Source organism: Enterococcus sp. AZ167 (genome assembly GCF_051714025.1).
GTDB lineage: Bacteria > Bacillota > Bacilli > Lactobacillales > Enterococcaceae > Enterococcus_D > Enterococcus_D casseliflavus.
Genome location: NZ_JBIORB010000001.1, coordinates 1,055,339 through 1,170,681, shown reverse-complemented (window position 1 = coordinate 1,170,681; position 115,343 = coordinate 1,055,339). Strand labels below are relative to the sequence as shown.

The following is a 115,343-nucleotide window of genomic DNA, read 5'->3' as shown; positions in this document are numbered from 1 at the left end:
CATTTTTAGTTAAAATAGCATGAATCACATAACAAAGCTTACGAGAAACAGCACCTAAGGCCGTCAGATGATGCTTTCCCTCAGAAATTTTTTTCTGATAAAACGCGCGAAAAACAGGATCACATTGAGAAGCAACTAGAGCAGCTGAAAACAAGGCTTTTCGTAAGTATGGAGATCCACGCTTGCTCATAACATTATGTGTTGCTTCGTATTGCCCAGATTGGGACACAGACGCGTCTATGCCAGCATAAGCAACCAGTTTTTTCGGATTAGAAAATTTGCGAATGTCTCCAATTTCACCAAGAATTGTCGCGCCATTTATAGGGCCGATTCCAGGGATTGTGAGAATAACAGAGTCTAAATTACTCATTATGCGCTTAATTTCTTTTTCAGTTTCTTTTACTTGGCTTTCGATGAATTTCAATTGTTCAATCATGGAGCGTAATTGAAATGTAAAAGCTTCTTGAGCAAATTTCACTCCAAAGGAGTTAGAAGCTGCTTGCTTCAATTGATCTGCTTTCTCTGGCTTTATTCGGTTCCTGCTTAACTCAGCTAAGTATTGAGCCAACGTTTCTGCCGAAATTTCTTCTAGCTCTATAGGAGAACTAAACTCAAGCAATAACTCTTTAGACGCTTTTCCGAAAATACCTTGTTTAGAAAAAATTGATGCATATTCAGGAAACACTTGATCTAGTACAGCTATGATTTTTCGTTTGAAGTCGCTTGCGGTACCTACTAAATAGGTTCGGTAACGTGAAAGTTGTTTTAACGAAAAAACATTTTCATCAGACAATACTGTTTCTACAAAGGAACCATAACGCATCAAGTCAGCAATCAAAACAGAATCAATAATATCATTTTTTCGTTTTCTGATTTCTGTTCCTTTGCGCCAGCCATCGGTTTGAAGAGGATTCACAACGTGAATCAAAAAGTCTGATTCGTGGAGGTATGAAAAGATGGAGAGCCAATAATGACCCGTAGCTTCCATTCCGACAATAAAGTCAGCGGGAGTCTCTGAATATTTTGAAAGCCGCTCAATCAGGGAATCAGCTCCTTCAGTAGTGTTAGGGAAAGAAAAACCTTTTAGGATCACTTTACCTTCTTCACTCATTAAAGAAGCCACGTGAGTTCGCTTGCCGATATCAATTCCTAAGAAGTACATACATTTGACCTTTCTAAAAAAATATTTTGGATTGAAACCCGCTCAACTGAAAAGCGTCACTACCTTGTACGAGATACGGAGTAAAGCAAAAACTTTCAACATCTAACTCATACGTAATCCACTTATCAGAGAGAGGTGCCAGTCTTTCGATTACGAGCTTCAAAACTCAAGGAGGCAACGGCATAGCCTCTCAATCCAATAAATATATTATCTCAAAATGAATGAGTTAATACCAAATTAAAATAACGATGGTTCATAGGGTTATCCAATCAAAACCGGAAGGTTAAAACCCTAACTCTAATATACAAGGAAGCATAAAAAAAATGGTGAAGTTGAAAATTGCATGGAGTGCATCTAAAAATTGATCGTATTCTTTTTCTTTATTGATGCAAAATATATGCTTTATGTTTTTATCTTAAAAACTACTTTATATGGGGAATTTCAAGCGCAAACAGAACAAGATTACCCCGAGAAATCAACGAACATCGCAGAACGACAGTCATCTCTATTGGGGAAATTTGGTTCAATAATATACTTAGGGGGAATGAAATTGCTATATCCATCAGTTAATGAATACTTAAAAAAAATGCGTGAAGGTCTATCGCCAGCTGATATTCGAGAGGATATGCCAGTTGTTTATTCTTATTGGTTAGAACAAGAAGCAGAACTGAAAAAAATTTTAAAGAATCGAGAAACAACTTTTTGGACAGACATCCAAAGAGTACTTTTGATTGATGCAAAATTGGTCTTGTTGCGTAGTTATATCAATGATTACGATTTCCATGGATTTTCAGAGGAGGAAATCATTGCCAACGTAGAACAAGATCACTTTACTTTCAACAAAGAATTATGTGGGTATAGTTTAAAGGATCAAGTCCATCCATCCATTATTTTCGGGAATCAATAAAAGCATAGGAAACAATAAAATGAGCTGTTCACTGAGAGAACGTCACTTTGAACTGAAAATGAGATAGCTTACTTTGTGGTATGATGAATAGGAAAAGTACCGCAATAATCCGTCATCATTTTTTGAAAGGAGTAAATACGTATGTTCGAATTTGAACGAATTATTTTATTGTTTTTTTGCTATTCATTTATTGGCTGGTTGTGGGAAACGATTTATTGCTCGATAAAAGCAGGTCATTTTGTTTATCGAGGTTTTCTGGTCGGTCCCATCACACCGATTTATGGCTTTGGTATTTTAGGCGTTGTCTACCTATTACGACCAATTCATCAACATATTGTCTTGCTTTATTTTGCAGCCGCAATCCTAGTAACTATTTTGGAGTATGCCACGAGTTTTCTATTGGAAAAATTGTTTCACGCTTCATGGTGGGACTATAATAATGTCCCTTTGAATATCAATGGGAGAGTAGCACTGCCAATCTCCGTATTTTGGGGAGCGTGCTGTGTGATCATCGTTCGATTTATTCATCCCCAGATGCTAGTTTTTGTTCAAACATTAGTAGAACATACAGGATTTTTATTGCCAGTTTTCTTGTTGATGATCCTTTCATTTGATATGGGGTATACTTTGGCAAATTTGGTTGCCTTTCAGAAAGCTGTTCAACAAGTCAATCAAGCCTTTGAACAACACAAAAAAGAGCTGGCTGAAAACATTGAGCAATATAAAAATGATTGGCAAGGGCGATTTGCAGCATTTCCAGAAGAATGGCGCATCTTAAAACAGAATTTACCGAAGTTAAATTTCCATCAAAGAAGACTCTTAAAAAACTTTCAAAAGTTAGAAATCAATCAGATAAAAAGCAGCCAAGAATTGTCGCGCTTCATCGAGGCTATTCGTAGAAAAAAATAGCATTGTTACGATAGTGTTACAGAAAATAAACCCTTATCAAAGCTGATTCTTCCCACTTCTGTCTGAAATCCAATGGAAAAGACTGTTAAAACTCCCACTTTTACGATAATTTGTAACAAATTGTAAAGGTCTTGCAATAAAATTCTTCTTAAGAATTTGTATAATAGGATATGTTGGAAACCATAGTGAGAAGTGAGGGAATTTTTTGAAGGCAAAGAAACTACGAACAATCGTTGTCGCTATCTTTGCGGCAGGAATCGTTTCTCCCATCTTTGCGCAGGCTGAGTCACTTGAATCATTGCAAGAGCAAGAAAGTGCCGTCATGCAGCAAAGCCAGGAAATCAGTACGGAAGTGCAGATTGCATTGACTGATGTGAATGCGAAATACAGCGAAGTAGAAGAGTTAAAAGCTCAAATCGCTGAAAATGAAGAATCATTAGCAACAACCAAAGCAGAAATCAAAACTGCACAAGAAACCATTGAAAAGCGTGAAGCAGTCGTTGCGGAACGTATGAAAGACATCCAAGTCAATGGTGGGGCAACCAGAGATTGGACCGTCCTATTAGAATCATCGAACATCCAAGATTTCATCAATCGTGCCTATGCCATGACGATGCTGCAAAACTTGGAAAAAGAAAAGATCGATTCATTGACGGCTGAGAAAGAAAAGCTTGAAAAATTAGAAGAAAAAGCGCAATCTACCCAGCAATCGTTGAAAGAAAATCAAACAGCACTAGAATCAGAAGCCAAAGCGCTAGATTCAAAAATCGCCAATCTTCAAGCGCAGTTGAAAGAAAATGAATCAACCTTGGCTCAAATCGCTTCAAGCAAAGAAGCTGAAACTGCTCGTTTAGCCGCTGAAAAAGCAGCAGAAGAACGTGCAGCCAAAGAAGCAGCAGAACAAGCAGCGAAAGAAAAAGAGGAAAAAGAAGCAGCACAAGCGGCTGAACGTTCAAGTTCTTCTGAATCACAATCGTCTGCATCATCTAGCAGCAACACGACTGAAAGCAGCACGTCATCATCGAATAGCTCTTCAAGCAGTAACAGTAACAGTAATAGTAGCTCGAATAGCAGCTCAAGCAATACAAGCAACAACAATACTAGCAATAGCGATACAAGTAGTGGTCGGACATTAATGATGGAATCAACTGCCTACTCTTATAAAGAAGCTGGTGCGAGCTTCTTTACCGCAAGTGGCACAGATTTACGTAAAAACCCAATGGCAGTTGCCGTTGATCCAAGCGTGATTCCGCTAGGCACTTTAGTCAATGTTGAAGGCTATGGCGTAGCACTAGCACTTGATACTGGTGGCGCGATCAAAGGGCACATTATCGATGTTCACTTTGATAATGTAGCACAATGTATCCAATGGGGACGTCGTCAAGTAAAAGTCACAATCTTAGATTAATCAAAAAAAGAAGCAGAGGCCTGCTTCTTTTTTTTGGCTTTTTTTCAATAAAACAGAGTGCCGTAAATACCTGATTTGTGGGGTATTTCTAGCACTCTGTTTAATTATCTTTAGTCAGTCAAAATATCCATGTTAAATAAATCACAATCCCTTTAATTGCCATAGATGATCATTTCCGACAAGAACGACCATTATAGAGTCGCCTCAGGCTGCCAAATAATAACAAAGAGAAAAGAAGAAAGACACCATTAGCAAAATTAACTATTGAAATTCGTGTTTAGTTTCGCCTCTAAAGCTTCCCAGTCATAGTCATCCGGAAAGGTTTTAAGGAGTAGATAATCAATGTTCTGAGCGTACTCCGTGATGTATTCCGTATAGTTCGTTACGATCAAATCGATCTGATTCTTTTCTAATTATGCTTGCGACAATTCGTTGGAATCCGGGAAATAAAAGGTACGAAAACTGCGCAAATAACGGACAGACTTGCACTTAAGTAATTGGCATAGATAATAAGGACCTTCAAATAAAAAGGCAATATTCTTTTTTTCTTGCCAATACAACGATCTGATGGAGGAGATGTACATGGTTAAACTTGTACTCAAGTGATTCAATGTCTCACTATCCCAAGTATCAAGTGCTATAGGTTGCGTGAACAAGTAAGTTTTAAACAATTGAAAATCATCCGGGTAACTATCTTCTACAAATTGGATGGCATCAGAAATCATGTGGTTTAGCAAAGGTGATAATAATTGTTTGATTTTTGCTACGGTAAAGAATGATTCGATCAAAAGTTGATCGCGAGCAGGATCTGGTGAATCGGGTAAGCAGTCGTTTACAAATAATGCCGCAAGTTTTTTGAGTTCAGGCCAATGGTTGTATTCTTTACAAAACGTATGTTCAATGGTCAGGTTGCTGATCGATCGCCGTGTTTTCACTAATAAAAATAAATAGAGCATTTCCTCATAAGGAAGTTCTCTTTGGTATTGCTCCTCAATGGCCTCGTTGATTTCGGAAAATAACTTGAAATCATTGTAGTTTTCGAATATAGCTTTGACTGGCTTTGGTAAGGAGATAGGCTGACCAATGCAATGCCGTTCAAAGGTGATATACAAATAGTAATTAAACTCACCGAAAGAGCAAGTATGTTGATTCAGCTGATAGCACTTTGAAAATGCACTGGCAGTGATGTTTTGAATCGCGATGGGCGGAAAAATCGTATGGCCAATAATTTCGGATTCATAGTAGAAATCATGAAAAAATTTGCGAATGCTGATTTCTTCCCCAACAAAGCTGACTGGGTTGGTTTGAATTTCCAAACGATAAGAGGAAAAAATGGGTTGGACCTTTCGCAAATACCGCAAAACAGTACTCTCAGATATATGATATTTTTCTGCCCATTCAGAAGAAGTAAGCAAATCGTGATGAAAAATACTTTCAATAATATGGAATAAAATCTCATCGGCAATCAAAGCACGTTTTTTTGTAAGGTAATCAGAAGAATTTTTTATAGAAAAAAAATACCCTTTGTGTGAAGAGTCGATCATAAGGCAGTCACCAAAGTGTTCTTTTAAATTCGTAATATCTGTCATGATCGTACGAGTCGTACTTCCTGATGTCTTTGCTAAGCCGACAGTTGAGCAATGGTGATTTTTTTCGAATGCCATTAAAATTTTCAGCCATCGAATCGTAGCCGTATTAGTAATGAAGTTATTTTGAAAATTTCTCAAGATGCAGCTCCTTTCATGAAGAAAAAGCAAAACTCTTTCTTATACATCTTAAAGAAACTTAGGATGGAAAAACAAATCACATATTTTATCGATTGGTGAAATATATACCTGAGCCTGTGTAAGATTTTTTGCGTTTTCTATAAATCATCTGACGATCAGCATATATATATAGGTAGAAACACGTTTTTTTCAGCCTCTCAAAGAAGATAAATGGAAATTAATTAGCAAAAGAGACGTCAAGGTAATAACTTTTTAGCTTAGGAATAAAAATTTAACGATTAATTATGTTTCGAGGAAACTGATAGAAGATGAAAGAAAACGGAAATGAAGAGAAAAGTCACTTTTCGAAAGACAACTTATAATTTTAACAGGAATGATTGACGTAAATAAAGAGCAGTCGCAAAGGAAACCCTAAGTGCGCCAAGAAAAGAATTCAGCTTTGACAAGTTAATTTATAATAACAAGAAAAGTGTATGAAAATACTTTCTGAATTTCTTTTCTTTTCTATTTATAATGAAAAAGATGTTGAGACAGTGAAGGGATTTAATCTCTCAAGGTTATTTTTCTGTAATGTGACAACCTTCAAAGGTGATGAGAACAACGATTATAACTGAATTATTCATTATTTAAAATGAGGGTTTAAAAAAACTGTCAAGTAGAGTAGACGTTATTTATGATTTTTTAAAATAACTGATGTTTGGCATTATACAAGTCTTTTATTGACGAAAAATATACCGTAATAAATAAAAAACGGGAATTTTCTTTATTTAATGCTACATTTCTCTTATAATAAACTAGAATTGCCTTTATTATGCGAGAGGAAGGCAGAATGCTTAAACAAGCACAATTGAAGTAGGGAGTGTGTTCATGGGAAAGCCGTTAATAAAGACTTTGACTGTTTTAGCCGTTGGTATTGGCGCAGTTGCGATTTGTTTTATTGGTTACCGACAAAATAACCAAAGGCAATATCAGCAGCGAGTCGAATATGCACAGACAGCGATTGCCAGCGAAAAAGATCGCATCAATGAGTTGTCAAATGAAATTGCTGAATTTTACAGCAACGAAGATCAAACGTTTTTGAGAAAAGATCTTAAAGAAGAAGACGTTCTTAAAACAGTCGCAAAACTTTCTGCAGTTAAAGTATCTGCAGACGATTATGGGATCGATGATGATGCATTACCAAGTGAGTCAGTCGAGATCCAACAAGAAAAAACCGCCCTTGATGATCAGTTAAAAGACATCGAGGCAAAATTAAAAGTACAAGCGGATACGGAAGACTTATTTACTGAAGGCGTTTCAAATTGGCAAAGTGCTGAAAATGATGTCATCATTAGAGCCGATCTAAAAGAAACGGATGTTGGGAATGTCCGTGAAAATCTTAGCTTTTTTGAGGATAGTAAATGGAAAGACTTAGTTATTTCCTATTTAGAGTATGCGGATACCCAATTGGACCGCATTGCAAAGTTACAAGAAACTTTTGATGAAATGCTTGATGGGGATGAGGTGACAAGTGAAGTCACCTTAGAAAAATACCTGAGTGCAGTCGACAGTATCAGCAAAGTTCGCAATGAAGAATTGAAAGAGAAATACACCGAATTAGCAGATAAAGTCGCTACTCAAATGGGGTACACAGGATACAGCACGTATACACCCCCCGCTTCAACAGAAAGTTATTCAGAGGATACATCAGCAGGTGATAGCACCTGGACAGATCAAAGTTCAGACACTGTTTACTAATTTAAAGATGTATCGAAGAAAATAGAGATAACTGGAGGAAAGCAAATGTCAAAAGGAAAAAAAATCTTTTTAATTATCTTTTCAATCGTTGCAGTTTTAGTCATCGGCATGATAGGTGTCGCTGCCAAACTATATTTTGATGTGTCAAATTCAATGCAACAAACCTATGAATCCGTCGAGCGAGATCGCGAAGATCGCTTACGTGAAAATGATGTTGATCTATCCCAACAAGAGTCCTTCTCGGTTTTATTGATGGGCATCGATACCGGTGATTTAGGAAGAGTGGAGCAAGGCCGTTCCGATACCATGATGGTGGCAACGATTAGCCCACAAGACAATCAGACGACGGTGGTGAGTATTGGACGAGATTCCTATGTTGATATTGTCGGACATGGGACGACAGATAAAATTAACCATGCCTATGCTTTTGGTGGACCAGCGATGGCAATGAATACCGTAGAAAAATTCTTGGATATTCCGATCGATCATTATGTATCAATCAATATGGCTGGTTTAAAAGAATTAGTCGATGCAGTCGGCGGCATTGAAGTTGACAATGAAATCACCTTTTCGCAAGATGGCTTTGATTTTGCTATCGGACGTACGTCACTAAATGGCGAACAAGCCCTTGCCTATTCAAGAATGCGTTATGAAGATCCAAACGGCGATTATGGACGTCAAGAACGTCAACGTAAAATCGTTGAAGGGATCGTTAAGAAAGTCTTGAGTCTTGATGGCATCACCCAATATCAAACGATCTTAAATGCTGTTGAGCAAAACATGAAAACAGATATGAGTTTCGATGACATGCGAACTTTAGCATTTAATTATCGCAGTGCCTTTCAAACAATCAAACAAGATCAGTTGCAAGGGGAAGGATTCATGCAAGACGGCATCTCATATCAGCGAGTGAGTGACGAAGAACTAGCAAGAGTTCAAAAAGAGTTGAAAGCTCAACTAAATCTAGAGAATGAATAGGAAAGTGGAGAAAAGATGGAAGAAACAATTAGCTTAAAAGAAATATTCGCAATTCTACGGAAACACTTAGCTGCTATTTTTATTTCAATGTTTGCTGGTTTAGCTTTAGCAGGGATATTCACCTTCTTTGTCATTACACCAAAATATAGTTCACAAGCTCAGTTGATTGTGACATTGCCTCAATCAGAAACAGCAAATGTGAACGATGTAAATACAAACTTGCAAATGATCAATACGTATAAGGATATGATCGTCAGTGATTTAGTTATGAATCAAGTAAAGGATCGTTTGGAATCCGAAAACAATTTGGAGATGACTGTCGGAGAATTGAAAGAATCCATTTCAATCAACCAGTCCCAGAACTCACAAATGTTTTCTATTCAGGCAACTAGTACAAATGCAGTGTCAGCGCAAAATATTGCCAATACGACAGCATTAGTCTTTCAAGAAAATGCCCAAGATGTTATGAATGTTGATAAAATCTCAATCATTTCAAGTGCAGTAGCTAGTACCTCACCTGTTTCACCAAACAATAAACTGAACTTAGCCATTGGCTTAGTATTAGGAATCATGGTCGGTGTTGGTTTAGCCTTCTTATTGGAACTACTAGATCGAACTGTCAAAGACGATAAATTTGTGACCGAAACATTAGGTTTTACGGTATTAGGTACTGTTCCGCAAATGTCATCAAAAGAACTGGCTGCGACGATTCAGAAAAAGCCGAGCGCTTCATTATTGAAGAAACCAAATGGCGATAAATCAACAGAGTCTTGTCGCAGTCGAAGTCGAGTCTAGGAGGAAATAACTATGGCAAAAAAACAAGAACGTACTGGGACACAAACACATGCAGTAAGTTTGATCACGCTAATTGATCCTTCTTCACCAATCTCAGAGCAATATCGTACGATCCGTACAAACATTCAATTTGCATCTTCAGCAGATAAACAAATTAAGACCCTTGTCGTTACATCTTCTGGACCAGCTGAAGGAAAAACAACTACTTCAGTAAACTTAGCAGTTGTTTTTGCAAAATCGGGACAAAGAGTATTACTAGTGGATGCCGATATGCGAAAGCCGACTGTTTATAAGACATTTAATTTAAACAATGCGAGTGGATTGAGTACCGTATTAAGTACTTCTACGAGCGTCCTTGAAGTGGCACAAAAAACAGTGATCGATAATTTATCTGTTTTGACAAGCGGACCTAAACCACCGAATCCATCCGAGTTACTTGGATCGGCACGAATGAATCAAGTGATAGAAGAAGCGAAAAAACTTTATGATGTGGTGATCTTTGATATGCCACCAGTTGTAGCAGTGACCGATGCGCAGATCATGGCATCTAAAGCAGACGGAACGATTTTAGTAGTTCGAGAAAACGTTGCTCGGAAAGAATCTTTAACAAAAGCGAGGGATCTTTTGAATATGGTTCAAGCAAGAATCATTGGTGTGGTCTATAACGGTGCCGAACACTCGAAAGATTCAGGTTACTACTATTATTATGGAAATTAATTAATTTGAAGGAGACGAGAGAAATGATTGATTTACATTGCCACATTTTACCAGGAATTGATGATGGTGCAGAAGACATCAATGCGAGCATTGCTATGGCTGAAAAAGCGATTAGCCAAGGAATTACGCATATCCTTTGTACCCCACATCATAACAATGGAAAATACCGCAATCCGAAGTCAGAGGTCATTTCTCTCGTTACTTCTTTACAAGAAGAATTAGACGCACGGAACCTGCCCTTGACAGTTCTTGAGGGGCAAGAGGTGAGGATAACAGGAGATTTAATTGAGGATATACAGAAAAATGACATCCTTTTTACAGATCTTGATGATACGTATATCTTGGTAGAATTTCCTACGATTGAAGTGCCTACGTATACAGAACAAATATTCTTCGATTTACTACAGCTGGGAAAGATTCCAGTAATTGTCCACCCCGAGCGGAATGCTCATTTTAGAAAAGACCCTAACAATCTCATCCCTTTTTTGGATATGGGCTGTTTGGCACAGTTAACTGCGCCAAGTTATGTCGGCGTATTTGGAAAAGAAATCCAAAAAACAGCAAAAACAATGGTTGAACATAATCTTGTTCAAATGGTCGCTTCAGATGCCCATGGCGTTACAAAACGCACCTTTAATTTAAAAGAAGCTTATGAGGAAATTGAGCAAGATTTTGGCATGCTCAAAGTAACATTGATGAAACAAGTAGCAAAAGATTTGATAAACGGGGATCAAATCAATTTTCCAGCTTTTATAGAAGTGAAAAAAAAGAAATTCGGGTTATTTTAGGGGGCAACTGGGTTGTTTGAGTTAACGAGAAAAAGAAAAATTGTAACTTTGATAGTTGTAGATAGTTTATTGATTATAGCAGCAAATATAGCAGCAGTTTATTTTATGAAACCCTTTGTGGCGATTCCAAAAGAATTTACATTGATGTCGGTGAGCCTATCTGTCGGTTTCTACCTTTTTTATGGTTCCGTGTTCCGTGTTTTTTCTCGAATCAATCGTTACACGAACTTGAAAGAAATGATCGCTATCTTCTTAGCGGTGTCATGGAGCGCTTTTACTTGCAATGTGATCTTATTTTTCGGCGATGAAACCTACAGCGTGCGCTTAGTGATCTTTACGTACTTTCTTTCGCTCTTTCTAATTATAGCTAGTCGATTGATTTGGCGGATCTATATTGAAAGAAAAAACATGAGAGGGACGTCCAATGAGGTTGTCAAGAATACCCTGATCGTTGGCGCGGGAGAAGGTGGCCGAATTCTTTACAATAGCTTTGTAGGTTCAAAAACGGCAAGTGACATTCATATCATCGGTTTTGTCGATGATGATCCGAATAAACGAAACACTTATCTTTCTGGGAAAAAAGTGTTGGGTTGTATTAGTGATTTACCTGATTTGATTCGAAAATATGAAATCAATATGGTCACGATCGCCATTCCATCCTTGTCACGGAAAAAACTGCGAAGTATTTTTAGCTTAATTGAACCTCTGCATGTCAAAGTCAATACGATGCCCTCAATGGAAGAAATCGCCTCTGGGAAAATCAGTACCTCACGTTTGAAGAAAATCGATGTCGTTGATTTGCTAGGCAGAGATGAAGTCAAATTGGATATCGACTCCATCAAAGATCAAATTACTGGAAAGACGATATTAGTGACTGGTGCTGGTGGATCGATTGGTTCCGAAATCTGTCGCCAAGTGATTCAATTCAATCCTAAAAAACTAGTTTTGTTAGGACACGGAGAAAACTCGATTTACTTAATTGACCGCGAGTTGAACATCAATTTTAAAGACAATATTACCAAAATCGTTCCCGTTATAGCCGATATACAAGATCGTGAAAAGATGTTTGAAATCATGAACGAAATCAAACCGGATATCGTCTATCATGCGGCAGCCCATAAACACGTGCCGTTGATGGAATACAATCCTAGAGAGGCAGTCAAAAACAATATTTACGGAACTAAAAATACTGCTGAAGCTGCTAAAGCTGCGAAGGTGAAAAACTTTGTAATGGTCTCTACGGATAAGGCCAATAATCCGCCAAACGTCATGGGGGCAACAAAGCGCATCTCTGAGATGATTGTTACTGGCTTAAATGAAAAAGGTTGCACGAAATTTTCTGCTGTACGTTTTGGTAATGTCTTAGGTTCAAGAGGCAGTGTGATTCCAGTGTTCCGTGAGCAAATAGCAAAAGGCGGACCAATTACGGTGACTGATTTTCGCATGACCCGTTATTTCATGACGATTCCAGAAGCTAGCCGCTTAGTTATTCAGTCAGGAGCGCTTGCTAAAGGTGGCGAAATCTTTATTTTAGATATGGGCGAACCGGTGAAAATCGTTGATCTTGCGAAGAATATGATTCGTCTAAGTGGTTATAGCGAAGAAGAGATTGAGATTATTGAGACTGGGATTCGACCTGGTGAAAAATTATACGAAGAACTATTATTGGATAAAGAACGGAATGATGAAGCAGTCTTCGAGAAAATCTTTGTTGGCAATATCAAAGGTTATTCCTTGGAAGAGGTACTTTATTTTGTAGAAGCACTTCCTAAAGAAAGTGCTACTTTGGCTAATGAAATTGTGAAATTTGCAAATGCTTCAAACAAATAGGAGTGGGTTTTGTTGTATAAGGATGGAATGAAAAGAATTATTGATTTTCTATTATCGCTAATAGGGATAATTGTTTTATCACCAGTACTATTGTTATTATGTCTAGTGATAAAAATCGATTCAAAGGGTCCAATTATATTTAAACAAAAACGGGTTGGAAAGAATAAAACCTATTTTAATATTTATAAATTCAGAACAATGAAGATTGATACACCAAAAGAAATGCCAACACATCTTTTGGAAGACCCTGATTTTTATATCACCAAGGTCGGGAAATTTTTAAGAAAAACCAGTTTGGATGAGCTGCCTCAATTATTCAATATTATCAAAGGCGATATGGCTGTCATTGGGCCTCGTCCAGCGCTATGGAATCAATATGATTTGATTGAAGAGCGTGATAAGTATGGAGCAAATGATATTCGTCCAGGATTGACTGGGTTGGCTCAAATTAGTGGTAGAGATGAGTTGGAAGTTAAACAAAAAGCTCTTTTAGATGGGAATTATACTGAAAGTATTTCACCCTCTATGGATCTGAAATGTTTTCTTGGAACGATTGTTTCTGTTTTTAAAAGTGAGGGTGTTATAGAAGGCGGAACAAGTAGTATTAATAAGGAGGATGGGCAATGAAGCGTATCCTCATCACAGGAGAAAATAGCTATATTGGTACGTCATTTAAAACATGGATAGAGCAATATAAAGAATATTATCAAATTGAAACGATTAGTGTTAGGGAGAGTACTTGGAAAGATGTTGATTTTTCTGTATATGATGTTTTGATTCATCTTGCAGCTATTGTTCACGTCAAAGAAACAAATGAAGAATTGTATTACAAAGTAAATCGTGATTTAGCTATTAAATTAGCAGAAAAAGCAAAGAAAGAACATGTACAGCATTTTATTTTTTTTAGTACGATGTCTGTTTTTGGAGTAGAGAGCGGAGCTATTTCTGCAAAGACTAAAACAAATCCTAAAACACCATATGGTAAATCTAAGAGAGAAGCTGAAATACAGATTGAAAAATTAGCAACTGATTCTTTCAAAGTAGCGATAATCAGACCTCCTATGATTTACGGTCCGCAATGTGTTGGAAATTACCAAAGATTATCAAATGTGGCAAAAAAAATTAATGTATTTCCTAAAGTAAACAATAAGAGGAGCATGCTTTATATTGATAATCTGCATTGCTTTGTTAAAGTAATAATAGATAATCACTTAAGTGGAACGTTCCATCCACAGAATAAAGTACTCGTCAACACGTCTTTATTAGTTAATGAAATCGCAAAAATTCATAGAAGAAAAATATATTTAATAAGAGGGCTTGATACTCTCATCTCTAAGATTTCGAAGCATAACAATTTGCTTCAAAAAGTTTTTGGCACGCTCTTCTATGATTCAACGCTGGAGGGTTATCCAGAATCGATTTTTAATAATGTGAAATTTGATTATCAAATCAGAGATTTTAAGACTAGTATTGAGGAGAGTGAAAAGTGAAAAGAGATATACTATTTATGTGCCAATTCTTTTATCCAGAGTATGTTTCTTCGGCACTCTTACCTTATCAGACTGCTCAAGGATTAAGTAACGCAGGTCTAACAGTCGATGTCCTATGTGGTTATCCTCGAGAATATACACAAAAAAATGAAAAAATACCAGTTAACGAAAAAATCGATGATATGACGGTTTATCGAAAAAAATATATCCAACTTGGCAGAAAGAATTTTTTAAGTAGACTAATAAATTACTTTTCATTTACATTCACAATACTATTGAATGTACGAATGTGTAGAAATTACAAAACAATCATTGTCTATTCAAACCCACCTATTTTGCCTTTAATATCCATTATTGCAAAAAGACTATATGGTTGTAAAATTGTTTTTGTTGCTTATGATCTTTATCCTGAAATTGCTGAAAGAACAGGTACGATTAGGAAAAATAGTTTTATTTCTAGATTTATGCGAAAAATAAATGAACGATTATATCCGGAAGCATCAATTATTGTGGCTTTGTCAAATGACATGAAATCGTATATTAGAAAAAATAGGAACATTGATCCAGAAAGAATAATAGTAATACCAAATTGGGCAACGGAAGAAAAATCATTGAATAAACTTGTGACACAGGAGTTTATAGAAATAAGTAATAAGTATCCACTCATAGTTTCTTATTTTGGTAATATGGGAACGGCACAGGATATGGATACCATTTTGAAGACAATTTCTGATGAACGTATTGCTAAAGAAAAAATCGCCTTTTTATTTGCTGGTCACGGCAATAAGAAAAAAGAAATATCAGAAGTCATCACAGAAAAAAGTCTAGAGAATTGCTTTATGTTTGATTATTTAAGTGGGAATGAATTTAATGATGCTCTAAGCATCACTTCTATATTTATTGTTTCACTTGAAGAGGGTCTCTCTGGATTAGCAGTTCCTAGTAAAACATACAGTTATTATCAAGCCGAAAAACCAGTAATTGCGATCATGGATACGAACACTGACATTGCTCGTGAATTATTATTAAATAATGCAGGGATCGCAGTGCATAATGGAGACTCGGAAGAATTAATAAGTAGTTTGTTGACTTTAAATAATGATAAAACAACACTTCGCTCTATGAGTAAGAATATGTCAAACAAAGTTTCCAAAAACTATTGTAGAAATATTCAAATTCAAAAATACATTAAATTATTCAAAAGAATATTGGAGGAATAAAAGTGTTTAATAATAAAGTGTTATTAATAACAGGTGGTACAGGTTCATTTGGTAATGCAGTAATGAAAAGATTTTTAGACTCCGATATAAAAGAAATCCGTATCTTCTCTCGAGATGAAAAGAAACAAGATGACATGAGAAAGAAGTACAACAATGACAAATTGAAATTTTATATTGGGGATGTACGCGATATAAATAGTGTTAAAAATGCAATGTACGGAGTAGATTACATATTTCATGCGGCTGCTTTAAAACAAGTTCCTTCTTGCGAATTCTTTCCGATGGAAGCTGTTAAAACAAATGTCATAGGTACGGATAATGTTGTGACAGCTGCTGTTGAGATGGGGGTAAAAAAAGTTATTTGTCTTTCAACAGATAAAGCAGCTTATCCAATCAACGCAATGGGAATTTCAAAGGCAATGATGGAGAAGGTTTTTGTAGCAAAAGCGAAAACTGTGGCAGATGAAAATACAATGATTTGCGGAACGCGGTATGGTAATGTCATGGCATCCAGAGGTTCTGTGATTCCATTATTTATTGAGCAAATAAAAGCAGGAAAACCGTTAACTGTAACGGACCCGGGCATGACTAGATTCTTGATGAGTTTAGAAGAAGCAGTTGAATTAGTTGTTTTTGCATTTCAAAATGCAAAAGCAGGAGACATCATGGTTCAAAAATCGCCTGCGTCAACGGTTGGTGATCTAGCACAAGCAGTGAAAGAACTTTTTAAAGTCGAAAATGAGATTCAAATTATAGGTACACGTCATGGTGAGAAAAGATATGAAACGCTTCTTACAAAAGAAGAATATCTCGTTGCGAAAGATATGGGCGGCTTCTATCGTGTTCCAGCTGATACTAGAGATCTTAACTACGAGAAATATTTTAGTGAAGGCAGTACTGAGTTGACACACGAAGGTGAATACAATTCTGATAACACAGAACGACTATCTGTAGAACAAATCAAGGAAAAATTATTAGCATTAGATTATGTTCAAGAAGAGTTGAAAGAGTGGAAAAGTCGATGAATATTTTAGTTACGGGAGCCAATGGATTTGTAGGTAAAAATTTAATTGCAGAGCTTCGAAACGAAGGTTATGGAAATATTTTTGAATATGATATAGATACTCCTCCACATTTATTAGGTGAATATTGCTTAAAAGCAGATTTTGTTTTCCATTTAGCGGGCGTGAATCGTCCTAAGGAAGAAGAAGAGTTTATGGAAGGAAATTTCGGTTTCACCTCAGTTCTTTTAGATAAACTAAAGGAATACAACAATACCTGTCCAGTAATGATATCATCATCTATTCAAGCTGCTTTTAACAATGCTTATGGTCGTAGTAAGAAAGCTGGAGAAGATCTTTTACGAAAATATCAAAGTGAAACTGGAGCGAAAGTCTACATTTACCGATTCTCTAATTTGTATGGAAAATGGTCGAAACCAAATTATAATACGGTAGTAGCGACTTTTTGTTATAAAGTGGCTCGAGGTGAAGAAATAACCGTTAATGATAAAAATGCGGAAATTGAACTTTGCTATATTGATGATGTTGTTAAGGAATTGCTGCATTGCCTTCAAGCAAAACCATTTATTGTCGACGACTTTTGTTCAGTAAGAGAAACGGATACAGTAACTGTGGGCACTTTGAGAGATATAATTCTTTCTTTTAAAGAAAGTAGAATAAATCTATCTGTACCTCAATTGAATCGTAGAATAGAAAAAAATCTGTATAGTACATTTCTTAGCTTTTTACCAGAGGATGAGTTTTCATATCCTTTAAAGATGAATATCGATGATCGCGGATCATTCACCGAATTTTTGAGGACTGAAGATCGCGGACAAGTCTCAATTAATATTTCAAAGCCGGGGATTGTTAAAGGAAATCACTGGCATCATACCAAAAACGAGAAATTTTTGGTAGTAAGTGGAAAAGGCGTCATCCGCTTTAGAAAGATTGATTCTAAAGAAATCATTGAGTATTTCGTTTCTGGTGAGAATTTAGAAGTAGTCGATATACCTGTTGGCTATACCCATAATATTGAAAATTTAGGGGATACTGACATGGTCACTGTTATGTGGGTAAACGAAACGTTTGACCCTGAAAATCCTGATACTTATTACGTGGAGGTCTAGCATTGAAAAAATTAAAAGTTATGACAGTCGTCGGGACTCGTCCTGAAATCATTCGCTTATCTGCAGTTATTAATCGTTTAGAGAGTTCTAAAGCGATTGACCATGTACTTGTACATACTGGTCAAAACTATGATTATGAACTAAATGAAGTTTTCTTTGAAGACTTTAAATTAAAGAAGCCAGATTATTTTTTGAATGCAGCAACAGGTACAGCCATTGAAACCGTTGGGAATATATTGATCAAAATTGATCCGATTCTTGATGAAGTAAAACCAGACGCATTTTTAGTCTTGGGAGATACTAATAGTTGTTTATGTGCAATTGCAGCGAAGAGGAGACATATTCCAATTTTTCATATGGAAGCTGGAAATCGCTGTTTTGATCAAAGAGTACCAGAAGAAACAAATCGTAAAATTGTAGATCATACTGCGGACATTAATTTGACGTATAGTGATATCGCCAGAGAATACTTATTAAGAGAAGGATTGCCAGCTGATCGAATAATTAAGACAGGTAGTCCGATGTTTGAAGTACTAAATTCTAGAAAAGAAGATATTGAGAATTCATCTATTTTGAAAAAACTAAATCTTAAGCAAAATGAGTACTTTTTAGTCTCAGCGCATAGGGAAGAAAATATTAGTTCAAAAGAAAATTTTCATGATCTAGTGGATTCGCTAAACTCGATTGCCGAAGCATATCAATATCCAATTATTATCAGTACTCATCCTCGAACAATGAAAATGATAGAATTAGAAAGTATTCAATTCCACGAATTGATTCAAACCATGAAACCTATGGGATTTAATGATTACAATAAGCTTCAAATGAATGCTAAAGCTGTTTTAAGTGATAGTGGTACGATTAGTGAAGAAGCATCGATTCTTGGATTCAAAGCTCTAAATATCCGTCAGGCACATGAAAGACCAGAAGCTATGGAAGAAGCTAGTGTGATGATGGTTGGTTTGGAGAAAAACAGAATAATTGAAGGATTAGAAGTTTTAGAAACACAAGAAAATGATACTCTCCGACAAGTAATAGATTATACAATGCCGAATGTGTCTGAGAAGGTGTTAAGGATTATTGTTTCTTATACAGATTATGTGAATCGTGTGGTGTGGCAAAAGTGAAAATTGTAGTTAATGATATTGCTGCCTCAGAAGGAGGTGCATTATCTGTTTTAAATGAATTCTATGCAGAAATTTTAGCTTCAGAAGACAATAATGAGTGGTTTTTTTTTCTTGGAAAAGATTATATTCTGGAAACCAATAATATAAAGGTAAAAACGTTTCCTAAAATAAAAAAAAGCTGGACTAGAAGGTTACTCTTTGATCTTTTTTATGGCAGAATAATTATAAATAAGATTAAACCTGATATTTATATTTCTTTGCAGAATACAGCAACTATTGGTGTAAAGGCAAAACAATATGTTTATTTACACCAGTCATTACCTTATCAAACTGAGCATACTTTTTCTATTTTCAAGAAACAAGAAAGAAAATATGCTATATATCAGAAAATCATAGGCAGAATATATAATTTTTTGTTTTGCGTTTCAAAATCTACTATCATTGTACAAACAAAATGGTTTAAGAATGCTGTAAAAAGAAAAATAAGCAACGATGTTGTAATTGTACCTCCTAAAGTAAATTTCGTGAGTAGTAGTTATAAATCTGCAATAAATTCAAATGGGGAGATAACATTTTTTTACCCTGCTGCAAAAGAAATCTATAAAAATCATGAAGTTATTTTTAAGGCGGTAGATAAAGTAGTAAATCAAGGATATAAAAATTTTAGGATAGTTTTAACAATCCCTATTCAAGAAGTAAATAATAAAGACATGTATACTTTTCTAGGGACAATTTCTCGCGAAGATGTATTTGAATGGTACACAAAGAGTGTCCTTCTTTTTCCATCTTTTATTGAAACGTATGGCTTGCCTTTGAAAGAAGCACAATTATCGAACACCCCAATAATTGCATCGAATACAGATTTTGCTAGGGAAGTGTTAAAAGATTATGATGAAAAATATTTTTTTGATAAATACGATGACGAACAATTATGTAGTATAATGATTAGTTTAATTCAAAGTGAAGGAAAGACAAATAAAAAGAGCAGTATAAATTATACAAAAGAGAAACTAACTTTATTCAATTATCTCACGAAGTATAGGAAAAGTTAAGTTATTAAGGATACTTTTTACTCCCAAAAATAAGTTCTCATCATGCATAAACTTCAGGAGGACAATAAATGCAAAATTCTAATGTTACATCAAATATCGCAGAAGAAAAAAATTCGAGTTCTTTTATAATATATGTTATTATGACGCTGTTAATATTTATTCAACAGCTTCCTATTTTTCAGGGGAATTTATATAGTCAAATCAGGTTGTTGATATATCTATTGATGATCTCATTGATTTTAACTTCTTTCTTTAAATCGAAAAAAAGAATTAAAAATAATATTTTGTTTTATGGAATATTACTATTATTTTTTTCAGTCTTACTCTCGGTTATATCAATTGTAAGTGGAAACCCAGAATTTTCAACAGTTATGGAATTGGGGGCTGCATTAGGAGTGCTATATTGTTCTGCTAGTACTCATGTATCGGAAAGAAATTTATCTAGGTTAGTATTGATATATATTTTTTTATCATCCTTACTGAGCATAATCCTAATATTTACTTACAATTTATCTTTTCAAATTAGTGAACAATATTTAGTAGTTGGTAAAAACCAGATTGGCCCATTACTTTCCTATGGGTTATTGATAAGTCTATATATTATCTTATATACAAAAAAAAACATGTCTTTAAAAGTATTGTTATTTTTTTTGACAATGGTTTCATTTTTCACATTGATAATGATGAGAAATAGGTCAAGTCTCATTGCTATATTTATAGTAGGGATTATTTTAATATTAAAAAAAATTACACAAAAAATTACACTAAAAAAACTATTAACTCTTATTTTATCTTCCTTTATTCTGTTACTTTTTATAAAGACTGAATTTTTCTATATGATATTGAAGATGATTAGTGATTCGCTTTTTTTAAATTATAATGTAAATGATTTAAATTCTTTATCAGCAAATAGAACGGATGTTTATTTATATGCATTTAACTATATTAAAGAAAATTTTCTATTTGGAGAATTAATTAGTAGTAATGCTTTTACTAGTTTGTATGGTTTTCCACACAATTATGTTTTAAACAAACTTGTTTTATATGGTTTTTTTGGAGGAATGCCTTTCATATTATTTTATGGATCACTTGTTTTTTATACTGCAAAAAAATTTGTTTTTAAACAGGAAACAACTATTTCAGGTATGTTATTATTGTTCAGTTTAATTGTGAGCCTCTTTGAATATACATATCCATTTGGTCCTGGTACTTCCCAGTTCATGCTTTGGTTTTTACTAGGACAAGATATTTATCGTGAAAAGCGCTATTACAATTAATTGCTGAAACATTCTTCGTATCCATATTAAATTGTTTCTATTATACTTAATACGATCAGGAAAATACTAATTAAATAAAATTGTCTAGAGGTGAATTAAGTGAAAGTCTCTTTTATCACATATTCTCGTGCACCATATAGAACAGATCAACTTGAAGAAATATGTAAAGTAAATAATTTAGATTTAACAGTTTACTATGTTGGTAGAACCATAAAAAGTAGGAATTGGAATATCAAAGAAAGCAGTATTTTTCAGGAAGTTCATTTAGAAGGCTTTTCTAAATTGGGAAATCATTTTATTTTTTATCCAAATGTGAAAAAAATTGTCCAAAATTCTGACTTAATATTAATAGGAGGTTATAATTCTACGGCTTCATACTTATTTACTTTTTATGCCAAACGTTTAAAAAAGAAATTAGTATTTGTAATGGATGGTATTTCACCTCAAAAGATTAAAGAAAGTAGAAGTATAAAATTAATTCCAAAAAGATGGATTATTAAAAAAATGGATGCTTTTTTCGCAAATGGAGAAGTTTCTAGAGACTATTTGAGATTAAACTATCAAATAAATGATCAATATATCTTTAATCAATTTTTGACAGTAGATGTCAAAAAAATAAATGAAATAAGAAAAGGATCATTAAGTAAAATAACTAAAATAAAAAATGATAAATATAATAATAGATTTACCATATTATACGCTGGAAGGTTGCTTAAGAGGAAACAAGTTATAAATATTCTGAAAGCTGTTTCAAAAGTTAAGAATAATCAAGATATTCAGATTGTGATTATTGGATCTGGTGAAGAAAGTAAATCACTTAAAGAATATGCAAGAAATTCATATTTAAACGTGGATTTCATAGATTTTATATCAGATCAAAAAGTTTTATTTGAATATTATAATATTGCAGATTGCTTCATTTTACCTTCTGTCGATGAGCCATGGGGATTGGTTGTCAATGAAGCTGAATCGGCTCATCTTCCTGTTATAGCCACTGAAGCTTGTGGTTGCGTGAATGATTTAGTAAAAGATGGATATAACGGATATGTTTTAAGAGAGAACAACATAGATGATTTAGCTGATAAAATTTATTTAATTTCAAAAAATAGAGAACACGCAAAAGTTATGGGAAATAATTCGTTTGAATTAATATCTAATTGGACTCATAGTAATTCTGCACTATCATTTAAGAAGTTATTGGAGGAAATTTTTTGAAATGAGTAAAATAGACTTTGTGGTTACATGGGTTGACTCAAACGATCCTAAATGGTTGAAGGAAAAAAAACAATATTATAAAGAGAAGTTTATGGAAGATATATTAAATGATGAGTCCAAATTTAGAGATTGGGATTTTTTTAAATATTGGTTTAGATCTCTCGAAGCCAATACTCCATGGGTAAATAAAGTTCATTTAGTAACCTATGGTCATATTCCAGAATGGTTAAATATTAGCCATCCTAAATTAAATATAGTTAATCATAAGGATATATTACCAAAATCTTCCTTACCGACATTTAATTCCCAAGCTATTGAATTATGTCTTCACAAGATAGAAGATTTAAGTGAGAATTTTGTTTATTTTAATGATGATATGTTTATTAATGCCTTTTGTGAAGAAAAAGACTTTTTTGAAAATAGCCTACCAAAAGATTATGGAATTTTTAATGTAATATCTCCTTCATATGGAGGAATTGAGCATGCTATAGTTAATAATTTGGAAATAATAAACAAGTATTTTGAAAAAAAAAATGTTTTAAAAAGGAATGTGAACAAATTTTTCAATTTTAGTTACGGAAAAAATAATTTAAGAAATTTATTTTTATTGCCTTGGAATAAATTTACTGGCTTTTATGAACCTCATTCAGCGATTTCATTAAAGAAAAGTAGTTTTCAAAAGGTATGGGATAAAGAAAATGCCTATTTGACTAAAACTGTTCATTCAAAATTTAGGAGTAAAGAGGATTTGAATTTTTGGGTAGTTAGATATTGGCAGATTTGTACTGGAGAATTCTCTCCCCAAAAAATAGGTATATCTAAAATGTATTATTTATCAGATTATAGTTCTTCATTACTTAAAGATATTAAAGATTCAAAACATAAGTTAATTTGCTTAAATGACTCATCAGATGTAAAAAATTTTAATAAAGTAAAAGATGAAATTAATTCTGCATTTGAAAAAAAATATCCAACTAAATCTAGTTTTGAGATATAGTTTTCTTTAAACTTTGTACGATGCAAGATTTTTACGAACAATAGTCTAATAATCATTACAATTATGAAGAAGAAATAAATGTAATTATGTGGAGGTAATAATGAATGTTTCAATAATAATTCCTTTTTTTAATGCTGAAAATCATTTGGAAAATTGTTTAGTTAGCTTTTTAAAACAAACAGTACAAAATTATGAAATAGTTCTAGTGGATGACGGTTCCATTGACAAATCAAAAGAAATAATAGCGAAATTCAATCAAAAGCTCAATATTAAATATATATATCAAAATAATAGTGGAGTTTCGGCCGCAAGAAATCTTGGAATCTTAAAATCTACGAATAGATACCTTCTTTTCGTAGATGTTGATGATACTATTTATCCTACTTTTGTAGAAAAGTTTATGAACTCTATAAAATTTGAAAATCAACTTACATGCTGTTCATATTTAATTGATTTTCCTTTAGAAAATAAGATTTACACATTATCATTGGATACTGTTAAAACAAATAATGGTGCGATTTATACTATATTTCATTTAGACACTTTAGGAGCACTAAATGTAGTATGGAACAAATGCTTCGATAAAGAAATCATTGAAAAAAATGATATTCGCTTTGATATTGGCTTAAAATCAGGTGAAGATTTAGATTTTGTTTACAAATACTGCAAATATGTAAAAGAAGTCATAATAATAGAGGATGCCTTATATCGTTATATAAGGGTAGATGGTCAATCCACTTTAAGTAAATATATACCATTGCTGAATGAAAATTTGAATCAAGTACAAAAAAGTAGAGAAGAATTTTATAGTAATTCATCATTACCAGAATCGACCTACAAAGATTTCCTAGAGAAATCATATATTTACAATAAGATGATTGTTCTAAATAATTGTTATAAGAAAGATGCTCCTAGAAATGAAAAATCAGAAATAGTAAGACAATTGTTAAATGATCCTTATTTAAAAAAAATAGTAAATTCACATGTGGCAGTTTCTCTTGCTGAAAAATTATTTTTCTATTTTATAAAAATGAATAAACCAATATTGTTAATTCAATTTTATAATTTTCTCTTTTGGTTAAGACGTAACTTTAATAAGATATACAAGAAAATGTATCCATATATTTTTAATAGAAAAAATGTTAAATAGGGAGATAAATAAACTTTGGAGAAAAAAAAAGATACTAAACTATTAATGATTAATATGGTTTCCAGTGGAGTTTTTCAGCTTTTGATGCTTATTGTACCTATTATAACTACACCATATGTTTCAAGAATTTTTTCTCCAGAACAGTTGGGATTATATGCATCAAGTTATAGTATGGCGAGCATTTTTGTTACGATAGCTATGTTTGGTATTCCTATTTATGGAGCAAGGAAAATAGCACAATCTAATGACAAGGAAACCAGAACTAAAAATTTTTTTAGTATTTGGTTTTTACAGATTTTTTTTTCAGTCATTTGCTTTGCATTATTCAATTTTATAGTTATTGCTTTCAGATTGGACAATATGTATTATTTTCAATCTTTTCTAATTTTAGTAACTATTTTTGATATATCTTGGTTTTTTATCGGCCTTGAGGAAATAAGAAAAAATATACTTAGAAATTTTATTACTAAATTGATTGCAACCTTATCAATCTTTTTATTCATAAAAAAAAGTTATCAACTAGATATATATTTATTTATTAATGTTTTAGCAATGTTGTTGGGAAATTTAACAATGTTTACATCATTAAGGCCACATCTAATTCTCAAGAAAAAATATTATCATTTTTCTAAGGACTTTCTTACCGTGAAAGAATCCTTCCGGTTATTGATACCAATGTTAATTGATACTACAAAAAATGCCTCATCCAAACTTATTTTGGTAAGTTTAGCTGGTAATTATCAAGTAGGTATTTTTGATCAAGGATCAAAAATCATTGTATTATTGTTAGGTATATTAACTTCTATGTCTAGTGCTTTAGTACCCAGAATGTCTCATTTTGTTAGTTTAAATAGAAAAAACGAATTGAATAAGTATTTTAAGGTTTTCAATTCAATTATATGCGTATTTTCTGTAATTGTTATTTCTGGAATAATTTCCGTTGGAGAATTTTTTGTACCGTTATTCTTTGGTGAGGGCTATTCAGGGGTAGTTCCAGTATTGATCATTGGTTCGTTTGTAATTCTATTTGGAACTTTGAATGGTTTTATGATGAATGGATTAATAATACCGTTGTCTCTTGATTCTGAATTAATTAAAGCTTCATCCATATCAATGTCTAGTGTTGTTTTATTAAATTTAGCTTTTAACAAATATTTAGGGGCTATAGGAGCTATGTTGTCTTATTTGAGCAGCACAATAATCCTAACAATAATTTATTGTATCTTCCTTAGAAAAAATATTGACTTGAAATCTTTTTTTATTAAAATAACTACAACTATAATCTTAATAATAATAAATTATTTAATTGTGTTTGTAATTAAAAATAGTATAATAATGACTGGGAATATTAGTAATTTTATTCTGTTTGGAGGAATATCAGTTTTCATTTCCCTAATATTAATTTATATAATTACGTTAAAAAGTAGTATTTTCTTTGATGGTTCTGTAAAATCAGTATTCAACTTTTTTAAAAGCAAGTATTAATTTGTATCAATGAGTAAACTTTTTTCCTAAATCTAGTTTTCTATGAAAATAGATATAATATTAAAAAAATACAAAGATAAGCTTATAATCAAACTTTTTTTAAATTTAAAAATTTAAATTATGTAGAATAATTTTTTATTGATATGAACGCGTTAAGCTTGCCTTTTCTATAGGATGGAGAAAGAATAATTGCTCGAAGATATTACTTCCAATATTTTTGTAATACTTTCAATTATTAAAAATATATTATTAAAATAAATGATTAAAATTTTATTGTAATACAAGTAATATATGAATAAAGAAACTTAAGAATTAATGATGATATTTATGCTCGCAAACTGCAAAGATAATGTGATTGTATATATGATAGGAACTATTCTAATAAGTTATAAAAAGTAATTATTTTAATCTTAATTAGAATAGTTTAACAGTTACTAAAATAGTAATAAAATATATTTGAAAAACTATATAATGAGCATATGTTGGTTATGATTCAGGTATTTGTTAGATAAATATCTTTAATTATTAACGTTCAAACTTCCGCCAATCAAACAAATTAATCACCCCGATTGCTTTAAACGTCAAATAGATAAAATGACCATAATTATGGCCAATCAGATGTAACGCATCAGCGGAAGCTCTTTTATTCGACCAAAGAGTAAAAGCTAATATTATGGCTAAGATCAACAGACCTTTTCCTAATGCAAAGACAATTGTTTTTGCAGGGAGGGGTCTTTTTTTTGTGAGGAAAAAGCCGAATAAAAGGACAAAGTTAACTAGTAACAAAAAATGTGCAGCAGCTGTCCATAGGGTTATTGTTCCTGTAGGTGTGAAGAAGTCGGTGAAAACGCAAGCGACGACTGCAGTCAAATTTAGCAAGTATAGAGGAAGGCGGAAGGTTGGTTTCTTTTCTTCACTCTTTATTTCTGGTTCTTCTGCTAATTGTTCTGGTTTTAGTAGTGACTCTAAATCGATTTGATAGAGATCACTTAATTTGATCAATGTATCGATGTCTGGGGTACTTCGGTTGTTTTCCCAATTTGAGATCGTTTGTCTGGTAACAAATAATTTTTCGGAAACTTCTTGTTGGGTGAGTCCTAACTTCAAGCGACTCTCTTTTATTTTTTCAGCTATAGTCATTTCAATGCTCCTTCTGACATATCCTATCATAAAGCGGTTCAAAGAAACAATTGTAAAGCTTGATTTAACGAAAAAATGCACAAGTTCTTTTCTTTGTTCCTATAAGATTAAATTAAAATGAGCTTATGTCAGATATTCCTAAAAAATTTCCTGAAAGTGCTTGATTTTTTTCAGTGAATCCTTCACCTGTAATAAGTAACAATTGTCATATATGAAGTAATAAATGTTCAAAGATAGCACATATTCAGAGTAGAAGATAGTCTTACTCGAATCATTCGAAAAAAGAAAGTCACGATTAAGTAAAAAATAGTTTCCTTTTTATGAAAATGAAATCATTGATAAAACAAGGGTGCAAAGGAACTTTGCGCTGATTTGCACTGGATTTGCTTGAAGAAGAGGGTGCTTGAATTATAAAATTCTGAAGAGGTGATGCAATGCGATGACAAGTGAATCAGGTAAACATACGCTCAATGGTATTTCATGTGCCCGCATAAAAAACTTTTGTTAGGAGTGGATGATACGCTAAATAAAAAAATGTTTGTAAATTAAAAATTAATAAATTATAATGATTTTTAGGCGTAAAAAAAGTTTGGATAAAAAGGTTTTTATTTTGAAAAAGAAGGTTAAGGTGAAAGTTTGTGAAAAAGAAGTTTAAATCTATTCTATCTTTAGTAATCTTATTAAGTGCTGCAGTGGTAACGCCAGCATTTCAGGTAGTGGCGGAAAGCCAAGTGTTTTCAGAATCTCCGCAGGTGGATCAGGAAGAAGTGAAAACTGTACAATCTGATGATACGAATGCTTCTGCGGATGCTGGACAAGCTACCACTCAAGCAGCAGAAAATGCTACACTAACAACAATGACCTCAGCGCGTGTGGATGCTGAGAACGAACAAACACAAGCAAGTAGTGACAGTAAAGAAGCCATCAGCGGATCAGAAAATAAAGAAGAACCTGCTGCAAGCCCTGTAAATAATGTCCCTTCTTCTGTTGATCCGTCGTCTGCAAGAGCTGCCAATGCACAACTGACGGTTCAAGTTTTAGATAGTAATTCAAACCAGCCAATCCAAGGCGCTTATTTCACATTGACCTCCTCGACATCTGGTGAAGTGACGTTGTTAGTCACGGACAGTTCAGGAAAGGTAACGATTCAGGTTCCTTCAGGGGGCTACTTTATTAAGCAAGTGGGTACAACGAATCAAAGATTGAACTACGCATTTACATCGATTGGAAATTCTATCAATTTGCAAGCAGGAGAAACCAAAACATTGGCACTTTATGAGCGTCAAATTGTAGGCGAGTATGCTTTTGGAGATAGCCCCGATACGATTCATATTCCTGTAAACAGTAACTTCGATTTCTCAACACAGGCATTAGGGATCGAGGCGTTTAAGTTAAATTTTAGCGGCAACATAGAAAAAAGTATTTCTGACTCACAGATCTTTCCGTACTACACAAATGTTGATCCGAGCAAACCGGGGACTTACGTAGCAATTTTTATGGCTAGACAAGCCTCATATAGTGTATATACAACACATGTAGTCAATGTCATTGTTGACCCGGAGCAGGTGGGAGAGGTAACTGTCAGATATCTTGATACTCAAGGGCAAGAAATCCATGAAACGAAGACTTTATCTGGTACCATTGGTGCTTCATATGATGCTAGTACGGATGAGTATAAGTTATCAATTGACGGTTACACCCTAGACGAAAGCCAATTGCCAGAAAATCTAAAAGGTGTATTTAGCGAAACGGCACAAACAGTCACCTACATTTACACAAAAAATCCCGTCCCCGCAGCAGATTTAACGGTCAAATATGTGGATACAGAAGGCGAAGAAATTCACTCTTCACAAACGATTAGCGGTAATGTGGGCGACTCTTACGATGCTAGTACAGAAAAATATCAACTAGCAATCGATGGCTACACTTTAGATCAAAGCCAATTGCCAGAAAATCTTAAAGGTGTGTTTAGCGAAACCGCGCAAACAGTCACCTATGTGTATACAAAGAATCCGATACCAGCAGCGGATATAACGGTTGAGTACGTAGATACAGAAGGCAAAGAAGTTCATCCTTCTCAAATTATCAGTGGAAATGTGGGCGATTCTTATAATGCTAGTACAGAAAAATATCAGCTAACAATCGAAGGCTACACTTTAGATCAAAGCCAATTGCCAGAAAATAATAAAGGTGTCTTTAGTGAAACCGCGCAAACAGTCACCTATGTGTATACAAAGAATCCGATACCAGCAGCGGATGTCACAGTCGAGTACGTAAATACAGAAGGCAACGAAATTCACGCTTCTCTAACGATCAGTGGAACCGTAGGCGACTCTTATGATGCAAGTACAGAAAAATTTCAACTAACAATCGAAGGTTACACTTTAGACGAAAGCCAATTACCAGAAAATCTTAAAGGCGTATTTAGCGAAAAAGCGCAAACCGTCACCTACATCTACACAAAAAATCCGATACCAGCAGCGGATATAACGGTCAAATACGTAGATACAGAAGGCAAAGAAATTCATCCTTCACAAACGATCAGTGGAAACGTGGGCGAGTCTTACGATGCCAGCACAAAAAAATATCAACTAACAATCGACGGCTACATAGTAGACGAAAGTCGGCTGCCGCAAAATGCCAAAGGCACATTTGGTAAGGAAGAGGCAACTGTGACGTATGTTTATACAAAAGAAAACGTAGCAACCGCCGTTATTTCTGATAAAAAAGAAAAAGAACCAACGGCGACTGTTGTTTCGAAAAAAAGCGCTTCTGCACAAAGATTGCCGCAGACCAATGAGCAGGGGACGTTGTTCCCGTTTGTAGTTGGTTTGTTCTTTATCGCCACGGCAAGCTGGCTTTATTTCAAAAAGCGTAAATAGTGATTAAGTAAGCCTTTGGGGAAAGGCGGTACTAACTATCAAAAAGGACAGCTAGGCTTCAGCTGTCCTTTTTGTTGCTTATTTACCTAAAAATGAAATGAATCCCAGGGAATCATAAAGAAAATGGCAGATCCAGCTGGCCCATACGCTATTGGATTTTTTCCAAACATAGTTGAGTGCCAATCTGGCAGGCATCAAGGTGATCAATAATTGAGCTGGATGAAAGCCGTACGCTGGGATGTGCCATAAAGCGAATAGCACACTGCAAATGATGGATGACCAGGCAAAAGAAAGGCCTCTTTTCTGCAACGCCAACAAGAGGTTGGTGCTCAGCAATTCTTCTCCCATCAGCATAAAGGGGACTTGCAAAAAGACCATTTGGACAGTGATGGTTTCGCTGATCGAGTTGGTTGTTGGTTGTCCAAAAATAGCGGCATAAATAAAGAAAAAGAACACGCCAGTCAAAATGACGAAAGGGACACCCCACAATAAAACGGTGAACCGAAAATGTTTGAACTGCTCCAAAAAGGTCGTTCGGAAGAAAAAATACCCTGCACTAAATGCGAAGACCAGATTCCAGATGGTACCGACGATCGATAACACGGAATCGTTTAGTGGGGTATAAGGAAGTAATTGATAGGTTAATCCTGTGATTAAGGTAAGAACGAATAAATAAACTGCTGATTTGTGTTTCATTTTGAACACATCCTTCATAGTAATTGCCACATGCTGAATTATAAACAGAAAAACATCAAAGTACAAAAAGATATCTCTCATTATTTTTAAACAAAAAGAAAAAGCAGTGAACACGATATCATACTTGGCAGAATTGGTTTTCTTAAAAGCAGAATAAAGGATTTCTAAGAACAATTCTCAAAATTTGTGAACAAAAAGAGAAGTTTATAAGAATCTCTGTAACACTGTTGAAATATTATTACGCTTATGTTACATTTTGTTTACGTTATTATGTTTGAGGGAGAATGTTTATGAAGAAATCAAGCAATGATTCAAATAATTCACAACATAGAGAAGCGACTTCTGAAAAACAAGCACCTACTTCAAGGGTCGAATCACATCAAAAGCAAACAACGGGAACGACAAGACGCACGCCAACCGCCAATCGTCAAGTTTCTAAAAAGAAGCCAACCCATCGCAAATATCTCTTTTCATTGATGACGCTGCTGACAATCGTCATTATCGCCACTGGGGGCTATATCGCTTTTACTTTGAAGCAGCAAGAAGCATTGGCACGCGAAAAATATGAAGCTGCCGCGCAAAAGCTATTAGCATCCATCCAAGAAGAGCAGGCCAAAGAGGGAATTCCCGCAAAACTTGAAACATTGTCTGATGGGGACAAAAAAGAATTGATTTTCCGACCAAAAGAAGAAAGTGCCATCCCGGTAAAGGATGCAAGTAAGAAATTATCGACCATGGCGAACAAGCTATGCAAAAAACACGCCGACAAAGAGACTGTTACGATTGCTCGGATTCAGGCACAAGCTGTTGCATCAAAAGTGTCAACCTATTCCTTAAAAGCGGACAGCTATGTTTGGAATCGGGAGACTGGGCGGTTTGAAGATGCGGATAGCGTGGTTGCCGATCCAATTTTTATTTCCGAGAAAACCGGCAATGAATTATCCTTGAAAGACTTGGTTCCAGATGAAGGCAGCTTGCTAGGAATCCAGCAAGTGATTCAACAAAAGCTTTTGGATCAAGCCAAAGAACCGACTAAAATCATTGATGCGGTCTTGGGGATGGACCGAATCACCTATGATTCAAAGTTTACTTATGATCCTGAAAAAATAACGCTCCAGTTGCCGCAAAATCAAACTGGCGTATCCGAGATCACTTTGGCTTACAAAGAGATTGCGCCGTTTATTGATCCAGAGCTGGTCAATGCGGATCAATTGAAAGAGCAACAAGCGATGTTAGACGAAAACAAAAAATATGTTGCGTTGACTTTTGATGATGGACCAAATGATACTTCGACATTGGATCTCTTAAAAATCTTGAAAGACAATGATGTGAAGGCAACGTTTTTTGAATTAGGCCAAATGGTGGATCGATACCCTGAAGTCGCAAAAAAAGTCCATGAGGAAGGGCATGAAATTGCCAGCCACTCCTATTCTCATCCCCAATTAAATACGTTGTCGCCAGAGGAGGTCAAAGCGGAAATAACCAAAACGGACAAAGCCATCTATCAGGCGACAGGGGTCTTGCCTAAGAATTTGCGCCCGCCATATGGAGCGATCGATCAACAAAGCGCCCAAGCGGCAGGAAAATCAATCATTCAATGGAGTGTTGATACCGAGGATTGGAAGCTAAAAGATCCAAACAAGATTTTGAAGGTCGTCCAAAACAATGTTTACGATGGATCGATTATTTTGCTACATGATATTCATCCGAAATCTGTTCAAGCCGTGCCGGGCATCATCAAAGCACTCAAAGCGCAAGGCTATGAATTTGTGACGGTCGATCAATTGCTCAATGGTAGCCAAATACCAATGTATCAATACTTTGGTGCAACAGATGAACGCAGTGTTAGCTAATAGCTGAAAAAGGAAGTGATGGCAATCATCACTTCCTTTTTTTATTAAACGAACGCTGCAGTTGCCGCTTTATCACTCAGAGGAGGCAAATGCTCGGAGGTAGTCATCATCCAGCAGTAAAGCAAAATCATCGGCAAGGGCACCTTGATCCAATTCTCGCATGATAGCTAGCATCTTTGTGGTAATCCTTTTGCCTGCTTTTTTGTCACCGGCTCTTAAGAGCAACACGCCTTGGAAAAACTTGCAGACGGCTTGGTGGAAAAATTCTTTGTAGTCTGTCGCCAAAAGTTTTAATTGGACGACGAGAACTTCCGCCGCATCGTATTGCTGGTGTTTTAGCGTATATTCGATCAAATTGATCAGTAGTGCGCAATAGATTTCCCGACCTTTTTCCATATCGATGTAGTATTCGAGCATCTTGGATACTTTTTTGAAGAAGAGGAAATTATGGTCGTTGTCCAAAAGATCGATGGTGTTGCCAAATAGTTGGATTTCTTGTAACGTCCAGCTCTCAACATCAACGAGATAGGAGATAATCGTTTGACGATCACATTCCAAAACCGCACGTTTCCGATAGACGTCATGCTCTGCCAAGCATTGCAGCATGCGAATCCGTGAGCGAACCTCCGCGATGCGGACCTTGTTAAGTCGGCTAGAGGTTTGCTGCAGCTCCTGTAATAGAATTTGTAACTGGTTGATATCGTGCTTGTTTGAGTATTGCGTGTACCGATGGTTGTAGCTGTTTTGCTCATCCAGCCGATAGCCATTCGCGATATAGAGAAATTCATCGATATCCATTGATAGATTTTCTAAGATTTGCAACAGCAGGTTGGCAGCAATCTGATGCTTGCCTTTTTCAAATTCGATGGCATAGGATTTTGAAATAATCGTGCCATAGACTTCTTTTTGGGTGAAGCCTTTTTTCAATCGGATATGTCTGATCGTTTCACCATACATAAGAAAGCCTCCGCTCTCATTGAATTAATGAAATCATGTATCCCCATTATAGTAAAACAAGTCCAGTGTAGGAATTAAAAAGGTCTTATATTTCAGACCGCTTCTGATTTGATGGAAGGATGTTTCGCGGTAATGTGCACCCAGAGAGGGCGTGAAATAATAAGAAAGCGTGAGAACGATTCGTTCTCACGCTTTTTTCTCAGACAAAACTAAGACATATCAATACAAGAATCATTACTAACCAATCCATCTTCTCATGCTCCTTATGTGGTATTAGAAGAAGACGATTGGGCAGCAGCGTTTCCTTCTTACCAGCAAGTATAAACAAAAAGAAGCGAATGAACGCTTACGTCCAAAATATAAGACCAAATAGCTACGGAAGAATTTCCCTGAAAGAAAAATGTAAATGGCGATTGAAGAAATTTCATTTCATGATTGCTCACGCTCGATTTTAATAGGAGATTTTCATTCCTTTTTTCACAGAACGTTCTGGGAGCTTTTCGAGCCCATTTTTTTCGTCGGTAAGAGTTATTTTAGACAATATCGTGAAAAACGCCTGAAATATTTTTGTTTTTTTTATTTTCGTAGGTAAAAAACGGGGTTGAAGACAAGAAAAAACAACATCATCGTTTTTCTCTCTTCTTGAGTATAAAGAAACAAATATAATCGTATTCATTGTATTGATTAATTATAAGGATTAAGGTGCTTTTTTTGATAAAAAATGATAACTTTTTATCGTTATGCACCTGTTTATAAGATAAATATAAATAATCTGTGCTTGTTTATAAAATAAATGTTTTATGTTTTGTAACGTTAATTCCAGTGTTTTTTTAATTATTTATCGTGTTTATAATTTGTTGGAAAGAAATAAATTTGCTAAAATTTTGTTACACAGTGTGTTCGATTAGTTATTTTATCCCTCGGTTTTCACAAGCGCATTCTAATGTGCTGTGAAACTATTTGAACAAAAATCACTGGGTTTTTCAGAAAGCATGCGAAAAAATCTTCGCTTTGCGATCGGTAACTTTTGTTTTCTCTCTATGCCTTTGGGTGTTGGGTTGAAATAGATTTTCATCTGGTTTAAAAGGGGGCAGGAATCATTCCAGAGATCATCAGTTTTATCTTTTGTCGGTTAAATTTTTTTCGAACAGGAGGAGAATGAATGAAAGGCATTAATTACAAAAAGCTCATGGATTCAAAGAAAAACACACGCGTTCGAACAAAGAAAAATATTATTGCGAATTTAACTGTCAGTGGGATGTTGTTGACGAGTACGGTGGTCGTGCCAGCAAGTTTGTTATGGGCACCAACGACGGTTGAAGCTGCTTTGGTTTCAGCTGAACTTTTCTCAGATATCACAGCGTCTAATAACTCAGGCACGAGTGCGTCTGCACCTTATGCAACGCCTGGTGCAACGAACCAAGTCAATTTCTCGATTTCTGGATCAAATGCAGTAACGGTTGATGTCTTGAATGGGGACAAAGTCGCAGTTATTGGGGTTCCTCAAGGGCTTACTGGTTTGGTTCAACCGGCAGGAAATGCGTCGATTTCCACCAATGTGACACTACAACTGGGGAATTTCCCAGCCTTGCAAACCTTGATCGGGACAGTCACACCAGCAGTCAATACCTTGATCAGCACGGTGGATGGAATCGTCAATCAAAATTTAGCTGACGCACTGGATATTCCGCCAACAATCGTTGGTGGCTTGCCGAATCCGTTGTATACGGCGGCTTCAATCGTGGATGTCAGCGAAGTGATCTCCGTCAACTTAAATGAAATTACGACCCAGTTAGACTTACTAAACCAACTTGGGCAATTTGGCCAAGCGAATTTTGAAGTTCCAGCTGGACTAACCGAAAATGAACGTGCCCTGATCGCCAATGTGGATGATGGTTTATTTATCGTTGTCAATCAGCGCATCAATCAAATTCTTGATAATTTACGAGCAGCACAGATCCAAGTCAGTATTCTAGATGGTGCCAGCGGCATCCCAGGAATTGGTACCTTGATCAGCGGGATCAATACACTGGTTCAAACGACGGTCAATACTGCCAAAGCGACTTTAAATGGCACGGTTGAAACTGCTCAAAATGTCTTAAATGCTACGACCGATCTAGCAGATCAGGTCGCTTCTGCTTCTGTTTTAGGTCAAACCAATGTGGTGATTCCAACGAATGTTACCAGTCCGACCTATGCGCAATTGGTTGAAAATGGTGTGGCGAATCCTTCCACTCCTTACGAAGCTCGCTTTGAAGCAACGATGTCTCAGCTTGACCTCATCACCATTGATTTATTTACGGATGCTGACGGCAATAACTCGATTTGGTTTGCACCAGATACACCAGAAGATCAAACCGATACACCAACGATCAATCCATTGACAGCAGGGGAAACGACGATCAGCGGAACAGCAGAGCCAGGCGCAGCCATCACATTGGTGATCAACGGCGGTGCACCTATTACCACAACCGCAGATGCTGACGGCAATTGGACGACCGATGTCCCTGAATTGGTAGAAGGTGATACAGTCACAGCAGTAGCGGAAGCGGATGGGGAATCAGCTAGTGAACCTGCGACGGCAACGGTAGCAGCACCAGTGGTCAATGCCCCAACGGCTTCGATTACAGGAAACAGCACCGATGGGTATCCTGTGACGGGGACAGCCGCAGCAAATGCAGCCATTGAAATCACCAATGCCGAGGGTGAAGTCGTTGGCACTGGGACGGCAAATGAGAACGGCAACTACAGTATCACGTTGAACCCAGCAGATGTAGCAGAAAATGAAAACTTGAATGTTGCTGCAATCGTTACTGCTGGTGGTCAAACGTACCGCAGTGGCAATACGCCAATCGTCGTTCCAGCAGACGATGCCGAGCAACAAACGGGAACACCAACGATCCAACCAGTGACTGCCGGGGATACAAGCGTCAGCGGAACGGCTGAGCCTGGTGCCTCGATTACTGTGACCGTCAACGGTGCAGATCCGATCGTGACGGAAGCCGATGAAGAGGGCAATTGGCGTGTTGATGTGGACGAAGTGTCAGAGGGCGATACGGTTTCAGCTGTCGCCGAACTAGAAGGACAAACACCAAGTCAGCCAGCAAGTACCACCGTGTCCGCCTTGACGGTCAATGCCCCAACGGCTTCGATCACAGGAAATAGTCAAGAGGGCTATCCAGTGACTGGAACAGCTACACCAAATGCGGCCATTGAGATCACCAATGCGGATGGCGAAATTGTCGGAACAGGTACTGCCAATGAGAATGGCGTTTATACGGTGACGTTAGATCCAGCAGATGTTGCCGCGGAAGAAACCCTGAATGTGACGGCGGTTGTGACCGCTGGCGGCGAAACCTATCGAAGCAACCCGACACCTGTTGTGGTGCCTGCAGATATCTTGCAGACGGAAACACCAACGATCGATCCAGTCAATGCTGGAGATACGACTGTTAGTGGGACAGCCGAACCGGGGGCAACGGTAACGATTACGCTTCCTGAAGGCGACCCAATCACGGCTGAAGCCGATGATGAAGGCAACTGGGAAGCAACGGTTCCTGAATTGTCAGAAGGCGATTCCGTGACGGTCGTAGCTGAGTCTGAAGGCAAAGATCCGAGTGCCCCAATCACCGTGAGTGTAAGCGGTTTGACTGTGGCGGCGCCAACAGCTACGATCACTGGAAATAGCACAGATGGGTATCCAGTAACGTGAACAGCGACTGCCAATGCAGCGATTGAAATTTTGAATGAAGCAGGCGATGTCGTTGGTAGTGGAACAGCCGATGACGAGGGCAACTTCACGATCACCCTTGATCCTCAAGAGGTGGCAGCTGGCGACAACTTGCGGGTGGAAGCGATCGTGACGGCTGGTGGTGAAGACTATCGCAGTACAGGCACACCGCTTGTAGTTCCTGCAGATGATGTAGAAAACTTGACGGAAACACCAACGATCGACCCAGTAACAGCTGGGGATACGACCGTCAGCGGAACGGCTGAACCAGGGGCAACTGTGACGATCACGCTGCCTGAAGGCGATCCGATCACGGCAGAAGCCGATGACGAAGGCAACTGGGAAGCGACGGTTCCTGAATTATCAGAAGGCGATACAGTAACAGTCGTTGCCGAAGCTGAAGGCAAAGATCCAAGTGCACCGATTTCCGTGTCCGTTGATAGTGTTACGGTCAGTGCACCGAGCGCTTCCATCACAGGCAATAGCACGGAGGGCTATCCAGTCAGCGGAACAACGACACCGAATGCGGCAATTGAGATTTTGAATGAAGCAGGCGATGTTGTTGGTAGCACGACGGCGGATGACACGGGTGCTTATACCGTGACCTTAGATCCATCCGATGTGGCGCCAGAAGAAGCCTTGCAGGTGGTGGCAGTTGTGACAGCGGGCGGTCAAGACTACCGTAGTAATGCCACGCCAATCACGGTACCAGCAGACATTGAACAAACAGGGACACCAACGATCGATCCGGTTACAGCGGGTGATACCACGATTAGCGGAACGGCAGAACCAGGGTCGACGGTTACTGTGACGATCACCGATCAAGAACCAGTAACGGCTGAAACGGATGACGAAGGAAACTGGCTTGCAGAAGTGCCAGCAGTTTCTGGTGGCGATACAGTCACAGTCGTTGCGGAAGCCGAAGGCAAAGAGCCAAGCGCGCCAATCAGCGTCGGGGTCGCAGGAGTGACGGTGGCAGCACCGACAGCGATCATCAGCGGCAATAGTACCGATGGTTATCCAATCACGGGGACTGCACCAGCGAATGCAGCGATCGAAGTGCTGAATGAAGCAGGCGATGTGATCGGTACTGGCACAGCCGATGGGGATGGAAACTATACGGTAACCATCGCACCAGCCGATGCAGCACCAGAAGAAACCTTGTCTGTCGTTGCGATCGTAACAGCTGGCGGGGATGAGTACCGCAGTCCTGCTACACCAGTGACGGTCCCAGCAGATGAGCTTGAACAAACAGCATTACCAACCATCGACCCAATCAATGCAGGGGATACGACGATCAGTGGGACTGCCGAACCAGGTGCTACGGTGACGGTAACAATCCCAGATGAAGAACCGGTGACTGGTGAAGCCGATGACGAGGGCAACTGGACGGTTGAAGTTCCTGAAGTTTCTGAAGGAGAAACCGTCACAGTGGTCGCACAAGCACCAGACAAAGACCCAAGTGCACCAATCAGTGCTGGGGTCAATGGGTTGACGATTGCTACACCAACCGCGACGATCAGTGGCAATAGTACCGATGGGTACCCAGTAACGGGAACGGCACCAGCAAATGCAGCCATCGAAATCTTGAATGCCGATGACGAGGTGGTAGGTACTGGCACTGCCAATGACGAAGGCCAATACACGATCACGTTGACGAATGATGATGCGTCTCCAGCTGAAACCTTACGGGTGGTGGCGGTAGTCACAGCTGGTGGTCAAGCCTACCGCAGCGCGGCTGCCCCAATCACAGTACCATTGGATCAAACCGCAGTCCCAACCATTGAAGCGGTGACAGCCGGCGACACCACGATCAGCGGAACGGCTGAACCTGGTGCGACAGTTTCGGTAACGATTGGTGACGCAGAGCCAGTCACTGCCGAAGCAGATGACGAAGGCAATTGGACGGCAACGGTGCCCGAGGTTTCTCAAGGAGAAATAGTTTCCGTGGTAGCGACCCTTGATGGGGAAACGCCAAGTGACGCAGCAACGGTCGTCGTAAATCCACTTAGTGTGGCGACACCGACAGCAGCGATCAGCGGCAATAGTACCGATGGGTATCCAGTTACAGGAACGGCCACGCCGAATGCAGCGATTGAGATTTTAAATGCAGCCGATGAGGTTGTCGGCAGTGGCGAAGCAAATGAGGAGGGTGCCTACAGCATCACCTTGAGCAGTAGTGATGTTGATCCTTCAGAACCACTTCAGGTGGTGGCAGTGGTAACCGCTGGCGGCGATGAATACCGCAGTGCGCCGCTTTCCATCGTGGTCCCAGCAGACCAAACGACCACACCAACGATCGAGCCAGTGCAAGCAGGGGATACATCCGTTGGAGGAACTGCCGAACCTGGTTCAACGGTGACGGTGGAGATCCCTGGAGAAGATCCAGTGACTGCCGAAACGGATGAGGAAGGCAATTGGACAGTCACCGTACCAGAACTTTCAGAAGGCGACACGGTCACAGTGGTTGCGGAAGCTGAAGGCAAAGACCCAAGTGAACCAATCAGTGTCGGTGTCGGTGCCTTGAACGTGGCAGCACCAACGGCAACGATCACTGGCAACAGTACTGACGGCTATCCAGTTACAGGGACAGCACCAGCCAACGCAGCCATTGAGATCTTAAATGATGCGGGTGAAGTGGTGGGCAGTGGGACTGCCAATGGAGACGGTGAGTATACGATCACCTTGACAGAAGGTGTTTCTCCAGCAGAAACCTTGCGAGTGGTGGCAATGGTAACAGCTGGCGGACAAGAATACCGCAGTCCAGCAACTAGTATCGTGGTGCCAGAAGATAACGCAGAAGACCAAACAGCGGCACCAACTGTCGCACCCGTGGTTGCTGGGGATACAACCGTTAGCGGAACGGCTGAACCAGGAGCAGAGGTAACCGTTGAACTGCCAAGCGGCAATACTTACACTGCAACAGCGAATGACGAAGGTGAGTGGACGGCAACTGTGCCGACGGTTTCTCTAGATGATGTTTTGACAGTTACTGCTTTGGCAGACGGTAAAACAGAAAGTTTACCAGTTACAGTGACGGTGCAAAGCAGGCGAGTACCCAGTGGTTTACCAAAATGGTCATGTCAAAGCAACGGCGACGATTACAGTCGTTGCGAACCAAGAAACGGTAGTCGCCAAAGATAGTACGATTTATGAAGGCGATGACTGGCAAGCCGCCGACAACTTTGTGTCGGCAACAGATAAAGACGGCAACGCAGTAAAACTGACTGATATCACAACAGTAGGTACAGTCGATAGCGCCACACCAGGGAAATATGAAGTAATTTATCGCAACGGCAAAGCTGAAGCGAAAGCCATGATCACCGTATTGGCAGATCAAACGAGTGTCAAAGCCAAAGACAGTAACTTATATGTTGGTGACGAGTGGCAAGCAATCGACAACTTTGTTTCGGCAACGGATAAAACAGGAGCAAACCTACCATTTTCAGGAGTGACCGTTAGTGGATCAGTTGATACTTCTAAAGAAGGTCAATATCCCGTGGTTTATCAAAACGGCAAAGTAAAAGCAACGGCGACGATCACGGTTGTTGCGAACCAAGAAACGGTGGCAGCTAAAGATAGTACGTTGTATGTAGGTGACTCATGGGAAGCCGCGGATAATTTTCTTTCCGCAACAGACAAAGACGGCAAGGCATTGCCGCTAACAGAAGTAACCGTTGATGGCACAGTTGACACCTCTAAAGCAGGCAGATATGAAGTGATTTATCGCAATGGCAAAGCTGAAGCGAAAGCCATGATCACCGTGTTAGCTGATCAAACGAGTGTCAAAGCCAAAGACAGTACCCTATACGTCGGCGATGACTGGGAAGCTGCCGACAACTTTGTCTCAGCCACAGACAAAACGGGAGCAACGGTTGAATTATCAGGAGTGATCGTTACTGGTACCGTCGATACCAATCAAGAAGGCACATGCGATGTCACTTATACGAATGGAAAAGTCAGCGCCACAGCGACAATCACTGTGGTTGCTCACCAAGAAACGGTCGTAGCAAAAGATAGTACAATCTATGAAGGAGAGAAATGGCAAGCCATCGATAATTTTGTCTCGGCAACAGATAAAAGCGGACAAGCAGTCGATTATGATCAAGTATTGATTAGCGGTACAGTCAATACTGATGTGCCTGGAAAATACCAAGTCATCTATCGAAATGGCAAAGCCGAAGCAACTGCCACGATCACCGTGTTGACAGATCAAACGTCTGTGACTGTGAAAGATAGCGTGATTTATGTCGGTGACAACTGGACAGCAGCCGACAATTTTGTCTCCGCTACAGATCGTGACGGTAAGTCACTCGCATTGGAGCAACTGCTGGTGGACGGTTCGGTGGATACGAAGAAAACGGGCACCTATCAAGTCACTTATTCAATCGTCACTGATGAAGCAGCAACTCCTAACTTTTTCGCACGTTTATTTGGTACTCGCTCACAAGAAGCAGTCACCGCCACAGCGACGATCAAAGTCGTTGAAAAAGCAGAAGAACCAGAGGAGAACGATCAGCAGCCAGAGAAAGATGATTCTGACAAAGGGCAAGAAAAACCAACGGATGAAGGGCAGACTGACAAACAAACCAAAGCGACCGCAAAGGACAAACGGTTGCTACCAAAGACTGGTACAGCCATCACTCAAGGCTATTCGATTGCAGGAGTGAGCCTTGTTGCTCTAGCGGGGATCGTCTTCTTTCGTAAGAAACACACGAACAAAAGCAGAAAAACAAAATAAGTCTCAATGACTCTAACAGCGGATATCCTTCACGATATCCGCTGTTTTTGTTTTTTAAAATACCTGCTGTATTGCGGTTTTCTTGTCCGATAAGCAGCCGTATAAAGAAGATATAAAGATGCTAGCAGAAGATTTACACTATTTTTATTTCTTTTTGCGTATGCTTACGTCATGAAGGAGTGAAGAATATGAATCTTGTTTTAGGAATAATCGGAGTGATCGTAATGATCTATCTCTTTTGGTACTTGTTTGAGGGGGGAGAACGATGAGTAGCTATTTTGTGCAAGGCTTTTTATTTTTACTGATCTTACTAGCAGCAGCGATTCCTTTGGGCTGGTATATCAAAGAAATCATGCAAGGAAAAACACCGCGGTTTGTCCGCTTTATTCAACCCATTGAACGGTTGACCTATCGAGTGATTGGTTCGGTCAGCAAAAAAGAAATGACCGCCAAAACCTATCTATTTTCAGTCTTGGCCGTCAGTGTCTTTTCCATCATCGGATTGACTGGATTATTGATGGTCCAGCATTGGTTACCGCAAGGGGCAGCCGTTGAGAACATGTCCTTTGACTTAGCATTGAACACAGCCGTCAGTTTTGTGACGAACACGAACTGGCAAGCTTACGCTGGGGAAGAAGCACTGACCAATCTTTCCCAAGCCTTAGGATTAACAGTGCAAAATTTCTTATCTGCGGCAGTAGGATTAGCCGTACTGTGTGCCTTGATTCGTGGGCTGCAGCAAAAGCAAAAACGTACGGTAGGGAATTTTTGGCAAGACATCACCCGTTCCTTGCTCTATATCCTTTTGCCACTTTCATTGATGTTAGCGATCTTGCTCCTGTCTCAAGGCGTTGTCCAAACGTTGAGCAGCGGCGTGGAAGTCAATGGATTTGAGGGGGAATCCTTTTGGATGGCGCTCGGACCAGTAGCGAGTCAAATCGCCATCAAGCAATTAGGGACCAACGGCGGCGGGTTCTTTGGCGCCAACGCTGCTCACCCATTTGAAAACCCAACGATGTTCAGTAATTTTTTAGAAAACTTAGCGATCTTGTTGCTGCCAGCTGCTTTGATTTTTGCCTTTGGATTTTGGATCAAAGAGTGGAAACAAGGACGTACGATCTTGATCACCGCAACCGTCTTTTTGATCCTAGCTTTTATTGGCGTAGTGATCAGTGAAGCTTATGGACCGCAATTCAGTCAAGTGCTTGGGAATGCCAATCTAGAAGGCAAAGAAGTACGTTTCGGTGTCGGTTGGTCGAGTCTCTGGGCAGTGAGTACCACCGCTGCTTCCAGTGGATCAGTCAATGCCATGCTGGATAGTTTCACACCACTCGGGGGTGCGATCCCGATGTTCTTGATGCAGCTGGGGGAAATCATCTTTGGCGGTGTCGGTAGCGGACTTTATGGCATGATCGCTTTTCTAGTATTGACGGTCTTTATCGCTGGTTTACTCGTGGGACGAACACCCGAATATATCGGCAAAAAAATCGAAGCTTTTGACATTAAAATGACGAGCATCGTTATTTTGACGCCATTGCTACTGACGCTTTTCGGGGCTATGTTGATGACCTTGCATCTTGACATCATGAGCTGGCTAACCAACCAAGGCGCCCATGGCTTTAGCGAACTGTTGTATGCAGCAACTTCCTTCAGCAACAACAACGGGAGTGCCTTTGGCGGCTTGACCGCAGATACTGTTTTCCTAAATAGTTTGGGTAGTATCTTGATGTTCGTTTCACGTTTCGTTCCCATCGCAGCCATTTTGTATCTGGCAGAAAACATGGGGGCCAAAAAGAAAACCGTTCGTAATGAAGGAACCTTGTCAACCACGAGTCCAGTATTTGTCACGATGCTGATCATTGTGATCATCGTGATCGGTGCACTGAGCTTTTTACCAGCGATGGCTTTAGGTCCAATCGCAGACTTCTTTACAACGAAATAGGAGAGAGAAAAAATGAAAAAAATCTATCAATGGGCGATCGGCGAATCCTTTAAGAAATTGGATCCTCGCCAACAAATCAAAAACCCCGTAATGTTTGTGGTTTACTTAGGGGCGATCTTGACAACCATTTTATGTTTTCAAGAACAAACGGTCCCGTTGTGGTTTAGCATCAGTGTGACCGTCTTCTTATGGTTGACCTTGTTGTTTGCCAATTTTGCCGAAGCAGTGGCAGAAGGGCGCGGCAAAGCACAAGCGGATAGTTTGAAGCAAGCCAAAAAAGAAATCATGACCTACAAAGTCATGTCCTTGGAAGATGTCGCCAAAGAGGCTTTTATCGAAGTCCGTTCCTCCGATTTGAAAAAAGGCGACTTGGTGTATGTTCCATCTGGCGAACAAATTCCTGCCGATGGGGATGTCGTGGAAGGTGCTGCTTCGGTGGACGAAAGTGCCATCACAGGAGAATCAGCACCTGTCATTCGTGAATCTGGCGGCGACCGCAGTGCAGTCACGGGAGGAACGTTAGTCGTTTCCGATTACTTGGTCATCAAAGTGACCGCTGAAAATGGTCATTCTTTTTTGGATAAGATGATTGCGATGGTGGAAGGGACACAGCGGAAAAAAACACCCAATGAGATTGGCTTGCAGCTGTTCTTAGTGACACTGACCATCATCTTCTTGGCAGTTTCCATCACATTGATTCCTTTTACCGATTTTAGCAGTCAGTTATCTGGTCGGGGAACGGCGATTTCCAGTGTGATCGTGATCGCGTTACTGATTTGTCTTGCACCGACCACGATCGGCGCCTTGATTTCCTCGATTGGGATCGCTGGAATGAGTCGTTTGACTAAAGAAAACGTCATCGCCATGAGTGGCCGCGCGATTGAAGCAGCAGGAGATGTGGATGTTTTGCTGCTGGATAAAACAGGAACCATTACTCTGGGGAACCGCCGTGCCAGTGAGTTCTTGCCAGTACCAGGGGTCACCGCCAAAGAGTTGGCAGATGCAGCGCAGTTGGCATCTTTTGCCGATGAAACGGCGGAAGGACGCAGTATCGTGATTTTAGCCAAAGAAGCCTTCAATATTCGTGAACGAGAATTTCAGCAAGCCGATGTTCATTGGATCGATTTTAGTGCCAAAACACGGATGTCTGGGATCGACTATCGTGGTGATGAGATCCGTAAAGGAGCTGCGGATACGATCAAGCAATATGTGACGGCAAAAGGGCAGACCTATCCCACGGCATGTGATGAGATCGTAGAAAAGGTCGCTAAGGCTGGCGGAACCCCATTGGTCGTAGTGAAAAATGGCCAAGTACTCGGAGTCGTTTATTTAAAAGACATCGTGAAAAACGGCGTCAAAGAAAAATTTGCCGACATGCGCAAGATGGGTATCAAAACGATCATGATCACTGGGGACAACCCTTTGACGGCAGCTGCAATTGCCGCCGAAGCGGGCGTCGATGATTTCTTAGCCGAAACAACACCAGAAAACAAAATGAACCTGATTCGCGAATATCAGGAAAAAGGACATTTGGTGGCGATGACGGGGGATGGAACCAACGATGCCCCCGCACTCGCCCAAGCCGATGTGGCAATGGCGATGAACACTGGTACGCAAGCAGCCAAAGAAGCGGGCAATATGATCGATCTTGATTCCAGCCCGACCAAATTACTGCAAGTAGTCCAAATTGGTAAACAGCTGCTGATGACCCGTGGGGCATTGACGACCTTTAGTATCGCGAATGATATCGCCAAATATTTCGCAGTGATTCCTGTTCTGTTTTATGCGATTTATCCAGAACTCGCAGCGCTGAATATCATGAATCTTGGTAGTCCCTTAACGGCGATTTTGTCCGCAGTCATCTACAATGCAGTCGTGATCATCGCCTTGATCCCTTTGGCGTTAAAAGGGGTCAAGTATCAAGAAAAACCAGCCAGCCAAATGCTGCGGCACAATCTGGTCGTCTACGGCCTAGGCGGCATCATCGCACCATTCATTTGCATCAAGCTAGTAGATTTGCTTTTATCAGCTGTTCTGCTATAAGAAAAATCCATCAGAGTCAAGGAGTCATTTAGGAGGAAAACATGATGAAGAACACCCTCTTTGCCAGTATCAAATTTTTACTAGTTAGTACCGTGCTATTTGGCGGTCTCTATACATTGTTGGTCACTGGTGTCGGACAAGTCTTTTTTGCCCATCAAGCCAACGGCAGTCAAATCGTGGAAGACGGAGCAGTCAAAGGATCTGAGCTAATTGCGCAACCCTTTGACCAAGCAGGTTACTTCCAAGGGCGTGATCAAACCGTTTCACAATTGTCGCCCTATGATACGACCCAAAAAAAGACTGTAGCTGAGCGGACAGCGACGTTGCTGGCAGAAAACCCAACCCAAACCAGTGTGCCGATCGATCTCGTGACCGCTTCGGGTAGTGGCGTCGATCCTGATATCAGTGTCGAAGCGGCACTTTTTCAACTGCCACGAATCGCTGACACAAGAGGCATCGATGAACAAATAATTCATGATATAATAAACAGGAATAAAGTAGCTGATCTGTTCTCCAACAGAGAATACGTCAATATCATGACCTTGAATCAGCAGCTCGATCAATTACCCGAGGAATAGGGGGAAGCATCTATGAGTGAAAACAACCAGCAGACGATCCCAGAAGAGATACTGCTGCAAGCAGGCTTTGGACCTAAACGTGGCAAACTACGGGTGTTTTTCGGTTTTGCTGCCGGTGTCGGAAAAACCTATACGATGTTAACCGAAGCCCATGAGTGTTTGCTCATGGGCAAAAATGTGGTGATCGGCTATATCGAACCCCACAAACGTCCCGATACCAATCGATTGCTTGAAGGGTTACCACAAGTACCATTAAAGCAATACCAGCACAAGCAATTGACCCTTTATGAGCCAGATATCGATCGACTGATCCAACTAAAACCAGATATCGTCTTGATCGATGAGTTGGCACATACCAACCCCATTGGTGCGCGAAACAAAAAACGTTACCAAGATGTCGATGAATTATTGAATGCAGGAATCACCGTCTACACGACCATCAATGTCCAACATATCGAAAGTCTCAATGATATCGTGGAAAAGGTCACGGAAGTGGAAGTCAGAGAAACAGTCCCCGACACCTTTTTCCAGCACGCCAGCTTGCGGGTAGTGGATGTTGAACCAGACGAACTGATCGATCGATTGGAACAAGGAAAAATCTATGCTGATGAAAATGCCAAACGAGCGCTAAAAAACTTTTTTACACCAGAAAAACTTGATCACCTGCGGGGATTAGCGATCCAAAAAGCTTCCAATCATATCAATCAAATGAACGGCGGTCGAAAACGAGTTCAAAGCAAGCTTTTGACCATCATTGATGATCGCTTGCCGAAAATGGCAGAAAAATGCATTCGTTGGACCGCTCGCTTAGCCCAAGGAGTGGGTGCCGAATGGACGGTCATCCAAGTTCGATCGTTAGATGATACACCTACCGAAGTGCCGTTGGCAGAACGTTTGGGTGCAGAAGTCATCAACATTGAAGCGGATGACAGTTTTGAAACCATCGTAGAGTATGCCAAAATGACGGGTGCCAGTGACATTATCATGGGAAAAAAGGTTTCTCAAAAGTGGTTCCAAAAATTGTTTGTCGAGGATTTAGAAGACCGCTTGATTCGGCGCCTAGATGATATTGAGATCCATTTGATTCCTTTTAAAGAAAAAATGCAGCGACCACGGCTGACGTTTTCGCAACTATTTGAAGGTGGCGGTCGAGATTTCACCTTGACCTTTGGGTTGATCATGCTCGCTACTTTAGTGACAGAAGGCATGCAGTACCTGCATTTCGGCGATCAGAACTTGATGCTGGTCTACATCTTTTTTGTTCTCTTAGTGGCCCGTTACACGAGTGGCTATCTATGGAGTGCCATGGCATCGATCATTAGTGTCCTTTCTTACAACTGGTTCTTTGTCGAACCCTTGTATTCCTTGACGGTCTATAAAGCAGGCTATCCAATCACATTAGTGATCATGCTGATCGTTGCCTTGATGATCAGTAACTTGATGGTTCGATTGAAGACCCAAGCAGAAAATGCTAAGGAAAAAGAGCATCAAATGGAGATATTGTATGAACTGAACAAACAATACATGGAAACACGGAATGAGCAAGAAATCTATGAAAGTACGACCACCTATTTGGCACGTTTGCTCCAGCGAGAAGTGGCGTTATATGACAGAGAAGGCCATTTAAGAAGTCTGCATTCTTCAAGAGAAACACTGTCTCAACTGACTGGCAAGGATGAGAAAGCCGTCGCTTTTTGGGTCGTGAAAAATCAAAAAGAAGCCGGTCGCGGCACAGATACTCTGATTGGTGCCAATGGGTTCTACTTGCCGATCGTTTTAAACGGCAAACCACTAGGCGCCCTTGGGGTAGAACGCAACGAGGAGCATCAGTTGGCCAATAGTCAATTGAATTACTTGCGCCTTGTAATCACCCAAATCGCGACCGTGTTGGAGCAAGTCTCATTAGCGAGTGAGAAAGAACAGATCCAATTAGAAAACGAACGGGAAAAAGTCCGCAGCAATTTACTGCGTGCGGTCTCCCATGACTTGCGGACCCCCTTGACGACGATTTCTGGCATTGCCGAAACATTGAGTGAAACCGAAGGCGTGATCAAAAAGGAAACGAAACAAAAGCTGCTAGGAGACATCCAAAGTGAATCCCAGTGGTTGATCCGCATGGTCGAAAACTTACTGTCGGTGACCCGCATCAACTTGACCAATATGGCGGTCAAGCGCAGTGAAGAACCGATCGAGGAAATTATCGAAGCGGTTTTGACACACCTAAAAAAAGTCTATCCGCAACTAAAAATCATTGTGAAGATGCCTGATCAGCTGATTTTTGTCCAAGTCGATCCCATCTTGATCGAACAAGCCTTGTTTAATTTGATTGAAAATGGGGTTCGCCATGGAACCGCCGATACACCGATTTTCTTGCGAGTTTCTCAAGAGCAGGATGTGGTCATTGAAATCGAAAACCAAGGGGAGATCCCCTTAGGACAATACCAAAAAATCCAAGCGAATTTGACCAATGACACCGAAGTGCCGGTGGATTCAAAAAATGGATTAGGCATCGGACTGAGTATCGTCAAAACCATCATCCATGCCCATGAAGGCAAATTAGCAATCGAAACGAAAGCAGGCAGTACGATCTTTCGTATTTATTTAAAGCAGTAAGGAGGGAGAACATGCAGCGACATTTTTTATTGATTGAAGATGATTCGAATATCGTTGATTTTATGGAAGTCGTCTTGCAAAGAGAGCATTACAATTTTACGTCAGTCGGCACTGGCATGGAGGCATTGATGCTCTTGCAGGAAGAAACCATCGACTTCATCTTGCTGGATCTGGGCTTACCGGACATTGACGGCATGGAGCTGTTGAAAATCATTCGTAAGCGCATGAACACACCGATCATCGTGATCTCTGCTCGCAAAGATGAACAAGACAAAGTGCAAGCATTAGACCTCGGTGCCGATGATTATGTAACGAAGCCCTTCAGTACCAATGAGTTATTTGCCCGCATTCGCACGGCACTACGGCACAAGGAGACAACTGCCTTTAGCAGCAGCCCAATTCTTGTAAACAAGGAGTTAACGATCGATTTTGAGAAAAAAATCCTGTACAAGAATCAAAATGAGATCCATTTGACCAAAAACGAATACCGCATCATGGCAGTTATGTTCAAGAATTTAGGCAAAGTCGTCACTTATGATACGCTCACCAGCGAAGTCTGGGGACCTTTTGCAGCGGATGCACAAACTTTGCGAGTCAATATCTCAAACATTCGCAAAAAAATCGAAACCAATACGCTGCAGCCAGAATATTTGATCACTGAAATCGGCGTCGGGTATCGCTTGCGGGAGTACCCAGCAGAACTCTCTGAATAAATTCGTTTCAACTGTAAATAGCCTCTTCCTAAACTTTAGGAGGAGGCTATTTACTTTCATTGCATCAATTACCATAGTATCCACAGCTTTATACCATAAGACAGTGCTAATCCAAGGTGAGAAGAGACTGCACGAAGGGGAAAATGTCGCTCATTCAAATTTTGTTTATTAGTCCTATATGTATTGCTGGGAAATAGGTTGTTTGATCAGTCATACTGCTTTTTTATTATACAGTTTCCAAAGAGTTAATTAACTAACAGGTAGAAAAAATTGAAAAAAAGCAGCATCAACGATGCCACTCCATGGTGTTTTCGATTTCATTGGTATCAGAATCCACTTGTTCAGAAACGATGGTAAAGCCATGTTTGAGATAAAACGCAATAGCAGCTGTATTTTTTTGGTAGACATTCAGAGTCAGCTTCTCGTGTTCTGCTTGTACTTTTTGTAAAAGCTGCTTACCAATGCCGAGGGCACGATAGTCTTTCAAAACGAAAATACCAGCGATATAATCGTCCAACAACCCGATGAAGCCGACGGGCTGATCATCCACCGAATAGGTGTAGATAAGGGCATCGGCAAAGGCTTTTTTCACAAAGTCATAGTTATCTTGCCAATGGGCAGCTGAGATAAAGTCATGGGCATCCAAATTGCTTTGCAGCCAAATCTGGGCGATAGTTTCTAATTCAGAATCGGTAAATTTGGTCACTTGTTGTATCATGAGAACCTCCGTTTTTTTATTCAGTATAGCATAGGTCCACTGCTGATTACTGGAAATCGCGGCATTTTCGTAGGCAATCGGACAGGAGATGAACCAATTGATAAGTAACGAAGGTTAAATGACGAAGAAAAGCAATCTTTTTCGTTGAAATATTCTAACAATTTTGTTTCAGCTAGATGTCAATTTCTTGCAGCCAGATGTTATTTGTGTGAAAACAGCCCCAAGAGTGAAATCTTTCGGTATGCTAAAGAAAGCGATAAGACACATCTAGTTAAGGAGAAAAAATGAAAAAGACACTTTTGGTTGCAAGTTCACTTGTTTTGCTGACGCTGCCTGTCGTGACGGTATCCGCAGACAGCTTTGATCAGAAGATCCAGCAGCAAAATGAAAAAATCAATGACATAAAAAATGAATCCACCTCATTAGAATCACTGAAACGATCTACAGAGGCAGAGATTCAATCGATTGAAGGAGAAATCCAAGCAATCCTACAAAAGAAAACGACGACGGAAGAAGAAGTCAATGCCTTGGCACAAGAAATCCAAGTCCTTGAAGAGAAAATCATCAAGCGCACAGAAGTACTGGCGAATCAAGCGCGTGACATTCAAACGTCGGAACCTTCCAATCGTTTGTTCCAAAAAATCGTTGATGCGGAGTCCATCGGAGAAGCTATTCAACGGGCGATCGCTTCAGTAACGATCATGAATGCCAGCAATAGCATTGTCGAACAACAGCAAGAAGATATTGCAACAAGCCAGAAATTGGAAAAAGAGTTGCAGGAACAATTGGTTGCGATCGAAGAGCAGTCAAACGCATTGCAAGGAAAACAAGCGGAATTAGCTGATGTCAAATTGAATCAAGAAGTTGCACTAGCCGACCTTGCCTTGGCGTTGAACACCGAAGAAGAGAAAAAAGACCAATTGGAAGCGGACAAAGCAGAAGCACAACGGCAAAAAGAAGCAGCGTTGAAGCAACTGGCTGAACAAGAAGCACAAGAAGCAAAAGCGCGCAAAGAAGCAGAAGAAGCAGCAAAACGTCAGCAAGCAGCAGAAGCCAAGTCAGCTGAAACCGCTGAAAGTCCTGCCGTTCAACAAGCAGCAGTGGCAGCAGACCAGCCGAAGACGGAAGCCGCAGTGGCGCCAGAAAAATCGGTGTCGTCAGAAAAAACTGCAGCTACGCCTGCACCTGTGCAGCAAGCAGCTGAGCCAAAGGAACAAGCAAGCACAGGTGGATGGCAAATGCCAGTCGATTCGGTTCATATTTCGAGTCGTTTTGGGTATCGAACAGATCCAACAGGTGCATCAGGAAATCAACATAATGGCATCGACTTTACTGGGGGGACAGGAACGCCGATCTATGCGATCCAAGCAGGCGAAGTCGTTGAAGCGGGCTATGGTCCGTCAACTGGTAACTATGTGATCATCAAACATGCCAATGGCGTTTACAGCTACTACATGCACTTTAGTACGCTGCCAGCTGTCTCGGTCGGACAAAGCGTCTCAGCTAGACAATATGTTGGCGGTATGGGAACGACTGGGAATTCAACTGGCGTCCATCTACATTTAGGGATGTCAACAAGCTTATGGTCTGGATTCTTTGATCCGGCGCCAGAATTAGGCTTATAATAGTCAGAAAAACCGCAGAAGCGAACAGGCTTCTGCGGTTTTTTGGGTTGCTCTTCTTTTACGAAGTCTAAATTGGCTCAGCGCCAAAAGCGGGTCATCTCCGCTTTGTCTTTCAGGTTGAAAGCGATCATGTCTTCAATCAATGCTTGATCGATCGGCTCAGTCCACTTGATGCGAAAAATGTTATCCGTATGGCTGTAGCCAGCTTTTTCGATGGCATCGGCAAACTGTTCAAGACACTTGGTTTCAGGGGAGACAGAAAAATGCGGTTTTGAAACGCTGAAACCGATAATAAAGGTCTCATGGGCGGTGAACATCGGCTGATTCCACTTGATGACTGGAACGAGGTCAGGAAATTTCTTGGTAATAGCGGCAAATAAGGCACGCAGTTTTTCTTGCTTTACTGGCTCTTCAATGCTGGTTAAGTAAGTTTCTAATACATCCATTGGGAGGATCTCCTTTCGTTTTAAGGAACGAGTACAGGGAATGTCGATCACTAAAAATAACGCGTGTTCGAAATCAAACATTTTGTTACTTAGAGTGTACTGTAAAGTTAGCAAGTTTACAAACCTGTTGCCTTGTTTGGGGGATAAAGCCTTCAGGAACAAACACTGTTTGCAAAAACGAATGCTAAAAATAACTTTTTTCTACTCGAACAAAAGCCAAGAGTCAGGAAGATTCCCTCGCTATCCTGCAAGGTTCCTTGAGATTCGCTTAACTTTTCAGAAATAACGAATGAAAAAGCAGATTATTTTCAGAGAACACTTTCAAAAAGAAATCGGTTGCATTCAACAAGAATTCTGCTAGAATATAACTTGTTCGAACAAGTTGTTGAGCGAAAGCAAAACGAAAGGAGGAGGACTTGTGACCAAAAGGAAACCGGTAACCCAAGCAGCCAAGAAAGAATATGCAAACAAAAGTATGCGGTTTAATCGTTTTTTACTTTTTCGTTATATGACTGCGATCTTTTTCTTTGTCAATCTTTATTGGACTCTATTGAGTCTGTCTCAATGGACATGGGCTGGTTTGATTCCCATTGCCTTATTGATCGTTGATGGACTTATACTTATTGAACAAACTCAAAAATATTGGCAGCAATCGAATCGTTTACTGGTGACAAAGATCGGTTATTGGCTCCAATTCGGCGTCAATCTCATTGCAATTTTTGGTATTTTGATCGGGCAGCAAGCAACGTTGATTCCTTTTATGAATCAATCGGGTAGAGGGATCTTACTTGCCTTGTTTTCTGTCGGCATGATGGCGTGTTTGTTCATTCAGCGTAAAGCGTGGTTGATCGAGCATGACCGCGACAAATATTTCACGTATTTGACTACATTTGAAACTCAAGGAGGAACAGTCAATGGATTCAGAAAATAACAAAATGTTTGCCTTCTTGGACCGCTACTTAATGGGTCCAATGGGGAAAATCTCACAATTACGGATCGTTCGTGGGGTCATGGCAGCTGGGATGGCGTCGATTCCTTTCACTATCGTAGGATCGATGTTCTTGATCGTCAGTGTTTTGCCACAAAGCTTCCCTGCATTAGAAGGTATTTGGAGTGCGTCATTCGATAAAATTCAAAATCTTTACATGTTAGGTAATACCGCAACAATGGGGATTTTAGCTCTTTACTTCTGTGTCGTGTTTGGTTACGAGTATACAAAAATCCAAGCGCAAGAAGAAAAAATCGTTCTTAGCCCAGTCAATGGTGCATTGCTTTCAATGATGGCGTTCTTTATGTGCTTGCCACAACTAGTTTTTGAAGGCGGTATGGCAACACTAGTCAATGTGATTTCTGATGACCAAAAAATCATCGATGGGTGGGAAATGGCTGGCGGCGTTACTCGTTTAGGAACAACTGGGATCTTTACAGCGATCATCATGGCGATCATTGCCGTAAAAATCTACGCATTCTGTGTGAAACGCAATATTGTCATTAAAATGCCTGACACAGTGCCAACAGGAGTATCTTCCTCTTTCACGGCATTGATTCCAACGGCACTGACTTCATTAGCTGTGATCGTTATCAATGGTGCATTAGTCGCAATGGGCACAGATATTTTTAAAGTCATTGCGATTCCGTTTAGTTTCGTGACGCAATTGACCAGTACCTGGATCGGACTGCTTGTTATCTACTTCTTCATGCATGCACTATGGATCGTCGGTATTCATGGGGCAACGATCGTGACCTCATTCTTGACGCCAATCGTATTGTCAAATATGGTGGAAAACCAAAATGGTGCCAACATTGCCTTTGCGGGTGAGTTTAACAACAGTTTCGTTACGATCGGTGGTTCAGGAGCGACGTTAGGAATGGTGATTTTCATCGCCTTCTTTGCAAAATCAGCGCAGTTAAGTGCTTTAGGAAAAGCAGCGATCGTGCCATCCTTCTTCAATATCAATGAACCGATTTTGTTCGGGATGCCAGTGGTATACAACCCGTACACAGCGATCCCATTCTTCTTAGCACCAATGGCTTCAATGTCCGTTGCTTATTTTGGCATCAACTTAGGCTTTGTTAACCCACCGATTGCTCAAGTAGCGTGGCCGACCCCAATTGGATTATCTGGCTTTATTGGTTCAGGTGGTGACTGGCGTGCCTTTGTCTTAGCAATCATCTGTGCAGTTGTTGCTTTCTTGATTTGGTTCCCATTCATCAAAATGTATGATGGCAAATTATACAAGGACGAACAAGCAAACGCAACGAAGGCATAATCAATCCGTTTTTTTGATAAGCCGGCTATGAAAAATAGCTGGCTTTTTTTACGCCAAAGATGATAATAGTAGTAGAGAATCCGAAGGAAAGGAGTAGGCAAATGACGAAACTCAGCATTGAAGACTTAGCAGCGGAATTGATCAGAAAAATTGAAGCGGGTGATATTGGAAATGAGCAGGGGAAGATGCCTAGTGAACGAGAGCTTTTGGCAATTTATCCAGTTTCTCGTTATACGTTACGTCAAGCCCTCAATAAATTGAGCAAGATGGGCTGGATCTACCAGATGCAAGGCCGCGGCTCGTATATTCGCTTTCAAAACAACCAAAAACCGGCCATTGAACAAGGAGATCTTGGCTTCAATGAAGACTTGACCCGGGGCGAGAAAAACATTCGAACGGTCAAAGCCTCAAAGCGGCTGGTCAAAGTATCAGAGGCGCTGTTTCTTCCAAGTCAAAAACAATTTGCGAAAGATCAACACTTTATCGAAGTCCAACGTTTTCGCACATTAGATGACAAACCCTATTTGATTGAACGTTCCTATTATATACCTGAAATCGTAGGGGAGATCTCCGAAACGATGATGGAAGGGTCAATGTTCCAAGCTTTGGCAGAAGAAAAACAACTGACAGTCGCCTTCATCGACAAGTTTATCCAAAGCAAACCGTTAACGAAGGAACAAGCTGCCTTCTTTCATTTAGAAGAAGGCATGCCAGCATTGATTGTAAGGGATGATAGTTACTTAAAAAATGGCGAACTATTAGCATTTTCGATGATTCATTATGATTATCGGATGGCAACCTTGTATATGCACAAAAAGATAATACTTTAAGTTATTAACAATGCAAATCGACTAAAAACGATGACAAGCATGGTCTTTGTTCCCCTCGTTTTTTCGTGCTAGACTAAAATTATCAGCAGCTTTTAGCAACTGGCAGCTAAACGTTGAGAATTTAGCGTCTAAAACGAGGAAAAGAAAGGACGTGCCGCAATGGCAACAACAGCCAAAGAAACCAAAGTACATGATGTATTTGAATCGATCGCTTCCCGTTATGATCGAATGAACGGTATTATCTCCTTTCAGCTGCACAAACGATGGCGCAAGGACACCATGAAACGAATGGCAGTACCAATGGGTGCTGAGATATTAGATTTATGTTGCGGTACCGGGGATTGGGCGTTTGCGTTGAATGAAGCGGTCGGTCCGGCGGGGCAAGTGACCGGCGTTGATTTTAGCGAAGAAATGTTAACGGTTGCCAAAGAAAAGGCAAAGAAAAAGCAACAAACACAGATCCAGTGGCAGACTGGCAATGCGATGGCATTAAGCTTTCCAGACGAGCACTTTGATTATGTGACGATCGGATTCGGGTTGAGAAATGTCGCGGATCGCCAACAAGTCTTGGCAGAGATCCATCGGGTGCTGCGCCCAGGCGGGAAAATCGTTTGTCTCGAAACATCACAACCCACACTGATCGGCTGGCGGCAACTGTTTACTTTTTATTTTCACCATGTCATGCCGTTATTTGGCAAACTGTTCGCCAAAAGCTATCAAGAATACTCTTGGCTGCAGGAGTCTGCACGGGATTTTCCTGACAAGGAGGCATTGAAACGAGAATTTCAGACAGCTGGCTTTGATGTGTTGCAAGTCAAAAGCTATGCAGGAGGTGCGGCGGCGATGCATCTAGGGGTCAAACCATAAGATTGCTTTCCCTTTGTGCGAGAAAAAACGAAAAAATGAAAGAGACCATCATGCCCTTTATGGCTTGATGGTCTCTTTGCGTTGAGCAATTCAGAGAGTGATTGTTATTTTTTCTTTGGATTTAAAACAATGTTGGTGTATAACCCAATGGTCACCACGTAATAAATGGCGTAGAGGGCGATAAAGATACCAAAAGGTAGCCATAGGTCATGGTACGGATCGATCATCAAGGTGGTGAACATTTTTAGACCGAACAAGACATGGATCATTCCTAAGATACCGGGAACTAGGAAGAGCACGCCGATCTCTTTGCGGATCGAGCTTTTCAGTAAACGCGTGCGGGTACCGATTTTTTTCAGCATCGTGTAACGTTGAATATCGCTGTTTGCCCCTGAAAGAATTTTGAACATCAGGCAGCTAGCTAACATCGTCAAGAAGGCGATACCCAGGAAGAAGCCCATAAATTCAAAACCAGAGAAAATCCCGTTATAGCTGTCGTAAGCGAAGACCCGTTGTGAAAAATTCATATCGGCGGTTTCTGAAGAATTTGCGTCTTGATTTGCTTGCGCCAAATCACGCAACGCATCGTAGCTTGCTTGGAAGTCTTTGACTTGTACCATTCGCAAGCTGGTTTCCGGTGCATTGACCGCACCAAAAGCGGTTTGATCGACGATTTGGATCTCCTTACCTCGTTGTTCTGGTAAGAGGTAGCTACGCAATTGATCTTGGGCGGTTACATCAGAAGCTAATTGATCGCCAGTCAGCTTGTTGTAAGTAACATCGACACTCAACTGATCCATACTGGAGCTGAGCAAGTTGTTTTCGTTGAATTGTTCCTTCACGTAATAAATGGTGTCATCCGTTTCTTTCATGCTGTAGGTCACATCAAGGGTCGGGTTTAACGCATTGACTTTTTCGTCAGAGGCGTTTTGGGCATTGTTCAAATACAAGTCATAAGGGGCAACAGTTTTTGCCAAGATAGGGATCTCGTTTTTAAAGCCAAGACCAACCGTCAAGGCACCTAATGCTAGAGCAAAAAGCATCGCCACCATCGAAAGCATCTGGGTATACTCACGAATCCGAAAGCTTAATTGTGACAAGGTGAAATTGTTTAACTTTTTCAATGCGATCGTATCGTTCTTCTTTAATAGGGATAAAAGAGCGATGATCACCGAACGAAAGACTAGGTATGTGCCAAGAACGATCGTGACAAGGGCGATGCCGATCCCGATCAATTGGAAGGTCATCAAATCGCTCATCATATAATAGCCGATGGCTAAGGAACAAAGACCTAAAATGGTTTGCAAGAAGAGCAAGAATGGCCGTTGTTTGACTTGTGCGGGCGTGCTTGTTTCTCGTAGTAATGCTAAAATCGATTTTTTGGCAATTGCCCGTGCATTGAAGATGGCAGCAATCAAAAAGAGAACCGAGAAGAAGACGACGGTTACGATCAATGCCTCTGGACTAAATGCTGCATAATGGGTGATCTGCAAGTTTAATTGATTGACTAGCAAAGTATTGACACCACTAGCTAAGCCGATCCCTAAGATAGAGCCGACGGCGGTGGCAACGATACCTACCATAAAGGTTTCGATAAAAATCATTTGGGCGATCTTTCGTCCTTTGGCTCCTAACATCATAAACATGGCATAGTCTTTTTGCCGCATCGCCATCAAGAAAGAATTGGCGTATAAGATGTAGGCAAAGGTGATGATCCCTAATAAGACCGAACCAAAACGAAAGATAAAGACCACCATACTGATGATCGAGTTGCTTTTTAAAAAGGCTTCATTACTTGCCATTGATTCGAACATATAAAAGATGGCTGAAGCCATGACTAAACCAGAAAAGAGGACGATATAATCCTTCAACCGAGCTTTGATCCCGGTAAGTGATAGTTTCCAAAGCATGTGTTCTTCCTCCTTATTGTTCCAAGTTTCCTAGAATGACAAGGATCTGGCGGTAAAATGCTTCGCGGCTTTGATCCTCACGTTTGACTTCTTGATGGATCTTTCCGTCCTTGATAAACAAAATACGTTGGCAATAGCTGGCAGAAAGGGGATCATGAGTGACCAATAAAATCGATACTTGGTCATTGGTATTCAAGTCGTCCATCATATTCAATAAGTCTTTAGCACTTTTTGAATCCAAGGCACCTGTCGGTTCATCCGCAAAAAGGATCGTTGGTTCCGTGATCAAGGCTCGAGCGGCTGCCACCCGTTGCTTTTGTCCACCAGAGATCGCTGCTGGATATTTGTCGAGAATATGTGTGATGGACAAGCGTTCTGCGACTCGTTTGATCCGTTGTTGGATGATCTTTGGTTTGACTCCTTGTAAAGACAACGGCACAGCGATGTTTTCTGAAGCCGTTAAGTTTTCTAACAGATTGAAGTCTTGGAAAATAAAGCCGATTTCACGGCTGCGGAAATCTGCCAAGGCATCGCCTTTTAGTTTGGTGATGTCGCTATTGTTGATGCGAATGGCACCTTTTGTCGGATGATCCAATGTTGAAAGAATGTTTAGTAGGGTGGATTTTCCTGAACCAGAAGCCCCCATGATCCCAATGAATTCGCCTTTTTCAATATCAAAGCTGATACCTTTTAAGGCTTCGGTTTGTTTTTCGTTGGCTTTTCCGTATACTTTGGTCAGTTCATTTGCTTGAATAATTTTTTCCATCGTTGCGTTACGCTCCTTTTAATTGGGTTAATGCTTTGGCTGGGATGTCTTTTTCTTTGACCTCTTCATAGCCAGTTACCCCTTTTTTTTCGTTCCAAGTAAGCTTTAAATAGGCTTCTTTGCGCAATGGTCGTTCTTGGAAACCGTTGAAATCAAGGGTTTTGCTTTTGCCGTTCTCATCATACCCTGGCAATTCGTAGTGGTATTGAGTATAGACATTCCCATTGTCATCCTTAGAAGTCGTCTTTTCACCATCTGTAGTGATTTGGACGTAGTAGCTGTCGCCGCCCATGATGACGGTTTGTGCGACTTGCAATGCGCCGAACCCTATGAGGAGGAGCGCTGCAAGTCCAATCAGAAGTTTTTTCATCTATCGGTCACCTCGTTTTTTATTATGATGAAAGTATAACGCTGGTTTTCTGAAAAGTAGTGTGAAAAATCTATCAATAAACTTTCATTTTTGTCACGACAAACGAACAAAAAACGTTTCTGAATTGTGGAATCCACATATCAGAAACGTTTCCTGCTGGTTACTCTTCAATTGTATTTTTTGCGAAATAGTTCAACGATTAGTTGGCCCTCGTCATACATAATGGCGGCTTCGTCGATCATTAATCCTAATAGATAGTAATCTTTTTCTTCATGGATCGTTTGATGACCGCCTAACAGCTCCACATAATAATTTTCTAACGTGCTATCTCTTGGTGTGTTGAGCATGTCGATAAAATGTTCTAAATCAGAGGGCTGCTCTGGAAATTGACCTTGCACAACTGCTTTAAACCCCTCTGCTTCAAAGGCCATCTCACTTATTATCTTTTGACAGTCATGAGACAAAAAGTAGGTGACCACTTCATCGACGATTCGCCGTGCCCGTTCTTTTTCAATCATTTTCTTCTCCGCCTTCTGATTTGCTGGTATTCATCTAACAATGGTACCATTGCTGCCGCGACAAATCCACTGGAAAAGCCATTATTGTATAAGTTCAATCCTCCATGTAAATAGGTGATATTTGTGACCAAGGCTGCATGGACCACCCCAGCGATTACGCCAGCAACTGGACCATAATACCCACTGATGGGGGCTAGACTGGTGCCGAAGATCGCTGTCAGCAATAAACTGAAGGTCGAGACATCAGAGGTCAAACCGACCTTGGTTGCTAAAACCACCCCAATCATGACAGGCAAACTATTTCTCCAGTGATTCCCGAATGCACTGAAGCCAATTACGGTCAGTATTGCGCCTAAAAGGGGACCAGATAGTTCGCCTTGTAAGAAGAAGACAAAGAACAGCATCAACATCCCCATCATCGCCATGTTCATCATCGTGACCCCAAGGGAAAAAATCGTGACATAGTCCGTCATTAGTTTCCCTGACGTTTGAAAAAGCTCAGGCAAGCCTTTGAGGGATCGCTGATTTAGAAGATAACCGATAAGAAACATAGCAAGACAAAGAATGAGCAAGAACCCAGTCAGATAATAGTGATACTCCGTCGTCAACTGTTTGTTTGAATAGACTTCCAAGTCGAACAGGCGTAAAAAACTCGTGAAAAACATAGTGATGATGCCAGCAGCAAACCCGATATTATACAAAGAAAAACCTTGGTGGAATTGTAAAAATTGAGCTGCTAGAGGAGGGAGCGCCAAACCGATTAATAGACCGATGCCATAACCAAAAGCGATCCCGACGGGTAAAGGCAACCCTAAACCGAATGCTAAGTAACTGATCACCGGCGAGGCGGCACTGCCAAATAAGGCAACCAGTGAATATTGTGTTGCGGGGCGTTGCTGTATGTAAGAGTATAAATAGACACCAAGTGGAATGGGAATCGAGTTAAAGATGTTTTTTCCAAAAAAAGAAAAGCCAGATATGGTAAAAAAAGCAGCGATCATTGGTCCACTAATAATCGTTCCTTGCTTTTTCGCAAGGAGGATACTGATCAATGTCAATAAGCCACTGTTTAAAAAGGCGCTTCCAAGATTGCCGATCGCAAAATAATCAGAAATCAAATTGCTTGGGGCATTTAAGATTGCCAGCGAGCCTTGCCACAAAGCTTGAGGAGGGGAAGCAACCAAGCCAATGAGGATCAAGACGATGCTATACGCCAAAAGCAAGCGCTGGGTTAAGAGCTGTGAGATAGGTGCAAAGGGTTTCGATTTTGTTTGTAAGAAAACTCGTTTATCTGCCATAGTTTCATTGAACGCTCCTTTTTTTCATAGTATCACACCTTTTAGCGACAAAAAAGTATTTTTTGACAGTTTTAAGTAGCGGGAGAAGAAGAGAAATGAGAACCAAAAAAGGGAGAAAAAGAAAAATTTAAGAAAATGCGAATAAAAATAACGGCGATGTATCAAGGAGAATCGCCCTTTTTTCAATAATTTCATCAATCGGTGAAATTATTGACAGAAAGAATTTTACGAAAATTGTTATAATTTAGTTAATCTCGTTCAGATTTTCTAATAAAAAAGCCATTTTAAGATAAAAAAACTGTTTGCTTGGTTTTTTTATTCGAAGATCGAGTGGTCACTGAATCACGAGGAAGGGATTTAAATAAGGAGGAAGAGTATGAAGAAAACGAAGTTTGGCATGATTACTTTATTGGCAGCGCTTGTTTTAGGGGCTTGCGGACAAAGTAACGGAGGTGGAACAGGTTCGACAGATACACAAGAATCATCAACTGAGGCAGCTGGATTTGATATCAATGATTTGCAGCTTGCAGTTGAAAATAACGATGAAGTGATCGATGGGGGCGTCTTAGATGTTGCGGTAGTAACAGATACGCAATTCCAAGGGTTGTTTCAATGGGAGTTTTATCGGGATGCTTATGACCGTGACTTCATGTTGCCAAGCCATGAATATTTGTTCCTACAAGATGAAGATTTTCGAGTTGTAAATGGTGGACCAGCTGATTTAGAATTAGATGTCGATAATAACAAAGCAACGATCACTTTGCGTGAGGATTTGAAATGGTCTGACGGGGTTGATGTAACGGCTGAAGACGTAATCTTCTCTTATGAAGTCATCGGACATCAAGACTATGACGGCGTTCGTTACAACAATGATTTTACGAATATCGTTGGGATGGAAGAATACCACAGCGGCGATGCCGATACGATCTCAGGGATCACAGCAGTCAGCGACAAAGTCGTTGAAATCGAGTTTAAAGAAATGCATCCAGGTATGCAGCAATCCGGTGGAGCGATCTGGCATTCTGCACTAGCGAAACATGCCTTTGAAGGCATTGAAGTAGCAGATATGCCTTCAAGTGATCCCGTTCGAACCAATCCAATCGGTTTTGGCCCATACAAAATGAGTAATATCGTACCAGGTGAAACGGTGGAATATGTACCGAATGAATATTACTATGGCGATACACCGACCTTAGAAAAAATCGTGATGCGTAACGTCCCTTCTGCTTCAATCAATGAAGCATTAAATGCGAAGCAATACGATTTAGTCTTAAAAATGCCAACAGATACCTTTGATACGTATCAAAACATGGATGGCTACCAAATGTTAGGTCGTCCAGAACAATCTTACACGTATCTTGGCTTTAGTTTAGGTTCATGGAATGATGAAACAAATAGTGTTGATTTTGATCCAAATGCAAAAATGGCGAACAAAGCATTACGTCAAGCAATGGGCTACGCCATCGACAATGATGCGATCGGTGAGCGTTTCTACCACGGCTTGCGTTCAAATGCTTCGACATTGATCCCACCTGTTTATGGTACGTTGCACAATAGTGATGCCGAAGGATACCATTTAGATATGGATAAAGCAAATCAACTTCTAGATGACGCTGGCTTCATCGATGTGGATGGCGATGGCTTCCGGGAAGATCCAGATGGCAATAAATTGACCATCAACTTTGCGTCAATGTCTGGTGGGGAAGTTGCCCAACCATTGGCGGACTACTATGTTCAACAATGGCAAGAGATCGGTTTAGATGTTCAATATTCAACAGGTCGTTTGATCGATTTCCAAGCCTTCTACGACAAGCTGAAAAACGATGATCCAGATATCGATGTCTTCCAAGCTGCTTGGTCTACTGGTTCAGATCCATCACCAACCAGCTTATGGGGACCAAATTCAGCATTTAACTACACTCGTTTTGAGTCAGATGAAAATACTGAATTGTTAGCTGCGATCGATTCAATCGATTCCTTTGATGAAGCAACACGGAAGGCTGCTTTTGATGCATGGCAAGAATATGCGATTGAAGAAGCTTTTGCGATCCCAACGTTGTATCGGAATCAAATCTTACCGATCTCTGATCGTGTCGCAAACTTTACCTGGGCATTTGACGCCGATCATAACCCATGGGCAACCATCGGTGTGACTTCAGAATCTCGTTAATCGGTTAGTAAATTACACAAATGAATCGGCAGCAGCATGCTCGTTGCTTTTGCCAAACAAAACCAGTTAGGTCTAAAACCTAACTGGTTTTTTTCTTGGTCCATGCAGACGGAAGAAGCAAGTCGCATGTTGACCCCTTCATTTTGAGCGGCTGTTTCGTGGGCGGGTTGGAATGACATTGACGAAAAAGCTGAGCTCCGTTGACAGATCAGCTTTTTTTGATAGATAACATTACATAAATGCCCATTTAATAAGCGGCTAAATCGCCCGATTGGTAACAGCAGCAAGCAACTGTTGGAGATCGTCTTTATGGTTCTGGTAACCCGCTTGTTCAATAACGACTAAGGTGTTTTTAAGAATCTCTTTGTTCAACTGAGCGGATTGTAAATACGAGTAAATTTCCTGATACAGCACTTGATGGATTTTTAAATAAAAATAGAGGGGTGTATTGGGTAGCGGTTCAGACAAGAGCAGAAACTTGTTAAGCAGATAGGCATCTTTATTTTCGCTGGCAAAGGCACAGCCGTTTAGGATCACGACACTTAACAGATTTGCATAAAATGGATCATTGGCGTAGTGAAGAATTTTTTTGATCCCATGATCTAAGTAATAACTGATCGTTTCTTGGTCAAAAATAAATAACAAATTTGAGAATAAATTTAACTCAAAGCGCCCCCAGGTTTCGATATCAAACAAGTATTGCTTTACCAGTTCGACTTCTTGGGTGTAAGCTCCTTGATTCATCAGAAATGATTCACGGTTGAGCAGCAGCAATCCTTGGACATACAAAGAATAATAGAAAAAATTTTGTGTCTCAAAGTAGCGTTTTTCTAGGTTAGCCAAGTAGTCGAGAGTCAGTGTTCGCTCATAGTAACGGGTATAGAAATCTTGCACCAGCTGACGTTTCTGATCCGTGACTTCGCTGTCGATCAACAGACTGAACTCATGAACCGTGATATTCATTTTGTCTAAGTAGTCAAATAGGGTTTGTGATGAGAGGTTTGTTTTACGATTTTCGAATGAAGAAAGGGTGGTGCGTGAGGAAATACCTTCGGCAAGCTTGGCTTGCGAGATTTTGCGATCTGTGCGCAGTTTTTTGATTAAAGAGCCTTGCTGTTTCATGGGGGACCTCCTTAATTGTGACGCATTTCTGAACAATGTGATTTTAATAACATGTTATCAAATATAATAAGGTATAGCAAATAATAAAGGAGGTAGTTTTTCATGGAATTTGAACCATTCGGCCCTTGGGAAATCAACCCATTTAAAAACTAGTACTGCCTTTTCTGCGAAACCTTATCGTTGACCTTTCAATGATAAGTCTTGTGACTGTTTCCTTTATGATAGGAACAGCATATTCCTCGCTCTCTGCGGTTTTTATCGCAGGATCGAGCAACATCTTGAAGAATCGAAAGGTTATTTGATTGCTTCCCCCTCTCAAAGACACCTTTTCGTTTGTGGAAGTCATGAAGCACATGAATCGCTAAAAGCGGTCAGTCACATTGAATGTCTGTCATGCACCAGACCTTCCCCAATTCTTTGTGATTGATCGTTTTTTGTAAAGCATCATCCTTCTAGCTATGACCGTAATGTACGAAGATTACGGTTTTTTTTTGTTGTGTGCTATTGGATAAAATCTGCAAGAGTTGTCACAGAGGGTTTATACAGAAAAACCCCTCACTATCAGTAAGAAAACTACGAGCAAATAAGAGTGAAACGAAGCCGAAAACGAAAAAAGAAAAACGTTTGCAAAAAAAGTGTTGACATTTTTTCTCAGAATGAGTACTATTATCTCAACGGAACATGAGAGTGTTCTCATTACTGGATTCGTTACTGTTCGGCAGGCAAGACCAGAGGAAAAAAGTGCGTTGATTACCCAAAGTTTCTTGGGTTGTACACTTTTTTGCTTTGGTCTTCTTTTTTTGCTCCATTATTTCTAATAGCTAAAAAAAGAACCGGTTCCAAGGTAAGGTCCAGTCATTGATCAGCAAAGGAGGGGAGAAGTAAAACGCAATGAACTGCCAGCTAGGTTTGACGATAGCCTGCAGCACTGTCTGGAGCAGTCAATCACCTCGTCACTTAACGGCACATCAGAGAAAGAAAAAAATACAAGACCTTCTGCATAGACGTCAAAGGATGCAACGTTTTTACGGGCTATGCTGATCAAGGAGGATCGTTCGTGAAGATTATCAAGAGGATCAACAACAATGTTGTACTTTCAAAAGAAGATGAAGTTGAAGTGATCCTAATGGGAAAAGGGATCGGCTTTCAAACGAAACCGGGTGACCCGATTCCAGCTGAGCGAATCGAAAAAAAATACTATCCAGAAGATGATTTGACAGTGGAACATATGTCGAAAGTCATGACGAAGGCTGACGAAAAACAAATGGCCGTCATTTATGAAATCGTGCGTCTTTTTCGGGATAGTGTTGGAACCGATTTCAATCCAAATGTTTATTTCACACTGATGGATCATATCTTGTTTGCCATCAGTCGCCAAAAGCAAGAAATTGTTTTGACCAATCCCATGCATTGGGAAATCAAGAAAATCTATGCCAAGGAATATGCGGTCAGTGTCCAAGCGGTCGAGTTGATCCGCAAAGAGCTGTATCCCGATTTTTCACAAGAAGAAGCTGCGTTTATCACTTTGCATTTCGTCAATGCGCAAATTGAAAAAAGCGCCAATCAAAGTGCTTATGAGCACACCGAGTTGACGAACAATATTTTACGGATCGTTAAGTACAGCATGAACATCGAGTTTGATGAGAATTCTTCTTACTTCCAACGGTTCGTGACCCACATTCGCTATTATTTAATTCGACAAAGTCAAGAAAAAGAAGAGCCAGTATTGGCAAATCAAATGATTGCCTTGGCCTTCAGCAGCTATCCAAAAGAAAAAGAAACCGCAGATTCGATCAAAGAATACTTATTTGAACAAAAGGGCTGGCATGTCAACGATATGGAATTGATGTATTTGATTCTGCATATCGGTAACTTAGCCGCTCACTCAAAATTAACCTAAGAATGGAAATGGATTCGTTACAGTTCGGCTGGCAAGACCTGCACTTTCTTACAATACTAGATGAGGAAACCCGTCACTCTTTTTTTAGGGGATCTCTCATGCTTGTTTATTGTAGAAATGGCTGGTCTTTTTATTTTTATTAAATGACCAATAAAAAAGGAGCAATCAAAATGGCAAAATATACTGAATTAGCGCAAGACATTTTGGCCCACGTTGGTGGCAAAGAAAATGTCTCATCTGTAAAACACTGTGTGACTCGCTTACGGTTCCACTTAAAAGACGAAAGCAAAGCGGACACTGATTATTTGCAAAAACGTGACGGTGTCGTGACCGTCGTCAAAGCAGGCGGACAATACCAAGTCGTTATCGGCAATCATGTGCCAGATGTTTATGATGAAGTGTTGAAAGTCGGCGGATTAGCCGATGGCGGCAGTCTTGATATCGATGAAGGCGACGGGCAAAAAGGCAGCTTGTTTGACCGCTTTATCGATGTTATCTCAAGCCTGTTCCAACCGTTCTTAGGCCCATTAGCGGCAGCTGGTATCTTAAAAGGGATCACGGCGTTGCTGGCAGCAACTGGGATGGAAGCGACCAATGGTATCTATGTAGTAATGAATACTCTAGGCGATGGTTTGTTCCAATACTTACCAATGATCTTAGCCGTCACTGCAGCGAAGAAATTCAAGATGAATACCTATACAGCATTAGCGATCGCAGGGGCGATGGTCTATCCTGGCTTAGCAGAAAGCGTGGCTGAAGCGAGCAAAGTCTTCGGTCTAACCTTGACCTTGCCAGCAGGCGGCTACTTCAACAGCGTATTGCCAATTATTTTAGCGATTTTTGTCGCTTCAAAAATTGAACAGTTTATGCGCAAAGTCACACCTGACGTAGTCAAAATGTTTGTGGTTCCGTTTGTAACGATTTTGATCACTGTGCCGTTGACCTTCTTTGTGGTCGGTCCAGTCGCAAATACAGCCTCTAGCTGGATCGGTGTTGCTTTCCAAGCGGTGTACGATTTCAGCCCAATTATTTACGGCTTTGCTTTAGGGGCATTATGGCAAGTATTAGTTATGTTTGGTCTTCACTGGGGTCTTGTGCCATTGGCGATCATGGATATGGCGCAAAACGGCTCTTCGATTATTTTGACCGCAGCAGTGCTACCATGTTTCACGCAAATGGGTGTGTTAGCAGCGATTTGGTTGAAAACGAAAGAACCAAAAGTCAAACAAGGCGCAATGCCAGCTTTGATCTCATCAATCTTCGGTGTGACTGAACCTGCGATCTACGGGTACACGTTGCCAATGAAAACACCATTTATCGTTTCTTGTTTAGTTTCAGGTTTCGTCGGTATCTACTTGTCAATCTTTAACGTCACTGGTTATGCAATGGGTGGTATGGGGATCTTCTTGTATCCTGCATATATCGATCCAGCAACAGGCAGCTTCCATAGTGTGATCCACTTGGCGATCGGTACAGTGATTGCGATCGTAGCGTCATTTATCATCATGATGTTGTTGAAAGTACCAACATTGTATACAACTGTTGATTCACCAGTCGACGGTCAAGCAACACCAGCAGCGCCAGCGCCAGAAGCAAAAACTGTTTCTGCCAGCGTCAAAGATGAAACAGTCAAAAGCCCAGTAACTGGTCAAGTGGTTGCTTTAGCAGATGTGGAAGACAAAGTCTTTTCTTCAGGTGCTATGGGAAAAGGGATCGCAGTTGAACCAGCGATCGGTGAAATCACTGCGCCAGCAGATGCAGAAGTCAAAATCTTGTTTCCAACAAAACATGCCATCGGTTTAGTGACAGAAGATGGAACAGAACTATTGATCCACATCGGCATGAATACGGTAGAACTTGAAGGCAATCACTTTACTGCCTACATCAACCAAGGAGACAAAGTCAAAGCTGGTCAAAAATTGATTTCTTTTGATACAGAGGCGATTCGTGCGGAAGGCTATTCCTTGCTGACACCAGTCATCGTCACGAACTCTAACGACTACAGTGACATCCAAACGACACAGTCAAAAGAAGTAACAGCGCAGGATGATTTGATCGAAGTCGTAAAATAAATGCGTTTAACGGCACGTCGCAGGATCAGTAAGAATGCTTTCTTGCTGATCTGCTGTGTCGATCATTAAAGAAAAAGAAAGTAGGCTAATCATGACAGAAAAACAATTTCCAAAAGGTTTTTTATGGGGCGGCGCCACTGCAGCCAACCAATTTGAAGGAGCATGGAACGAAGGCGGACGTGGTCCAGCGACATCCGATACAGCGATCGCTGTCAAACCAGAAGACCGCAAAAACATGGCAGAATTTGCTGCACCAATGACACGGGAAAAAGTTTTGTTTGCCTTAAATGACAAAGAAGGCTTGTATCCAAAACGTTGGGGGTCAGACTTCTACCATCGCTACAAAGAAGATATCGCCTTGTATGCAGAGATGGGCTTCAAAACCTTCCGTCTGTCCATCGCTTGGTCAAGAATTTTTCCAAATGGTGACGATGCTCAGCCAAATGAAGAGGGCTTGCAATTTTATGACAATGTGTTTGATGAGTGTGCGAAATACGGGATCGAACCCTTAGTGACCCTCTCTCACTACGAAACACCTATCGGGATCGCGTTGAACTATGGCGGCTGGAAAAATCGCCAAGTGATCGATTTGTTCGTCAAATACGCAGAAACCGTGTTGACCCGCTACAAAGACAAAGTCAAATACTGGTTGACCTTCAATGAAATCAATATTATGGGGATCTCTGGCTATGTTGGCGGTGCCTTATTATCCGAAGACGGCACACAAAACCTTTCTGACATGTATCAAGCCGTGCATCATCAATTTGTGGCTTCTAGTTTAGCAACAAAATTTGCCCACGAAATCAATCCTGACATCAAAGTAGGGATGATGTTGGCACGAATGCAAGCTTACCCAGCTACACCAAATCCAGCAGATGTGATGGAAGAAATCAAGCGTGACCACGAGAATCTCTTCTTCTCTGATGTTCAAGTTCGTGGGAAGTATCCCGCATATACGAAGCGCTTCTTTAAAGAAAACGGCATCGAAGTGACCTTCGAAGACGGCGATTTAGACATTCTTGCGCAATACCCTGTCGACTTCATGTCCTTTTCTTACTACATGAGTTCTATTGCCCGCCACAATCCTGAAGAAGGCGGCGAAGCAACTGCTGGCAACTTTTCTTTAGGCGAATCAAACCCTTACTTGGAAGCTTCTGACTGGGGGTGGCAAATCGATCCAATCGGCTTGCGTGTGACTTTGAATAACTTGTACGACCGCTACCAAGTACCGTTGTTTATCGTTGAAAACGGCTTAGGTGCCTTGGATACAGTGGAAGAAGATGGTTCAATCCATGACAGCTATCGCATCGAATATTTGAAGGCGCATATCGAACAAATGTATGAAGCGATCGAAGATGGTGTGGAATTGATGGGCTATACGCCTTGGGGTTGTACCGACTTAGTATCGGCTTCCACGTCAGAAATGTCGAAACGCTACGGCTTTGTCTATGTAGACGCGGATGATGAAGGAAACGGCAGCTTTGACCGTTCCCGCAAAGATAGTTTCTACTGGTACAAAGAAGTCATTGCCACCAATGGCGGTAGTTTGTTACAGGATTAAAAACTAAAACAAAGCGGCTCTCTTTTGTGAGCGCCGCTTTTTTTGCTGGGTTTAGAGAACAAAGAAGAAAAAGGGAATCAGCAGCTGCCATGCCAGATAAATCAAAGAAACAGTCAACGCCCACTTCTTCATTTTTGGCTTAGGCACAACGGATTCAGGCATTAAATACACAAGGGAAAAAACCGTGAGAAAAAATAGCAGGGTCAGTGGTTGGACGACAAAGGTCAGCCAGCTCATAGGAAACGCTCCTTTCAAGAGGTTTGAAGATTCTTTGTTGCGATGTGGTAATTTACAATTTTATTATATATTTAATTATTCAGGAAGGCAATGTGTTCTTGGGGATCGCAAGTGTCACAACGAAAGGAATCAGAGAGAAAGGCTTGGTATGCCGTGATCTGCGAAAAGTGATTTTTTCATCAAAGCAGACTGAATAAGAATGAGTGAGGATGAATAATAAAAAAATCCCTTCGAAAGGGGATCATGAGCCGCAATCCTTACGAAGGGGATGAAAGGAGCTGTTTCGTAGGTATAGCTCGTCTTTGTTGTAGTCAAATGAGTGTTCACTAAGAGGATGTTTTGGTGCGAGTGAGGCGCAGCTGCAGTCAACGTTTTCTACTACGCAAATAAAAAATATACCCAAGCAGACTAGCAGAAATCAGGAAACCCATAAAATAAACGGTTAGTTTCATATCTGGCATGACATAGGAGTATTCTAAGATTTTACAAACAAAGAGGATCAAAGAAACAGTGATCGTTAGAGAAACCCATGTGAAACGCGGCAGTCGTTTTGTCAGGAAGACCAAACCTAACGAAAAAAAGATGACTGGTACCCAAAAGATCAAGCGAGCAAGTTGGATCATTTTATCTCTCCTCATTCATTCTTATTTGAGTAAAAGGATAACGTAAATATTCAATTTTTTAAAATCATATCCATTGGTTGTGAAAAAAATAGTTAATAATCAGAAGGATATGTGAAGGCACGCTAATGTTTTTAGTACCGCGAATAAACAGCTTATTTTTTAGAAAACGAGTATGCTTTTTATTACTTTAGAAAGTTTCAGCACATATTACAGACACCAAACACTGGATGATCGACAGCCACCACAGTCATCCCGATGTTTTTCTACAGACCGCAAAGGAGATGGAGGCCTTTCGTCGGGCACTCCTCGAACTGCTAGAAAAGTAGCAAAATCAACCACTGCACACAAAAATTTCATTACGATTTCCCAGCAGAATGATGAGATACCTGGGGGCGTTTTCACTACTGAGTCATGCATCATTTTCGTTTTACTAAGCATCTGTTTTCTTACAGATGCTTTTTTTCTGGTGAGCGTTTCGTTTCTCATTCGCTCCATCTTCCTTTACACTTTTAAGTAAGGTCATAACAAACGATGACAAATAAGATGTAGAAATAATCAAGGAGGAAACGAGCATGTCAGAAAAAATCAACAATCCGTTAACGAAGTATTATGATGGCAAATTTGAAAAACAGGTGCAAGAAGCACCGGCGATTCAAGGAAAGATGCAGCCAGTACCTGATTGCGGGGAAGAAAGCTACTCAGGTTCAGACAAATTAGCTGGACGCAAAGCATTAGTGACCGGTGGTGATTCTGGTATTGGTCGAGCAGCAGCGATCGCTTTTGCCAAAGAAGGCGCCGATGTTGCAATCAACTATCTTCCTTTTGAAGAAGAAGACGCGCAAGAAGTCAAAGCAGTCATTGAAAAAGCTGGACGCAAAGCCGTCTTGATCCCAGGAGATTTGAAAGATGAAACCTTCGCTCGTCAATTGGTTCATGAAGCAGCCAAAGAATTAGGCGGGTTAGATACGTTGGTTCTAAATGCTGGGATGCAACAAGCGGTGAAGGACATCAAAGAGTTGACTACGCAACAAATTCAAGACACCTTTACAACGAATATCATCTCGATGTATTGGACAGTCCAAGAAGCATTGGATTACTTACCAGCTGGTGGAAGCATCATCACGACCACTTCGATCCAAAGTGCGGAACCAAGCGCCCATCTTTTAGACTATGCAGCCACGAAAGGTGCCATTACTTCCTTTAGTAAAGGGCTAGCTGCGCAATTAAGTGAAAAAGGCATTCGGGTCAATACCGTTGCGCCTGGTCCAATCTGGACGCCACTTCAAATTTCTGGTGGCCAACCACAATCTGCGATCCCAGAATTTGGTCAAAAAGAATTGATGAAACGTGCTGGACAACCAGTCGAATTAGCACCAGTCTACGTTTTCCTAGCCTCTGATGAAGCAAGCTATGTAACTGGTCAAGTGTACAGTGTAACGGGTGGTAGCTTCTTCGCTTAACAACCCTGGATAAACTTGTAGGAAAAAAGCTCGAGCAAAGATGCTCGGGCTTTTTTTGTGGATGGAAATGGAATCGGCAGCTTACTTTCCTTGTTTGGCAAACATCTTGGTCATCATCAGTTGATTGATCTTTGCAAAAACGGCTGCCCACTCTTGTTCGGCTTGTAGGTTAGACAGTAAGACTAATTTTTCGGAAAAAATCACTTCTTCATAACTATCGGTGATCAATAGATCGGCTGCTTCCATCTGGTTAATAAAAGTCACTGAAGCTTTGGAATAAATCGAACGGATCCTTGTCTCGATCATTTGCTTCGTGCGGTATTGGATCGTCGTTTGAATATAGATCGACACGGTCGGGGGCGTATTCATCTGTGTTTCTAAAAACAAGAGATGCGCAAGATAAGGCAACTGTGTCTGTTCAAAATACTTTTTGTCCAAGTCAGCAAATGGATACCTTTCAACATGGGTCAGTAAAAGCTTGCAGATTGCTTCATAGGTTTTGTCATTCGAAGGAGTGTTTTCGGTCAACAGTTGGTGTTCTAGTTGCCACACTTCCAGAAGATCGATGCCGATAATGATTGATAGATTGAAGACCAGCAGACAGCTGCTTAATAATTTTTCAAATTCGGCGACTTCTTGACTTGGAGCAAAGGTATCGTGCCAATCTTTGATCATTGCGGTGAAAAAGCGCACAAGATCGGTATCAGAATGTTTGATCTCTTGGATGATCGCTTGATTCTTCTCTTGGGGAATCACCCCTGGCAAAAAGACATGCAAAAAGAAATTTAAGTAAAGATATTCTGACTGAAGCGTCTTTTCTGAGGCATAATCGGCACTCAAAAAAAGCGATTCGAGGATTTCCTCTGGTAAAAAACAATAAAAATTCATCAATCCCATGTATTTTTCAGGAATCGCTGGCAAATATTTTTTCTGGATCGTTCGGCTGACCACTGCTTGCCAAAATGCAGCGAGTTTATTTTTCGTTAACGGATCAAAGTGAGAAACAGCAAAGAACGCTGTAAACTCTTCGACATTTTTATGGGAAACGCTCGGCAATAGCCACAAATCAGCAGGCGCACTTTGGGTCAAGAAACTGTAGGTGAAAATACGGATATCAAGCTCTTTTCCATCAAGAACGATGCGATTATTCAGGTCTGTTCGAATTTGGATTTGAAACTTTTCCAATAGTTGATTGATTTTCTTGATCAACCGATACATATGCGATTGGCTGACATGCAAATCCAAACATAATTGCGTCAAGGTCATTTGCGGGCGCCCAATCAAGTAGTGAATCAAGGTATATTGTGTGGAGTTGAGCAAATAATGATACATCAATTTTGCATAGAAAGGTTCATCGTCCTCTGCTTGATCAACAAAATACTGATTGTAATGATTTTTTGATAGAAGCAGGTGAGGGGAGAGCAGCTGCAAATCTTCATTTAAAAAATAAATATATTTTTGCAGACTTTTTTGTGGGATGTTCAAAACTTCTGACAGTTGGACCAATGTCACGCCATTGGAATTACAGACAACTTTGAAAATCTCTAATTTCTTTTCTTCTGCGGGAGAAATGAATTCTCGATACATAAGGGATTCTCCTTTTTGGCGTTTTTTTTACGCTAAATCTGTGAACCGTATGATAACCATGATGGATTATACTTATGATAGATGAGAATAGAATGAAAAAACACCAATTAAATTATTATTTTTTAAGGCTGTTTTTTTCGATTAACCTCGGTTTCTCATTAAAAAAAGTGAAGGAAGAGATGAAAATGAACAAAAAGGCAGTAATGTTAGGTTTGGTCGGAATGGGTTTAGGAATGGCGCCGACTGCGGCAGCTGCAGCAGAAGCGAATCCAACGGCTTCAATGACGAGTCAAGCAACGCTAACGATCGAGCAAGGAATCTTGTCACTGGATCAGGTGACTAATTTTAACTTCGGTACAAGCAGTATCCAAGAGATCGCTACCGATGAACAAGTGATTCAAACAACGTCGAATGAAGTGACATCGATCACAGATTACCGTGGGCCGAATCAAGCTGGCTGGCAGTTGACGGCGCAATTATCGAAAATGACGAATGCTAGCGATAACGAGCTGGCAAATGCCAAAGTCACTTTAAATGGTACAACGGCTTCTGGCGATGTAGCGCTAGTATCGGGCACCGAATTGATGGTAGGGGCAACAGAACCTACATTGATCGCTTCTGCTAATGGCACAACTGGCTTAGCAACCAATGACTTTAACTTTTCCAATGCTTCATTAACCGTACCAAAGCAAAATGTGAACAGCGGCACTTATAGCGGCACGATCACTTGGACATTAGCGAACACGTATCAAGCAGAGTAGGAAAGAAAGGGCGACAATGAAAAAACAAATCAAGTGCTTCGTACTCATTAGTTTCTTTATCAGTTTGTGTTGCGTTACGAAAGTCACCGGTCATGCACAGACCACACGGTTCACTGTAACCCCTGAACTTCCCCAAAATCAAGTCAGTGACGTCACTTATTTCGACTTACTGGTAAATCATGAGACCGAACAGAATTTGACCGTTGCCCTTCATAACACGAGTTCGGAAACCCTTACGATACAAGCATCCGCACTGAATAGTTACACAGCTGCTACTGGGATCATTGCTTATCAGGCAGCCGAAACAGCAGAGGATTTTGGCGGGGTGTCTTTCACGACCTTGATAAAGAAACCAAATCAAATGATTCAGCTTGCACCAGGGGAAACACGCCAAGTGGTATTTCCTCTTTCAATGAATGACAAGCGTTTTACAGGTGAAATCTTAGGTGCCTTTTCTTTTGAAGAAGAACAAAAGGAGGGGCAAGAGGCGGAGGAAACAAGTCTTACGTCAACCTATAAAATCGTCCAAGGTGTCCGCCTTCGTCAGCAGTTAGATCCGCTACCTGATCCTGAACTTTCCTTGATCGAAAGTGAGGCGATAGAAAAAGACGGCATCGCATCCCTAAAAAGCCGCATTGAAAATGATCAGCCAGTTGCTTTTGGGAAGATTGCTGTTAAGACTGTGATTCGTGAGCAAGACAGTGACAGGGTTGTGGGGGGATTTACTGCGGAAAGTTTTCAATTTGGCCCAAACTCTACACTGGATCTTTATAGCGCGTTTGATGAAGAAATTGTAGAGCCAGGAACCTATCACATTCAAATCGAGCTGAGTGCCCCACGTGGAACGTGGGTTTTTGAGGATAGCGTTACTGTTTCTCGCCCAGAAGCTGAATCGATCAATCGAAAAACGATCGTGGGATCAGGCTCTCTTCACAGCAACCGTTGGGTATATATTGTTGCAGTGGTCATTCTCCTGCTTATTTCCAGTCTATTGCTCCTGATGTATTTGCGACGAAAAAAATCAAAGGAAACAACAGAGCAGGAATGAGAAGACTTCATTTAAGCACTTGATCAAACAAAGCGGAGGATGACGATGAAAAAATTTCTTACGACACGTTTTTTACTTTTCTTCTTGTTAGGTATCGCCTTATGCTATACAGGAAACGCATCTGTTGAGGCGACCGTCGTTGAGCCAGATTTTGCGACGTTGCCGATCGATGAGACCTTGATCACTACGGTGGGGCAAGCTCGTTCTCCGCAAGGATCGGATGGCTATAACTATGTTCAGATAAATGATGGGGTGACATCAAATGTTAGTGGGGGCGTTTGGTTCAACAAAGCGGTTTCTTTTACCCGATCTTTTCGTTTAGAAATGGCTTTTTGCATTGAAAATGCAGCTGCTGATAGCGATGGCTTAGCTTTTGTTATGCAAAGCATTGGCTTAAATGCACTTGCTCAACAAGCCGGTCCAACGATTGGTGTTTGGTCGAATGTAGGGGGAACCGACCCACTGAATACCGGAGCGATTCCGCAAAGCTTTGCCATCGAATTCGATACTTACTACAATTCTGGTAGTCTGGGTCTCCATGGTGCCATAGATCGTGATGCCCCCAATAGTCATCATATCGCATGGAATTTTCCAGGTTCAAACGACGCCTATACGACGGAAGGCTGGCTGCCGTCGTATAAAGTCGTCAACCATCTTGATACTGTTGCGGTCACTGATATTTCCGATAGCCAGTGGCATACGTTTACCGTTACTTTCGATCAGCCCAATCAAACCTTGCATTATTCTGTCCCAGATTTTGGGGTCGATGTCACGGTACCCGTGGATGATACGTTCAAAACGAACTTGAACTTGACCAACAATGCGCCAGTTTATTTTGGTTTTACTGGTGCTAATGGTGGAAATGTCCAAGAAAAAGCAGTGGCATTCATTGATGTCGAAGGCTTGGTCGATATGGAATTGCGTACAGGCGTATTTGAACGTGACACCAACAAGCTTTTGCTAGATACTGAGACAGCTCTGAGTCAACCACCAGTCGTTGATGCGCAAAAAACAATTACTTATGCCACGTATCTTTCTTATAAGGACACCAGTGATTTAACGGAGTTGGAAGCAGGCATCAAGCTGCGTTCGTTTCTTCCAGAAGGCTTTTCTTTAGTCGATGAGACAGTGTATTTCGGTGGTCCTGATTTGATGGTAAATGGTATGCCAGAAGGCGGCACGCCGATTGATTTTAGCGTTGAAGCTGGTGAGTTGGTCGCGACCCTACCTGCATTAGCCAAAGGGAATGACTATCTTATCCACTATTCGATTACCTATACGGGGGCGCCGCTCAATGAGAACTTGAATCAAACAGTGCCTGTGCAAACGACCTTCCAAGGGAATGCCTTTGTATCGAGTCTCGTATCTGGCAGCCCTGAGACGCATTCCTACACAATGACCGGTGTGTTTCCGCCCACGCTGACAACGGGTGTGCCTACCTTAGAAGAAGCGAAAGAAACCCAGCAGATCGTGCGGGAAAACCGTTTGTGCTTTACCCCGATTACCATCGATGACCGCAATTCAACGCAAGCACGCTTGTATGTTACGGATTTTTTTACGGAAGCAGAGACGGTGACGGAGGCAGATTTCTTAGAAACAGCTCAGATAGAGCGTGCCACATTGGCAGATCCCTTTACATACACGTTGGAACGAGATACCGCGAATCTGGAGCCGGGAACCACTTATTATCTTGCTGCTTTTGTGATCGATGCAGAAGGAAATCAATCAGAAACCCATTATTATGGCATTGATTTTCGAGGCAGTGTACAATTTCTCAGTGCGCCGGAGTCGATCAACGGACCGACAATCAATGTAAATGAGCTCGCACGATCGATCCGAAGTGATGGCTTTGCCTATCTTCCTGTTTCGTTTGATCAAACCTCGGCACTGCTGTCTATCAGCAACAGCAGTGAAGGGACTTGGCAGCTTAGTGGGCAAATGACTGATTTCTTGCAAGACCAGCAGCAGTTGGCAGAAGAAGTCCAATTCGTGATCTATGATCCGCTCGACGATCACTTGGTGGCAACAGTTACGAAAGAAGAAACGATCCTTTTTCAGCAGCTTCCCGACGGCGAGGCTGATTTGACCCTTGCTTTAAATGAATACAACTGCTATTTACGATTTGTTCCTGATTTTGATTTGATTCAACCGGGGACGTATACTGGTACGGTCAATTGGCAGTTGGAGAGTATGATTGTAGACTAATAAAAAAAACGCCATTACGGCGTTTTTTTTTATTAAAGTTCTCAGTCGATCACTGCTAACTTTGTCGACTTTTCGCAATTTTTAAAACTAATGATAGGCCTGCTAAAGCAAAACTGCCGTATTTAACGAATTTTTCCAAGGAATCTAAAGTTTGCTGTTTTTTGTGTTTACAGTCCGGACAGCTTTTTTCATTGCCAGTTAACTTCTTGCCGCATTTACAATGGTTCTTCATCTTTGCTCCACTCCTCGTCTCGTTTATTTTTGATGACTTTCTCTACTTTAATTATACATGTTGCTGAAGGTTCTGTCTGAGATTATGCTGTCTCCGTTTTTTGTGAAGGGCAATAAGGGCTGCTGGTTGTTTGTTTCAAATCGATCACGCTAAAGGATGCGATCCTTGGCGGCTGATTTTTCGTATAGAAGAGAGGCAATCTATCTAAAAAAGGAGGGGAATCTGACAAATTTCTCATTTTCAGATGTTGCTGATTCGCTTTGCTTATCAGTTCAGCAAAATTTTGCTATTGTGGAGTAAGATTGAGGAATCAAAAAACGACTTCTCCTTTTTTTCTTGATTCTATCCTTAATCTGAGAACGAAAATCACCGATAGTATGCTATATATAGGAACAGGGAGCCATCCTTGACGATGTCGAATATGGCATTTGAATGAAAGGATTGATGAAATAAGTGATTTCTTCAATAATCTATACGGACACAAAGGCTTATTTGGATAAGGTGGTCGATCAAGCACTGTTGGATTTGTTAAAATCTGATTATCCCAAAGTCTATGATCATGTACAACAATTGATTGCTAACTTTGAAGAAACGATCCAACAAATTGATCACTCAAATTTTTGGCAATTGATGCCAGAGATTTTAGGCTATGATTCACGCTTTGTCTTGTTGAACTCGTTGCAATTGTCAGAAGACAAATTTTTGACGGAAATCGAGGTTATTCAGATGATCGAACGCGATTATCCGAATTTGAATAAAGAGTTTTGTGGCTATTCCTTAAAAGAAAAAGAGCACGAAAGCCTGATCTTCAACATCCAATAAGCGGTTCTTCTTAGGATCACTTGATAGAAAAGAAAGCGACTAGCGCATCTAGTCGCTTTTTTTTTATGGAGAAGAAGGAGAATTAAACGTGTTATTTATCATTAAAATAAAAATTATTTTGAAATTATGAATAAAATGGATTATTATTGGTATATAATCCTTTTAGTGAAAGAAAAAACAATCGTAAAATGAAGAGGATAGATAGCTTATGTCAATAGCTGCGATTGTTTTGATTAGAAAATAAGAACCAGCCTGATTGGCATGGAAAGGAGCAGTTATGAATTACTTGAGTTTTTCAAAAAAAGAGTGGGAAGTCTTAGTTTGTTTTTGGGCTGTGGATGAGCCGCTATGCTGTACCGAATTTAGTGAACGCTTCGGCTTGAATCGCAACACGTCATTGTCAGTGATTCGTAAGTTAGTCAATAAAGGGATACTTGAGATCGCAAGTATCAAGATGAGTGGGTCAGTTTTGGCTCGTCGTTTCCAACCAGCCGTCACCGAATTGGAGATTTTGCAAAGTGGTTTGACGGAGGAACAAATTTTTGAACTGGTAAAAATTGCGATCAAAAAAATTGAAGACCCAGAACAATTAACTCAGTTGCGAAATGTTATTGGCGAATTGAAAACCAAAGCTTCGTAGGTCATCCCGTTTTCTTCGCTGTTTGTTAGTGAAGGTTTAAAAGATAAAAAAATGATCCACTGTGAAAACAGCGGATCATTTTTCTTGTTCTTGAAATTTTTGGACCATTTTGGTCGTCAATTCGTGGAGGACTGACAGTTCTTCCGGTTCAAGGGGCAAGAATTCCGTTACTTTGCAGGGGATCTCTAGCGCTTGTTCATGGAGTCCTTTGCCTGAATCAGTCAATGTGACCCGCAAGGAACGTTCATCGTCTTGATTTCGATTTCTTACTAGGTATCCTTTTGCTTCAAGCTTTTTTAAAACCGGTGTCAGTGTGCCAGAATCTAGACATAATTGCTTCCCCAATTCTTTGACACTGATCGCTTCATCTTCCCATAACACCAACATCACTAAATATTGGGTATAGGTCAAATTCAACGGGTCCAGTAAGTTTTTGTACTGTTTGATAATTTCTTTTGAAGCGGCGTATAGAGGAAAACACAATTGGTTTTCTAACGCTAAGACATTCATGTTTTCACCCCTTTTTCTAACATCCGCCTCTTATCATAGCTGTTTTTTCAACGAAAGTCTACTCGCTAACGGCTTTGACAGTCACTTCAATGTTGCCAGCTGTAGCTTTTGAGTAAGGACATACGGTATGAGCGATTTCAAGCAATTCTTGTGTTTCCTCTGTTGATAAACCTTCGATTTGACCTTCGATCTCAACGCCTAAAACAAAGCTTGATTCACTTTCTGCGTATAACGTCACTTGTGCACTGACAGTCGAAGCACCGTCGATTCCTTTGTTGCTTTTTACTAATTCAAGGGCACTATTGAAACAAGCACTAAACCCAGCCGCAAAAAGTTGTTCTGGATTGGTGGCATTTTCAACACGTTTGCCAGGTGCAGTAATATTTAGTTCAAATGAATGATCGGGACTATGAACTTCTCCTGAGCGGCCGCCAGTGTTGATCATTTTTGTCGAATACATTTTTTTCATTATTTCTTCACTCCTGATTTTTATATTTTGTACAATTAGATTGTATGAAATTTATTTGGCAAATGCAAGGGATTTGTTTTCAGCTCGTCTTTTTTTTCTAAAAAGGAGGGAATTATGAAATGTATACTGTCCTCTTGGGTGAAACGTGCTATTATAGTTAGTAACACTTGTCATAGAATGAACGAATCAATTGAAACGAAAAATAACCTGCACGAAGGCAAAGAGGGTGGAAAATCATCGTAGACTACATGGAACAACGAGCGGTTGGACGTTATTTTCGATCGCTGACGGATCATTATTCAGGCTATATCCGTCTTTATGGCACCTACACAGAATATCGAGTGATTGCAGGGATTCCTGCTGAAAATGTCATGTTAGAGATTATCGGGGTTGAAAACGGTGTCTTATTGACCCGTGTTAACAATACATTATTTGAAAATGGAAGAGGGTTTTTACAATGATCATTATCCAAATTATTTTAGTTATCTTCGTATTAGTGGTTCTGATTTGGCTGATCGCAAGCACTGCTGTGATCGTTCGTCAAGGGGAAGTCAAAGTTGTGGAAAGTTTTGGGAAATATGTTCGAACGTTGGAGCCAGGTCTTCATTTTCTTGTTCCGATTTTGTATACAGTTAGAGAAAGAGTGTCCTTGAAACAGATTCCTTTGGAGATCGAACCGCAAAGTGCAATTACGAAAGACAACGTAATCGTGCAGATCGATGAAGCAATCAAATACCACGTCACTGATGTTCGTGCTTTTGTTTACGAAAATGAAAACTCCGTTATCTCAATGATTCAAGATGCCCAATCAAACTTACGGGGGATCATCGGGAAAATGGATCTGAACGAGGTTCTAAATGGAACTGAAGAAATCAACGTGGCTCTATTTACTTCAATCAAAGACATCACTGCTGGCTATGGGTTAGCGATCGACCGGATCAATATCGGGGAAATCAAAGTTTCCCAAGAAATCATTGAATCAATGAATAAATTGATCACAGCTTCAAGAGACAAAGAATCCATGATCACAAGAGCCCAAGGGGAGAAATCTTCTTCAGTCTTAAGTGCCGAAGCCAAAGCTTCGCAAATGACGATCGACGCGCAAGCTCGGGCAGAACAAACCCAAATCGATGCAGAGGCGCGGGCAAAACGTGTACGGATCGATGCTGAGGCAGAAGCGGAACGAATCGCGAAAATCACTGAAGCTGAACGCAAACGGATTTTAGCTATCAATGAAGCAATCAAAGAAAGCCAGCTAGACGAGCGCTCCTTATCTTATCTAGGGATCGAAGCCTTTAAAGACGTGGTCAACAGCAATACCAACACGGTCATTCTGCCATCCAATATGACGGAACTAGGAAATATTCCAGTCGTCAAACAACTTTGGGAAAACGCACCATCTAAATCAGTAGAATAACTTTGAAGCGCAACAAATGAAAAAAGCTCAAATGCTCCGAGAATAAACCGGCGCATTTGAGCTTTTTTATTTCGTTTTGTCTGCCGCTTGATTATCGACGATCAACAGAGCAATCATGACATAACCGATCCAACTGTCCCGAGAATATAAGATGTAGCGAGGGGACCAAGAAGCGGCATATTTCTGTTTGTACTCCCGCAATCCTTCAAAAGAATAGAAGCGAGACCCGAAAGTGTAAACGAGATAGGCGATCCGCTCTTGTAAGAAACTACTGCGGAAAGTACCAACATTGGCTAATGGTGCCATACCTAAATCGAATTGTTGGTAGCCTTGTTCTTTAAAATAGTCAAACAGCTGAATAAACAAGAAATCCATCGTTCCGTTCGGGGCTTTTTCAGGATCGTGACGCATCAGATCAATGGAAGCTAAGCCTGTCTGATAGGTTGGCATAAAGGAAGCAAACGCGACGATCTCTTGTTGCTGATTACGGACGACTGCAATTGGTGCGGTACTCAGATAGGATTCTGAAAAGAATCCAAGGGAGAACCCTTTTTCTTTCCGTCCATCTAGCCAGTTGTCAGAAATTTCCTTAAGGGTGGCAAAGGTTTCGGCTGAAAAGGGTGGAGTGAGCACATCAAAGGTAAAGCCTTCTTTGGTGATCTTGTTGTTCAATGCCCGCTGTCCCTTCATTTTCTTTCCTGAGAGGGTGAAGCTAGGCAGATCCACATAGGCTTTCTCACCGAATTTGATAAAGTCATACCCGAATTCATGCAGTAGCATCACCATTTCTTCACTACTTTCATAAAAGACTGGCAAGTAATTCCACTGATCCATCTCTGTTAAAAAGGTTTCCAGTGCCTGGGGAAAGTCTGCTTGCTTCCCAGAAGGATCCCCCATGACTAAGCATTTATTATTAAAGGTCGTAAATTGAAAAAAGACCGTCGGCTCGCCGATTTCTGGATAAACGTACACTTGCTTGTCTTTTAAATAGACAAGATGGCTATCGCTATTGCCGCCATAAGTGTTCAAAATATGCTTCACTTTATCGGTGGCGGCACTGACACCGAGTTGGTGCTTTGGTCCCATCAAGTAGCGTGCAAACAGCAGCATCGCAACGGCGACGAATAAAATCGCAACGAAGCCTTGGAGCCATAATTTTTCAGAAGGGAAAAGCAAAAAATCCATCGAATGGTGATGCGTCGGATGCCGATTGATATGGGGCATATTGTAGACCCCGATAATGACATAGAGGATCGTCAATGAACCAATCAGCAAACCATCGATCGTTAGCCATTCCCAAGCGAAAACCAGTTGCTTTCGGAATAACTCGCTTTTTGAAAAAATCATGATCGCCAGTAATAATAGAAGAAACAGCATGGTCGAAAAGCGGAAACCCGCAAAAATAGCATAGGCGATTGTTGCTGCAATCAACAAAAGCGTCGGCATATACGCGCGACTGACACGGGCAGAGATGCCGCGACCGGCGATCAAAAAGAGATAGCCGAGAAAGATACTCGGGTACTGCATCACAAAATTCAAGCGAATCGGATTGAGGTGGGCTAACCATTTGATTTGATCAAAGGCTTCTGGGATCGTGGCGGAAAGCACCAACATCGTTCCAGTCAGATAAAGCAGCAACACTTCGATCTTGTGGAACACTTCCAACAACAAGCTTTTTGGAATACCAGAAAAGCGCTGGTTGAGGGAGACACCGACATTTTTTGAGAAAAAAAGCAAACCGATCAAAAAGGGAATGATGTAATAAAACAGACGGAACAGCAAGAGCCAGGCAATGACACTTTCACGGGGAATCTGTAGTGAACCCATTCCCATAATCATCATGACATCAAAGGTTCCCAGTTCGCCAGGAATCATCGAGACGATCCCAATCACGGAAGCAGCGATGAAAAGCGGCAAAAGTTGAAACACATCGACCGAGAGACCCATCAACAGACCCGTCGTAAAGAAGGCGGCAAAAACACCTAGCCATTCCAATAAGGAAGCGGCGATCAGCTGCAGACGATCACGTCGTTGCAGCCCACCTAAGTAGGCATTTTTTTTGGAAAAACTAAGCGCATAGACGATTGGAAAATAAAGACTGCCGCCTAAAAGCCAGATCCAATACTGTTGGAGATAATCGGTCGTGGGACCGAAGAGGACGAATGCCAGCGCTGCAAGCGATAAAATCGAAAGACCAGACATCAAGTAGATAAAAATCTTCGATATTGCTTGGGCAACGTCTTTGCCTTTTTTTCCTTTGCCATAGAATTCCGACCTTAACCCGATACTGATGAATCCGCCAAAGCCGATCAAATTGTTCATGGTATTGATGATCCAGCTGGTTTCTAGTAAATAGCGGCGTTCAGGTTTGTCCCCTAGTAAGCGATTCAAGACGATATCATATAAGACCATGGGAAAAACACACAGTAAGCCAATGACAGCCATTAAAGCCACTCGCCAAAGGGATAGCTGCGCAAACAATTGTTTTAGTTGATCAATCGAAATCGTCTTGCTTAACGAAAGCAGCTCGCCGAACACGATCACGGCGACTGCAATTAAGAAGAGGGTTTTAAACAGTGAGCGGTGGTCACGGAGCCAAGTAAAGATTCTCATAGTTATTCACCGACCTTTTCTAAAAAAGATAATACTTTCGTGTTAAAAACTTCAGGATTCTTTCGTGCAAAACTATGTCCTTGTCCTTTGACAACGATAAAATTGGACTGAGGGATACTGTTTGCAATATAAAAAGAATGGGAAAGCTTGATCGAATCACGTTTGCCGACCAAAATCAATGTCGGCACACTGAGGTGATTCAAATCGGCTGTAGATAAACCGATTGGACGAAACAACAATCCCAAAATAGGCAGAAAGCCCCGCATGCCTTTGGAGAATGGGGAACAAAGCCAAACGATCAGATATTGCAAGACACTGCCGATTCGAGAAAAGAGCCTCACACCTCGCGGTTCCGTGTTGCCAGAGTTTAAAATCATGCAGCTGACATGCTCTGGGTAGAGATGGCAAAAGACCATCGCCAGATTGGCACCATCGCTAAATCCTAGTAAGGCGATTTTCGTTAGCTTTTCTTGCTGAATAATTGCTAAGAGATCTGTTGCCATTTTAAAAAAATCGATTTTCTTCTGCGTATTGGTGGATTTGCCATGTCCTCGACTATCGATTAAATACAGTTGATGTTTTTGACGCAAAGCGTCGACCTGCTTTGAGAAATAGGCACTGCTGCCGCCATTTCCGTGCAATAAAAAAAGAGGGCGTCCTGAACCGGTTTTCTCGTAATAGAGGACAGACCCGTCCGGTAAGGGCGCGTAACATTTTTCAACTTCCATTTTTTCACCTACTTTCTAAGAGTATACCTTGAAGTCAGGGACGATCACAAATATATCACTAGATAAAATGAGAAAAAATAACAATCTGCTCATCTTTTTTTTACCAGAAGTTCAGGAAAAGGCTTTTTTCTTTACAATGTAAAGAAAAATAATTGGTAAACATAATTAATTTGTTTTCAGAAAATTCTTTACAAATGGACGATCGTTGTCTATAATCGAACTAACTAATTGAGAATGATTTTCATTTACGAAAGAGAGGCTAGCCAATGACCACTATAGCAGATGTTCTGATTATCGGCGGAGGACCCACTGGACTCTATGCGAGTTTTTATGCTGGATTACGTGATCTATCGGTCGTATTGTTTGAAGCACAAGCCGAATTAGGCGGGAAGATCAATTTCTATCCTGAAAAAATGGTCTGGGATGTGGGTGCATTGCCGCCCACCAAGGGAAAGAAAGTCAAAGAACACTTGATTGAACAGGCCAATTTGTTTGATCCAACGATCTATCTGAAAACGAAAATCATTTCATTGACCAAGGAAGACGACCTTTTTTATGCAGTGGATGACCAAGGGAGGACCCATGTTGGACGCACCGTTTTAGTCTGTATCGGCGGCGGTGTCGTTTCTCCCCAAAAATTGCCATGTTTCATCCATAATAATGTCGACAACTATATCCACTATCAGTTTCCTGACCAGCAAGCGATCCAAGGCAAGCATCTAGTGATCTCTGGCGGCGGTGATGCGGCAGTGGATTATGCGATCAAAGCAGTGTCTTATGGTGCCAAAGTCACCCTGTGTTACCGAGGAGAAAAATTGAAAGCTCATGAAGCACAAGTAAAGAAGATGAAAGCAGAAGGGATTCAAGTGCTGATGAATCACACCATCGATGGGGTGAATCAAGCAGAAACATTCAATATGGTTCTACGACTAAAAAACAGTGCCAACCATGAAACGATCGATTTTTTATGCGATCATCTACTGATCCAACACGGGTATGACCGTGACAGTGGCTTGTTAGATAAAGTCTCCTTTGATCTTGCACGCCATGAAGACTTTTACCTCAATTGCGAGATTCCTACAAAAACTAGCCATCCTGGTGTTTTTGCGGCGGGCGACATTCATTATTTCAAAGGCAAAGTGAATCTTTTGGCGGGAGCCTTTCAAGATGCTGCGCAAGCAGTCAACCAAATCAAGCACTATTTAGAGCCGACCAGTGTCCCACAGGCGATGGTTTCATCCCACAATGAGAAATTCAGTGAAAGAAATCGCCAGTTGTTGGTCAATGAGTAGCAACGCTTCTTTGTGAAAGAAAAAGTAGAAAAAGCAGGAGTCCCTTATGGGTCCTGCTTTTTTGGTGTCCTCAGAACAGAAATTCGTTTCACTAGAAGTGAATGTTTGCCGCTCCTAAAAAATAAAATCTCTCAAATAAATGATGCAAACTGTGAAAATTTCAGCTATTATTTTCAAGTTGACTATTTGGAGGGGATGACATGAATCAAACAAGATACGCAGAATTAAAACAAGCAGAAAGAGGCGCCATCTTAAGTATCGTTGCTTACATTTTGGTTTCCATCGCCAAACTTGCCATCGGTCGTTTGGCAAACTCTGAAGGACTATGGGCAGATGGGTTGAACAATGCGACGGATATCGTAGCGTCGATCGCTGTCTTGATTGGTTTGCGTTTGGCTCAAAAGCCAGCAGATGAAGACCATAAATATGGTCATTGGAAAGCAGAAAACGTGGCGAGTCTCGTAACATCCTTGATTATGCTGGCAGTCGGTCTGCAAGTCTTATGGTCTTCCATTCAAACGATTCTACTCGGAGAAACGCAAAGTCCCGATATGATCGCGGCAGTCGTCGGTATCATTTCAGCTATTTTGATGTATGGCATGTATTACTATAATAAGCGATTATCCGCTCGCGTAAAAAGCTCCGCTCTGCTAGCAGCTGCTAAAGACAACCGCAGCGATGCGTGGACGAGTATTGGAACGGCGATCGCTATTTTTGCCGCCTCATTTGGTATCGGTTGGCTGGACAGTTTGACTGCGATCGTGGTAGCTCTTTTGATTATCAAAACCGCCGTCGATATTTTTCGTGAGAGTGCCTTTTCACTTTCTGATGGGTTTGATGAATCGCTAGTCGTGGAGTATGAAGCGGCAATCGCTGGTTTTTCTGAAGTGAAATCTGTCAAATCGATTCGAGGAAGAATGTATGGCGCCAATGTTTTTCTCGATGTCGTCGTGACGATGGACAAATCTTTGACGGTTGAAAAGAGTCATAACGTAGCAGATGCTATTGAAGATCTCTTAGCTGATCGTTTTCAGGTGTTTGATACTGACATCCACATCGAGCCTGCTACCGAATAAATTTTCTGGAAAAACCTTGATAGGACAAGGATGTAAACCACCCGTTTCCTGTTTGTAAACTGAAAAGTTCTTACGGAACCTGCTCATTCATGGCAAACTAGAGGTAACAAAGGAAGAAAGTAGGGAGCCCTATGAATAATAAGCAGGTAGTAGAAAATGAGTTAGTTATTTCTTTAGATAAAATGGATGAAACAGAAATGATGGCACTTTGCCAACAATATATTGCGGCTATTGATGATAGCCAAGTCCTCTTCGCTTTACTGAAAAAAGTTCAAGCCTCTAAAGCAGCAGTAAGCAAATAAAAAACAAACCGGCATCTTATGCATTGATGTTCCCCTCAGCGAAAGCGAAAGGCGCATTGATCAACAGGAAAAGATGCCGGTTGTTTTTTGATTTGTTTGAGTCTTTTTAAAAACTTTTAAAGGACGTTTAATAGTGCGATTAACCCATAGACGAACAAAGAGGCTATTCCTAGAGGAACAATGCGTCGAAATATAATCTCTTTCAAGCGCTTGCCTGCTTGTCGTTCTTTTTCATAGTTAGGATCATGGGCATGCGCTTTAAATTGCTGAGGAGAACGAGAGAAGATCAAGCCATTGGTCATCGATAAAACCCAGCCAATCAACGCCATGAAGAACGAAACAAAAATGATTGCCAGTAAAAGTAGTTGCAAGAGCTGCATGGTGTTGCTACCTCCTTTTCGTCACCATTTTTTCACTTCTAGTTTACCATCTTTTGAGACATTTTGGGGTCTTTGTTCCACGTGCCCTTTCTTTTTTTTCCGTATCCCTTATAATAGAGATATTTATAAACGAGTTTTTGTTTCGTGCAGCAGAAAGAAGGGGTTCTTATGGCAATCGCAAAAAAAATCGTTCAATCACCTGAAGATTTCCAAACGTTGGATCGTTTGATCAAAGAAATCTGGCCAGAAGTGTTTACACCTATCATTGGGTCCGATCAAGTCGCGTATATGCTGGCTCATTACCAATCACCAGCAGCGATTCAAAACGAAGTCCAGCAAGGAGCAGTCTATCTTTTGTTATTAGAAGGAGACCGAGCAGTAGGATATACAGCGTATGAAGAAACGCAGCAGCAGATTTATTTGAGTAAATTGTATCTCCATCAATCCACTAGAGGCAAAGGCTATGCCAGCCAAGTCTTTGATTGGTATGAGGAGATCGCCTCAGGCAAAACACTGCATTTAAACGTCAACAAACAAAACCAGCAAGCGATCGCTGTTTATGAGCATCGCGGCTTTAAGCGTGTTTCTAAACGCACCGTTGCGATTGGTTCGGGGTTTGTGATGGATGATTTTATTTATGAGAAGAAAGTATAATTAAGCAGGAAATTCATTTGATAAACCAAAAAAAATTAAATGAAGCAAGAATCTTATTTTTGAATTTAATATCGTGCCTATTGGGAAACATTGCCAATAGGTTTTTTTGTATCTAGCTAATTTTAAAATTCCTCATCAACACATAAATTTTTAAGTTGTGCTACAGTGTAAAATTACGATGAATAAATGTTCTTTTAAACTGTTAAAAATAGTTTCGTCTATTCGTAAAAAACATATTTACTCCTAGGAAGCACTGTGCTATTATCCTTGTATAAACATTATAATGTTATAAACTAAGGAGGCAATTATGAAAGGGTTTGTAGAATTTATTGAACAGAAGTTGATGCCGATTGCAAATAAAGTGGGGATGCAACGGCACATGGTAGCGATTCGTAAGGGGATCATCGCTACGTTACCGTTAACGATCGTTGGGTCTTTCTTCACGATCTTACTGAATTTTCCCATCGAATCAGTCGCTGCGGTGATCGAACCGTATCGGGAAGTTTTGGATATTCCCTTTCGTTATACAGTCGGATTATTGGCATTGTATGCAACGTATGGGATTGCTTCATCGCTAGCAAAAAGCTACAAGCTGGATTCATTGACTGCGGGTATCTTAGCAACGATGTCCTTTCTTGTAACCGCTGCACCACCGTTGCGAGTCTTCGATTCTGTGGAAGGCATCATTGATGCGGGACGCTATATCAATGTGGCAAACTTAGGATCAGGCTCTTTGTTTGGCGCGATCGTCACGGCAATCTTATCCGTTGAAATCTATCGTTTCTTTATCGTAAAAAACATTACCATCAAAATGCCAGATGGCGTGCCACCAGAAGTGACGAATTCATTCATGGCGTTGATTCCTGGAGGAGCGATCCTGATATTGTTCTGGGTGATCCGTCATATGTTAGGCTTTGATATCAATGGCTTTTTAAGTAACTTGTTGATGCCGTTAAAAGACGTGCTAGCTGGTAACAGCTTGTTTGGTGGTTTATTGACTGTCTTCTTGATCTGTTTCTTCTGGGTACTGGGGATTCATGGACCAGCCATCATGGGTCCTGTCATTCGTCCATTCTGGGATATTTCCATTGCTGAAAATATGGAAGCGTTCCAAGCATCTGGCAATGCGCATGAATTGCCTAATATTTTTACGGAACAATTTTTACAATGGTTCGTCTGGATCGGTGGAGCCGGTACGACCTTAGCGTTGGTCGTTTTGTTCTTCTTCTCCAAATCAAAATACTTGAAACAATTGGGCCGTTTGTCCATCTTGCCAGGCTTATTCAATATCAATGAACCAGTGATTTTCGGTGCACCGATCGTAATGAACCCAATCTTAGGCATTCCGTTCTTGGTGGCACCGTTGATTACGACAACGATTTCTTACTTCGCGACCATTACGGGTGTCGTACCGATGATGGCTGCCAGACTTGGGTTTGCCATTCCAGCACCAATCGCCGCCTGGATGAGTACGGACTGGAGTATCGCAGCAGCGATTTTAGTGATCGTCAACTTCTTTATCACACTCGCAATCTACTACCCATTCTTTAAAGTCTTTGAGAAACAGCAGATTGCCCGCGAACAAGAAGAAGAAACAGCCGCTTAAGCAAGACAAAAAAGAGTGAGGTGCAAACATGGGGATTTATGCCATTTGTTTATTTTTTGGTTGTCAAATTTGGTTAACAAAATCAGCACAAGGGAAAAAAATTCAAGAAGTGCCGTTTTGGCGGATGCTTTTGTTCGGGATTCTTGGCGTTGCTGCAGCGATCCTACTGAGCCGTCAGTTTCCGTGGGGACCATTTTTGACGATGACGGCGACGATTGTTTGCAGTTCGCTTTTACTGACACGTTTTACTGCTTTTTATGAAGAAATGAGGATGAGATAAGTTGAAAAGACAACTAGGAGTATCGGTGTATCCCGATCACAGTGATTTTGAAACAGACAAAGCCTATCTGCAATTAGCCCATGATTATGGCTTTAGCCGCATTTTTATGAGTATGCTGGAAGTGAGTGACGGCAAAGAAAACGTGCAGAAAAAGTTTAAAGCGTTGATTGATTTTGCCAAAGGATTAGGCTATGAAACGATTTTAGACGTGGCACCAGCCATCTTTTCGGAACTAGGCATCTCCTATGATGACTTGACCTTTTTCCATGAACTAGGTGCCGATGGGATTCGTTTAGATTTAGGCTTTGACGGCAATAAAGAAGCGATGTTGACCTACAATCCCTTTGGCTTAGCTGTTGAATTGAATATGAGCAATGATGTGGCATATTTAGACAATATTTTGACCTATCAAGCCAACATTCCTTACTTATATGGCTGCCACAATTTCTATCCGCAAGAAGGGACTGCCTTGCCCTATGATTTCTTTGAAAAATGCAGTCGTCGTTTCAAGGAAAAAGGCATTCGAACTGCCGCATTTATCTCTTCTCAAACGGGAACGATCGGACCTTGGGATATCAATGATGGCTTACCGACCTTAGAAATGCACCGGAAAATGCCTGTAGAAACTGCCGCAAAACATTTGTTTGCCACAGGCTTGATCGACGATGTCATTATCGGAAATGCTTATGCTTCTGAAGCAGAATTGGCAGCGCTAGGAGCGATTGATCGCTATCAGACCGCATTTGCTATTGAATTTGTGCCTGAAATCAATGAAGTTGAACGCCAAATCGCCCTGAACGAGCAGCATTACCGTCGAGGCGACATCACCGATCGGATGATCCGTTCCACAGAAGTTCGTAAAAAGTATAAGAACCATGACAATCCTGTCCATGACCACGAAGGCGTCTTTCAACGAGGGGACGTTGTGATCGGCAACGATCGTTTTGGCAAGTACAAAAACGAGCTGCAAGTCGTGCTAGAGCCTCACTCAGATCCACGAAAAAATAAAATCGGTTCGATCGTCGAACAAGAGTTAGTTCTGCTGCCCTTTATCCATCCTTGGTCGAAATTCACTTTCACAGAGAGGAAGGTGTAACGAAATGTTTGATTTGATTATTCGTCAAGCCCGCACGATCGATGAAGAAGTATTTGATATTGGGATTCAAGACGGCAAAATCACTGCTCTGGCACCCACATTGCAGGAGCAGGCGAAACAAGAGCTGACCTTAGCAGAAGGGGAGTTCTTGTCAGCTGGTTGGATCGATGACCATGTCCATTGTTTCGAGGAAATGACGCTCTATTATGATTATCCAGACGAGATCGGTGTCAATCAAGGCGTCACGACCGTTATCGATGCGGGGACGACGGGCGCTGAAAATATCCATCGGTTTTATGATTTAGCCAAAGAAGCCAAAACCAATGTCTTTGCTTTAGTCAACATTTCCAAATGGGGGATCGTAGAGCAGGATGAACTTGCGGATCTGTCAAAAGTCAAAAAAGAATTGGTCAAAGAAGCACTGCAGAAGTTTCCTGACTTTATCGTCGGGATCAAAGCCCGAATGAGCAAAACGGTGATCGGCGAAAATGGCATCACGCCGTTGAAATTAGCGAAAACGATCCAAGCTGAAAATCAACCGCTGCCTTTGATGGTCCATATTGGTTCAGCACCACCGAATTTAGCAGAGATTCTCGCTGAATTGGAAACAGGCGATGTGGTGACCCATTGCTTTAACGGCAAAGCCAATGGATTTTTGGATCAGACGAACCAAACCATCAAGCCTTTCGTCTTTGACGCCTATGAAAAAGGCTTGGTCTTCGATATTGGTCATGGGACAGACAGTTTCAATTTTGACGTGGCGGAGACAGCCTTTGCCAATCAGCTGAAGGCTTCTTCCATTAGTACAGATATCTACATTCGCAATCGTACCAATGGACCAGTCTTTGATTTAGCGACGACTATGGAAAAATTAGCGGTCGTAGGGTATGATTGGCGTGAGATCATCGAGAAGGTGACCAGTGCCCCTGCGAAGCAATTTCATTTACAAAACAAAGGCGAGATCGCATTGGGATATGATGCTGATTTTACGATTTTCCGCTTTGAAGCGGGCGAAAAGGAATTGACGGATTCTAACGGCAATCGCCGAATCACGACACAACAGATCGTGCCGCAAAAAGCGGTGATAGGAGGGGAACTTTTTGACACTGAATATTGAAGAATTAGACTTGAAAGAAGTCATCAATGCTTCTGGCAAAATGACGATTCTAGGTGTCTCGAAAGTCAGCGAAAGCGTACTTGCAGCCCAGCGCTATGGCGGGGAACATTTCTTTGAAATGGCAGATCTAGCAGAAAAAACCGGTGCCTATTTGGCAAAATTGTTGAAAACGGAAGATGCACAGATTGTTTCTTCTGCTTCAGCGGGGATCGCCCAATCAGTGGCGGCGCTCATCGGTCAAGGCGACAGCTATCATTTGTACCACCCTTACAGTGAGAAAATCAGTAAACGGGAGATCATTTTGCCCAAAGGCCACAACGTAGATTATGGCACACCAGTGGAAGTGATGGTGACACAAGGTGGTGGGAAGGTCGTGGAAGCAGGTTATGCCAATATGTGTACTCCCGAGCACATTGAACAGATGATCACGCCCGAAACGGCGGCGATCCTCTACATAAAGAGTCATCACACCGTTCAAAAAAGTATGTTGACAGTAGCAGAAACGGCCCAAGTTGCCAAGGCACACGATCTTCCATTGATCGTTGATGCGGCTGCTGAGGAAGATTTGTTTGCCTATACCCAAGCCGGTGCTGATTTAGTGATCTATTCAGGTGCGAAAGCACTGTCAGGACCGAGTGCTGGCTTAGTGATCGGCAAGCAGCCCTATGTCTCTTGGGTACGCCTGCAATCCAAAGGGATAGGTCGAGCAATGAAAATCGGTAAAGACAATATTCTCGGATTTACCCAAGCCATGACGGATTATCTAGCGGAGGGAACAGAATCTGGGGCTTCGATGCAAGAGCGTCTGCAACCATTTATTGCGGCAATCAATGAAATCACTGGTTTCGAAGCAAAAATCGTTCAAGACAGCGCTGGCAGAGACATTTATCGGGCGAGTGTCAAAGTGAAAGAACCAAGTGCCAAAGCAGTGATCGACGCACTAAAAGCAGGAGAACCAGCGATTTATACCCGTGAGTACCAAGCCAATAACGGCATCATTGAATTTGATATCCGAGCAGTCAATGAACAAGAAATGGCAGTGATCACCGATCGCTTACAAGAAATTATGTTAGGAGCAACCCAAAAATGAAAACTTCACCCAATTATTTCGCTGACCGTGTCTGTCTAAATGTGTTAGCAAACTCCATCGACAATGCGAAAGCTTGTTACGAAGCAGCAGAGGGCAACATCGTCCTAGGTGTTTTATCAAAAAACTATGATAGTGACGAGGCGGCTATCGCTGACATGAAGAACTATCAAGTGGCAACAAATAATGCCCTTTCTGTAGGGCTTGGTGCTGGCGACCCCAATCAAAGTGAAATGGTCTCCCGAATTTCCGCTGTTCTTCAACCACAGCATGTTAACCAAGTGTTCACGGGAGCGGGGACCTCACGAGCTTTGCTAGGACAATCTGAAACGATCGTCAATGCCCTTGTTTCACCAACGGGAAAAGTCGGCTATGTCAATATTGCGACTGGTCCATTGAGTTCACAAACTCCAGCTGCAGAAGTCCCAGTTGAAACAGCGATCGCTTTATTAAAAGACATGGGCGCTAGTTCTATCAAGTATTTTCCAATGAAAGGGTTGGCTCATAAAGCAGAATATCAAGCGGTAGCCGAGGCTTGTGCCGCGAATGATTTTTATTTGGAACCGACCGGCGGTATCGATTTAGAAAACTTTGAAGAAATCTTGCAGATCGCTGTTGATGCAAGCGTGAAAAAAATCATTCCACATATTTACAGCTCGATCATCGATGGAGAAACAGGGGACACACGCCCTGGAGATGTACAGACATTAGCAGAAATGACGAAAAAGGTGTTGGCAGCAGCCAAATAGGGGGGATCAATGATGCGGATCGGTGCTTACGGTGAGGTAATGATGCGGTTGACGCCACCAGAATATCGAACGTTGGAACAGACCCACTCTTTGCGAATGGATTTTACGGGAACAGGGGTCAATCTGTTAGGCAATTTGGCGCATTTCGGCTTGACGACGTCGATGCTGACGCAGGTGCCAGCCAACCGATTAGGAGATACGGCAAAAGCCAGCTTGCGTTCCTATGGGATTCAAACGGCATTTGTTGGCAAAAAATATAGTCATATCGGCAGTTATTTCGCCGAGATCGGCTACGGCGCTCGTCCAACCTATGTGACGTATCAAAATCGCCATCATAGTTCCTTTGGCGTTTCAGGTCCAGAAGAATATGCTATCGATGGATTTTTAGAAACGATCGATCTCATTCATATTTGCGGGATCTCTCTTAGTTTGACTGAGAAAACCTGGCAAACAGCTTTGGCTTTGGCGAAACAGGCCCATGCCAAGCAGATTCGCGTCTGCTTTGATTTCAACTTCCGTCCAAGCTTGAATGAAGAATTAAATCGGGAGGTACTGAAACAACGGTATGAAACGATCCTACCCTATTGTGACCTAGTTTTCGGGTCTGTCCGTGACTTGGAGGAGCTATTGGCTTATCCCTTAGAGGAAACAGAAGGCGCCGAGCTTGCATTGATCCAATCCTTTATTGACCAGTATCAATTAGAATGGTTCTGCGGGACACGGCGTCTAGCCGTGGAAGACAAGCAGTTTATCAGCGGAAGGATCATTACGGCACAAGATACCTATGAAACGGCACCGCAGCTGCTGCAAGTGTTGGATCGGATCGGGGCAGGGGATGCCTATGCTGCTGGCGTATTATTAGGCTATGCCGAAAAATGGTCGCTCCAACGCACCGCTGATTTTGCTATCACCAATGCAGTTTTGGCTCATACGATGCTGGGAGATGTCCCCTTAACCACCAAAGAACAAGTTGAACAAGTCTTACGGGCACCTGGGAAAGACTTGATTCGCTAGAAAAAACACTTGCGTCCTTCTCTTGATGGATGACTGTGCAAAAGTAGACCAATCGGCTGCTTGTGCGCAATCATTCACCGCTTTTAGGAGAAGGACGCAAGTGTTTTTATTGTTTTAAAAAGGTTTCTACTTTTTTCTCAGGGATCACCCACAACAATAGCACGAGACTATCCAGTGTGATGATAAATAGGGGGTGGATCACCCAGCCGAGGAGCAATGCCAGCACGTTGATAAACAACGTAAAGTAGAGTTTCTTGTATCCGCGAAACAGTTCCACGATGGCTTGATTGTCAGGATTGGCACGAACCAAGGATTTTCCAACTAGGAAATAGCTGAAATCCATCAATAAAATGACAGCCCCGTATAGTAGCTGTGGGGCAAGAGCGACTGGATAACGACTGACCCATGACGTTACAAAAGGAAAGAGGGTCAGTGCCAGAATCAACAAATGATTCGCCCACAAGGTCCAACCGTCGATTTTAGACACTACTTGAAATAGATGATGGTGATTGTTCCAGTAGATCGCTAACATCACAAAGCTGATCAAATAAATAATAAATTGCTGTTCCACTCCTAAAAAAGAAGCAAAGGTATCGCCTTCGGGCTGGTGCAATTCCAATACTAATAAGGTCATTACGATCGCAATGACCGCATCGGTAAAGGCTTCGATTCGATTTTTTGACATGTACATCCATCCTTTTAAGTTTCTGTTTACTGGATCAGTGTACGCGATTGTCAGAAATTCGTCGAATGATTATTCTCGGGACAAAAGCCAACGTTCCAGCTATTTCGCAATTGGCCCATTGCCTAGTGCACCGAATAAAAACAAATCGATCGCTTCTGGCATCTTGTCTTCTTTTTCTGGTGAGTCCAAATGAGCCGCCATCAGTACTAACAATTGACTGGTGACAAATTCTGGGTCGACATCCGAACGGAGATTGGAATCACTGCGACGAAACAAGTCAAGAAACGGTTCTTTATAATTTTTCCGCCAAAGCAAGTACAGTTTTTTAGAAGTGTCCTCAGAAACGGTATGCTGAATGTCGTGCATCATCATATAAAAATTGATCCGATGCCGACTTCTTAAAAAAAGAAACATGTTCAAGATTTTTTCAGAGATCGTCAAGGAAGTATCTTCAACGGTCTGATTTAGCTTTCCAGAAACCTCTTGTGCCAAAGAAACCATCACTTCATAATAGATGGCTTCTTTGCCTTTGAAGTGATAATAAAGATTGGGTTGGGTGATGCCGACGGCTTCTGCGATCTGTCTAGTAGAAGTTGCTTGATACCCCTGCTGCATAAACAGGTTCTCTGCGACTCGTAAAATTTTTTCTCGCAAGTTCAAAGTCAGCCCTCCCAACGTTCCTGACGAAGCATTTTTTTCGCGGTAAACAAAAGTTGGATTTTCCGTTGTTTCGGTACCGCTGTTTTTTCAGCAAATACTTGATAGTTGTTTTTGCGAATCACAGTCAAGATTTCCCGATAGATCAAAGCAGCTGCTAATAGAGCTTCACGGCAATCTTCATCGATTTGCGGCATCATGACAAAAGATTCTTGATAAAGCGTCTCTGCCAGTTGCGCCTCGTGTTCCCACATCTCGATAAACTGCGGGTTTTGATTGCCAGCTGCTAAAGCCTCTCGCGAAAGGTTGTATTGCGCCAAGACCGTTTGCGGCAAATAGATGCGGCCCATCCGCAGATCCTCGCCAATATCACGTAAAATATTGGTGCGCTGCATCGCTTCACCCAATTTGATGGCAGGCTCTTGAATCGCAGCGGCTGCTTGCGAGAGAATCGGCAAGAGCATCAGACCTACACTGCCAGCTACGTAGTAACTATAGTCAGAAAGCTCTTTTTCAGAGGTGGGTTGCTGGAAGTCAAGGTCTTGTTTTTGCCCCACCAATAGGTCGAAAAAGGGTTGGAATTGCAGATCAAACTGTTGGAAAGAAAGGGTCAATGCCCGCCAAATGGCTTCATCAGGATCTTCTTCCTTGACGGCTTGCGGCAAGTCGATCGTATCGTCTGATACTTGTTTTTGCATTTCTTCCAAGCGTTTTTTCATGGCTTCGATCAACAAGGGGTCTTGCTTTTCATCGACGGCATCATCGGCACGTCGGCAAAAGGCGTAGACGGCATAGACGGCGCGGGCTTTGTCTTTTGGCAATTGAGAAAAGGCGGTATGAAAATTTTTCGAATGCTTTTTTATGATGGCCTCACAGTATAAAAAATCGTTGTCGTATTCATCAAAGACGCTTAATGATTTAACGGTCATCTTTTAACAACTCCTCCACAGCTAACTTGGCACTTTGCATCACGATTGGCACACCCGCTCCTGGATGCGTACTGCTGCCGCAGAAGTATAGGCCTTCTGCATAATCAAATTTATTATGGGGACGATAGTAATTGCTTTGGGCTAAGGTCGGTTTCAAGCCAAATGTCGCACCGTTGTAGGCATTGAACCGATCATTGAACGTATCTGGCGTATACATTTTTTCATACACGATGTGTTCATCGATATCCGTAAAGATCGTTTTTTCTTTTAATAATCCAATGATCTGCTGGCGGTAGCTTTGGATCGTTTCATCCGTCCATTGATCAAATTTAGATAATTCAGGTACTGGGACTAAAACATAAAGACCTTCTTGACCATCAGGTGCTAAGGAAGCATCTTTCAGGGTTGGGCGATACAAGTAGAAGGAAGGATCTTCTGGCAGCTTACCAGCCTCGAAAAGATCATCTACATTGCGTTTGAAATCATTGGCAAAATAAATGCTGTGGAGTGCGCTATCTTCATATTTTTTGTCCAGACCTAAATAAAGCAAGAAACAAGAACAAGAATAATCCATCGAAGCGATTTTTTGATTGGTGTATTTGCCGCGTTTTGATTCATCAGGAATCAATCTTTCCATAGCATAAGGAAAATCAGCCGCACAAATCACGGCATCTGCGGTGATCGTTTCTCCATTGACACGAACGCCTTTGGTTTGCTTGTTTTCGATCAATAATTCATCGATCGGCGTATTGTAATGGATCGTACCGCCTAATTCTTGGAACAAACGTGCCATACCAGTGGCTAACGTATACATGCCGCCTTTGATGAAATAGACCCCATACATCAACTCGATCATAGGGATGATCGTATAAAGGGACGGCCCTTGGTAAGGGGAGACACCGATATACAAGGTTTGAAACGCCAATGATTTACGCAGGCGATCATCTTTGACAAATTTAGAAATGGAAGAGTAGGCGTCACTAAACGTTCGCAGCTTTAACCCTGCCCATAATGATTTGGGATTGTAAAAATCTCGCCATGTCCGAAACGACTTGGTGATGAAGGACTCTTTGGCGATCACATAGCGTTTGTAAATATCTGCTAAAAAGGCAAAATAGCCTTGAGCATCTTCTTCTGAGATCGCTTCTAGCGTTTTGGTCAATTCTACTAAGTCATTTGAGAAGGTCAGCGGTTCGTCTTGGGCAAAATACAGCTGCAGCATCGGATCGACTTTCTCCATAGGAATATAGTCATTCGGATCAACGCCAGCAAATTCAAACACTTCACGATAAATTTCAGGCATCATCACGATGGTGGGGCCCACATCAAAGGTAAAGCCGTTTTCCTTGATCTGATTCATTTTGCCCCCAGGTTGACCTTCTTTTTCGTAGAGGGTGACGTCATAGCCAAGTTTTTGCAAACGGACAGCAGCAGCTAATCCTGACACGCCCGCACCGACAACAATAATTTTTTTCATGCTTGCTCCTTCTGCGAATCATCTGATTCGGCTTCTTTTTTCGTGTGTTCTTTTTCTTCTAAAACGCCATCTTTCATGACGAGAACCCGATCACAATAATCTGTTAAACGGGTATCATGGGTCACCATAATGGTGGCTTTTTGTTTTTCTTTGGTTTCTTTTGCTAAGATTTTGACGACTTCGACGGCTTTTTTTGAATCAAGACTCGCCGTTGGTTCATCTGCCAATATGATGGTGGGATCATGATAGAGCGCTCGGGCAATAGCCACACGCTGTCTTTCACCACCAGAAAGTTCATCGGGGTATTTGTTCTGCAGCTTTTCGATCCCAAGTTGTTCAAACAATTCAGTTGCTGATTGCTCTTGGGTTTCTTTGCTGACCTTATCCACTAATTGGAGTTGCTTTTTGACCGTCAAAAAAGGGACAAGGTTGGAAGCTTGTAAAATAAAGCCGATCTTTTTGAAACGAGTTTTTGCCCGTTGCTTTTCTTTTTGTTTACTGAAGGGTTCGTCATTGATAAACACTTCGCCTTCAGAGGGGGCTTGCAGACCACCGGCGATCGTTAGAAAGGTACTTTTCCCAGAGCCAGAAGGACCGATGATGGCGACAAATTCGCCTTTTTCTACCGAAAAGTTGGTTTCTTTCAAGGCTTCAATTGTCGCATCCCCATCTTTAAATGATTTTTTGACTTGTTTGAATTCAATGGCACTCATGTTTTTTCCTCCTATCCGATTGCTTTCAATGGGTCGATTTTTACAATCGTTCGCACCGAGAAGAAAGCACCTAGCATCGCGATCAGAATCATCATGACACTGATACTAGCAAAGAATAATAGATTGATTTGGAATGGCACTGCCGCAGGTAACACGAGGGCGGTACCGATCGTTGCCAAACCACCGATCAAAACACCCGAGGTTGCCAATAAGAACGTTTGGGCGATCACCGAAAAAGCAATGTAGCGGCTAGAGATCCCTTGAGCTTTCATGACACCAAAAATTTCTGATTTTTGCATCGTTAACACATAGATAAAAATACCGATAACGATGGCAGCGATCACGATCAAGAACCCGATCATAAAGCCAAAGGTCAGCACTTGTGCGTTGTAACCAGGCAATTCATTAATAAATTTGCTGATATCCGTGGCGACCAGATCATCTGGCACTTCTTTGATTTTGCCACGAGTCACGATCGCGTTGATACGGGCATTTTCAGAATCATCTTCTTTTTCAAAACGAATTTCTTGATAGGCACCGATCGAGGTGTAGAGGACCGGAGCGACACTGAAGCGGGCGTTATCTGTAAAACCGACGATTTTTAATTTTTTGTCACTGCCTGCTAATTTGATGGTGTCACCAATGGAAATCCCGTATTCTTCCTCAATACTGCTGTCGGCGACCGCTTCATCATCTGAAGCAAACATCTCGCCATCGGTAATATTGGGTGCTAAAAATTGATCTGGATCAATGCCGAAAAAGGTGACATCGACTTTTTCACCGTTGCCTTCTTTGGTCACAACTCCAGCGGTTTGCGCCAAAACTGCTTTTTCTGGTGCATCGACTTCATCATAAAGACTGCGAGGAAGCATCGACATGTTTAAATTATCATTTGCTTCTTCGGTCAACAAAATTTGATCTGCCTCCCATTTGTCGACCGCCATCCGATTATCTTGAGCCAACCCATAAGCTAACCCAGTTAAAAAAAAGACCAAATAGGCGATTAAAAACATGACCCCTGTGACTAGGGCGTAACGCAATTTGGAATGGCGTATTTCATTGATTGCCAAAAACATAACGATTCCTCCTAATATTTTATCACTTGATAAAATAAAAATACCATTTTTTTTATTTTCAGCAAACTATCTTGCTTACAAAGAGTAAATTCGGTGAAAAAAGGAAGGTTATTTAGAAGGGGCGTCTGTTGATTGAAGAAAACCACTTGCTGCCCTTTGATTTGAATAGACGCGTAGGAGCAGCGAAGGGGCGGGGGATTTTAGTGGAGAAAGAACGTTTAGAATAACAGTAAAAGCCCTCTGATTCAGTGCAGACACAACTGCGGCGCTGAATCAGAGGGTTCCTATTTGAAGTCTGGTGCTGGATCAAAGTGTCAATCGTCAGTTTCTTTGCTTGTAGCGATAACTAACGGCACGATTTTTTCAAAGGAGTGACGGAAGCTTTCAGGTTGTGCTAATTTTTGATAGATGATCGCCAAACCGTCTTGGTTTTTGCGATAATCCAACCAAACCTTCAGCTCACTTTGAGGACCGTATTTCTTTGAAATGTACTGATACGCTTCATGATGCAATTGTTCTAAATCTGTCAGCTGCTTTTTCTCATAAGCAAAAAGCAAGGTTCGCTTGAGGATTCGCTCAAAATCTAAGTCGCGATCGGCTTCGGAAATAATTTTGCCATAAAGCGAGCGAGGCTCATAGGGCAGCGAGGCGCGATGATCTTCTACAGCTTCGCCGATCATTGAAATGACTGGAGGAGAGAAAAAGCGTGGCAACACAGCATCTTGTTCAACGATCTTGCGGGAATTGCTTTCGTGGTTTTTGCGGCCATAGAGCAAGCCGATATCATGGTAGGCAGCTACCGTATAGACGATATTCAGGTCAACGGGCAATGTTTCAGCAATTTCAAAACTATTTTGGATCACTTGGTGGACGTGCGCTGGGGAGTGACTGCTATCCAATTGGTTGTATTGCGGGATGATGGAGCTTTCAATATAGTGCTTTAGCTGTGGATCAATCGGTGCATCAATCTTCATTTGTCTGGTTCTCCTGCCTTTCATGTGCTAAATGAGGGGGAATTGAGCCAGTGCCAAACCGATCAATTGTTTCTAGACCTAGCGGCTGACGACAAAAGCCAAAGGGCTGTCCATCAATGGTGATTTGCTGCTTGAGCCACGGAAGGTAACTGATGGTATTGGTTGGATCGCCAGCAGCTGCTTGTTCCATATTCTGCCATTCATTCGACTTCGAAATCGTTGCATTACCTTGGAGTAACCTTTGCCAAATCACCTGGATCTCCTTGGGACAAAGGTTTCCTGCCATTGATGACAGCCCGTTAAACCCTAGTACGACCTTTTCCGCCAAGTCCGCTTCACCACCAGCATAAAAGCGAAAATCGGCAGCCGTCTTTGTTTTTAGTTGAGGCACTCGCTCCTTCCTGCCAGCTTCTTTTAAGCTGATCACCCGAGGGTCAGCGATCAAGGTCAAGAGACTTTCTGCAGATAAATCAAAGCCCGTGCGGCGGGGATTGTTGTATAAAATAACTGGTTTTTCGCAAGTATGGATCAATCCTTGAGCATAGAGCACGGCTTCCTTTTGGGTCAGGCAAAGATAAGGGGGAAAGCCTAAAACCACACCATCGATTCGGGGATTTTTGCTGATTGTTTCTGCCAACGCGAGCGTTTCATGAAATACGATGCCAGCTAAACCGAAGAGGACTTCGAAATCGGCTGCCCAGCTGGTTTCTTGCGCTAAGGCATGTAGAAGCTGTTTTTTTTCTGTTAAGGTCAATGAGTGCTGTTCACCGGTGGAGCCGCACACCAAAACCGATTTGATCCCTTGTTTTTGCAGTTGCAAGATATGGGCGATCGTCTTTTTTGTGTCAAGTCTTTCTGCATGATCAAATGCTGTTGGGACGGCAATATGCAATGAGTGATTCAATGAAGTCATCCGATTCATCCTTTCTTGTGATACGTTTAGCCAGCGATGTTCTTCTTGCTTCTGGTGCAAGCCAAGGAAGACGAAACAACTGATTATCCACTAAGTGTAGCAAACTTCTCGTTTCAGCAAAAGGCTTAGCAAAATATTTTTAAAACGGTGGTTGCGTTTTCAAATAAAGCATGGTATTATGCAAGTAATAAAACAGGCATGTGACTGGTAATGCAGGCAGGACCTATAAAAAACATGGAAGGGATCGTTGGATTCCGTTCAATGTTTTTGTAGGTGCTGCCTGCTTTTTTCTTTGTTTGGCCAACAAAGGAAAACTAATTAAAGGAGAAGAAAATTATGAATGTAAAAGAAACGGCAACTGCCATCGTTGAGTTGATTGGCGGAAAAGAAAATATCGCACATTTGGAACATTGCTCCACACGCTTGCGCTTTACCTTAAAAGACAATAGCCTCGTACAAAAAGATGCCTTGGAAAAAGTCGATGGCGTGATTGGGGTGCGACAAAATGTCCAATGCCAAGTCATCATCGGCAATGATGTCGTCGAAGTGTATGATGAGGTTATGAACGTGTTAGGTCATGAGCTAACAGCGGATGGAGGAAGTGAAGGCAAACAAAAACAATCGTGGGGTGCGGTCCTGCTTGATTTTATTATCTCGATTTTTCAACCGTTGATTCCAGCAGTCGCTGGAGGGGGCGTCTTGAAATCCTTACTGTTACTTGCTTCTGTCACTGGATTGATGGACAATACGAGCCAGACGTATCAAATTTTGAATCTGATCGGTGGCGCACCATTGTATTTCTTACCGATTTTAGTGGCGATCACCACGGCAAATAAATTAAAGGTCAACCAATTGGTGGCGGTTTCCGCTGTCGGTGCCTTGATTTTGCCTGAACTAACGACACTATTGACAGATGGCGCAGCCTTCATGGGCTTCGGTTTACAAAATATCGCCTATGCGTCACAAGTATTTCCAGCCATTTTAACGGTTTTATTTTACGCTCAAATTGAAAAGCTGTTTACCCGAATCTCACCAAAACCGATCCGTATCTTCTTTGTTCCAATGATGAGCTTAGTTATTACGGTTCCAGTTGCTTTATTGATTTTAGGCCCATTAGGCTTTGAAGTCGGAACGATTTTTTCAGCAGCGATCATTTGGCTGTATGCCCATTTAGGTTGGGTGGCAACAGGGATCTTAGCCGCTGTTTTACCATTGATGGTGGTTACAGGCATGCACAAAGCCATGATTCCCTATGCTGTTTCGTCCATGAGTGAGATGGGGGCAGAGCTGTTATACTTGCCTGCCTCATTGGCACATAACATTGCAGAAGCTGGTGCTTGTTTTGCGGTGAGTGTTCGGACCAAAGACCAAAAACTTCGTTCAACCGCTGTTTCTGCAGGCATCTCCGCCCTTTTTGGCATCACCGAGCCTGCTTTGTATGGGGTGACGATCCTGCATAAACGAGTGCTTTACGGCGTGATGGCTTCCAGCCTAGTTGGTGGAGCGGTGGCTGGTTTGTTTGCCATCAAGGCATTCGCATTAGTTGGCCCTGGTCTAGCAAGTATCACTATGTTCGTGGATGAAGCCAACCCGATGAATCTTGTGTGGGCATTGGTCACGTTAGGGGTATCCTTTGCTGTTTCCTTTGTCCTTGTCCTTTTCTTATTCAAAGACAAAGTGGTAGAAAATAAGACGACGGTTGCCGATCCCAAAGCCGAAGTATTGAGCAAACCAGTAGATGGGCAAGTGGTAGCTTTATCTGAAGTCAACGATGAAGTCTTTTCAAGCGGTATGATCGGAGAAGGGTTCGGGATCATCCCGACGTCTGGCGAATTGATCGCACCTGAAGATGGCGAGATCACGATGTTGTTTGAAACCAACCATGCGATCGGGTTAAAAACCCGCAATGGCGCAGAATTGCTCTTTCATATCGGCTTGGATACCGTTCAACTAGAAAGCAAACACTTTACCCCTTACGTAAAAGCGGGGGATCGAGTGAAACAAGGGCAACCGCTGATCCAATTTGATCTAGATGCCATCAAAGCAGCTGGTTTTGATCCAATCGTGATCTGTGTGGTCACCAATCAAGAAAACTTTACAGTCAAAACGATCGAATCAACCGATGAGCAAAGCGACCAAGGTGTCCTATCGATCGCACCACTCGTCTAAACAAATGAGCAATGCAATAAAAACAATGTAAAAAGGGGATTGAAAAAATGACTGAAACAACTTTTCCAAAGGACTTCTTATGGGGTGGCGCTATCGCCGCAAATCAAGTAGAAGGAGGTTGGAATCTTGGCGGCAAAGGCTTGTCGGTGGCGGATGTGGCGACCTACAAACCTCATGTCGATAACAAAGATTATGCGGCGCACATGAGCGTGACCGTAGAAGCCGTCAAAGAAGCGATGGCAGATCCAACAGATACCATCTATCCAAAACGGCGAGGAATCGATTTCTATCACCGCTATCCAGAAGATTTGGCTTTGTTTGCGGAGATGGGCTTTAAAGTGTTGCGATTGTCGATTGCGTGGACCCGTTTGTTCCCAACCGGAGAAGAAACGACACCCAATCAAGAAGGGATCGCTTTTTACCGCAATGTCTTTCAAGAAATGCAGCGCTTGGGGATCAAACCGATCGTAACGTTGTCTCACTATGAAATGCCGCTAGCCCTTAGCTTGAAGTACAATGGCTGGGTGGAACGTAAAGTAATCGATGACTTTGTCCGCTTTGCAACCGTCTGTTTCGAAGAATTTGGGGAGTATGTGGAATATTGGCTGACCTTTAACGAAATCGACAGTATCCATCGTCATCCCTTTACAACAGCAGGCATCATTCCAGAACAATCAGAAGCAGGCAAAGAAGAGCAAGAGGTGTATCAAGCGCTCCATCACCAATTTGTTGCCAGCTCATTAGTGACCAAAATCGCTCATGAGAAAAACCCAAACAATAAAGTTGGCTGTATGTTAACGAAACTAATGACGTATCCATTGACTTGTGACCCATTGGATGTTGAATTGACCTTAAAGAAAAACTTGGAAAATGATTTTTATGCGGACGTTCAAGTCAAAGGGGCTTATCCGCGAATGATTGAAAAAGATCTGGAAAAACGCGGGATCAAGATTGAAATGGCACCAGAAGACCGCCAAATCTTGAAAGATCACACCGTTGATTTTCTTTCCTTTAGTTATTATATGTCTATGGCCGAATCAGGTGATCCAAATGCCGAACGGACACCGGGCAATACGGTTTTAGGGGTGAAAAATCCCAAGCTGCCATCAACTGAATGGGGCTGGCAGATCGATCCTAAAGGCTTGAAAATCTCCTTGCTTTCATTGTATGATCGGTATCAAGTGCCATTAATGATCGTTGAAAATGGTATGGGCGCCGTTGATGTCCTTGAAGACGGCCAAGTGCATGATCCGTATCGGGTCGATTATTTCAAGGCACACTTCAAACAAATGAAGGAAGCCATCGATGAAGGGGTCGATTTGATTGGTTATACTTCTTGGGCACCGATCGATCTGGTCAGTGCTGGTACGTCACAAGTGACGAAACGCTATGGCTTCATTTATGTGGATGCCGATGATGAAGGAAACGGCAGTTATGACCGTTTGAAAAAAGATTCCTTCGACTGGTACAAAGAAGTGATCGCCACCAATGGCGCAAGTTTGGCAGAATAAACAGTGAGGAGCGAGAGTGCATGATTTACATCAAGAAAGTCTTAAATTCAAGTGTCGTACTTGTTGATAAGGAAGGCCAAGAAATGATTGCACTTGGGAAAGGCATCGGCTATGGAAAGAAAGTCGGCGACAGCATAGCCGATACCCAGATCGATCAAGTTTTTCTGCCAATCGATGAAAAAAAATCAGGTCAGTTTGCCGATTTAGTGGATGAGATTCCGTTGTACTATTTTGAAATGACCAAAGAAATCGTCCAGCTGGCGCAAAAAATGCTGCCATATCCGCTAAATTCAACGATTTACCTCACCTTATCGGATCACTTGCACTTTGCTGTAGAACGTCAGCAAAAAGGCTTGAGTGTGACGAATCGGCTCTATTGGGAAATCAAGAATTACTATACAGATGAATTTCGAGCCGCCGAACGGGCACTACGTTTGTTGAAAGAGAAGTATCAAATTGAGCTGCCAGAAGAAGAAGCCTCCAATATCGCGTTTCATTTGATCAATGCCCAGTCGAACACCGAGGAAAATCAAGATGGGTTGAAAAAGGCCAAATTGATCGGGTTGATCGTCAATATGGTGCGCTACTCGATCCAGCAAGACGTCAACACCAATTCGATCCATTACAATCGCTTTATCACCCACGTGCGTTTCTTCGTTGACCGATTCTTTTTGGATGGGCTGCTGCAAGAAGAAGATGAAGGACTATACCGTCAAATGTGGGCTCTTTATCCGAATGCTATGGAGATTGCGACAAAAGTCAAAGCCTATATCGATAAAGAATACCAAACGAAGATCCCTGTCAATGAAATCGTCTATCTAGGCGTTCATATCAATCGATTGATGAATCATTCAGCGATCAATTCCTAAGCGTCCTCATTTTAACAAACATAAACAAGCCGTTTCCCTTTGCTGGAGAAACGGCTTGTTTGTGTTTAGTAGGCTTGCTTGTTAGGAATCACGCCTCGAACGCCGCCTTTTGGCTGCTCCACGTCGCCTTGGTAGCGTGGGATCAAATGACAATGGCAATGAAAGACCGTCTGTCCAGCAGCCTCCCCGCAATTGAAGCCGATGTTGAAGCCGTCTGGTCGATAGGTTTCCAATAAATAAGCTTTGCCTTCCTGCAACAAAGCCTGCAAGTCTTGTAATTCCTCTTGGGTGAGAGCAAAATAATCCCTGCGATGCGCTTTGGGGATCAATAGCAAGTGTCCAGGGGTGACGGGGTACTTATCAGCGATCGCATAAAAGCGTTCGTTTTCAATGATCGCATGTTTTGAGGCAGTACAAAAAATACAAGTCAAAATCTTTCGCTCCTTTTTCTTGGCTTGATAGCGTATCAATACTTATCTTTAGTGTACCAAAAGCTGATTTGAAATGAAACGCACGACAAAAAGCATGTCCTTTTGAGTCAATTGACAGTAAAATAAAAAAAAGTTTATAGATTCGCTTGACTTAGAGTGCACTTCAACCTGTATGCTTAGTGTAACTTAAAAAAACAGGAGGACGTACAAATGGACTATGTAAAATTTGGCAATACAGGACTTGATGTGTCACCTTTGTGTTTAGGGACAATGGGATTTGGCGATCCCAACAGCGGGTTTCATGAGTGGGTGTTAGAAGAAGACGACAGTCGTGAAGTCATCAAAAAAGCCTTGGATCTGGGCATCAACTTTTTTGATACGGCAAATGTCTATTCTTATGGAGCGAGCGAAGAAATCGTCGGTCGAGCATTGAATGATTTTGCACCACGAGATGAGATCGTGGTTGCCACAAAACTGTATTCAAAAATGAAACAGCGACCTAACAGTGGAGGCTTATCCCGAAAAGCGATTTTTTATCAAGTTGAACAAAGCTTAAAACGCCTGCAAATGGACTACATTGATTTGTATATCATCCATCGTTGGGATTACCACACGCCAATTGAAGAAACCATGAAGGCATTACATGATTTGGTAGTTTCAGGAAAAGTACGCTATATCGGCGCATCTGCGATGTACGCTTGGCAATTTGCCAAAGCACAAGCAGTCGCTGAAAAAAATGGCTGGACCAAATTTGTTTCGATGCAAAATCACTTGAACTTGCTTTATCGAGAAGAAGAGCGAGAAATGATGCCCTTGTGTGCCGATCAAAAAATTGCCGTGACGCCATATAGCCCATTGGCTGCCGGACGGTTAACAAGAGATTGGGGTGCAGAGACCAAACGGTACTTAACGGATAAAACCGCCAATCAAAAGTACGACAAAACGATGGAACAAGACCGAGAGATCGTGGCGCGGGTCGCACAGATCGCTGACAAACACCAAAGCAAACGGGCGCAAATCGCCTTGGCTTGGTTATTACAAAAAGAACAAGTGGTCGCACCAATTATCGGCGCAACAAAAGAAAGCCATTTATTGGATGCTTTACCTGCCCTTGATCTAAAGCTGACTGCCGAAGAGATTGCGTATTTGGAAGAGCCATACTTGCCTCATGCAGTGGTAGGAGCGGAATAACGAGTAACAAAAGGGCTTCCGGCTCGTAGCATACAAAACGATCTAGGAAAAAATGCAAAACAAGGAAGTGAAGCCATGAATATCAAAAAAGTCAGTGAAGTGAGCGGCGTCTCAGCTGATACCATCCGTTACTATGAAAAGATTGGGCTGATTCCGGCGGTCAAACGCAATAAAAACGGTGTTCGTGAATTTGATGATGACGACTTAAAATGGATCACCTTTACCAGGCAAATGCGCAACGCTGGACTATCGATTGATGGCCTGAGTCATTACCTGGCTTTATTTGAAGAAGGGCGAGGGACGGTTCCTGAGCGCAAGCAGCTGTTAGCCGAACAAATTGCAGTTTTGCGGGAGAAAATCTCAGATATGACGGAAGCTGTTGAACGTTTAGAATACAAATTGGAACATTACGACGAGCATGTTCTGCCGACTGAAGAACGACTGCGTCAACGCAAAGCCAATCTCGTCAACCAGACTTTATGACAAGCCATTTTTTCTACTCAAAGAACGAGGCTTGAATTTTTCAAAAATGAAAGGGAGCTTATGAAACGACTTGCGATTTTAGGTGCTGCTGGCACGATCGGTCAGCGATCACGGCAAAAACTTTTGGAAAGAACCAATCGACCACTCGTACTCTATGCCCGCCGTGCAACGGAGCGTTTGCATGAGATCGATGCTGCGCGTGAGACGATCATTGATGGTGACTTTCTCGATTTAGGACGGCTCGTTCGGGCATTGCAAGGCTGCCAGTCGGTTTTTTTGACGGATATCCATGATCCTCGGGCAACGCTGCGGGTGATCGAGGCAATGAAATTAGCACAGGTCAACCAATTGATCAGTGTCGCACCCGAAAAAAGAATTTGTACATCGGCGGCATTGAAGCAATTGGCAGACTTAACAGCGCCTTTTCTTGCCCCTGAAAAGCATCAGCTGCTCTTGCAGCAAAAAAATCGCTTAATGTCCTACCAATTGATTGTAGGCTCAGAGTTGGCTGTTCGCTTTGTTCATTTGCCATCAATGGAAGAATGCATGTTACAGCCAGGGGGATGGCAAGAAGCAGTCGCAGAAGAAATGCTTGCGATGTATCACTGCTATACAGCCTAAAGCCTGTGCATTTGTGATGAAAACCAACATGCTTTCTTGAAGTTCAGAATCATTTTTTTCATGTTTTCATGAAAAAAATGGTTCTTTCTTTTGAGCTTTTTTTGATAGAATAGACAGAAGCTTTTATCCATAAAATTAGTTGCCAGATTGAAAGGAGAACGTTGATGGAATCACTTATCAAAAAAAATCTTGCTTTATTGCTTGGGGTGCTGTGGATCTGCATCGCATTAAACTTTTTCCTTTTGCCTCACAGTATTGCTTCTGCTGGTGTTGGGTCGATCGGCTACCTGATCGAAACCGGCTGGTCGATCAATCGTCATATCGTTGTCTGGGGGATTAATTTATTGATGCTGGCGTTGGCATTTTTGCTTTTAAAGCGAGAGGTCTTTGTCAATACGGTTATCGGCAGTCTGGCATTTCCCGTTCTTCTGGCGCTTTTACCAGAGATCATGCTCTTGCGTTTTTATTCTGTTTCCTTGATTTTAGGTAGTTTCTTCTTTAGCTTCGGTATTTTTTCACTTTATAAAATCGGTGCTTCCAATGGTGGGGTCACGATTCCGCCGCTGATTTTGGAAAAATACTATGGCATTCGAAAGTCTAGTGGTGTCTTCTTAACCAATCTGATCATCATCTTGTTGAATCTCCTGATTTTTTCTTGGCAAGAAGCCCTCATTTCCGCTTTCTCTATCTATTTGATTGCCTTTTTCATGCGCTTCTTTATGCGGATCGAGCAAAAAACACAGGCAAAAAAAGCAGTGAACGTTCAAGAAACAGCAGAACTAGAATAAACTAGCAGAAGCAAACCATCGGTGCAACAGGTAGTGACCCCCAAGAGTTAGACGAAACGTTTACCTATAGGAGGTCAGTACAACATTTGCACCGATGGTTTTTTAATAGTTTCTTTTTCTCAAAACAGCAATAGCCCCCGCTAGGCAGCTGATGATCAATAAGCAACTCAGCAGCAGCGCTGGCAGCAGTTCTCCTAGTTTGATTTGGTTGGTTAAGTAGTTAGGAAATTGGCTGGAAAGGGAATAAGGGTTCCAATTTGTTAATTGGCTCCACAAACTACCTAACAGTCCGATCAGATAACAGGCGCCAATAAACAACAGTCCTTGATAGATGCTTTTAGCAAAGCTGGAAACCTAGCAGCAGGATGCTGATTGCTAGTAAACCAAACAGCCAATAGCTGAACAATGCGCTAGGGACTTGAGCAGCGCTGGAATCATCGAAATAAATCATCGTATAAAAAGCACTGACACTGGCACTTAGGAGGTAACTCAAAGACCACAGAATCGTTAAATAGCCAGCTTTGGCACAGACGATCGTCGTTTTCGGTAATCCTTTCGTAATCAGCTGAATAAAGGTCCCTTGGGCTATTTCGGCAGAGAGCGTATCGGTAAAAAGAACTACAAATACCAACAGACCAATCGTTCCAATATTGTTGTAAAATTGCAGCCATGCATCGATCGCAGTCGGATCAGCAATCGTGACCTCAATCGATTCTGGCATCATGCTGGCCATCAAATCGGGCATGATTTTCGCGGTAAAGGGAGAGAGCATACCAATCAGCGCAAACAGAATCAAACAAATCAGCAGTTTTTTGCTGCGAAGACCACCGAGAAATTCTTTCTTTAAGAAAACAAGAAACACCTTCATTTGATCACCTCCAAATAAATCGCCTCTAAAGTCGGTTCGATCCGTTGAAAGGATTCAGGTACTATCTGTTGTTCATTGAGCAATCGCAGCAACTGCTTTCCAACATTCGTGTCGGCAGTTTCGTCGATCAGTAATTGATTGTTCTTTCTTTCCGCCGCAATGCCGTGGGATGCTAACAGATTGGCAAATTTCGAATGGTCACCTTCGTTGGTAAAGACAATCCCAAAGGCGGTTTTTCGATAACGTTTTTTTAAGGAATCCATCGGTTCAAACGCCTGGATCTGGCCTTTGTGCAAAATCGCAATGTAATCTGACAGCTGCTCGACATCTGCGAGAATATGGGATGAAAAAAGAACTGTCGTTTCTTCTTTGATTTTAGCCAATACATCAAGAAAGGCCTTGCGACCTAAAGGATCGAGTGCAGAGGTCGGCTCATCACAAATCAAGATAGCTGGTCGGTTGATCAATGCTTGAGCTAATCCAAGACGCTGCTTCATGCCTCGAGAAAAGCCAGCGATTTTTTGTTTCGAAGCTTTCAGGCCTACCAACGCTAAAACTTCCATCACCCGCTGAGGCTGAAAAGGTTCTTGATTGGGCTGGATCTTTCCGCAAAAAGTCAAATATTCTACAGCTATCATAAACGAGTAAAACTGCGGTACATCTGGTAAATAGCCGATCCAGCGATTGGTCTTGGCTGAGCCGAATTGTACCACTTCGCCGCAAACGGTGATTTCTCCTTCATCAATGGGGAGCAATCCTAAAATCGCCTTCATGGTTGTTGTTTTGCCAGCGCCGTTTTCCCCGACAAACCCTACGACGCTGCCCTTTGGAACCGAAAAGGTTAGGTCTTGCAGCACTTGCTTGCGCCCAAAACGCTTGGATAAATGGTTGATCTCGATCATCTTCATTGTTGGTCCTCTTTTCCGAAAGCAAAATAAAGGATAGGACCGATCAGGCTAACAAAACAGGCGATGAAAAGCCAAAGAATGCGGGAGCCGAATTTAAACTGTTCTTGTTTTAAAATATCGCGAACCGCCAAGACGATTAAGACCATTTGCAAAACAATCAAGGGGATCAGTACGGGCAAATAATCAGACATATTTTTTGGTATATTTAGTGAAACACTATTCATGTGAAGCTCTCCTTTGTGGCTCATTTTCTTGTTCGGACAGTTTTTGCAGCTGCTGAAATAATTCTTCAAATAGTGGTTGCTTCAGATAAGGTTCAAATAATGGTGTGAACTGCGCGATTTCGAGAAATTGCTTTTTGACATTGTCTGAGTTCCGCGGGATCTGACTGCCTAATTCTAATTCGCTGATCCACTCATCGATGCTGTTGAAATAATCGTCTCCTTTCAAAACGATTTCTTCAGGCGTGTCTGCTAATGTTTTGACATACAGTGTTAATGCTTGCAGCAATAAGCTTTCTTTTCCTAAAGCCGCAAACGAAACCATCCCAGCGGCTAGAAAATTCAGTAAAGAGAGGGGATGCAGCTGGGCCAGTTGGAAGCTCTCGCTGAGTGCCAGCCCACGTGCAAAGGTTTTTTCCAGCTGCTCCTCGTCTTGTGTGAGCATTGCCAAATAATTTGTCAGTAAGCTCATAAAAAGAATCAAGTATTGGTAAATCGCACTTTGCGTCACAATCTCAGCTTGCTGCAACTGATTTTTTTGCTGAAATGCGGCGGCAATCAACGGTTCGCTAGGTAAAAAAGAGAGAGTTTTCGTGCCAAGTATCGCCAAGACCTCATCGGGCTTGTTTCTCATCAACAGACAATAGGCTTCGATTTGTTGCGCTTGTTGTGCCAACGCATTGTCACCATGCGCAATGATCCGTTGATAAAGGATTTCTGCTTCTTTCAAATAGGTAGTTTTCTTCGCTTCCATCAAGGCTTCTTCAGAGGGGTGCCCTTCTGTGCTATCTGCTACAGGGACATCTGGCAAAAGATCCCAATGATTTAAGTAAAAGGAGCCCATCTGTAACAAGAACGGGTAACAAGAGTAATACCGTTTGGTAAAACTTTGTGCCAGCGCGAGGACTTCGCTTGGGTTTTTTGTTTGAAAGGCGTCTTTTAGTAATTGATAGATTCGCTGGATCTCTTTAGGAGATAGCTGCGAGTCCAAAATCAATAATTCATCGACACTGCAATCAAAATACGCTGCTAATAAGGGCAGCGAGGTGATATCTGGATAAGACTGTCCCGTTTCCCATTTCGAAACGGATGCTTTGGACACATTCATAAACACTGCTAATTCTTGCTGGGTAATACCTCGTTGTTTTCTTCTCCGAGCGATTTCCTCGCCAATTGGTAAGTCCATAGTGCACCTCCGATAGGTTTGTTTGGTATACTTCTATCATAAGAGGAGAAGAGATGACTTACAATGGATTACTAGTTAATTTTTGGTTGATTTAATTAACTACAAGTTGATTATAAGGCGAAGTATTCCAACTTTTGGGAAAGAGATGATCGTAAATGAGAGGTAGAAAAATGAAAGTTGTAGCAGCGATCGATTCCTTCAAAGGAAGTGCCACTTCCGCAGAACTAAATCAAGC

101 protein-coding genes and 2 pseudogenes (2 of these 103 running past the window's edge) are annotated in these 115,343 nt (G+C 41.2%); 68 read left to right on the top strand and 35 right to left on the bottom strand.

All coding sequences use genetic code 11. The features are described 5' to 3' along the window. Positions 1-1,162, bottom strand: the 5' portion of a protein-coding gene (locus IGJ05_RS05475; protein WP_010748508.1) for an IS110 family transposase. The gene continues 26 nt to the left of window position 1, outside the view; 1,162 of the gene's 1,188 nt are visible here — the first part of the coding sequence; its start codon is at positions 1,160-1,162; its stop codon lies beyond the left edge, outside the window. A gap of 544 nt (positions 1,163-1,706) precedes the next feature. Here IGJ05_RS05475 and IGJ05_RS05470 point away from each other — a divergent pair. The 3 genes from IGJ05_RS05470 (at position 1,707) to IGJ05_RS05460 (ending at position 4,386) form a co-directional block, all read left to right on the top strand. Then, positions 1,707-2,069 carry a DUF7006 family protein gene (locus IGJ05_RS05470; RefSeq protein ID WP_438725076.1) on the top strand — a complete coding sequence of 121 codons (363 nt, stop codon included), beginning with the start codon at positions 1,707-1,709 and terminating at the stop codon, positions 2,067-2,069. Positions 2,070-2,210: 141 nt separating this feature from the next. Further along, positions 2,211-2,978 carry a putative ABC transporter permease gene (locus IGJ05_RS05465; RefSeq protein ID WP_118214860.1) on the top strand — a complete coding sequence of 256 codons (768 nt, stop codon included), beginning with the start codon at positions 2,211-2,213 and terminating at the stop codon, positions 2,976-2,978. Between the two features lie 205 nt (positions 2,979-3,183). Beyond that, a complete protein-coding gene (locus IGJ05_RS05460) occupies positions 3,184-4,386 on the top strand; it encodes a 3D domain-containing protein (RefSeq protein ID WP_438725075.1) in 1,203 nt (400 codons plus the stop codon). A 413-nt stretch (positions 4,387-4,799) separates the two neighbouring features. Here the strand turns inward: IGJ05_RS05460 and IGJ05_RS05455 are convergent, their stop codons facing one another. Continuing rightward, the gene (locus tag IGJ05_RS05455) at positions 4,800-6,113 is read right to left on the bottom strand and encodes a helix-turn-helix domain-containing protein (protein ID WP_438725074.1); all 1,314 of its coding nucleotides are present in this window, start codon (positions 6,111-6,113) and stop codon (positions 4,800-4,802) included. An 867-nt stretch (positions 6,114-6,980) separates the two neighbouring features. Here IGJ05_RS05455 and IGJ05_RS05450 point away from each other — a divergent pair. From IGJ05_RS05450 to IGJ05_RS05365, 18 genes are all read left to right on the top strand, one after another. Continuing rightward, positions 6,981-7,850: a hypothetical protein gene (locus tag IGJ05_RS05450; RefSeq protein ID WP_438725072.1), complete on the top strand. Its 870-nt coding sequence runs from the start codon at positions 6,981-6,983 to the stop codon at positions 7,848-7,850. 45 nt (positions 7,851-7,895) lie between these two features. Next, positions 7,896-8,828: an LCP family glycopolymer transferase gene (locus tag IGJ05_RS05445; RefSeq protein WP_118214864.1), complete on the top strand. Its 933-nt coding sequence runs from the start codon at positions 7,896-7,898 to the stop codon at positions 8,826-8,828. A gap of 15 nt (positions 8,829-8,843) precedes the next feature. Then, complete coding sequence (locus IGJ05_RS05440; RefSeq protein WP_438725071.1) at positions 8,844-9,623, top strand: YveK family protein; 780 nt, start codon at positions 8,844-8,846, stop codon at positions 9,621-9,623. Between the two features lie 12 nt (positions 9,624-9,635). Continuing rightward, positions 9,636-10,340, top strand: a complete 705-nt coding sequence (locus tag IGJ05_RS05435) for a CpsD/CapB family tyrosine-protein kinase (protein ID WP_438725069.1) — start codon at positions 9,636-9,638, stop codon at positions 10,338-10,340. 23 nt (positions 10,341-10,363) lie between these two features. Beyond that, a complete protein-coding gene (locus IGJ05_RS05430; RefSeq protein WP_438725068.1) occupies positions 10,364-11,128 on the top strand; it encodes a tyrosine-protein phosphatase in 765 nt (254 codons plus the stop codon). Positions 11,129-11,140: 12 nt separating this feature from the next. Further along, positions 11,141-12,958, top strand: coding sequence for a polysaccharide biosynthesis protein (locus tag IGJ05_RS05425; protein WP_231473394.1), 1,818 nt, complete (start codon positions 11,141-11,143; stop codon positions 12,956-12,958). A 12-nt stretch (positions 12,959-12,970) separates the two neighbouring features. Continuing rightward, positions 12,971-13,585, top strand: coding sequence for a sugar transferase (locus IGJ05_RS05420; protein ID WP_284591166.1), 615 nt, complete (start codon positions 12,971-12,973; stop codon positions 13,583-13,585). Beyond that, a complete protein-coding gene (locus IGJ05_RS05415; protein ID WP_231473395.1) occupies positions 13,582-14,448 on the top strand; it encodes an NAD-dependent epimerase/dehydratase family protein in 867 nt (288 codons plus the stop codon). The genes IGJ05_RS05420 and IGJ05_RS05415 overlap by 4 nt, the downstream gene beginning before the upstream one ends. Next, positions 14,445-15,668 carry a glycosyltransferase family 4 protein gene (locus IGJ05_RS05410; protein ID WP_231473396.1) on the top strand — a complete coding sequence of 408 codons (1,224 nt, stop codon included), beginning with the start codon at positions 14,445-14,447 and terminating at the stop codon, positions 15,666-15,668. The genes IGJ05_RS05415 and IGJ05_RS05410 overlap by 4 nt, the downstream gene beginning before the upstream one ends. Positions 15,669-15,670: 2 nt before the next feature. Next, positions 15,671-16,693, top strand: a complete 1,023-nt coding sequence (locus IGJ05_RS05405) for a polysaccharide biosynthesis protein (protein WP_262119177.1) — start codon at positions 15,671-15,673, stop codon at positions 16,691-16,693. Then, entirely contained in the window at positions 16,690-17,799 is a 1,110-nt protein-coding gene (locus tag IGJ05_RS05400) for a capsular polysaccharide biosynthesis protein CapF (RefSeq protein ID WP_231473398.1), read from the top strand. The genes IGJ05_RS05405 and IGJ05_RS05400 overlap by 4 nt, the downstream gene beginning before the upstream one ends. 2 nt (positions 17,800-17,801) lie before the next feature. Further along, positions 17,802-18,926 (top strand): non-hydrolyzing UDP-N-acetylglucosamine 2-epimerase, encoded by a 1,125-nt coding sequence (gene wecB, locus IGJ05_RS05395; RefSeq protein WP_231473399.1) that lies wholly within the window; start codon positions 17,802-17,804, stop codon positions 18,924-18,926. Then, on the top strand, positions 18,923-19,978 hold the full coding sequence (locus tag IGJ05_RS05390; RefSeq protein WP_231473400.1) for a glycosyltransferase: 1,056 nt from the start codon (positions 18,923-18,925) through the stop codon (positions 19,976-19,978). The genes wecB and IGJ05_RS05390 overlap by 4 nt, the downstream gene beginning before the upstream one ends. A 68-nt stretch (positions 19,979-20,046) precedes the next feature. Beyond that, a complete protein-coding gene (locus tag IGJ05_RS05385; protein ID WP_231473401.1) occupies positions 20,047-21,255 on the top strand; it encodes an O-antigen ligase family protein in 1,209 nt (402 codons plus the stop codon). A 99-nt stretch (positions 21,256-21,354) separates the two neighbouring features. Then, on the top strand, positions 21,355-22,470 hold the full coding sequence (locus IGJ05_RS05380) for a glycosyltransferase family 4 protein (RefSeq protein WP_231473402.1): 1,116 nt from the start codon (positions 21,355-21,357) through the stop codon (positions 22,468-22,470). Position 22,471: 1 nt separating this feature from the next. Continuing rightward, entirely contained in the window at positions 22,472-23,467 is a 996-nt protein-coding gene (locus IGJ05_RS05375) for a Stealth CR1 domain-containing protein (protein ID WP_231473403.1), read from the top strand. A 100-nt stretch (positions 23,468-23,567) separates the two neighbouring features. Further along, positions 23,568-24,617 carry a glycosyltransferase gene (locus IGJ05_RS05370; protein WP_231473404.1) on the top strand — a complete coding sequence of 350 codons (1,050 nt, stop codon included), beginning with the start codon at positions 23,568-23,570 and terminating at the stop codon, positions 24,615-24,617. Positions 24,618-24,632: 15 nt separating this feature from the next. Continuing rightward, the gene (locus IGJ05_RS05365) at positions 24,633-26,102 is read left to right on the top strand and encodes an oligosaccharide flippase family protein (RefSeq protein WP_231473405.1); all 1,470 of its coding nucleotides are present in this window, start codon (positions 24,633-24,635) and stop codon (positions 26,100-26,102) included. A gap of 525 nt (positions 26,103-26,627) precedes the next feature. Here the strand turns inward: IGJ05_RS05365 and IGJ05_RS05360 are convergent. Further along, positions 26,628-27,242, bottom strand: coding sequence for a helix-turn-helix domain-containing protein (locus IGJ05_RS05360; protein ID WP_231473406.1), 615 nt, complete (start codon positions 27,240-27,242; stop codon positions 26,628-26,630). A 638-nt stretch (positions 27,243-27,880) separates the two neighbouring features. Here IGJ05_RS05360 and IGJ05_RS05355 point away from each other — a divergent pair. Next, on the top strand, positions 27,881-30,124 hold the full coding sequence (locus tag IGJ05_RS05355) for a MucBP domain-containing protein (RefSeq protein WP_231473407.1): 2,244 nt from the start codon (positions 27,881-27,883) through the stop codon (positions 30,122-30,124). 78 nt (positions 30,125-30,202) lie between these two features. On the opposite strand, the gene IGJ05_RS05350 is transcribed toward IGJ05_RS05355, so the two are convergent. After that, positions 30,203-30,820: a CPBP family intramembrane glutamic endopeptidase gene (locus IGJ05_RS05350; RefSeq protein ID WP_231473408.1), complete on the bottom strand. Its 618-nt coding sequence runs from the start codon at positions 30,818-30,820 to the stop codon at positions 30,203-30,205. 290 nt (positions 30,821-31,110) lie between these two features. Here IGJ05_RS05350 and IGJ05_RS05345 point away from each other — a divergent pair, with 290 nt between their 5' ends. Further along, complete coding sequence (locus IGJ05_RS05345; protein ID WP_231473409.1) at positions 31,111-32,673, top strand: polysaccharide deacetylase family protein; 1,563 nt, start codon at positions 31,111-31,113, stop codon at positions 32,671-32,673. Positions 32,674-32,745: 72 nt separating this feature from the next. On the opposite strand, the gene IGJ05_RS05340 is transcribed toward IGJ05_RS05345, so the two are convergent. Continuing rightward, positions 32,746-33,630: a helix-turn-helix domain-containing protein gene (locus IGJ05_RS05340; protein WP_142437054.1), complete on the bottom strand. Its 885-nt coding sequence runs from the start codon at positions 33,628-33,630 to the stop codon at positions 32,746-32,748. Positions 33,631-34,792: 1,162 nt separating this feature from the next. Here IGJ05_RS05340 and IGJ05_RS05335 point away from each other — a divergent pair. The 9 genes and pseudogenes from IGJ05_RS05335 (at position 34,793) to IGJ05_RS05295 (ending at position 49,990) form a co-directional block, all read left to right on the top strand. Next, positions 34,793-37,342, top strand: a complete 2,550-nt coding sequence (locus tag IGJ05_RS05335; protein WP_438725064.1) for an adhesive domain-containing protein — start codon at positions 34,793-34,795, stop codon at positions 37,340-37,342. A gap of 12 nt (positions 37,343-37,354) precedes the next feature. Beyond that, positions 37,355-37,489: pseudogene (locus IGJ05_RS05330) on the top strand (Ig-like domain-containing protein); the annotation flags it as partial. Continuing rightward, complete coding sequence (locus IGJ05_RS05325) at positions 37,478-40,504, top strand: Ig-like domain-containing protein (protein ID WP_438725214.1); 3,027 nt, start codon at positions 37,478-37,480, stop codon at positions 40,502-40,504. The pseudogene IGJ05_RS05330 and the gene IGJ05_RS05325, both read left to right, overlap by 12 nt. Continuing rightward, entirely contained in the window at positions 40,422-42,101 is a 1,680-nt protein-coding gene (locus IGJ05_RS05320; protein WP_231473412.1) for a bacterial Ig-like domain-containing protein, read from the top strand. Before IGJ05_RS05325 ends, IGJ05_RS05320 begins: the two co-directional genes overlap by 83 nt. 265 nt (positions 42,102-42,366) lie before the next feature. Then, the gene (kdpA, locus tag IGJ05_RS05315; protein WP_142437055.1) at positions 42,367-44,043 is read left to right on the top strand and encodes a potassium-transporting ATPase subunit KdpA; all 1,677 of its coding nucleotides are present in this window, start codon (positions 42,367-42,369) and stop codon (positions 44,041-44,043) included. Positions 44,044-44,055: 12 nt separating this feature from the next. Then, positions 44,056-46,086 carry a potassium-transporting ATPase subunit KdpB gene (kdpB, locus tag IGJ05_RS05310; RefSeq protein ID WP_142437056.1) on the top strand — a complete coding sequence of 677 codons (2,031 nt, stop codon included), beginning with the start codon at positions 44,056-44,058 and terminating at the stop codon, positions 46,084-46,086. 41 nt (positions 46,087-46,127) lie between these two features. Further along, a complete protein-coding gene (locus IGJ05_RS05305) occupies positions 46,128-46,664 on the top strand; it encodes a potassium-transporting ATPase subunit C (RefSeq protein WP_128487539.1) in 537 nt (178 codons plus the stop codon). A 12-nt stretch (positions 46,665-46,676) separates the two neighbouring features. Beyond that, positions 46,677-49,277 carry a sensor histidine kinase gene (locus IGJ05_RS05300; RefSeq protein WP_142437057.1) on the top strand — a complete coding sequence of 867 codons (2,601 nt, stop codon included), beginning with the start codon at positions 46,677-46,679 and terminating at the stop codon, positions 49,275-49,277. Positions 49,278-49,288: 11 nt separating this feature from the next. Continuing rightward, positions 49,289-49,990 (top strand): response regulator transcription factor, encoded by a 702-nt coding sequence (locus IGJ05_RS05295; RefSeq protein WP_086294957.1) that lies wholly within the window; start codon positions 49,289-49,291, stop codon positions 49,988-49,990. 286 nt (positions 49,991-50,276) lie between these two features. Here the strand turns inward: IGJ05_RS05295 and IGJ05_RS05290 are convergent, their stop codons facing one another. Next, a complete protein-coding gene (locus tag IGJ05_RS05290; protein ID WP_142437058.1) occupies positions 50,277-50,708 on the bottom strand; it encodes a GNAT family N-acetyltransferase in 432 nt (143 codons plus the stop codon). A 284-nt stretch (positions 50,709-50,992) separates the two neighbouring features. On the opposite strand from IGJ05_RS05290, the gene IGJ05_RS05285 reads away from it, so the two are divergent. Next, a complete protein-coding gene (locus IGJ05_RS05285; RefSeq protein ID WP_142437059.1) occupies positions 50,993-52,333 on the top strand; it encodes a peptidoglycan DD-metalloendopeptidase family protein in 1,341 nt (446 codons plus the stop codon). A 77-nt stretch (positions 52,334-52,410) separates the two neighbouring features. On the opposite strand, the gene IGJ05_RS05280 is transcribed toward IGJ05_RS05285, so the two are convergent. Further along, on the bottom strand, positions 52,411-52,779 hold the full coding sequence (locus IGJ05_RS05280; RefSeq protein WP_096741362.1) for an iron chaperone: 369 nt from the start codon (positions 52,777-52,779) through the stop codon (positions 52,411-52,413). Positions 52,780-53,197: 418 nt separating this feature from the next. Between IGJ05_RS05280 and IGJ05_RS05275 the strand changes: the two genes are divergently transcribed. The 4 genes from IGJ05_RS05275 to IGJ05_RS05260 all read left to right on the top strand — a co-directional run bounded on the left by IGJ05_RS05275 (position 53,198) and on the right by IGJ05_RS05260 (position 56,746). Next, positions 53,198-53,710 (top strand): hypothetical protein, encoded by a 513-nt coding sequence (locus IGJ05_RS05275; protein WP_015509419.1) that lies wholly within the window; start codon positions 53,198-53,200, stop codon positions 53,708-53,710. Beyond that, positions 53,694-55,049, top strand: coding sequence for a PTS cellobiose transporter subunit IIC (gene celB, locus IGJ05_RS05270; protein WP_015509420.1), 1,356 nt, complete (start codon positions 53,694-53,696; stop codon positions 55,047-55,049). Before IGJ05_RS05275 ends, celB begins: the two co-directional genes overlap by 17 nt. 101 nt (positions 55,050-55,150) lie before the next feature. Continuing rightward, positions 55,151-55,879 carry a GntR family transcriptional regulator gene (locus IGJ05_RS05265; protein WP_096741361.1) on the top strand — a complete coding sequence of 243 codons (729 nt, stop codon included), beginning with the start codon at positions 55,151-55,153 and terminating at the stop codon, positions 55,877-55,879. Positions 55,880-56,038: 159 nt separating this feature from the next. Beyond that, complete coding sequence (locus IGJ05_RS05260; RefSeq protein WP_142437060.1) at positions 56,039-56,746, top strand: demethylmenaquinone methyltransferase; 708 nt, start codon at positions 56,039-56,041, stop codon at positions 56,744-56,746. Between the two features lie 104 nt (positions 56,747-56,850). Here IGJ05_RS05260 and IGJ05_RS05255 read toward each other — a convergent pair whose 3' ends face one another. The 5 genes from IGJ05_RS05255 to IGJ05_RS05235 form a co-directional block, all read right to left on the bottom strand. Next, positions 56,851-58,656: an ABC transporter permease gene (locus IGJ05_RS05255; RefSeq protein WP_142437061.1), complete on the bottom strand. Its 1,806-nt coding sequence runs from the start codon at positions 58,654-58,656 to the stop codon at positions 56,851-56,853. A 13-nt stretch (positions 58,657-58,669) separates the two neighbouring features. After that, on the bottom strand, positions 58,670-59,422 hold the full coding sequence (locus tag IGJ05_RS05250; RefSeq protein ID WP_005225671.1) for an ABC transporter ATP-binding protein: 753 nt from the start codon (positions 59,420-59,422) through the stop codon (positions 58,670-58,672). Between the two features lie 7 nt (positions 59,423-59,429). Further along, positions 59,430-59,792: a YxeA family protein gene (locus IGJ05_RS05245; RefSeq protein ID WP_010747916.1), complete on the bottom strand. Its 363-nt coding sequence runs from the start codon at positions 59,790-59,792 to the stop codon at positions 59,430-59,432. Positions 59,793-59,959: 167 nt separating this feature from the next. Continuing rightward, positions 59,960-60,310 (bottom strand): hypothetical protein, encoded by a 351-nt coding sequence (locus IGJ05_RS05240; RefSeq protein WP_005225673.1) that lies wholly within the window; start codon positions 60,308-60,310, stop codon positions 59,960-59,962. Continuing rightward, positions 60,307-61,608: a DUF1576 domain-containing protein gene (locus IGJ05_RS05235; RefSeq protein ID WP_081116754.1), complete on the bottom strand. Its 1,302-nt coding sequence runs from the start codon at positions 61,606-61,608 to the stop codon at positions 60,307-60,309. Before IGJ05_RS05235 ends, IGJ05_RS05240 begins: the two co-directional genes overlap by 4 nt. A gap of 376 nt (positions 61,609-61,984) precedes the next feature. On the opposite strand from IGJ05_RS05235, the gene IGJ05_RS05230 reads away from it, so the two are divergent. After that, complete coding sequence (locus tag IGJ05_RS05230; RefSeq protein WP_142437062.1) at positions 61,985-63,778, top strand: oligopeptide ABC transporter substrate-binding protein; 1,794 nt, start codon at positions 61,985-61,987, stop codon at positions 63,776-63,778. Here the strand turns inward: IGJ05_RS05230 and IGJ05_RS05225 are convergent. Beyond that, positions 63,775-63,957 carry a hypothetical protein gene (locus IGJ05_RS05225; protein ID WP_142437063.1) on the bottom strand — a complete coding sequence of 61 codons (183 nt, stop codon included), beginning with the start codon at positions 63,955-63,957 and terminating at the stop codon, positions 63,775-63,777. The two genes, IGJ05_RS05230 and IGJ05_RS05225, sit on opposite strands and share 4 nt — an antisense overlap. Positions 63,958-64,036: 79 nt before the next feature. Continuing rightward, entirely contained in the window at positions 64,037-64,900 is an 864-nt protein-coding gene (locus IGJ05_RS05220; protein WP_430616258.1) for a helix-turn-helix domain-containing protein, read from the bottom strand. A 1,057-nt stretch (positions 64,901-65,957) separates the two neighbouring features. On the opposite strand from IGJ05_RS05220, the gene IGJ05_RS05215 reads away from it, so the two are divergent. The 3 genes from IGJ05_RS05215 to IGJ05_RS05205 all read left to right on the top strand — a co-directional run bounded on the left by IGJ05_RS05215 (position 65,958) and on the right by IGJ05_RS05205 (position 70,433). Further along, entirely contained in the window at positions 65,958-66,800 is an 843-nt protein-coding gene (locus tag IGJ05_RS05215; RefSeq protein ID WP_317755919.1) for a PRD domain-containing protein, read from the top strand. A gap of 170 nt (positions 66,801-66,970) precedes the next feature. Further along, on the top strand, positions 66,971-68,872 hold the full coding sequence (locus IGJ05_RS05210) for a beta-glucoside-specific PTS transporter subunit IIABC (RefSeq protein ID WP_438725062.1): 1,902 nt from the start codon (positions 66,971-66,973) through the stop codon (positions 68,870-68,872). 91 nt (positions 68,873-68,963) lie between these two features. Beyond that, positions 68,964-70,433: a glycoside hydrolase family 1 protein gene (locus IGJ05_RS05205; protein ID WP_010747922.1), complete on the top strand. Its 1,470-nt coding sequence runs from the start codon at positions 68,964-68,966 to the stop codon at positions 70,431-70,433. 51 nt (positions 70,434-70,484) lie between these two features. Here IGJ05_RS05205 and IGJ05_RS05200 read toward each other — a convergent pair whose 3' ends face one another. Together IGJ05_RS05200 and IGJ05_RS05195 are read right to left on the bottom strand one after the other, a co-directional pair. After that, positions 70,485-70,670, bottom strand: coding sequence for a hypothetical protein (locus tag IGJ05_RS05200; protein ID WP_010747923.1), 186 nt, complete (start codon positions 70,668-70,670; stop codon positions 70,485-70,487). 365 nt (positions 70,671-71,035) lie between these two features. Continuing rightward, entirely contained in the window at positions 71,036-71,293 is a 258-nt protein-coding gene (locus tag IGJ05_RS05195; RefSeq protein WP_010747924.1) for a hypothetical protein, read from the bottom strand. 572 nt (positions 71,294-71,865) lie between these two features. Here IGJ05_RS05195 and IGJ05_RS05190 point away from each other — a divergent pair. Next, on the top strand, positions 71,866-72,753 hold the full coding sequence (locus tag IGJ05_RS05190; protein WP_005225682.1) for an SDR family oxidoreductase: 888 nt from the start codon (positions 71,866-71,868) through the stop codon (positions 72,751-72,753). An 81-nt stretch (positions 72,754-72,834) separates the two neighbouring features. On the opposite strand, the gene IGJ05_RS05185 is transcribed toward IGJ05_RS05190, so the two are convergent. Further along, complete coding sequence (locus tag IGJ05_RS05185) at positions 72,835-74,340, bottom strand: helix-turn-helix domain-containing protein (RefSeq protein ID WP_225000733.1); 1,506 nt, start codon at positions 74,338-74,340, stop codon at positions 72,835-72,837. A 92-nt stretch (positions 74,341-74,432) separates the two neighbouring features. Between IGJ05_RS05185 and IGJ05_RS05180 the strand changes: the two genes are divergently transcribed. The 5 genes from IGJ05_RS05180 (at position 74,433) to IGJ05_RS05160 (ending at position 80,048) form a co-directional block, all read left to right on the top strand. Beyond that, positions 74,433-75,101, top strand: a complete 669-nt coding sequence (locus tag IGJ05_RS05180) for a WxL domain-containing protein (protein WP_438725061.1) — start codon at positions 74,433-74,435, stop codon at positions 75,099-75,101. 16 nt (positions 75,102-75,117) lie between these two features. Continuing rightward, entirely contained in the window at positions 75,118-76,149 is a 1,032-nt protein-coding gene (locus tag IGJ05_RS05175; RefSeq protein WP_081116749.1) for a DUF916 and DUF3324 domain-containing protein, read from the top strand. 45 nt (positions 76,150-76,194) lie between these two features. Further along, a complete protein-coding gene (locus IGJ05_RS05170) occupies positions 76,195-78,354 on the top strand; it encodes an L-type lectin-domain containing protein (RefSeq protein WP_375352035.1) in 2,160 nt (719 codons plus the stop codon). A 685-nt stretch (positions 78,355-79,039) separates the two neighbouring features. Continuing rightward, on the top strand, positions 79,040-79,408 hold the full coding sequence (locus IGJ05_RS05165; RefSeq protein WP_015509452.1) for a DUF7006 family protein: 369 nt from the start codon (positions 79,040-79,042) through the stop codon (positions 79,406-79,408). A 277-nt stretch (positions 79,409-79,685) separates the two neighbouring features. Further along, a complete protein-coding gene (locus IGJ05_RS05160; protein WP_081116745.1) occupies positions 79,686-80,048 on the top strand; it encodes a hypothetical protein in 363 nt (120 codons plus the stop codon). Positions 80,049-80,123: 75 nt separating this feature from the next. On the opposite strand, the gene IGJ05_RS05155 is transcribed toward IGJ05_RS05160, so the two are convergent. Both IGJ05_RS05155 and IGJ05_RS05150 read right to left on the bottom strand, forming a co-directional pair. After that, positions 80,124-80,558 carry a MarR family winged helix-turn-helix transcriptional regulator gene (locus tag IGJ05_RS05155; RefSeq protein ID WP_081116744.1) on the bottom strand — a complete coding sequence of 145 codons (435 nt, stop codon included), beginning with the start codon at positions 80,556-80,558 and terminating at the stop codon, positions 80,124-80,126. Between the two features lie 58 nt (positions 80,559-80,616). Next, positions 80,617-81,027, bottom strand: a complete 411-nt coding sequence (locus tag IGJ05_RS05150) for an organic hydroperoxide resistance protein (protein WP_026008061.1) — start codon at positions 81,025-81,027, stop codon at positions 80,617-80,619. Positions 81,028-81,275: 248 nt separating this feature from the next. On the opposite strand from IGJ05_RS05150, the gene IGJ05_RS05145 reads away from it, so the two are divergent. Both IGJ05_RS05145 and IGJ05_RS05140 read left to right on the top strand, forming a co-directional pair. Beyond that, positions 81,276-81,488 (top strand): hypothetical protein, encoded by a 213-nt coding sequence (locus IGJ05_RS05145; protein ID WP_005225691.1) that lies wholly within the window; start codon positions 81,276-81,278, stop codon positions 81,486-81,488. Further along, a complete protein-coding gene (locus IGJ05_RS05140; protein WP_081116743.1) occupies positions 81,485-82,444 on the top strand; it encodes an SPFH domain-containing protein in 960 nt (319 codons plus the stop codon). Before IGJ05_RS05145 ends, IGJ05_RS05140 begins: the two co-directional genes overlap by 4 nt. A 66-nt stretch (positions 82,445-82,510) precedes the next feature. Here IGJ05_RS05140 and mprF read toward each other — a convergent pair whose 3' ends face one another. Next, positions 82,511-85,057 carry a bifunctional lysylphosphatidylglycerol flippase/synthetase MprF gene (gene mprF / locus IGJ05_RS05135; protein WP_081116742.1) on the bottom strand — a complete coding sequence of 849 codons (2,547 nt, stop codon included), beginning with the start codon at positions 85,055-85,057 and terminating at the stop codon, positions 82,511-82,513. Positions 85,058-85,059: 2 nt separating this feature from the next. Further along, the gene (locus IGJ05_RS05130; protein ID WP_005225694.1) at positions 85,060-85,785 is read right to left on the bottom strand and encodes an alpha/beta fold hydrolase; all 726 of its coding nucleotides are present in this window, start codon (positions 85,783-85,785) and stop codon (positions 85,060-85,062) included. A 266-nt stretch (positions 85,786-86,051) separates the two neighbouring features. Here IGJ05_RS05130 and IGJ05_RS05125 point away from each other — a divergent pair, with 266 nt between their 5' ends. The 3 genes from IGJ05_RS05125 to IGJ05_RS05115 all read left to right on the top strand — a co-directional run bounded on the left by IGJ05_RS05125 (position 86,052) and on the right by IGJ05_RS05115 (position 88,455). Continuing rightward, positions 86,052-87,077: an NAD(P)/FAD-dependent oxidoreductase gene (locus tag IGJ05_RS05125; protein WP_438725059.1), complete on the top strand. Its 1,026-nt coding sequence runs from the start codon at positions 86,052-86,054 to the stop codon at positions 87,075-87,077. A gap of 200 nt (positions 87,078-87,277) precedes the next feature. Continuing rightward, positions 87,278-88,153: a cation diffusion facilitator family transporter gene (locus IGJ05_RS05120; protein WP_005225697.1), complete on the top strand. Its 876-nt coding sequence runs from the start codon at positions 87,278-87,280 to the stop codon at positions 88,151-88,153. 131 nt (positions 88,154-88,284) lie between these two features. Beyond that, entirely contained in the window at positions 88,285-88,455 is a 171-nt protein-coding gene (locus IGJ05_RS05115) for a hypothetical protein (protein WP_005225698.1), read from the top strand. 116 nt (positions 88,456-88,571) lie between these two features. Here the strand turns inward: IGJ05_RS05115 and IGJ05_RS05110 are convergent, their stop codons facing one another. Continuing rightward, entirely contained in the window at positions 88,572-88,835 is a 264-nt protein-coding gene (locus tag IGJ05_RS05110) for a hypothetical protein (RefSeq protein WP_123833853.1), read from the bottom strand. A gap of 168 nt (positions 88,836-89,003) precedes the next feature. Between IGJ05_RS05110 and IGJ05_RS05105 the strand changes: the two genes are divergently transcribed. From IGJ05_RS05105 to IGJ05_RS05070, 8 genes are all read left to right on the top strand, one after another. Then, a complete protein-coding gene (locus IGJ05_RS05105) occupies positions 89,004-89,489 on the top strand; it encodes a GNAT family N-acetyltransferase (protein ID WP_081116738.1) in 486 nt (161 codons plus the stop codon). 307 nt (positions 89,490-89,796) lie between these two features. Next, a complete protein-coding gene (locus IGJ05_RS05100; protein ID WP_005225702.1) occupies positions 89,797-91,095 on the top strand; it encodes a PTS sugar transporter subunit IIC in 1,299 nt (432 codons plus the stop codon). A 28-nt stretch (positions 91,096-91,123) separates the two neighbouring features. Further along, positions 91,124-91,375, top strand: a complete 252-nt coding sequence (locus IGJ05_RS05095) for a hypothetical protein (RefSeq protein WP_005235223.1) — start codon at positions 91,124-91,126, stop codon at positions 91,373-91,375. A gap of 1 nt (position 91,376) precedes the next feature. Beyond that, entirely contained in the window at positions 91,377-92,471 is a 1,095-nt protein-coding gene (locus IGJ05_RS05090; RefSeq protein ID WP_142437068.1) for a DUF871 domain-containing protein, read from the top strand. Between the two features lie 4 nt (positions 92,472-92,475). Beyond that, positions 92,476-93,588: an amidohydrolase/deacetylase family metallohydrolase gene (locus IGJ05_RS05085; RefSeq protein ID WP_317755927.1), complete on the top strand. Its 1,113-nt coding sequence runs from the start codon at positions 92,476-92,478 to the stop codon at positions 93,586-93,588. Then, positions 93,572-94,678, top strand: a complete 1,107-nt coding sequence (locus tag IGJ05_RS05080) for a DgaE family pyridoxal phosphate-dependent ammonia lyase (RefSeq protein ID WP_142962710.1) — start codon at positions 93,572-93,574, stop codon at positions 94,676-94,678. Before IGJ05_RS05085 ends, IGJ05_RS05080 begins: the two co-directional genes overlap by 17 nt. After that, positions 94,675-95,424, top strand: coding sequence for a 2-dehydro-3-deoxy-phosphogluconate aldolase (gene dagF / locus IGJ05_RS05075; protein WP_142437071.1), 750 nt, complete (start codon positions 94,675-94,677; stop codon positions 95,422-95,424). The genes IGJ05_RS05080 and dagF overlap by 4 nt, the downstream gene beginning before the upstream one ends. 9 nt (positions 95,425-95,433) lie before the next feature. Further along, on the top strand, positions 95,434-96,438 hold the full coding sequence (locus tag IGJ05_RS05070; protein WP_086295013.1) for a sugar kinase: 1,005 nt from the start codon (positions 95,434-95,436) through the stop codon (positions 96,436-96,438). Between the two features lie 106 nt (positions 96,439-96,544). Here IGJ05_RS05070 and IGJ05_RS05065 read toward each other — a convergent pair whose 3' ends face one another. The 8 genes from IGJ05_RS05065 to IGJ05_RS05030 form a co-directional block, all read right to left on the bottom strand. Then, positions 96,545-97,123, bottom strand: coding sequence for a TMEM175 family protein (locus tag IGJ05_RS05065; RefSeq protein WP_317755928.1), 579 nt, complete (start codon positions 97,121-97,123; stop codon positions 96,545-96,547). A 99-nt stretch (positions 97,124-97,222) separates the two neighbouring features. Next, the gene (locus IGJ05_RS05060) at positions 97,223-97,783 is read right to left on the bottom strand and encodes a TetR/AcrR family transcriptional regulator (protein ID WP_010747950.1); all 561 of its coding nucleotides are present in this window, start codon (positions 97,781-97,783) and stop codon (positions 97,223-97,225) included. 2 nt (positions 97,784-97,785) lie between these two features. Continuing rightward, the gene (locus IGJ05_RS05055) at positions 97,786-98,709 is read right to left on the bottom strand and encodes a phytoene/squalene synthase family protein (protein ID WP_010747951.1); all 924 of its coding nucleotides are present in this window, start codon (positions 98,707-98,709) and stop codon (positions 97,786-97,788) included. After that, complete coding sequence (locus tag IGJ05_RS05050; protein WP_225000736.1) at positions 98,699-100,186, bottom strand: phytoene desaturase family protein; 1,488 nt, start codon at positions 100,184-100,186, stop codon at positions 98,699-98,701. Before IGJ05_RS05050 ends, IGJ05_RS05055 begins: the two co-directional genes overlap by 11 nt. Beyond that, a complete protein-coding gene (locus tag IGJ05_RS05045) occupies positions 100,183-100,899 on the bottom strand; it encodes an ABC transporter ATP-binding protein (protein WP_005225713.1) in 717 nt (238 codons plus the stop codon). Before IGJ05_RS05045 ends, IGJ05_RS05050 begins: the two co-directional genes overlap by 4 nt. 11 nt (positions 100,900-100,910) lie before the next feature. Then, complete coding sequence (locus IGJ05_RS05040) at positions 100,911-101,975, bottom strand: ABC transporter permease (RefSeq protein WP_086338379.1); 1,065 nt, start codon at positions 101,973-101,975, stop codon at positions 100,911-100,913. A 314-nt stretch (positions 101,976-102,289) separates the two neighbouring features. Continuing rightward, a complete protein-coding gene (locus IGJ05_RS05035) occupies positions 102,290-102,949 on the bottom strand; it encodes an HD domain-containing protein (RefSeq protein WP_005225715.1) in 660 nt (219 codons plus the stop codon). Then, entirely contained in the window at positions 102,939-103,862 is a 924-nt protein-coding gene (locus IGJ05_RS05030) for a dihydrodipicolinate synthase family protein (RefSeq protein WP_225000737.1), read from the bottom strand. Before IGJ05_RS05030 ends, IGJ05_RS05035 begins: the two co-directional genes overlap by 11 nt. Before the next feature lie 336 nt (positions 103,863-104,198). Between IGJ05_RS05030 and IGJ05_RS05025 the strand changes: the two genes are divergently transcribed. The 3 genes from IGJ05_RS05025 to IGJ05_RS05015 are packed head-to-tail and all read left to right on the top strand — an operon-like array spanning position 104,199 to position 108,411. Then, the gene (locus IGJ05_RS05025) at positions 104,199-106,031 is read left to right on the top strand and encodes a beta-glucoside-specific PTS transporter subunit IIABC (protein WP_225000738.1); all 1,833 of its coding nucleotides are present in this window, start codon (positions 104,199-104,201) and stop codon (positions 106,029-106,031) included. Between the two features lie 47 nt (positions 106,032-106,078). Beyond that, complete coding sequence (locus IGJ05_RS05020) at positions 106,079-107,542, top strand: glycoside hydrolase family 1 protein (RefSeq protein WP_015509472.1); 1,464 nt, start codon at positions 106,079-106,081, stop codon at positions 107,540-107,542. Positions 107,543-107,562: 20 nt separating this feature from the next. Then, positions 107,563-108,411 (top strand): PRD domain-containing protein, encoded by an 849-nt coding sequence (locus tag IGJ05_RS05015; RefSeq protein ID WP_225000739.1) that lies wholly within the window; start codon positions 107,563-107,565, stop codon positions 108,409-108,411. Positions 108,412-108,476: 65 nt separating this feature from the next. Here IGJ05_RS05015 and IGJ05_RS05010 read toward each other — a convergent pair whose 3' ends face one another. Beyond that, positions 108,477-108,881, bottom strand: a complete 405-nt coding sequence (locus IGJ05_RS05010; protein WP_144055301.1) for an HIT family protein — start codon at positions 108,879-108,881, stop codon at positions 108,477-108,479. Positions 108,882-109,052: 171 nt separating this feature from the next. Between IGJ05_RS05010 and IGJ05_RS05005 the strand changes: the two genes are divergently transcribed. From IGJ05_RS05005 to IGJ05_RS04990, 4 genes are all read left to right on the top strand, one after another. Continuing rightward, positions 109,053-110,033: an aldo/keto reductase gene (locus tag IGJ05_RS05005; protein ID WP_005225721.1), complete on the top strand. Its 981-nt coding sequence runs from the start codon at positions 109,053-109,055 to the stop codon at positions 110,031-110,033. Positions 110,034-110,108: 75 nt separating this feature from the next. Then, on the top strand, positions 110,109-110,516 hold the full coding sequence (locus IGJ05_RS05000) for a MerR family transcriptional regulator (RefSeq protein ID WP_225000740.1): 408 nt from the start codon (positions 110,109-110,111) through the stop codon (positions 110,514-110,516). Between the two features lie 60 nt (positions 110,517-110,576). Then, positions 110,577-111,137 carry an NAD(P)H-binding protein gene (locus tag IGJ05_RS04995; protein ID WP_225000741.1) on the top strand — a complete coding sequence of 187 codons (561 nt, stop codon included), beginning with the start codon at positions 110,577-110,579 and terminating at the stop codon, positions 111,135-111,137. 164 nt (positions 111,138-111,301) lie between these two features. Then, complete coding sequence (locus IGJ05_RS04990; protein WP_016610336.1) at positions 111,302-111,925, top strand: YitT family protein; 624 nt, start codon at positions 111,302-111,304, stop codon at positions 111,923-111,925. Positions 111,926-112,027: 102 nt separating this feature from the next. Here IGJ05_RS04990 and IGJ05_RS04985 read toward each other — a convergent pair. The 4 genes and pseudogenes from IGJ05_RS04985 to IGJ05_RS04970 form a co-directional block, all read right to left on the bottom strand. After that, positions 112,028-112,793: pseudogene (locus tag IGJ05_RS04985) on the bottom strand (ABC transporter permease subunit). Next, positions 112,790-113,701 (bottom strand): ABC transporter ATP-binding protein, encoded by a 912-nt coding sequence (locus IGJ05_RS04980; RefSeq protein ID WP_225000743.1) that lies wholly within the window; start codon positions 113,699-113,701, stop codon positions 112,790-112,792. Before IGJ05_RS04980 ends, IGJ05_RS04985 begins: the two are co-directional and overlap by 4 nt. Next, on the bottom strand, positions 113,698-113,925 hold the full coding sequence (locus IGJ05_RS04975; protein WP_225000744.1) for a PLDc N-terminal domain-containing protein: 228 nt from the start codon (positions 113,923-113,925) through the stop codon (positions 113,698-113,700). The genes IGJ05_RS04980 and IGJ05_RS04975 overlap by 4 nt, the downstream gene beginning before the upstream one ends. Next, positions 113,918-115,108, bottom strand: coding sequence for a helix-turn-helix domain-containing protein (locus IGJ05_RS04970; protein ID WP_225000745.1), 1,191 nt, complete (start codon positions 115,106-115,108; stop codon positions 113,918-113,920). Before IGJ05_RS04970 ends, IGJ05_RS04975 begins: the two co-directional genes overlap by 8 nt. A 170-nt stretch (positions 115,109-115,278) precedes the next feature. Between IGJ05_RS04970 and IGJ05_RS04965 the strand changes: the two genes are divergently transcribed. After that, a protein-coding gene (locus IGJ05_RS04965) for a glycerate kinase family protein (protein WP_225000746.1) crosses the window boundary here: on the top strand, positions 115,279-115,343 show its 5' end (the start). The gene runs 1,087 nt beyond the window's last position; the window shows 65 of its 1,152 coding nt (coding positions 1-65); it begins with the start codon at positions 115,279-115,281; its stop codon lies beyond the right edge, outside the window.

Bases quoted from the DNA above. Each gene is read 5' to 3' on its own strand.
- IGJ05_RS05470 (WP_438725076.1), top strand. From the start codon at position 1,707: ATGAAATTGCTATATCCATCAGTTAATGAATACTTAAAAAAAATGCGT.
- IGJ05_RS05465 (WP_118214860.1), top strand. From the start codon at position 2,211: ATGTTCGAATTTGAACGAATTATTTTATTGTTTTTTTGCTATTCATTT.
- IGJ05_RS05450 (WP_438725072.1), top strand. From the start codon at position 6,981: ATGGGAAAGCCGTTAATAAAGACTTTGACTGTTTTAGCCGTTGGTATT.
- IGJ05_RS05445 (WP_118214864.1), top strand. From the start codon at position 7,896: ATGTCAAAAGGAAAAAAAATCTTTTTAATTATCTTTTCAATCGTTGCA.
- IGJ05_RS05440 (WP_438725071.1), top strand. From the start codon at position 8,844: ATGGAAGAAACAATTAGCTTAAAAGAAATATTCGCAATTCTACGGAAA.
- IGJ05_RS05435 (WP_438725069.1), top strand. From the start codon at position 9,636: ATGGCAAAAAAACAAGAACGTACTGGGACACAAACACATGCAGTAAGT.
- IGJ05_RS05430 (WP_438725068.1), top strand. From the start codon at position 10,364: ATGATTGATTTACATTGCCACATTTTACCAGGAATTGATGATGGTGCA.
- IGJ05_RS05415 (WP_231473395.1), top strand. From the start codon at position 13,582: ATGAAGCGTATCCTCATCACAGGAGAAAATAGCTATATTGGTACGTCA.
- IGJ05_RS05400 (WP_231473398.1), top strand. From the start codon at position 16,690: ATGAATATTTTAGTTACGGGAGCCAATGGATTTGTAGGTAAAAATTTA.
- IGJ05_RS05385 (WP_231473401.1), top strand. From the start codon at position 20,047: ATGCAAAATTCTAATGTTACATCAAATATCGCAGAAGAAAAAAATTCG.
- IGJ05_RS05375 (WP_231473403.1), top strand. From the start codon at position 22,472: ATGAGTAAAATAGACTTTGTGGTTACATGGGTTGACTCAAACGATCCT.
- IGJ05_RS05370 (WP_231473404.1), top strand. From the start codon at position 23,568: ATGAATGTTTCAATAATAATTCCTTTTTTTAATGCTGAAAATCATTTG.
- IGJ05_RS05360 (WP_231473406.1), bottom strand. From the start codon at position 27,242: ATGACTATAGCTGAAAAAATAAAAGAGAGTCGCTTGAAGTTAGGACTC.
- IGJ05_RS05350 (WP_231473408.1), bottom strand. From the start codon at position 30,820: ATGAAACACAAATCAGCAGTTTATTTATTCGTTCTTACCTTAATCACA.
- IGJ05_RS05345 (WP_231473409.1), top strand. From the start codon at position 31,111: ATGAAGAAATCAAGCAATGATTCAAATAATTCACAACATAGAGAAGCG.
- IGJ05_RS05340 (WP_142437054.1), bottom strand. From the start codon at position 33,630: ATGTATGGTGAAACGATCAGACATATCCGATTGAAAAAAGGCTTCACC.
- IGJ05_RS05335 (WP_438725064.1), top strand. From the start codon at position 34,793: ATGAAAGGCATTAATTACAAAAAGCTCATGGATTCAAAGAAAAACACA.
- kdpA (WP_142437055.1), top strand. From the start codon at position 42,367: ATGAGTAGCTATTTTGTGCAAGGCTTTTTATTTTTACTGATCTTACTA.
- kdpB (WP_142437056.1), top strand. From the start codon at position 44,056: ATGAAAAAAATCTATCAATGGGCGATCGGCGAATCCTTTAAGAAATTG.
- IGJ05_RS05305 (WP_128487539.1), top strand. From the start codon at position 46,128: ATGATGAAGAACACCCTCTTTGCCAGTATCAAATTTTTACTAGTTAGT.
- IGJ05_RS05300 (WP_142437057.1), top strand. From the start codon at position 46,677: ATGAGTGAAAACAACCAGCAGACGATCCCAGAAGAGATACTGCTGCAA.
- IGJ05_RS05295 (WP_086294957.1), top strand. From the start codon at position 49,289: ATGCAGCGACATTTTTTATTGATTGAAGATGATTCGAATATCGTTGAT.
- IGJ05_RS05290 (WP_142437058.1), bottom strand. From the start codon at position 50,708: ATGATACAACAAGTGACCAAATTTACCGATTCTGAATTAGAAACTATC.
- IGJ05_RS05285 (WP_142437059.1), top strand. From the start codon at position 50,993: ATGAAAAAGACACTTTTGGTTGCAAGTTCACTTGTTTTGCTGACGCTG.
- IGJ05_RS05280 (WP_096741362.1), bottom strand. From the start codon at position 52,779: ATGGATGTATTAGAAACTTACTTAACCAGCATTGAAGAGCCAGTAAAG.
- celB (WP_015509420.1), top strand. From the start codon at position 53,694: ATGGATTCAGAAAATAACAAAATGTTTGCCTTCTTGGACCGCTACTTA.
- IGJ05_RS05265 (WP_096741361.1), top strand. From the start codon at position 55,151: ATGACGAAACTCAGCATTGAAGACTTAGCAGCGGAATTGATCAGAAAA.
- IGJ05_RS05260 (WP_142437060.1), top strand. From the start codon at position 56,039: ATGGCAACAACAGCCAAAGAAACCAAAGTACATGATGTATTTGAATCG.
- IGJ05_RS05255 (WP_142437061.1), bottom strand. From the start codon at position 58,656: ATGCTTTGGAAACTATCACTTACCGGGATCAAAGCTCGGTTGAAGGAT.
- IGJ05_RS05250 (WP_005225671.1), bottom strand. From the start codon at position 59,422: ATGGAAAAAATTATTCAAGCAAATGAACTGACCAAAGTATACGGAAAA.
- IGJ05_RS05245 (WP_010747916.1), bottom strand. From the start codon at position 59,792: ATGAAAAAACTTCTGATTGGACTTGCAGCGCTCCTCCTCATAGGGTTC.
- IGJ05_RS05240 (WP_005225673.1), bottom strand. From the start codon at position 60,310: ATGATTGAAAAAGAACGGGCACGGCGAATCGTCGATGAAGTGGTCACC.
- IGJ05_RS05235 (WP_081116754.1), bottom strand. From the start codon at position 61,608: ATGGCAGATAAACGAGTTTTCTTACAAACAAAATCGAAACCCTTTGCA.
- IGJ05_RS05230 (WP_142437062.1), top strand. From the start codon at position 61,985: ATGAAGAAAACGAAGTTTGGCATGATTACTTTATTGGCAGCGCTTGTT.
- IGJ05_RS05225 (WP_142437063.1), bottom strand. From the start codon at position 63,957: ATGTCATTCCAACCCGCCCACGAAACAGCCGCTCAAAATGAAGGGGTC.
- IGJ05_RS05220 (WP_430616258.1), bottom strand. From the start codon at position 64,900: ATGAAACAGCAAGGCTCTTTAATCAAAAAACTGCGCACAGATCGCAAA.
- IGJ05_RS05210 (WP_438725062.1), top strand. From the start codon at position 66,971: ATGGCAAAATATACTGAATTAGCGCAAGACATTTTGGCCCACGTTGGT.
- IGJ05_RS05205 (WP_010747922.1), top strand. From the start codon at position 68,964: ATGACAGAAAAACAATTTCCAAAAGGTTTTTTATGGGGCGGCGCCACT.
- IGJ05_RS05200 (WP_010747923.1), bottom strand. From the start codon at position 70,670: ATGAGCTGGCTGACCTTTGTCGTCCAACCACTGACCCTGCTATTTTTT.
- IGJ05_RS05195 (WP_010747924.1), bottom strand. From the start codon at position 71,293: ATGATCCAACTTGCTCGCTTGATCTTTTGGGTACCAGTCATCTTTTTT.
- IGJ05_RS05190 (WP_005225682.1), top strand. From the start codon at position 71,866: ATGTCAGAAAAAATCAACAATCCGTTAACGAAGTATTATGATGGCAAA.
- IGJ05_RS05185 (WP_225000733.1), bottom strand. From the start codon at position 74,340: ATGTATCGAGAATTCATTTCTCCCGCAGAAGAAAAGAAATTAGAGATT.
- IGJ05_RS05180 (WP_438725061.1), top strand. From the start codon at position 74,433: ATGAAAAAACACCAATTAAATTATTATTTTTTAAGGCTGTTTTTTTCG.
- IGJ05_RS05175 (WP_081116749.1), top strand. From the start codon at position 75,118: ATGAAAAAACAAATCAAGTGCTTCGTACTCATTAGTTTCTTTATCAGT.
- IGJ05_RS05170 (WP_375352035.1), top strand. From the start codon at position 76,195: ATGAAAAAATTTCTTACGACACGTTTTTTACTTTTCTTCTTGTTAGGT.
- IGJ05_RS05160 (WP_081116745.1), top strand. From the start codon at position 79,686: ATGAATTACTTGAGTTTTTCAAAAAAAGAGTGGGAAGTCTTAGTTTGT.
- IGJ05_RS05155 (WP_081116744.1), bottom strand. From the start codon at position 80,558: ATGAATGTCTTAGCGTTAGAAAACCAATTGTGTTTTCCTCTATACGCC.
- IGJ05_RS05150 (WP_026008061.1), bottom strand. From the start codon at position 81,027: ATGAAAAAAATGTATTCGACAAAAATGATCAACACTGGCGGCCGCTCA.
- IGJ05_RS05145 (WP_005225691.1), top strand. From the start codon at position 81,276: ATGGAACAACGAGCGGTTGGACGTTATTTTCGATCGCTGACGGATCAT.
- IGJ05_RS05140 (WP_081116743.1), top strand. From the start codon at position 81,485: ATGATCATTATCCAAATTATTTTAGTTATCTTCGTATTAGTGGTTCTG.
- mprF (WP_081116742.1), bottom strand. From the start codon at position 85,057: ATGAGAATCTTTACTTGGCTCCGTGACCACCGCTCACTGTTTAAAACC.
- IGJ05_RS05130 (WP_005225694.1), bottom strand. From the start codon at position 85,785: ATGGAAGTTGAAAAATGTTACGCGCCCTTACCGGACGGGTCTGTCCTC.
- IGJ05_RS05125 (WP_438725059.1), top strand. From the start codon at position 86,052: ATGACCACTATAGCAGATGTTCTGATTATCGGCGGAGGACCCACTGGA.
- IGJ05_RS05120 (WP_005225697.1), top strand. From the start codon at position 87,278: ATGAATCAAACAAGATACGCAGAATTAAAACAAGCAGAAAGAGGCGCC.
- IGJ05_RS05115 (WP_005225698.1), top strand. From the start codon at position 88,285: ATGAATAATAAGCAGGTAGTAGAAAATGAGTTAGTTATTTCTTTAGAT.
- IGJ05_RS05110 (WP_123833853.1), bottom strand. From the start codon at position 88,835: ATGCAGCTCTTGCAACTACTTTTACTGGCAATCATTTTTGTTTCGTTC.
- IGJ05_RS05105 (WP_081116738.1), top strand. From the start codon at position 89,004: ATGGCAATCGCAAAAAAAATCGTTCAATCACCTGAAGATTTCCAAACG.
- IGJ05_RS05100 (WP_005225702.1), top strand. From the start codon at position 89,797: ATGAAAGGGTTTGTAGAATTTATTGAACAGAAGTTGATGCCGATTGCA.
- IGJ05_RS05095 (WP_005235223.1), top strand. From the start codon at position 91,124: ATGGGGATTTATGCCATTTGTTTATTTTTTGGTTGTCAAATTTGGTTA.
- IGJ05_RS05085 (WP_317755927.1), top strand. From the start codon at position 92,476: ATGTTTGATTTGATTATTCGTCAAGCCCGCACGATCGATGAAGAAGTA.
- dagF (WP_142437071.1), top strand. From the start codon at position 94,675: ATGAAAACTTCACCCAATTATTTCGCTGACCGTGTCTGTCTAAATGTG.
- IGJ05_RS05070 (WP_086295013.1), top strand. From the start codon at position 95,434: ATGATGCGGATCGGTGCTTACGGTGAGGTAATGATGCGGTTGACGCCA.
- IGJ05_RS05065 (WP_317755928.1), bottom strand. From the start codon at position 97,123: ATGTCAAAAAATCGAATCGAAGCCTTTACCGATGCGGTCATTGCGATC.
- IGJ05_RS05055 (WP_010747951.1), bottom strand. From the start codon at position 98,709: ATGACCGTTAAATCATTAAGCGTCTTTGATGAATACGACAACGATTTT.
- IGJ05_RS05050 (WP_225000736.1), bottom strand. From the start codon at position 100,186: ATGAAAAAAATTATTGTTGTCGGTGCGGGCGTGTCAGGATTAGCTGCT.
- IGJ05_RS05045 (WP_005225713.1), bottom strand. From the start codon at position 100,899: ATGAGTGCCATTGAATTCAAACAAGTCAAAAAATCATTTAAAGATGGG.
- IGJ05_RS05040 (WP_086338379.1), bottom strand. From the start codon at position 101,975: ATGTTTTTGGCAATCAATGAAATACGCCATTCCAAATTGCGTTACGCC.
- IGJ05_RS05035 (WP_005225715.1), bottom strand. From the start codon at position 102,949: ATGAAGATTGATGCACCGATTGATCCACAGCTAAAGCACTATATTGAA.
- IGJ05_RS05030 (WP_225000737.1), bottom strand. From the start codon at position 103,862: ATGACTTCATTGAATCACTCATTGCATATTGCCGTCCCAACAGCATTT.
- IGJ05_RS05025 (WP_225000738.1), top strand. From the start codon at position 104,199: ATGAATGTAAAAGAAACGGCAACTGCCATCGTTGAGTTGATTGGCGGA.
- IGJ05_RS05020 (WP_015509472.1), top strand. From the start codon at position 106,079: ATGACTGAAACAACTTTTCCAAAGGACTTCTTATGGGGTGGCGCTATC.
- IGJ05_RS05015 (WP_225000739.1), top strand. From the start codon at position 107,563: ATGATTTACATCAAGAAAGTCTTAAATTCAAGTGTCGTACTTGTTGAT.
- IGJ05_RS05005 (WP_005225721.1), top strand. From the start codon at position 109,053: ATGGACTATGTAAAATTTGGCAATACAGGACTTGATGTGTCACCTTTG.
- IGJ05_RS05000 (WP_225000740.1), top strand. From the start codon at position 110,109: ATGAATATCAAAAAAGTCAGTGAAGTGAGCGGCGTCTCAGCTGATACC.
- IGJ05_RS04995 (WP_225000741.1), top strand. From the start codon at position 110,577: ATGAAACGACTTGCGATTTTAGGTGCTGCTGGCACGATCGGTCAGCGA.
- IGJ05_RS04990 (WP_016610336.1), top strand. From the start codon at position 111,302: ATGGAATCACTTATCAAAAAAAATCTTGCTTTATTGCTTGGGGTGCTG.
- IGJ05_RS04980 (WP_225000743.1), bottom strand. From the start codon at position 113,701: ATGAAGATGATCGAGATCAACCATTTATCCAAGCGTTTTGGGCGCAAG.
- IGJ05_RS04975 (WP_225000744.1), bottom strand. From the start codon at position 113,925: ATGAATAGTGTTTCACTAAATATACCAAAAAATATGTCTGATTATTTG.
- IGJ05_RS04970 (WP_225000745.1), bottom strand. From the start codon at position 115,108: ATGGACTTACCAATTGGCGAGGAAATCGCTCGGAGAAGAAAACAACGA.